A 115,343-nucleotide genomic window follows, 5' to 3' on the forward strand; every position below is an offset into this window, starting at 1 on the left:
GAACTCGTCTGTAAATGACCGACGCTCACGTTTCCTCATGACAATCTCTCCGTTCTATTTCGATTTGCTTACAATCTACTAGACCTTAAGAGAATTGTCCAATTCAGTGTAGCCGATCCAGTCCAGATCACAGGCGATAATATCATTCAAAAAAGTCGATACCCAGTACTGCCTAGTCAAACCCCAAGTGATGGTTGGGCACCAATTGAAGAATATTTACACACTATTATACAAGAGAACAAGAATGTAAAGATAATGTTCGAGCATAGGTCTTATTTGGTTTCTGATGAAGAACTTTGGGAATGCTATAACTGGGTGAATACATTTTTTAAATAAATTTTGAAACAATCAATTTTACTGTATAAGCGAATACTGTCACATCAAAAGGTTGTCTATTATACGCCCCCACACATGTGGAGTGTGTTGCTTATTTGGTATATAAGGGTTTGTGATATTTGGGAATTATGCTTGGAGACGGATTTGGTGCAAAAGAAGCACAATAAAACGGCACATGAACGGGTGTGTCGTTTTTATTTTTCTGTTGGTTACCTGATAGAGAGTATGTGCTCGAACTTGTATAGCGAAAACAACAAATTGTCCCCAAACCCTAAATCTGTATAATTCAAAGTGATCTTTAAATGGCAGCAGCAATAGTTGCAGGAGCATTAGGATATGAACTCTGGTCTTTGCGAAGTGGAAAGTGGCTTGACTTTATTTTGGCGATATAAAGGAACGACAAGCGGTTCCGGAAAATGAAGGAGGAAATATGAAAGATACGCTTAGGCTTACCCGAGAGCTAAAATTAAGAGATATAGAATTTTTTCTAATTAGAAGGGGATATAACGGCGAGAAGGTTTGTCACATGCTCTTACTCGATTTTAGGCGGCCAAGTGTTTTGCAAGATTTTCCGTTTTTGATTGGAATTGAAGATGAAAAATCAGCATGAATAAGCTAGAGTTGGAGGCTGACCTTATCGGCTGTCGCTTGCGTCTTGCGTGCCTTTGAACCAACGCAAAAAAGGCCGCACCGCGCCAATTCATGGCGAACGATCACGGCCTTTTTCCTGCTACCCCCACTTCCTTTATTGCTCCAACGCCTCAAGCACCGCCTTCACCCCATACGTATTCCCGATCGGGCCGTACCCGAGGGCGAGTTCGCCGTTGATTCCGTACACATGCTTGTTTTGAACGGCTTTTAGCTTGCTCCACACCGCTGTGTCGTCCCATTCATCGGTCAGGGCAGGGATGGTCTTGTCGCTGTAATTGAAATAGCCGAGGAACAAATAGTCGGGATTCAGCACGCTCAAACCTTCGAGGGTGACTTGCGCCCCTTCCTGCATATCCAGATTGGCCGAAACTGGCGGCTTCAGACCCATGCCTTCGTAATAAGGCTTCAAGTAATTCGTGCCCTGTAGCCAAACCGCTTTGTCGCGAACTTGCACGAAGGCCACCGTTCCGTCCAGGCCCACCAGCTTTTCCTTGGCGTTCTGCACCAGTACCTGGTAGTCCGCAATATAACGCTTCGCTGTTTCTTCCTGCCCCAAAATTTCACCGAACTTGGTGACAAGCGACTGCCAGTCCGACCAGACGTTGATCGCCTGCTCGTCGATCACGATGGTTTGCGCGATTTGCGGCAGGGAGGCCAAAATCTCCTTGTTGACGGCATTTCCGGCGATAATCAGATCGGGATCGTAGGCGATTAGTGCTTCCATGTTCACCTGGGTATTTTCTCCGACGATCTTCAGCTCTTGCAGCTTGTCGACATACGGCTTGTAGCTGTCCGAATGCAGCACGGACTGTTTTTCGGTAAACGGCAGCGCGAGCGCGACCGACGGCACGTCGAACAGCAGCAAGGAATCCGCATACCCCCAATGGACGACGGCAACCTTTTTCGGCTGCTTTTCAATCGTCACGTCTCCGTTCGCGTCCTTGATCGTACGGGGGAAGGCAGCGGACTCCGGGGATGTCGAGCCAGACGTCGCTGCCGGGGCTTGCTGCTCCTGGGACGGGCTTGTTTTCGCACGCTGATTGCCGCCCGATGCGTTTTGATTCGGGCTATTCGCGCCGGAACATCCCCCAAGCAGCAAAATGAAGCAGAACAAACCTACCAACATAGCCCATGACTTGATTCGCATTCCTTGTCAGGCATCCTTTCTGTACATTCGTATTTGATAATGATTCTCATTAACATATATGAATGTACCACGTTCCTTGCCCCATGAAAATGGAGGAATTCCCGACTTTACGATGGACGATTTCTTCTGAGGTACAGCCCTATGCGGCCTGGCGAAACGCCTTTGTGCTTCTTGAACAGCCTGCTGAAATAGTAGGCGTCCAGATAGCCAACGCTTTTGGCGACGGCGGATACGGAAAATTGTCCCGTCAATAGCAGCTCGTGCGCCCGGTTCATCCGGTACTGGATCAAATAGTCAATCGGGCCAATTCCCACGTACTTGTGAAACAGGTAGGAAAAGTATTTCGCCTTCATGCCGTAGCGGTTGGCCAGATGGCCGAGTGAAAGCGGCTGCGCATAATGCTCCTGAATGTATAAAATCGCTTCGTCGATCAGCGTATGGCTGTCTTTGTTTTGATGAAGGCGTTCGGCTTGCAGCACCTTGTTCAGCAAGTGGTAGAACAGTGCTTTTTTACCTAGCAGCCCCATGCTGTCCGGGGCAGAAGCTGTCTTCAGCAGTTGCTCCAGCAGTTGATGCAGCTCCGGGTCAAGCGGGGCATGGAGCAAGGACACGTCTGTCAATCGCCGCGTATCTTCCCCATGCGGACTGACGGGCAAGTAGTGCACGAGGCAGTATTCGAATCCGTCCGGGGCGGTCTGAATTTCCAGCCGCTTGTTCAGCCCGCCGAGCAGCACCTTGCCCGGCTCCAGCGTGTAGCGTTCGGTTTCATCGAAGCGAAATTCGGCCTGTCCCCGCAAGCAGACGATGACAGCGCACTTGGTTGTCGGCTGGTTGACATGGCCGTCGTAGATCATCCCGCCCTGAAGTTTCGTCCGGTAGACGCCGTGCACCTCCAAGGGAACTTTTGCGAGATCTTGCGCCAGTTCTTCGTAGAAATTCGCCATGCCATCATTCACCACCATTCTTCAACGCGATCGGCCTTGTACCGTCGCTTTCCAATATACATTTTCGCAAGTCGGGCGTAAAGCAAGCTCAGTACGCATTATCCCTGTTTGTCTGCAAGGCAACAGCGAGCTTGTCTCTGATTGAAAAGCTCCTCTGTTTGGTTTGTCGCTCGGAGTTAAAAAAGCAAATGCCCAGTTGCAGGAAGCAAGGATGTACACAGGGAGTTGGGGTGACACTGCCGCCTTTCCTTTCGCAGAACCGTGTCGGACTCCTCCTCCGGAATGGATTCGGATTGTGAGAACCTGTTACACCATTTTCCAAATATGTTCTATGATTAATGTTGAGATCGTTCTATAAAAACAAGCAACTAGGACAGGATACGTTCCAGTATGGATACTCGCTGAATGCTAAAGAGGAGGCGGTACTCATGAATTTTATCGCGCATATTCGTGAAAGCGACAAACAGATACAAACTGTCGCGGAGCATTTGCTGGGAGTAAGAGCATTGGCGGAATCGATCGGCGAGAAGATAGGCGTCAAGCATATCGCGGGTCTGGCGGGCATGCTCCATGACATGGGAAAGTACACCGAGGAGTTTAAAGACTACATCATCAAAGCCGTGGAAAATCCCGGAGAAGCGCCAAAAAGAGGGAGTGTCGATCATTCGACTGCAGGGGGCAAACTATTATACCAAAAATTTCATACCGGGAATCCTTCCCGGGGAAGCTGGATTTTAGCTGAGGTTGTCGGGAATGCGATCATTTCGCACCACTCCTACCTCCATGACTTTTTAAATGCGGATTTGGATTCTCCTTACTTGCATCGTGTCCGGGATAAACCGTTGAAGGATTACGACAAGTCGATGCAGCGTTTTTTTGACGAAGTAATCAGCGAGCAAGCGTTTCATTACTATGTGTTACGTGCAATCGATGAATTGGAAGCCTATCTCAGCAAACCTTCAGTAGAGACTAGCGAAAGCAAATTGATGTTTCTGACCAAGTTTGTGTTCAGCGCACTACTTGATGCAGATCGTACAAACACCAGGTTGTTTGAGGAAAACAAGCACGAGGAATCCAGTCCACGTCACCAAGACCTGTTTCGTACATACTATGAGCGGCTGATGCAAAAGCTTCATTCTTACCAAGAGAAAGAAGATGCCAAAACACGGATCAACGAGCTGAGAGGTGAATTGTCAGACCAGTGTGACAAATTTGCGGAGAAGCCGTCCGGTATTTATACGTTGTCCATTCCGACGGGCGGGGGAAAGACTCTGGCAAGTTTGCGGTATGCGCTCAAGCATGCCATTCGCGAGAACAAACAGCACATCATATATGTAGTCCCGTTTACAACGATTATCGAACAGAACGCAGAGGAAGTTCGTAAAATTCTCATGGACGACGAGCATATCCTGGAGCATCATTCCAACGTCATAGACGACTTGGGCGATGATGATGAGGCCGAGGATGGCATGATGAATACACGGCAAAAATGGAAGCTGGCCAAGGATAACTGGGATTCGCCGATTATTTTTACAACGATGGTTCAGTTTCTGAATGTGTTCTATGCCAGGGGAAGCCGAAATATACGAAGGCTACACAACTTATGCGAGTCCGTCATTATTTTTGACGAAGTACAGAAAGTTCCGGTTTCATGTGTATCGTTGTTTAATCATGCACTGAACTTTTTGAGATCGCATGGTCATTCCAGCCTGATTCTTTGCACGGCTACCCAGCCGGCCCTTGATTTTGTAGAGCGCCGTCTGGAAATCAGCGCTGACACTGAAATGATTCAAAACGTGGATCACGTCATTGAAGCTTTCAAACGGGTGGAAATTGTCGATAAAGCAACGGATGAAACGTTTGACACGGACAAGCTGGCTGATTTTATTACCGAGAAAATAGAAGAGGTCCAAAGTATGTTGGTTGTTCTCAATACAAAAACGGTTGTGAAGAGATTGTATCGTCAATTGGAGACGCTCGATATTCCGCTCTATCACCTGAGTACGTCGATGTGTGCGGCGCATCGAAACCACATACTTGGACAAGTGCGGGAGCATTTGCAGCGTGAGGAGAAAGTGATATGCGTGAGTACGCAGTTAATTGAAGCGGGAGTGGATGTCAGTTTTGATTGTGTGATTCGCTCGCTGGCCGGACTGGATTCGATCGCACAGGCTGCCGGCAGATGCAATCGCCACGGAAAGAAGGAAAGGCAGCAGGTGTATGTGATCGATCATGCAGAGGAGAATTTGAAGCATTTGCAGGAAATCAAGGCAGGCAAAAACCTGGCGAAACGAATGCTTCTCGACCTCAAAGCAGATCCCAGCCTGCATGGCGGCAATCTCTTGTCCGTTCAGGCGATGGACAAGTATTTTCAAGAGTTTTATACGGAGTTTGCTTCCCGTTTAGACTATTTTATTCGCGGGCTGGAGAAGCACATGACAGAGTTGTTGATGGCAAACAGGAACAGCAGCTCCTATAACCTCGAGTACACACAATCCAAAAGGGAGAGTTTGCCGCTATTTATCGTGAACAGCTACAGGACGGCAGCCGATTTCTTTCGGGTGATCGATGACCAGACAACAACCGTTCTTGTTCCGTACGGAGAGGAAGGAAAAGAGATGATTGCACGACTAAATGGCGATGAAACGATTGAGAACCTGTCCAGACTGCTGCGAAAGGCACAACAGTATTCGATCAGCCTGTTTTCGTATGAACGAGAGCAACTGGTCAAGAATGATGGGCTGGTAAGCTTGCTGGACGGAAAAATTTTGGCGTTGAAGGAATCAGCCTACAACGGGGAGTATGGTCTGGATGTCGAGAATGACAGCCAGTTTGAAATGAGTATGTTTTGAATGTTTGGATAATTGATAACACCCATTATTTCTAATCAATTACAAAAATGGTATGATTGAACTATTGAGTCGGATGAGAAAGGAGGTAATGCTATGCGGAACGCGATCGAATTCGAGGTTTTTGGTCAGTATGCCTTATTTACAGACCCGTTAACAAAACTTGGCGGAGAAAAGCTGTCCTACCAAGTGCCTACTTACCAGGCCCTAAAGGGCGTAGTCGAGTCCATTTACTGGAAGCCTACTTTGGTGATGATTGTAGATGAAGTGCGGATTATGAACCCGATTCGCATGGAGTCCAAAGGCGTTCGTCCGATTGAATACGGCGGAGGGAACACGCTTGCCAACTATACGTACTTGCGAGATGTGCGCTACCAGGTTCGGGCCCATTTCGAGTTCAATCTGAACCGCCCGGAACTGGAGTATGATCGCAACGAGCATAAGCATCACAATATTTTGAAACGCTCGCTTCGGGCAGGAGGGCGAAGAGACATTTTCCTTGGCACGCGGGAATGTCAGGCATATGTCGAGCCATGCGTGTTTGGCGAGGGCGACGGATTCTATGACAACAACGGGGAGATTCATCTGGGAACGATGGTGCATGGCATCAATTACCCGGACGAAACCGGACGGAATCAGATGGAAGTTCGCCTGTGGAATCCTGTCATGAAGAACGGGATTATCCGCTTTCCTCGACCAGAGGAGTGTACGCAAATTCGGCCGATTGCCCGCATGGAGCCCAAGCATTTCGACCGCACGAATCTACTCTCCGTGGATGATCTGTTTGCCGAGCTGGAAGAGGTGGATAATCGATGAGCTGGCTTTTGAATTTGTACGAGACATACGAAGCGAATCGGGATGTTGTCGGCAAGATCGAGAGGAAGTCTAACGATCGGGAGTACATGCTGTTGCCTGTTTCCCATACGACACAAAATGCCCATATCGAAGTGGATGTAACGGAAGACGGAGAATTTCATTTTGCGACAGTAGTGGATAAAAACGATATGAGTACAGTCATTCCATGTACAGAAGATTCCGCCAGTCGATCAGGCTCGAAAATCGCCCCGTATCCCTTGCATGACAAATTGAGCTACGTAGCGGGAGATTACAAGGCCTATGGTGGAGAAGTCCAAAAGGAAGAGGCTTTTCCCCACTATATCAAGCAATTGGAAGAGTGGGCAAGTTCGCCATACGCTGTCGACAAGGTGAAAAGCATCTACCGCTACTTGCGCAAAGGGCGGTTGATTCAAGATTTAGTCGCGCATGGGATTTTATATGTAGACGAAGATCGTCGGCTTTTGAGCAAATGGGATAAACATGCCGAAGCGCGATACGGAGCCAAGCCGCCGATTTTTTCGGTAGTGGCTGGCGAGCAGACAAGCGCGTTTGTCAGATTTAATGTCTACTCGCCAACGAAGGTACTGACGAAGGTGTGGAACGATCAGGAAGTATATGATTCTTTCATTCAATTTTACCGGAACAAGCTAGGTGGCGAAGATCTCTGCTATGTAACGGGCAGAGTGCTGCCTGCAACGGACAAACATGCCAACAAAATCAGAAATGCAGCAGACAAAGCCAAGCTGATTTCGGCGAATGACAATAGCGGCTTTACATTCAGAGGGCGGTTTGCGCAAAGCCATGAGGCGGCAAGCATCAGTTACGAGGTGTCCCAGAAAGCGCATAATGCACTGAAGTGGCTGATCCATCGTCAAGGGAAAATGATCGATCAGAGAGTGTTTCTTGTCTGGAGCAATACTGAACTCGATATTCCCGGTGTCACCGAAGATTTGTTTTCGATCGACCTTGCGCCGCCCCCCGTCCAAAACAAAATCGCCTATACCAATCGGGAATTGGCTGTAGAGGTAGCGAAAGCACTAGACGGGTATCGCAACAAATTGTCAGGCTTGCGCGACAGAAAGGACAATGTGAATATTCTGGTTCTCGATTCGGCAACAACGGGGCGGATGGCGGTATTGTATTACCGCAATATGGACAAAGAACAGTATTTCGACAAGCTGGTGAACTGGCATTCGACTTGCACATGGCTGCATACATACCGCAAAAATGACAACGGGGAATTTGTGCGATTTTTGGGAGCGCCAGCCTTGAAGGATATTGCTTTTGCCGCATACGGACCACGGGCAAGCGACAAAGTGGTCAAAGGGGTCATGGAGCGCATGTTGCCTTGTGTGCTGGATGGCCGGAACATTCCATTGGATATCGTAACGAGCTCTTGCCAGCGCGCAGCCAATCCCGTTTCTATGGAAAGGTGGGAGTGGGAGAAGACGTTGAGCATCGCGTGTGCCCTGGTTAACAAACAAGAAGAACAGGAGGGATTCAGAGTGGCGTTGGATGAAAGCATCAATGACCGGGATTATTTGTTGGGGCGTCTGTTGGCCGTGGCTGATGTTTTGGAACGACGAGCGTTGGGGGCTGACGACCGCGCCAGTAATGCGGTTCGCTACATGAATGAGTTTGCAAGGCATCCGGAGCGAACCTGGCGGACGATTCAGGCGTGCTTGCAGCCTTATCAGGCAAGGCTGGGCAGACAAGCGTTTTATTTCAACCGTCTGATTGACGAAATCGGATCGCGGATTCCCATTGAACAATTCAATAACAAACCATTGTCCGGCAAATTCTTGATAGGGTTCTACAGTCAAAGGCACGACCTGTATACGAAAAAAAGCACGACCGATCCAGAGGAAATGGAAACTACTCATTAAAAAGGAGAGAATCATATGACAACGCTCGATCATAAAATTGATTTTGCCGTCGTTTTATCGGTGACAAAAGCCAATCCAAACGGGGACCCGCTGAATGGCAATCGTCCACGGCAAAACTATGATGGCCATGGAGAAATTTCTGATGTCGCGTTGAAACGGAAAATTCGAAATCGTTTGCAGGATATGGGCGAATCCATATTTGTACAGTCCAATGACCGCAAATCAGATTCTTATGGAAGCCTTCGAGAGCGTGCAGATGCAAATCCCGAGTTGGAGAAGGTATTAAAATCCAAAAACGTATCCAGCGATGAGTTTGCCAGAATTGCTTGCCAGGAATGGATTGATGTTCGAAGCTTTGGTCAAGTATTTGCATTCAAAGCGGAAAAAGGAGCGGGTGTATCTGTCGGCGTAAGAGGGCCGGTTTCCATTCATACAGCGACCAGTTTAGATCCGATTGACATCTCCAGCGTCCAGATTACCAAAAGCGTGAACTCGGAGCCTGGAGCCTCTCGCGGCTCAGATACGATGGGCATGAAGCATCGAGTCGACTCCGGGGTGTATGTCTTTTACGGTAGTATCAATACGCAGCTCGCCGAAAAAACGGGATTCACGAACGAAGACGCGGAGAAAATCAAGAGGGCGCTAGTGAGCTTGTTTGAAAACGATGCGTCTTCTGCCCGTCCGGAAGGAAGTATGGAAGTTCACCGGGTGTATTGGTGGGAACATCACTCCAAGTTGGGCCAGTATTCCTCTGCAAAGGTACATCGCTCGTTACTGATCGAAAGGCTTGTAGAAGAACCGAAAAAATTTGACGACTACCTGTTCTCGGTGCAACCATTGGATGGATTGAAAGTAGAGATTTTGGATGGAAGGTAAGGAAGACGACAATTATTTACTTTTGTCCGGCATTCAGCATTTTCAATTTTGCAAACGGCAGTGGGCATTGATTCACATTGAACAGCAGTGGGAGGAGAATGTCAGAACGATAGAGGGCGTACACCTTCATCGGAAGGCAGATCAACCGTTTGCCAGAGAAAAGCGAGGAGACAAACTGATCGTACGAGCCATGCCTGTCAAATCGGAAAGTCTCAAGATCACAGGCGTTTGTGATGTGGTAGAGTTTGTGAAAAGCGATAACGGCGTTGAAATCAATGGGGCTTCCGGCAAATATACGGCGTATCCGATTGAATATAAACGCGGAAAGCCGAAAAGCGGAGAAGAGGATGTCGTACAATTAGCTGCCCAAGCCATTTGTCTGGAGGAAATGCTGTTGGGCGACATAGACCTCGGCTATATTTTTTACCAGGAGATCAAGCATCGAGTCGAGGTCCCGCTAACGGCTGCTTTGAAAGAGAAGGTAAAGCTGATTGTGGCTGAAATGCAAGACTACTATCATCGCAGACATACTCCCAGAGTGAAGACGGGCTCCTTTTGCCGAAGTTGTTCCCTTCAACATATTTGTGTGCCGGAGCTTATGAACAAACGAACCGTAAAAAGTTACGTTGAAGGGAAAATCAACGAATGAAGAAACTGCTCAATACGTTGTTTATTACACAGCCGGATGTGTACGTATCGCTCGATGGTGATAATATTGTTCTCCTCAAGGATCAGGAGAAGTTGGGGAGGCTGCCCTTACACAACTTGGAATCGATCATTTCATTTGGCTACACCGGTGCCAGTCCAGCTTTGATGGGATATTGCGCTGAGCGAAACATTTCATTGACATTCTTCACCATGAACGGGCGGTTTCTTGCCAGAGTGATTGGGGAAAGCAAGGGGAATGTCGTCCTGCGAAAAAAACAGTATGTGGTGTCGGAGGATGAGGCTCTTTCCGCAAGAATTGCTCGTAATTTTATTGTAGGCAAGATTTACAACCAGAAATGGATGATCGAAAGAATGACCAGAGACTATCCTTTGCGGATTGATGTCGACCGATTTAAGGAAGCGTCCAGGCAGTTATCTGCTTTACTATTGGACGTGAGGAATTGCGACAATCTGGAGAGGGTAAGGGGGTTGGAAGGTCAGGCGGCTGTTTGCTACAATCGGCTATTTGACTCCATGATCTTACAACAAAAGGAGAATTTTTTCTTCCGCGCACGATCGCGAAGACCGCCGCTGGATAACGTGAATGCAATGCTGTCCTTCGCCTATTCTCTACTGGCGAATGATGTGGCAGCGGCACTGGAAGGCGTTGGATTAGATGCTATGTTGGTTTTTTGCATCGAGATCGGCCGGGGCGCGCTTCTCTGGCTCTGGATGTGATGGAGGAGCTGCGAGGAGTCTTTGCAGATAGATTTGTGCTGTCGCTCATTAACAAAAAGATTGTGACCAAGGAGGATTTTTTCCAAAAAGAGAATGGGGCCGTCATGATGGGAGAGGAAGCGAGAAAGAAGTTCCTAACGGCATGGCAAAATAAAAAACAGGAGAAAATGACGCATCCATTTCTTGGGGAGAAAATTCCCTGGGGCCTGGTTCCGCACGTACAAGCTTTATTGTTGGCCCGTTTTTTGCGAAATGATTTGGATGAGTATCCTCCCTTTTTGTGGAAGTAGGTGAACGGTGTGCTGGTATTGATTACGTATGATGTGAGCACAGTTAGCCGTGCAGGGCAAAAAAGACTTCGCCGCGTCTCGAAAATATGCCAAAATTACGGTCAACGCGTCCAAAATTCCGTGTTTGAATGCATTGTCGATTCTACACAGCTTACTTCATTGAAGCTGGAATTGCTCTCGATCATCGACCAGAATCAGGATAGCCTCCGTATTTATCAGTTAGGCAATCAGTACAAGAATAAAGTGGAGCATTTGGGTGTGAAAGAATCAATTGACTTAGAGGGGCCATTGATTTTCTAGTGCGAATGGGAAGCGCACACGAATTCCCTGGGAGATTCGCACCCGAAAAACAGGTGAAATACCCGGCTTTTGTCTGCTTTTTCTAAACTATTTTAACGCATGAATGAATTGCGGCGTATTTTGATTACAAATATGAAAAGGAAAGCATATTTGGGGTGAAAATTCGCTGTCGCATCCTACGCGGATGCGTGGATTGAAATATTTTATCGCAAATGATATCTTTCAGTGCATCAGGTCGCATCCTACGCGGGTGCGTGGATTGAAATTCTGGTACATCATGCGAAAGGCTAAAATATACGTCGTCGCATCCTACGCGGATGCGTGGATTGAAATTCCAGCATGCTTGCTTTGAACATCGGCACGACGCTGTTGTCGCATCCTACGCGGATGCGTGGATTGAAATTCAGTCAACTCACGACCGTCAACACTCAGCTTAAAGTCGCATCCTACGCGGATGAGTGGATTGAAATATGTGTCCAAACAACGGAATAGCCAAGTCGATCGTCGCATCCTACGCGGATGCGTGGAATCAGCAGCAACTGCGATAACTGCGGGAGACGCAAAAAGCCGGAAATCCGCATCGTTCCAAGGGCTCCCGGCTCTTCTCGCATTCTGTTTGTCCCTGCCGCCCTCAATGGCCCTGTCCACGATAGCTTTTCCCGCAGCGTTCGCATGTTTCGCATGCCCCCATTTCAACCCCCACCCCGGACACCAGCCATCACCCTGCATACAATCTGCAAAAAACGTGAAACAAGGCCTCACCCCACCAAGGGACAAGACCCTGCTTTTCCAACCTCATTCCGACTCAGCAACAAGCGCCCCTGACACGGCGTAATGCTCCAACGGAACATCCACCTCCAGTCCAAGAGCAAGCTTGGCCAACTGCTCGCCGATATAAGGCCCCATCGTCAAGCCGGACGCGCCCAGGCCATTGGCGACGAAAATGCCTTCCCAGCCGGGGAGCGGACCGAGGACGGGAAGAAATCCCGGCGTGAACGGGCGAAAGCCGACCCGCGCTTCCACGAACGTGCTGTCGGCAAGGGCGGGGGCGATGTCCAGCGCTTTGGTGAACACTTCCTGCAAACCGCCTGGCGTTACGCGCGTGTCGAAGCCTGGGACGTCGTTTTCGTGCGTGGCTCCGACGACCATTTTTTGCTCATCGAAGGCGAGCAAATACTGATCGTTGGGCGGAATCACCACGGGCCAGTTGCCCGTGTTCGCGCCGGGATGTTCCAGATGGACGATCTGGCCTTTTTGGAAGCTAACCTGGAAATTGACCCCCAGCGGCCGGAGAATTTCGTTCGCCCACGCTCCGGCACAGACAATGACGGCATCAGCGCTGACCGTCTCAGCGCCTGCCCGCACCCCGGTGACCCGCGTTCCGTTGTGGAGCAGGGCTGCTTCCTCGCCAATCAGAACGGCTCCGTTTTTTTGGGCAGCCCGCAGTAAAGCATCCCGCAAGGCGCGGCCATCCACGCGGGCGGCTCCGGTGACATGCACCGCGGCGTAGTCCGCATCGAGCGGAGGAAAAAGCGCTTTGGTCTCCTCGGTGGAGAGCATCGTGACGTCGCCCAACTCCGGTGCATCTTCCCTGCGCGTGAGAGCCCGCTTTTCCAGCGCATGCAGCTTGTCTGTATCCTTGTGAATGCGAAGAGCGCCGACACGGGCATACCCGGTGTTTGTCTCTCCGCTCTGTTCAAGCTCGGCGATGAGCGATGGGTAAAAACGAGCCCCTTCCTTCGCCAGCCTGTACCACGCCTGATTGCGCCTTTGCGAAAGCCACGGACAAATAATCCCGGCGGCTGCATCGGTGGCCTGTCCTTTATCTTTTCGATCTACAATCACGACTTTTGCGCCTCTTTTGGATAGCTGATAGGCCGTCGAAGCGCCCAAAATTCCGGCACCTACCACAATGATTTTTTGCATGGTTCGCATCCTTTTTCATGAGAGGTGTACGATGATTTCCTTCTTTACTATAAACCAACGGGGAGAGAAAAGGTATGCCTGCCGCGAACGGATGCTGGCGAACACGGACGAGCGTCATTGTCGCAAAGTTATTAGTGCAAAAGTACCAATATTGACGTAATCTGATAGTAATATAGTCGTTGTTAGCTGCTGACCGCGAGAAGGGAGGCCGCGCTTATTTTTGCCTGGGGCGTTGAGACGTAATCAGCCAAAAAGGAAACAGAGGAGGAGAATGGGAGCGTGAGAGTATGGAGACGTTTGCTAGTATTCTTGCTCATGGTTCAACTGACGGTGGGGGCTTGGGGGCCGCAGTCGATGGCCCATGCGGATAGCGGGGCGGATTTGAAAAAGCAGATTTTGGAGATTACGGATTCCGGCACTCCGGAGCTTTCTTTGCCCGGCTCCGACTATGCGATTACGACGATGAGCATGAAAAAATTCGTCGCCATTCGCGAAGAGCTGGACGGGAAATACGATGCGATCTACATCGGTTCCGGGAAGTACAGCACGGACCCGGTAAGCTATCGCAACATGGAGAACGCCAATTCGCCGACGGATCGGGCCAACGCGCACGATACCAAAGACAAAATGAACGACATCACCGATCTGAAGGCAGAGGCGATCAAAAAGGAGTTCGTCAGCAAAGGCCAACTGGTAGTCTTGCACAACGATACGGTCACCAAAAATACAGGCAAGCTGAAAAAGCATTTTACCCCTTATAAAAATAGTAGCCAAATGAACGTCCTTTTTGTCGGCAGCGCCGCAGATGCTGCAAAGAAAATCGCGCAACATACGGCGACAAGACCGCGTCTGACCCTGCTGTCCCAGCCTAGCGACTATACGCTGTCCCAGCATGAGGTGTACGGTCCGGGAGAAACGATCTCCTATACGTTCAAGCTGGCGAATGGCGCTGCTTTTGCCGGACGCGCGCTGAGCGCCAATTTGTACATCGACGCTGACTTCGACAAGGGATATGAGCCGGAAGAGCTGGTCAGCACGACTTCGCTGGTGGGGAACAGTGCCGCCAACGAGCTTTCCTTTGTCCTGCCAAAAGGGCTGTCGACGCTGTACTACTGGAAGCTGGAGCTGGTAGACGAAGCGACCAAGCTGAAGGATTACCGGACAGGCATTTTTCAGTTCCGCGATCAAAAGGTGAACGTCAGGGTACTGCAAGTGACGGTAGACGCCAATGATGCGAGCGATTTGAACAAGCGGATTCAAAAGGCGTATCTCGACAACGGCACCGATTACGCGCTGCAGATTCAGACGATCTCGATGAATGATTTCAACAAAACGTACTATAAGTCCTTGAACGGCAACTACGACATGCTGGTGTTTGGCTTCCGGGATACATACAACGAAGGCGCGTCGATCAGTGCCGCAGCGGCCGAAGCCGTGCAATCCTTTATCCGCACAGGCCAGGGCGTCATGTTTTCGCATGATACGATCTACCGCAGCAGCAACAACTGGCTCACGTATTTCAAACAGATCAGCGGGCAGATCGACCCGATGCACAATCTTGGGCTGGGGGCACCGAATCGCTCGAAAACGACCAAGCAAGTCAACAGCGGCTTGCTGACGCAGTACCCGTTTGCTTTGGGCGAATCCGTCACGGTGGCGGAAACCCACGACCAGTACTATACGCTTGACCTGGAAGATCCGACTGTCATTCCGTGGTATAACATGCAAGGTAGCAACCGGGACGTCGACGATAGCTGGAACCATTACTACACCTACTCCAAAGGAGGCGTCACCTACTCGGGTACGGGCCACACCTCCAACAGCTTTCCGGATTCCGAACAAAAACTGTTTGTCAACACGCTCTACCGCGCCTTCATCGGGGCCAACCATGCGCCGCTCATCACGATGATTGCCCCTCATGACAACGAGCGCATTCGCAGCACCGACAAGGGATTCGATATCGTGTTCCGCGTGGACGACTACGATTTGAAAGACTTTATGCTGAAAACGCGAATCTACGTCGAGGACAAGCAGGTCTACTCTAATGAGCGCACAGGCAACGGCTCGATTGTGATTCATCAGGCGGAAAATACCAAGCCGAACGGCGGCGAGATCCAGATCAGGGTGGAAGTGGAAGACAGCAGGGGAGCCAAGCAAACCGTCACGCGAAAAGTCATCGTGGACAAGGTGATGCCAGCGCTCGCGCTGTCTCGCAAAGTGCTGAACGAAAATCCCGGACGGATCAAGAAAAGCGACCCGATCGCGATCGAGTACACGATCGAGCCAAGGGATATTCCCGCAAGCGAGCTGGCGGTGACAGGTCTGCGTCCCATCTGGATGCCACAGCGGAGCTACTCGCTTGGCGAGGCGTATTCGTTCCAGGACCCGACAAAAGGGGAGTTTGGACCGATTGCGTGGGCAAGTCCAAGCACTGGCACTGCCTACCTGAATCTGTTGAAGACAGGCTACACCCAATCCGTTTCGCTCGGTGCGACCGTCCAAACGCTGCCAAGTAGCAATCTGAAAAACGAATGGATGGAAGGCTTGAAATATTTGTACGAGCGAAAGGCGGTCATCACGCTGCCGATTGTCGACGAGACGAAGCTTTCCGACGATTCGACCGTAGCGCCGATCCTCAACTTTGGCCGCTTTGAAGTGAAAAAAGATGCGGCGGGCAACTACACAGGCGTTTTTCAGGGATACGTGTATCAGGTGACAGGCAGCCAGCTTGCCTTGAAAAACATCAGCTTCAGCGAACTCTACCCGGAGGGCATGGAAGTGAGCGGCAATTCCGCAGGGTGGCAACCGTCTCTTGCAGGAGGCAAAACGCAACTGACCGGATTGTTGCAGGATGTGGCGTACAGTCTCGTGAATACGCCCGCTGGCAAGGTGTATCGCGCCGCGAAACAGTCCTTCACGGTAGAGCTGAAAGCAACGAAAAGCGGTCTGTACACCCTCAACCAGGCCCAGTTAAGCTACACCGATTTTACGGAAGCGGAGATTACGGACAAGTTCAACAGCGTGAACGTCCATGTGTACACGGCTGTGGAAGGCGTCACGCTCAATAAAGAGCAGATCACGCTCGTCGCGGAAGATCCGGCTCGGAATACCGAGAAGCTGGTGGCCACTGTCTTCCCGGCTGACGCCGAAAACAAAGACGTGAAATGGACGTCCAGCAACGATAAAGTAGCAACCGTCGACTCGGCAGGGCGTGTCGTCGCTGTTGGCAGCGGCCAGGCAACGATTACGGTGACGACGGTGGATGGCGGATATACGGACACGTGCCTGGTCATCGTGTCGGCCCAGCCGCAGTTGACCATGACAGCCGACCATGGCTGGAACAGCTTGTATCCGGACGAAGTAGTCATCACGGCAGACGTGATTCATGTCAGTAAAAACGAGGCGCTGCAACCGGATTTTCGCATCAACGGTACTCCTGTAGACCCAGGCGCACCGAAGGCTACGCAAGAGGTCGGCTCCGGTCTGTTCAAAACGACGTACCAGTTTACGATAGCGCAAGACCAGGTCTCGTTGGGCGGGCCATTTGTCGGGCCGGCGGTAATCACGGGCCAGGTGAAAAGCGGACTGGGACAGCTGTCCAACGAAGTGGAAGGGAAGATTTACTTTAACCCGGTCGTCACCGTTACGGCGACGGGCGAGCGAGAGGGCAGTTCGCAGACAGCGAAGCTTGTCGCCACGCCAGCCGGAAAAATCATGCCGAATGCAAGCTTTGGCTGGGTGGCTGAGAAAGACAACCGAAATGTCAACCACCAGACACAGCTGACCGACTTCACGGACGGCACCATTGCCCGGAACGTTCTGTTAAAGCCGGGCGTGAATTACTTCGTTGTCGCCATGCGTCAGGACTTCAATGAGGACGGAGACACAACCGATCCGAATGAAATGAGCGTGTCCAAGGTCATTACGATCAGCGGCAGCGAATATCCGGAATTTACGGCGGTGGCAAAACCGGTGTTGGAGCTGGAGAGTACGGGAATTGTCAAGGTGACGCCTGAAAAGCATGTCACGGATGAGACGATCTGGAGATACAGCACATCGCCCAATCCTTCGGCCAACGACTTTACGGTCATCCCCGACATGAACGGCAAGAAAGACTACTATCTGGAGATTCCGCTGCGCACAGAAGGCGGGAAGTACGTGGATACCCGTGTCGTCATCCAGGCAGATAATGGCGATGGCTTTGTGACGACGCGCCAGGTTGTCCTGACTCCGCCGGATGCAGGAAAGACCCCGTACGCTTTTGTTACCTCTACAGGCCGGGTGCAAGAGAACAGGGCGGTAAACGTGCATCTCGGATACTCGTTCCGAGACCTGAATGTTCCGAACAGGCTTGAGGTTCACGTAAAAAATGCGAAATATACGATCGTGCAGGTAGGCAGCGGGGAGCCTGGCACCTCGGTTGCTCTCCCCCGCGGTCAGCTTTTTGCCGAGAAATTCCTGAATCTGAAAACCGATGATTCGAAGACGAAAACATACAGGATCACGGTAGAAGTCGAATACACCGTGACGATGATTCGCGAAGGAGTAGCACCAAAGGAATCCCCGATCCAGCATGCCCAGAGCGAATTGACCGTCACCGTTCTGGCTACGGGGACACGTCAGTAACCAAGCCCTGACCGGAACGAAAAAAAGTGCCCATGCGAGACGAACTTTATCGCATGGGCACTTTGGCGTTTTCTTACTCCAGAAGCGGTTCTCCGACTTCGGGATATTCTTTGTCGTACAGGTCGATGTGAAACCGGTCGCCAGGCGGGAGGCCCGGCGTCTTGACTTCGAAAATGTTGCGGTCAAAAGAAATCGACATGTGCGTCGGGGGCTGATCTCCCCGCGGTTCGCGCACGGAGTTCAATTCGATGTAGCTGGTACCCGCCTCGACGGCATCACGCACGCTGCGGCCTGTAGCGATTCCGCCGATCAGCCGATTGTGGGAGTGGATCGAATAAATCTCCATGGCGCTCTCCGAATACAGGAAGGCGGAGAGCGGATAAATGTCCGTGCTGTCGATCGAGCTTTCGTCCGTGTATCTGTCTGTCAGGCTGATCGTGCCGGACGCGATAATGACCAGGTTGTTCTTTTTGTGTCCCGGTTGCGTTATGTTCCGAATTTCCCGAATGACCACATTGCCATCGACATAAACCGTCCCGTCGATGGACACGTCTCCGACAATGTCCAGATTTCCCTTGATGTAGATCGTGCCCGTGTAAGTGAAAGGCTCGCCTTCCTGGTCCGGCTGCGCCTTGAATGAGCCGCTTCTGCCCATTTCTACCGCTGCCATTCCTTCGCCGTCCGGACCGCTAATGTACAGCTGGCGAATGTTTGCCAGCGCATTTCCCGTGAACCGGGCGGTCAGGTTCAGGAAGTCGGGCGTATCTTCGCGATAAGGCGATTCGATCACGAGCAGTTCGCCGTTCGGAGCGGATGCCTCCATAAAACCAGGGGGCAAGGGGTCAGCCGCTTCCTCCGGGTCTCTGAACCATCTGGCAAATTCCACAGGCTCCAATTGCTGGGCGCTGCTAGCGAGCTGCTTGCCTTCGCGAATGCGGTCGTAGACGTATTGCGCCGTGTTTTCCCCTTGCTCTTCCGTAAACAGCGAATCGGTCGGACGATGGGTTTCCGTCACGATGGGCGGTTCGTACCCGGGGATGTGCGGTGTCTTGGGATCCGCACTGAGCGTAATCGTAGGTTCCTCCGTGTCGGGCAGAGGACTGGGGACGAAGGCCGCTTCCAGATCATCGAGACGGGGGCCGGAAAAAGCGGTGCTGCTCGGCTCCTCTGCGGGAATAGCGGCAATTTGCATCAGGCGGCTGCGGCTCGGCAGGAAAATCTCGCCCTCCACGTAGTTGGGACCGCTTGTGCCGACCTCCCAGACGACCTCATCGTTGGTCGGATCGCTGTCCTCCGTATTTTTCAGCGAGCTGTAGCGATAGCGCGAGCTGGTCACCACCGAGTCGGCGGCGATGTTGCCAATCACGTTGCTCCCGCCGAACAGCCGCAGTTGGCCGGGCGTGCTGATCGCATAGTGGAACGGCGCAGGCACCGTATTCACATAGACCGTCGAGGTGAGCTTGACCTTGCGAAAATTTTCTGCCCGGTCGGGAATGCCGATCACGGACACCTTGAGCTTCAGGACATACGGCTGGCTGGTGCTGCCGGTATCGCGAGGAATCCGCGACTCGATGGCGGTATGGATGGCGAAGCTGCCGTTCATGCCGGGCAAGCGAATTGGTTTGTATGTATTCGGTTCCGTAGCGGAGATGCGCTTGATGATCTCGATGACTTTGTCGCTGGATTGGGACACGGGTTCCGCATTGGCGATCGCCAGAGAATCCCGCAATTCGCTGATCGTCCCATTTCCGTGAAGGAAGGAGCGGGGCATCTGCAACTGCGTCTCCAAATACTCCTGAAAGTAGGCCAGTCCCGCGTCTGCCAGCAGCTTGCCTTGCACTTCATCTTCGGAAAAGACTCGCTGCTTGACGCTCTGCATGGTGTGGCTCGCGAGCGACAGGGCCAGAGCCGTGAACAGCACGAGGATAAAGAACACGATGACAAGAGCGCCGCCTCTCTCTTCTTTGACGATCTGCATAGATTCACCCCTTCTGTTCGCTGCCCAGTTCGATTTCGGTACGGACGACGCGTACATACCGGGCTTTTGGCGTGTTTTGTGTCACGGCCTTCTCTACCTCCGCCCAATTGGCAAACAGGGCGTCGTTTTGCTTGTCCTCCTCGGTGGCAGGGAGCGGGAACGAGCCGTAGCGCAAGGCAACGACAAGATAGAGGATGACCTGCTTTTTGGCAGCATCGCCGCTTTCTTGCGGAGGCATTGCGAAAAAGCCTTTTGCCAGATACAGATGGCGATCCACAGGAAAGGGAATATGGCTGCATGGCTGGATATCCGACCCTTGGTTTTCACAAGGGGCAAAAGAGTACGTCTCTCGGGTGAGAAGCGATATGGTTTGCGTGTTTTCGCTGGCTGGCTGGATTTGGACGGACCGCTTGTGCACATAGAGACGGTTGGAGCTGGCCGCATCGTCAAATTCGGGAAACGAGGCGCGGATGATCTGGCGGGCGGCTGCATCGTCTGCTGATTCCGGATCGGAGGAAGGCAGCTTGACGTAGCTCGCTTCCTGAACCGTGCGCATCACGCTGCCGATGAGAAAATCCGTATCGTTTCGCAGCGTGTTTTGGAGCGAAGTCGTTTGATAGATTTCCACTCCCTTGACGTACACACCGATCAGCGGTATCAGGATGGCAAAGAAAATGAGCGACGTAGCGAGAACCTCGACAAGCGTAAGGCCGCGCTCATCCTGCACCCATTTGGGGAAACGTGGCTTGCGTGTCCGGATCATCATGTGTCTTTTTCCTGCCCCCTCTCTGGATTCGCGATCAATGCTTCCAGCTCTGCCACCTTTGCATCGTGCGAAAAAACGCGGACGACGATTCGGATGAGGGATTGGGAAGCGGTCTCTTCGGTTGTGACGAACCGGGGAAGTACATAGGTCTGGTAGACGCGATCGTTGATGGTCAGGTCGGCAAGCTTGATTCCTTTGAAATCGTTCGGCCACTGGGGAGCAGCGCTGGAGCAGATTCCGGCAAGCAGCGGAAAAGAAAGCGGTTTTCCCAGATAGCGATCTTCCAACAAGATCTCCTGCTCTTGATCGGCGGGAATCATGCCATTTCCGCCCCGCCACTCTTCCACGGTCTGCCTGGCCAGGTTCATGGCGACTTGCCGATTGTCCTGATTTCCGGAAATTTCAAAGCTTCTGACGAGAAAGTGGCTCAGAAACAGGAGGGCGATGGAAAAAATCAGAAGCGATGCGACCACCTCGACCAAGGACAAGCCTTTTTCATTATCTAGTACTTTCATCCTGGGTATCCTCCTGGAAAGGTTCGTGACCTTATTGTACACGAAATGAGAAAAATAGGACATGAGGCAGGAATTTCAAAAATTCAAAAAGGAATTTGTCCATCGAAGTCGAATCGGGTTAGGGAGAAAGAAATGGGTCTATTGGCATGTTTGTGTGAGAGGATAGGGTGAAAACGAGATGGATACAACAAGTGTCCTGCTATTTTTGGGTGGTTACATACTCTTGTCTTCTCTCTTTTTGGCGCTTCTCTATCCGCGGGCGAAACGCATGTTTTCCCGAAAAAGCTGGCTGGTAGCAGCAGGAGCGGTGGGGATCGGCGCGGGTTCTCCTTTTTTTGTGGCTTACGCAAGTCTATGGCTGTGGCTGACCGTTTTTTTCTTGCTCGCACTCTGCCTGGCCTGGGGTGCCTGGAGGCTGTCCGCAGGGCCGGGGCAGGCGGGGGGATTTGCTCCCGGTTTGTCGCTGGCGGCCCAAGAGGAGCTGGATCGGCAGCCGTCGTGGATGGTGGAAGAGCCAGCAGAAAGCGAGCTGGCGGAAGAAGCCGACCGGGCGGGCTTGGCGGAAGTCGCTGTGAGCCAGGAGGCAGGCAGCTTGCCGGAAGCCCCTCTGGAGGAGGAGCCGATCCGCTACGACTTGTGGCAAGGGGAAGAAGCGGAGCCGCTTCCGTATCTGCCTGCTCCCGAGCCCCCGTCGCGAAAAGAGGCGGGCGAGGAAGCGGACGAGGATCGGATCATCTACTTTTTTGCAGAAGAGCCTCCTGCCGAACAGGAAAGCATGCCCGACACAGGGGAACGGGCAGAGGAGAGTGGATGGCATTTCGTCCCCGATGAACAACAGACGAATGGATAACCGTTACAGAAAGGCGTTGACGTATGTACGCAACCCAAACCGTGCCCCCGCGGCGCTATTGGTTTTTCTTGGCCGTGTTTTTTGTTCAACTGGTTCTGATTCCTGCGCTCTCGCTTTTTTCGATGGTGGAATGGGGAGGCGTCACCTTGGGCGAGAAGATTTTCCAGGAAGGGATCAGGATCGCATCGCTTCCCGTTGGCGGCCATCTTTATGCGGAAGCAAGGCAAAAGCTACAGGAGGCCGTGCAGGCCAGACAGCGTACGGAGATTCGCTTCGTGCTGGATGGACAAGCCTACCCGATTGACGCAAGCAAGCTGCAAATCCGCTTTGACGTAGAAGCGGCTTTGCAGGAGGCGTATGCCCGTTCCAGGGAAAAAAGCGGCTTTTTCTCCCGGCTGTGGGGAGCCTCTGCGCCCGTCAATGTGCCGATCAAGGTCACTTATGATCGGGCGGAGCTGGCCAGGCAGCTGGACGCGATTGGACAAACAATCGAGCGTCCTGCCGTGGCAGCGACAGGCGTTGTCTCGGGGAATACGATCTCGATTGTGCCGGAGGTGGTCGGATACCGGCTTGATCTGGAGCAGTCCCTGTCTGCCTTCGAACAAGTCATGTCGGCCAATCTCGCGGATTGGTCAGGCGAGCTTCGTCTGGCTGTACAGGAAGACGTTCCGCCGTTGCGAAAATCCGAGCTGGAGTCGATCAAATACTTGCTGGCAGAGCAGTATGTGCCGACAGCCGTTTCGGGAAGCAGCGGCCTGACCAATTTGCAACAGCTCGTCTCCCGTTTGAACGGCTCGATTGTTTTGCCAGGCCAGACCTTTTCCTTTCTGGAAGCGACAGGGCCGTACAAGCAGGAAAACGGCTACGTGCCGCTGCCGGCGCTTGCTGACGAGCAAGTCGCTATTGACCAGCTCGGCGGAGCCGCGACACAGGCGGCGACCGCTCTCTACCAGGCGGTTTTGAAGAACCGTCTGTCCGTGATCGAGCGATATGTGGCCCCGCGGCCCGTCACGTACGCCAGTGCCGGTCTGGAAGCGCTGGTCAAGGAAGATGAATGCGATCTGCGCTTTGTCAATACGACGAAAACGCCGCTGTTTATCCATGCGGCCCTGGCGAACAATCAGGTGCGGCTGGCGCTTTTCGGGGCAAAGCCGGATGTGCCTGCGGCGACGCTCGTCACGGAAAAGGGCGAAACGGTTTTGCCGAGTACCATTGTTCGCGTCGACCACACGCTCGGGCCGAACGAAGAGGCGATCGAGCGAAAAGGCAGCGAGGGCTTTACGGTTGCCGTTTACCAGAGCTGGCAGGAGAACGGGGCCTGGCGGAAACAAAAAGTCTCCGAGGATTACTATAAGCCGCTGCACAACATTGTGGCGGTAGGCCCTGTTCACGAGAAAGACAAGAAGCAGGCAACAGCTGCGCAAGGGGAGCAACAGGAAGGCGATGCGGCACAGGCTCCGGTCGAAACGGCTGATGACAGCGAAACGTCTGCCGCTGCCCCGCCTCCCGACATCTCCGGGCCAAGCGGTCCCGCCACAGGCGCAACCGACGAAAGCGCGGGCGAGCCGCGCGTGGAAAACGGCATTATTTATCAGAGGTAAGGAAAAGCAACCGTACGTCAGAGGGGGGAGTCTCTTGTCCCGCAAAAGGCTTGGCGACATCTTGGTCGAGAGCGGCATCATTACCACTGACCAGTTGCAGGAAGCGCTGGTCGAGCAAAAAAAATCGAAGCTGAAGCTGGGGGACCACCTGCTGCAAAGCGGCTACATTACGGAGCAGCAGCTGATTGAAATCCTGGAATATCAGCTGGGGATTCCCCATGTCAGTCTGTTCCGCATGCGGCTGGAGCCGTCCTTGTCGGCGATTGTGCCGGAGGAGCTGGCGCGTCGCCATTCCTTGGTCCCGCTGAAAAAAGAAGAGAACAAGCTGACTGTCGCCATGGTGGACCCGCTTGATTACTACGCGATTGACGAGCTGCGGATGAGTACGGGCTTCGTCATTCAGGTGGTCATCGCGACCCGGGATGAGATTCAGCGAGCCATCTCGCGGATGTACAGCATGCAAGGCTCGTTGCAGGAGCTGATGGAAGGCATCGACGTGCCGGAGGATTTGGAAGAAGCGCGGATTTTTGACGACAATTCGCCGATTGTCCGGCTGGTCAGCCAAATGTTTGAGCAGGCTGTCCAACTGCGTGCCAGCGATATCCATATCGAGCCGATGGAAGACGGCATCCGCGTCCGCTTCCGCATCGATGGTCTGATGAAAACGGAGCGGATTCTGCCCAGACACATGCAGGGGATGCTGACAGCGCGGCTGAAAATCATGGCGAATCTGAACATCGCCGAACGAAGGGTGCCGCAGGACGGCCGGGTGCAAATGAATGTAGACTTCAAGGAAATCGATATCCGGATGTCGACTTTGCCAACCATCTACGGAGAAAAAATCGTCATGCGTCTCCTGGACCTGTCCAATGCTTTGGTGGAGATGAGCCAGCTCGGTCTGTCGAAGCGCAATCTGGCGATGTTTCAAGAGCTGGTTACCATGTCCAACGGGATTGTGCTGGTGACCGGACCGACGGGAAGCGGGAAATCGACGACCTTGTACGCGGCGCTCAACCATCTGAATTCGGAGCATGTCAACATTATTACGGTCGAGGACCCTGTCGAGTATCAGCTGGACGGGATCAACCAGGTGCAGGTCAACGAAAATATCGGGATGAGCTTCGCCTCCGCGCTGCGCTCGATCTTGCGACAGGACCCGGACATCATCATGGTCGGGGAGATTCGCGACAGGGAGACGGCCGAGATCGCCATCCGCGCCGCCTTGACCGGGCACTCGGTGTTCAGCACGCTGCACACCAACGATGCCGTCAGCAGCATTACCCGTCTTGTGGACATGGGCATTCCGCCGTTTTTGATCGCTTCTTCGATTCACGGCGTACTGGCGCAGCGACTGGTCCGCCGTATTTGCAAGGACTGCAAGCAGGAATACAAGGCGTCGGAACAGGAGAAGAAGCTGTTTGCCCAAAAAGGGTTGAGCGTCGAAACGTTATGGAAGGGCAAAGGCTGCGCAAGCTGTCTCATGACCGGATACCGGGGCAGAATCGCCGTTCACGAGGTGTTCAAGCTGGATGACACGATCCGCTCCATGCTGATCCAGAACCTCCCGTCCCACGAGTATAAAAAGTATGCGATGAAAAACGGGATGGTGCTGCTGTTCGATGACGGCTTGCTCAAAGTCAAGCAAGGGATTACGACCATGGAAGAAATGTATCGGATCGCGGTCAGCCACTGACCAATGACGGCCGACGTCAGGGAGAGGGAGGATGAAGCATGTCTCGCGTCGATATCATCAAGCTGTTGAAGTACGCCGTTGAAAAAAGAGCATCCGACCTGCACATATCGGTAGGGACATCGCCTGTCTTTCGGATTGACGGCGAGTTGAAACGGCTGGATATACCGCCGCTCACTCCGGAAGACACCGAGTCGATGGCCAGAACCTTGATCCCGGAGCAGATGTATCCCACCTTTCAGGAAAAAGGCGAGCTGGATTTCTCGTACGGCCTGGCAGGTGTATCCCGGTTTCGGGTAAATGCGTATCAGCAGCGCGGCTGCACAGGGATCGTGGCCCGGGTCATTCCCGCATCGGTGCCTACCATTGAGTCTCTCGGCATGCCGGAGATTTTGCGGAAATTCTCGCAAAAGCCCCAAGGACTGCTGCTGGTAACCGGGCCGACAGGCAGCGGGAAATCCACCACGCTTGCGGCGATGATCGACTCGATCAACCGGACGATGAAAAAGCACGTCATTACCTTGGAGGACCCGATCGAGTATTTGCACAAGCATCAGCTCTCCATCGTGAATCAGCGCGAGATCGGCTTTGATACGAAAGATTTTGCCAGCGGTTTGCGGGCAGCGCTGCGCCAGGATCCGGACGTGATTCTCGTCGGGGAGATGCGCGATCTGGAGACGATCAGCACGGCGATTACGGCGGGGGAGACCGGACATTTGGTGCTGGCCACGCTGCACACGTCAGACGCGCCGCAGACCATCGACAGGATCATCGACGTGTTTCCGGGCAGCCAGCAACCGCAAATACGGACGCAGCTCGCTTCCGTCCTGGTCGGCATTATCTCGCAGCGCCTGGTTCCGAAGGTAGGCGGAGGTCGGGCAGTAGCCACAGAGATTCTCGTCAATACCCCTGCGGTCGCCAACCTGATTCGCAGCGAAAAGGTGCATCAGATCAAGAGCATTCTCCAGACCAGTAGGGAGCTTGGCATGCATACGCTGGAAATGTCGATCAAGGAGCTGATCGCAAGCGGCACGATCACGCTGGAAGCAGCCCAGTATTTCCTGAATGAGAGGGTGCTGGAGTAATGCCGACTTTTCACTATGAAGGCCGCGAACGGACAGGAAAAAAGGTCAGAGGCAAAATGGAAGCCCCTGCAAGAAGCTCTGCCATCATGGAATTGAAGCAGCAAGGCGTGCTCGTGTTGCGCATGCAGGAGAAGACCAAAGGCGTGCTCGACCGCCATGTGGAGTTTACCCGTCCGGTAAAAGGAAAAGATATCGTCATTTTCCTGCGCCAGTTTGCCACGCTGATTCGCGCAGGTATCGGGATCGTGGAATCGGTACATATCCTCGCCGCGCAAACCGAGAGCAAAAAGCTGCGCAACTATTTGATCGAGATTGAAGCGGATTTGCAGCAAGGGACGCAGCTGTCCGAAGCGTGCGCCAAGTTTCCGAAGGTGTTTGAACCGCTTTTCATCAGCATGGTGCGTGCGGGCGAGGCGTCGGGCAATATGGAGCTTGTGCTGGACAGGCTGGCCGCGTTTTATGAAAAGTCCTACTACACCAAGGAAAAAATCAAGTCTGCGATGGCGTACCCGGTGACGGTAGGTTTGATGGCTGTCATCGTGACGGTCTTCTTGCTGGTCAGCATTGTGCCGACGTTTGTCGATATGTTTGCAGGATTTCAAGCGGAATTGCCGGCCATCACAAAAGCGGTCATGGGTTTCAGCAACAGCTTGATGGAGGTTTGGTATCTCTATGTTATAGGTCTTTCTGCCCTTTTTGTCGGTTGCAGAATATTTGTCAATACTTCTTATGGACGATATTATGCCGATTATGGTATGTTGAAACTACCAATATTCGGCAAGCTGCTGCAAAAAGGCGCGATAGCGAGAATGACGAGAACGCTTGCGACGCTCTTTGCCAGCTCGGTTCCCATTTTGCAATCGCTCACCATCGTAGAGGGAGTGGTAGGAAACCAGCTTATCAGCAAATCCATTGGCGAGGCGAAAGAAAGCTTGCGTCAGGGTCGGCCTTTGTCAGAGCCATTCAAAAAATCCTGGGTAATCCCGCCGATGGTGTCCCATATGATTGCGGTCGGAGAAGAGACAGGCTCGCTGGATTCGATGCTGGACAAGGTCGCAGACTTCTACGAAAAAGAAGTAGAGAACGCTGTCGACAAAATCAAGTCGCTGATCGAACCGATCATGATCGTCTGTTTGGCCGGAATTGTAGGAACCATCGTGTTATCCATTATGGTGCCGATGTTTGATATCTTCAGTAAAGTAAAATAACGGGCGGGGAGGACTTGGCGATGTTAAAGAGGATTTGGAAGAATGAGAGAGGGTTTACGCTGATTGAGCTGCTGGCGGTGATCGTGATTTTGGGGATCATTGCTGCGATTGCGGTTCCTTCGATTGGGAATATCATAGACAATTCCCGCAAAGATTCGCATATTGCGAATGCTCGCATGATTGTGGATGCGACTCGGATGTATTTGGTGAATAACTCGAGTGCAACATCACCTGTGACACTGGAGACTCTCGTAGAAAACGGTTATATCAACAATCCGACTGTGCCCGGATTTGACGACAATTACAACCAGGACGACACCAAAGTGACCTTTTCCAAAGATAAGGAAACCGGACATGTTAAGGAATACCTGGTTACGCTAGTAGTGGGTTCCCAGTATGTTATTGGTACGGAAACACAAGGAGATAACGTAGACGAATTAACTCGTGAGAAGGTAACATTGCCCACAAACTAGTAAAGCTCACAATTGAATTACGCTGCTGCTATTAGACTTCCTTCACAAGAAGAAGGAAGTCTTTTCTGTAAGCCTGTTGCAGTGATACTCCCAGCAGAGGTGAACAAATGCTCCAACTCCCACTCTCCATAAGCTTCTTCCTCCTCGGCCTCCTCTTTGGCTCCTTCTACAACGTAGTCGGGCTGCGGGTGCCAAAAAAAGCGTCCATTCTTCATCCGCCGTCGCATTGTTCGTCTTGCAAGCGGCGGTTGTTGCCCGGAGAATTAATGCCGATTGTTTCCTATCTGCTCGCAAAAGGAAGATGCAAGGGGTGCAACACGGCGATTTCTCCGCTCTATCCGGTGATGGAGGGTTTGACAGGGCTTGGCTTTGTCCTCGTCTATTGGCGGTACGATCTGACCTGGGAGACGCTGCTCGGGATGTTGTTTGTCTCCCTGCTGTCGATCGTCACGGTGGCGGATTTGGCGTATCGGCTGATCCCGAATAAAGTGCTGCTGCCGTTCTTTTTGCTTTTTCTCGTGCTGCGCTTCTTTTGGCCCTACGGCGACGCCAGCTATGCAGCGCATCTGATCGGGATGGCAGCAGGGTTTTTGTTCTTTTTGCTGCTGGCGGTCATCACGCGCGGCGGGATGGGGGGCGGCGATATCAAGCTGTTCGCTGTGATCGGGATGTTTCTGTCGCCTCCCTTGCTCTTTTTGACGGTGTTTCTCTCCTCGGCCTTTGGTGCCTTGTACGGACTTGCTCTTATGGCGAGCCGCAGGGCAACGCGCAAGTCGATGATTCCGTTCGGGCCTTTTATGGCGCTGGGAGCCGTCACCGCCTACTTGTACGGCGCGGATATCGTAGATTGGTATGTGTCCTTCTATGAATCCGGGTCTTGATCCGGATCGGCCGCTATGTACGGCAGGGCGGAGGGGAGCTTTGTCGAATGTAGTAGAAAAACAAGCAACGCATTTCCGAGCATGACTATAGAAAGGGTGGCATTGCATGGGGGTCCATCTGCCGTTTCTCCCGTCGAAGAAGAGAATAGGCATGACGATAGAAGATGACGGGATTCGCATTGTCGAGACGTCGCAGAGCGCGGGAGCTGTCCAGATTCACCAGATGGGCATGATTCCGTTGGAGCGCGGATTGCTTGTCGGCGGAAAAATTATGGACCAGCAGGCGCTGGAGCAGCAACTGTCCGCAGCGAAAAATCAGCTGCTGGTAAGCGGCAACAAGGTATGCTTGGCCGTACCAAGCTCGTTTGTCGTCATCAGGAAGATCGCTTTGCCGCGAGTGCCGGAGAAGGAAGTCCGCCCCTTGATCGAGATCGAGCTGGAATCCTCCGTTCACTTGCCGTTTTCCCGCCCTTATTTCGACTATTACAAGCTGCCCAAAAACAATGTGTGGGCGCTTCCTTCCCGATTCTCCGCAGAAAAGCTGGGAGCGGGAGAGGAGGAGCAATATCTGGTCATTGCAGCGCCTGGCGATGTGATCGACCAATATTTGTCGCTGTTGAAGCTGCTTCGTCTGGAGGCGACTTCGGTTGACATCGAGCCGCTGGCGCTGTATCGGCTCCTGTCCAGCAGCGGGATGGAACTGAGTCGGAATCTTCTGGTGGTGCAGCTTGGGCTGCGCTCCATCAATGTCGGCATTTTTGAAGGAGATATCCCGGAGTTTTTGCGCAGTATTCCGCTTGACCTGGAGCACTACAAGAACAGTGCGGATGAGAACGGGTTGTCGACCAAAGAACTGCTGTCATTCCTGGAACATCGCAGTGCCTTTTCCGCCTTTGCGGAGGAATGGGTGCGGGAGCTGGAACGGGTAATCAACTTCTACCAGTTCTCCTTGAAAAACGGGACGGTCAAGCTGGATACGATGTATCTCACAGGGGACTTTCCCGATTTGGACAGAATGGTCAGGTATTTGCGCGAACGACTTCCGCAGTTGAAGATCGCGCCGCTGCCGCTAGAGCGTATGGAACACGTAGGGGCAAACCAGGCAAAGCTGCAAGCCTTTTCTGTGGCGCTGGGATTATCTTTGAGAGGTTGAGGGCTATTGGTTACGATCAATCTGCTTCCGCGAAAGAAGCGGTTGTTTACCGCTTCTCATATCGTTTTGGCAGGCATCGGCTTGACGTGGGTAGCTGCTGCCGGCTTTCTTTGGCTCACGTATTACGCGGCGACGGAGTCGGTCGCTTCCTTGAAACAGGAAATCCACATGAAAGAAACGGCGATTGCCGCCATGCAAAAACAGCCGGTCGCTGTGCAAGCGGAAGACTCGCTGGAGCAGTATGTGCTTTTTTCCGAGAGGATGCAGCAACTGTTTTTGCCGACGAGCCTGCTCCTGGATGAGGTGGCGCGCGCTTTGCCCGAGCATGGCCGTCTCGATAGCATCAAGTACAATTTGAGCGGCCAGATTGAACTGGAAGGCAGCTTTGAGCAGTACGAAGATGTGGCTGCGTACCTCCACCATTTGCAAGCCTCTCCCTATGTGGCAAAAGCGGAAGTGACCAGCATCAGGGCGAGAGAAATCAAATGGCAAGGCGCTGTCGATGAACAGGGAAAGCCGCTGTCTGCCATTTTGAGCACCGTTGGTGGAAAGCTGCTCCCTCGCTATACGGCTTCCCTGAAGATCAAGGCGATCACGGTTGATTTGCAAGAGCTGGCTGCCAAAGAGCAAGCTAGCCCAGCAGGAAAAGCCGAAGTGAAGAAGTAAGAGGAGGGGAACCGCTGCATGGGCGAAAAGACGCGTCAGATTGCACTCTTCATCTTTGTGTTATTGTTCGCTGCCTTGGCAGGAGCTTACTATGTATACATCGTACCTGCTACGGAGCAAAAGGCGAGTTTGCAGGTGCGGCTTGAGAAATTGAAACAAACCTTAGCGCAACTGCAAACCGCACAAGCGACGGAGCCGACAAATCCAACCGTGCTCTCCCAGAGAGTCTTAGAGGCGATTCCCGTCAGACCGTATGCGGATCAGCTCATCAAGGACCTGGAGAGGCTGCAATCGGTCAGTCGGATTTCGATTGAAGAAGCCTCCTTTTCCGAGCGGGAAAAGCTGACGGCAAAAGAGTTGGCGAATCAGCTCACCTACATGGATCAAGCAGAGGAAGCGGACGGCGAAGCGCAGGCAACCGGCGAAGGAGAGCTGCAAAAACAGGTGGATGAAATCGCCGGGCAGGCTGTCGAGTCCACGCCAAAAGCAGGCTCGGCAAGCGGACAAAAAAAGCCGGGTGCGGAGAACGCAGAACGCCAGGTGAAGGCGGACATGATCGAAAATTACTTGCCGCCGATCCCGTTTCATAGCGTGGAAATCTCCCTCAAGATCAAAGGAGATTACAAGGAGATTTATCGCTTTGTGACCGAATTGCAAAAGATGTCGCGTTACTTGCGCGTCGATCAGCTCGATTTCCAGTCGAACCAAAAAGAGGAGCTTGTGATTCCGGAAGACACGAAAATGAGTGCCACGGTCAAACTGACGAGTTACTTTGCGCCCCAGTTTGAAAAGGAGCTGGACAAGCTGCCAGCCGTTCAGGTGGGAGGGCCTTCCGGGAAGTGGGACCCAATGCAGTACGGGACGATCAAGAAGGAAGACGCCTCTGTCGCCCATCCTGTGAACGCGCCGAACTAGCCGTACCACCCCTCCATGCCTGGAGGGAGCCGCTATTTTTCCGGACGTTCTACGGGAGTTTTGTTGATGATGAAATAGCTGACAATCAGCGTCAGAATCACTCCGGAGTAGATCAAGGTGTTGAGCGGGTTGTGATGATCCACGATAATCAGACGCACCATGGCCGTAATGCCGATGTACAGGAAATAGCGTAGGGGAAAATGGTAGTTCTCGCGAAAGTATTTCACAATCATCGCAATAAATTCGAAGTAAAGAAAAAAGGCAATGATCGCTTCGAGAAATTCGTTCAATGTGGAGTCGTTCGAGAGCATCATTTTCCCAAAGTGAATCAGTTCTTTGCCAAGCAGCACGCAGAGGATGACGGCCAGAAAAATCAGCGAGAGGTTGAGGATCAGTTGGAGCAGCGACGCAATGGAGAAGTGCTTGAGAACGGCTTTGACACGGTTCATGACAGTGACCTCCTGTAGAAAGAATAGCGGCAAGCACCACCAGTGAAAGATGTTCCATCAATATAAGAAAAATTCCGAATAGAATCAACGGCTTTAACAAAAGTGACATACGATTTCCATAAATGACGGCAAAGCTTCTTTTTGCACACACTGCGGCTGGACCTATCCGGCGACAAGGCGGCAAAGGTGCGGCAGATGGGGAAAAGGAGACAAGCTCGCGCTGGGAGCGCTGTCCATATCGAGTGGGGAGCGCGTCCTGCGAACGAGAAGAAGGACAAGCGGTTGCCGGGCAAAAGAAAAAGGGGGGCACATTCATGTGCTCCCCTTTTACGTCCAGCCGATCGTCAAGCTTTTCCGGCATGCATTCCTTCCCATTCGGCTGCTGTTGCTGCTGTCTTGCTTTCCTGTGCGCTTTTTTGTTCCGGTTTGTTTTCGCTGCGCAGCGGAATTTCTTTCAGAAACAGCGCGAGCACCGCCGCGAAGCCAGCGACAATGGCCCCGGTCAAGAATGTAGTGGTAATTCCGTAGCTCATCGCTTCCCGGATCAAGTCCAGCATGTGGGCAAACACCGTTTGCGCTTCTGGCGGCAAGCTGTGCAGCGCTGCTTCCAATTTGGGTTGATCGAGCAAATTTTGCGGGTTGGTGAGCAGCGACAGCTTTTCCGCCAGCGCCGGATCGGCAGGCATCGAGGCGGCGCCTTGCCCCATGGCGGCCGAGAGCTGATTCATTCGGGCAGACATGCTGGCGCTCATGACGCTGCCCATGACAGCAATCCCGATCGTACCGCCCAGGTTGCGGAACAGCTGGGAAGTAGCGGTGGCGACACCCAGATCCTGCGGTGCGACTGCGTTTTGCACGGTCAGGGAGAAGACGGGCATCGCGATACCCATGCCCAGGCCGAGCACGATCATGTACAGGACGAGCAAATAAATCGGCGTAGTCGGCACCATGAAGTACATCAGCGCCATGCCGAGCGTCATGACCAGCAGCCCGCTGATCGCCATTTTTTTGTATCTGCCTGTCTTGGTCATAAACTGTCCGGCGAGCGCAGACGTCACGAGCATGGCAATCGACATCGGCATGGCGACGTAACCGGCCAAGGTAGGCGAGATGCCCTTGACGCCCTGCACGAAAAACGGAACGTAGATGATCGCTCCCATCATCCCGGCGTTCAGGAAGAAGCCGATCAGATTGGAGACGGTGAAAATGCTGTTGGTAAACAAGCGAAGCGGCAGTACGGGTGTTTTTACCCGTGCTTCCACCCAGAGGAACACGAGCAAGGACACGACGGTGACAGCCAGAAGGCCGAGGATTTGCCAGGAGCCCCAGGCGTACTTATTTGGGCCTTCGCCTGCCCAGGAAAATGCGAGCAGCATCGGAACGATGGTCGTCGTCAAAAACAGGGAGCCGAAATAGTCGACGGATTCGCCCTGCCGTTTTTCCACTTGCGGAAAATGAAGCCATATCAAGGCGAACGCGATCAGCCCGATCGGCAGGAAAATCCAGAATACCCAATGCCAGTCCAGATGGTCGACAATGTATCCCCCGAGGAGCGGACCCGCGACGCTGGACACGCCGAATACGGCGCTCATGACCCCGGTCCATTTGGCTCGCTCGCGAGGCTCATACAGGTCGCCCATGGCGGTGAAGGCGGTGGACATGATGATGCCGGCACCTGCCCCTTGAATGGCGCGATAGGCGATCAACTGAAAGATCGTCGCGGAAAAGCCGGAAAGCAAAGCACCGATGCTAAACAATCCGATCCCGGCCAAAAGAAACGGCTTGCGCCCGTAGATGTCCGACAGCTTTCCGACCAGGACGGAGGCGACGGTGGAAGTCAGCAAGTAAATGGTGATACCCCAGGAGTAATAATCCATGCCGCCCAGCTTGGCGATAATGCGCGGCATGGCGACGCCGATAATCGTTTGGTTGATCGCGGAAAAGAACATCGCCGTGATGATCGCGATCATGATCGTCACTTTCTTTTTTTCGGTTAACCCGTTCATGCGTGATTCTCCTCTCTTTGTTGGTCGATGTTATGCAAGACTTGCCGGTAGATCCGGTTCAGATGCTCGATGTCTTCCTCTGACAGTCCCGCAAACAAGTCCCCGATGGTCTTCTTGAGTTCCACTCGGTATCTATGCAAAATCTCTCTTCCCTTCTCGGTGATTTCCAGGCAGACCACCCGGCGATCATGGCTGACCCGACTGCGGCTGGCATAACCGCAGGCGATCAATTTATCGGATAGACTGGTAACCGCTCCGGGCGTGATCTGCAAATGCTCGGCCAAAGCCGAAGCCTTTAGCGGACCGTGTTTATCCAGCAGTCGCAATAGCATGGCTTGCGAAGCGGATACAAGCGGGTCCAGTCGCTTGTGCCATTTTGTCGATACCCTTCGCTGCATCTGGATGTAGAGTTGTTCAAAATCGGTCAGACCGGATTGGCTCGGCATACGAATCGCCCCTGTTTTGATTGTGAAATAATATAGTTGATTAATATTTAACTACTTGAAACATCAATTAGTGTAAACGTTCTGCTGGGGGATGTCAAATCTACCTTTTGCCAAATAAACCAGTTCATTTGAGGAAAAGGGAGGGTTCGTTGACAGTCGGGGAAAAGTCGAGGTCGCTGGTATTTTTTGTTGAATGTTCCGGCTGGCAAATGCTGCAAGCCCGGAGGCAGGGAAAACCTCCAGGCGAAGTGGCAGCAAGAGCGTCCGAGTGTTACCGCGGGCAGGAGGAGGGTACGCGAACGGCCTTTTTTCTCGCTACCGGCAATAGCCACCAATCGGCTGACAGAATCCGTTCCTCCAAGCGCCTATTTCTGCGAATCGAGAACAAACATCGAGGCATCCTGCCCCATGAAGATGTTCCTTCCATGGTAAAACGTTTTCGATTGAATCTGCCTGTACCCGATCTTTGTCATCAGCGCAGCGAGTTCCGCTTGATGGAAACCGTTATGGACGATAGCGGAAACTACTTGTTCGTTTTTATCAAAATCGACAATGAGCAAATGCCCGCCTTCCTTCAGAACATCGAATAATCTGGACAAGACTGCTTCCACATCGCGAATGTGGAGCAGAACCTGCGCCATAAAAATATAGTCGGCGTGTAAACCTGCGGGAACTTCCTGTTCAAAATCAGCACACAATGTAGCGGCATTCTGAATACGGAAAGCGGAAATCCACGACCTTACAAAAACGAAAAGCAAACGGTAGGTAGATCAATAGCTCCCTATTGGAAAACGAGTTACAGTCAATAGCGAAAAGAACCACGGTAGGCAGCCGAATGCCACAAAAAACGTAGAGCTGGTGGCGAGCGTCGGGCGCATCTACGACATCACCCTGCACGATCCGGTCGAGGAAGATGAGCAGGCGCTTGCCAACATGCACGTGCTGGAGCAAAATACGTATCGCTACAAAAAGGACGAGAAAGCCTACTACTTCACCAAAGAAGACTTGCTGGCGCATCCTCCGCTCATCTCGACCAATACGATGGAACAGTATGCGCCGGACAACCAGCCAGAGCTTGTGACAGAGCCGTTGCCGGAACAGGTGTACATCATGGATAACGATCCGGACGAAGCGCGAAAGCTCGCCGCGGTGCCGGATGAGTGGAGCCAGGCGATTTCCCGCGAGTTCATCAGCAGCTACGAGATGCTTTCGGGTCGCGCTGTGCAAATCGTCGACCAGGAGACGTATGCGGCGATCAAGGGCAGCGAACACAAGGTTCTCGTGGCGCAGGTGGATGACTACCTCAAGTACAAAGCCGACCTGAAAGCGATGGACGAACGCCAAATGAAGAGTGAGAAAGCCGAAGAAAAGCAAAAAGTCCTTCTCCATCATGAGGAGGATTTTTTTGATGGCTAGGAAATCGGACATAGTTGCCTATTCGAATATTGACATAGAAAATGATAATCATTATCATTTTTGGTGGAAGAGATGACCAGCGCCCGTCATCATCTTTAGAAGGCTGCACCAAAACAAAAGGGGGAGTCATACATGCGTATCATGAAGTTACCAATCCTGCTTGTCTTATTGTCTGCCATGCTTCTGTTGGCAGCGTGCGGGAACGGAGGGACCGCTACGCCAAACGCCCAATCCGGTTCCGGACAGGCACAGCCGGCAGCATCTTCGCAGCCAGAAGCAGACAAGGCAGCGGAAGAACAAGTGCGCACTGTCAAGCACGTGATGGGAGAAACGACAATCAAAGGCATTCCGAAACGCGTTGTCGCTCTGGAATGGAGCAGCGCTGAGCATGTGCTGGCTCTCGGCATGCAGCCTGTGGGGATTGCGGATATTCCCAATATGAAAAAGTGGGTCAAGCTCCCCGTGGAAATTGCCCCCGACGTAGTGGATGTAGGAAGCCGCGTCGCGCCAAATCTGGAATCCATCATGCTCCTCAAGCCTGACCTCATTATCGGCATGAAGCGCAACGTGGAAGCGAACTACGACGAGTTGAGCAAAATTGCGCCGACAATCGCTTTTGATGCGTATCCGCCAGAGGGCCAGGGCGATCAATATACCCGAATGATTGAGACTTTTAAGGAAATTGCCGATATTTTGGGCAAACAGGCAGAAGCCGAACAGGTGCTGAAAGAGCTGGACAAAACCTATGCAGAGGCAAAAGAGCGCATTGTCAAAGCAGGCACGGACAAAACGCCAATCGTACTCGCCATGGGTTACAGCAACCAGAACGCGGTGGAATTCCGTCTGTCCACCGACAACTCTACCGCGATTCAAATTCTGAATCGCGTCGGACTGACCAACGCTTACAAACCGAAGAAATTCGAGATGAACGGAATGACGACGACAGACGTGGAAGCACTTCCTGCGCTCCAGGATGCCAACTTCCTGTACATCATCCAGGATGATGACAACGTCATTGCGAACCAGTTGAAAAACAACCCGGTTTGGAACGGCCTCGCCTTTGTAAAAGAAAATCGCATGTACGCATTGGGCGGCGACATGTGGCCATACGGCGGTCCATTGTCCGCCCAAATCATGGCCAAAAAAGCTGCTGATCTGCTGGCGAAATGAGTCTGGCCAAGCGTGAAAGCCTTGCCCCAGGCGACATCCATCAAGCCCCTTCTTCTCCAAGAGGAGGCTTGAGGCCGTTATGGATGCTGCTTGGCGGCCTGGTGCTTCTGGTGCTGCTTGCGTTTGTCAGCCTGACGCAGGGGCTGGCTGACATCTCGGTGCGTACCGTGATCGAAGCGATTATTGCACCGCAAGAGATTGCCGACCATCAGATGATTCACGGCGTCCGTTTGCCGAGAACGGTGATGGGACTCTTATCCGGCGCGGCTTTGGCGGTTGCCGGGGCCATGATGCAGACCGTGACGCGAAATCCGCTCGCTTCGGAAACGACGCTCGGCGTCAATGCCGGCGCTTACTTGTTTGTCGTTTTCGGGATGGTGTTCTGGCCGACGATCCTGCACCAGTACCCGCTGCCATTTGCCATGGCGGGCGGCATACTGGCTGCTGCTGCCGTTTACTATATGGCAGGCGGGCGAAAAGGAACGCCCGTGCGCGTCGCTTTGTCCGGGATGATCGTCACGCTCGTGTTTTCTTCGCTGACCAGCGCCATGATTCTGTTTCATGAAGAAACGACACAGGGGATCTTCCTCTGGGGTTCAGGCTCGTTGAAGCAAAACGACTGGACAGGCGTGCAGTTCAGCTGGCCGCTGATTGTGCTCGGGGTGGCAGCCAGCTGCCTGATGGCCCGACAGCTTGACGTGCTCAGCTTTCACGAAGAAACCGCGCAGTCGCTTGGGCAAAAGGTCGGTAAAACGCGCCTGATCGCCATGTTTATCGCGATTTTGGTGACGTGTGTCAGCGTCAGCGTAGTCGGGCCGATCGGCTTTATCGGGCTGGTGGCACCGCATCTAGTGCGACTCAGCGGGCTGACAAGACACATCTGGCTGTTGCCGATCAGTGCCATCTGGGGGGCGGCGCTGCTCGTTGCCTCCGACACGATCTCCCGCACGTTCGTCAATGCGTACGGCGAGCTTCCGGCAGGGGCGATTACGGCGGCGATTGGCGGGCCGTGGCTGATCTGGCTGGCAATGCGGGTGTCCCGCAAGCTGAGCGCCGGCACAGGCTCCGGGGCGCAGACCTCGATGAGCGTAGGCGGCTGGCAGCGCAAGGTTCCGTATCCGATCGTCGTCGTCATCTTGTGCGTGCTGCTCGTCCTCGTCTGGATGTCCGGGCTGGCTATCGGGAATCTGTACGTGCCTTGGGCGGACATCATTGCCGTCTTCATGGGGCAAGGAAACGAGATGTACAGCCAGCTTCTGTTCGAGCTGCGGATGCCGCGGCTTTTGACCGCGATGCTGGCGGGAGTGGCTTTGGCGATCAGCGGCAGCCTCATGCAAAGCGCCGTACGCAATCCGCTCGCCGATCCGCAAATCGTCGGGGTGACCAGCGGTGCGGGCGTGGGAGCTATCCTGTTGCTGCTCGTGTTCCCGCAGTTTTCCGCGTGGATGCCGCTGGGAGCCATGCTCGGCGGGATTGTCTCTGCCACGATTGTGTACGCCGTATCGTGGCGGAGAGGCTTGAATCCGATCATTCTCACCCTGGTCGGGATCGCGGTTGCCGCAGCAGGCGCTGCTTTTATCAACATTTTGATCGTAAAAGCACAGCTTTTGGCTGCACCGGCGCTCGCCTGGATGGCAGGCAGCACATACGGACGCGGCTGGACGGAAATCAGCCGGCTGCTGCCCGCGATTCTCGTGCTGACCCCGCTCGCGTGGTGGCTGGGACGCCGCGTGGACCTGCTCTCTTTTCACGATGAAAGCTCGATTGGCTTGGGCTTGCAGGTACGCCGGACGCGACTCACTGTAGCGGTCATTGCGGTGCTGCTCGCTTCGGCCGCTGTCGCCAGCGTCGGGGCTGTAGGGTTTATCGGCTTGCTCGCGCCGCATGCGGCACGTTTGCTGGTCGGAGCACACCACCGCAGGGCAGTCGTCGTCTCCGCACTGTTGGGCGCGGTCCTGCTGGCCGCCTCCGACTTGCTGGGGCGAGTCGTGATGATTCCCAAAGACATCCCGTCAGGTATTGTGGTCGCGCTCTTGGGTGCGCCGTATTTGTTCCTGCTGATGTTTCGCGCGGCAAAAGTACGACACTAAATCGAAATCCCATCCGGTATAATCGAGCCAAAACGAAGTAGTACAGGCGAAGGCTGCACCGACGCCTGGCTACTTTTTTCTTGTACCAATCATGACGAAAGCAAGGATGTGAGTCTGATGAGGAACAACAGCCGGGATTGTCATGCCTATGTATGGACTGCTTTTCGCAAGCAGCGGTTGAAAAAAGGCTTTCGCTTGCGGCAGCTGCGACTGGAGGAATACGTCCTGTGCTACGTAAGGGAAGGCAACGGGGAGATCACCGTCAATGGCCAAAAGCATGGGATCGAGGCGGGCACGCTCATCATGCTGACTCCTGCGATGCGGATGGACGAGCTGTACGTTCCCGCCGGACCGATGCAGATGTATCGGCTGCACTACAGGCGAATCGACGCGTCCTCGTCAGCAGGCGGCAAGCAAGCGACAGCACCCGGCACACAGGAGCAGCTGGCGGGGGACGCGGCGGGAGTGGTAGGAGCGGAAGTGTTTCCCGTCGCATCCGCATCCGCTTTTGTGGCGAAGCTGGAGGAGTTTCACCGCTTGGGGCAAGAAGCGGACGATGGCCTGCCACTTCGCGCCCAGGCGCTGTTGTACGATCTGCTCGCCACGGCCTGCAAGGAGCAAGCTGCGCGGGAAAAAGGCGGAGACTGCTCGATCGCCGCGACGATCGACTACATGAAAAAGCATTTTCGCGAGGCGTTGGATCTGGGAATTTTGCCCAAGCTTGCCGGGTTGACGCCAAGCTCCTACTGTCGGGCGTTCAAGCGGGCGGTAGGGATGACGCCGGGGGAGTATTTGACGCAGCTTAGGATGGAGGAGGCGAAGGCTTTGCTGTCCGCCTCTTCTTCCGCCAATCGCGTCAAAGACGTGGCCCGCCGCGTCGGCTTTTCCGATGAGCTGTATTTCAGCCGTTTGTTCAAAAAGCGGGAAGGGTTGTCGCCGCAAATTTACATGAAGCAGGCAGGGCAGCGCGTGGCAATCGCAAGCAAACTGTTTTTACAGGATCATTTTCTCGCGATCGGGATTCAGCCGATTGCCGCGCCGTCTTTTCCCCATTATTTTCCGACTCGAACCGGGTTTCCGATCTACTTGCAGCAGCGACTGCGGGGGACGAAGGCACTGAATGCGGAGCGCGACATTACGCCCCAGGAGATTTTGCCGTTGTCGCCTGACGTGATCGTGCAGATTGATACGGGCCAGGAACAGGGGCAGGGAGAGTGGAAAAAGCTCGGGGAAACGTTCATGTTCAACGGCTATCTGCCATGGCACGAGTATCAACGGCAGATCGCGACCGTTTTCCATAAAGAAAACCAGGCCCAGCGGATCATCGACCATGTGGAAAACGTGGAGAAAGCGGCAAGGGATGCGCTGTTGCCCGTCACGCGCAAAGGCGAATGGACGATCGTCCGGGTGCTGGAGGAGGAGGTGCGGCTGTACGGGACGGAGGGGCACGCCTTGACCGACCTGTTTTATCACAAGCTCGGCTTCCAGCCCGATCCGCATGTGACACACGCCTCCTACAAGCCTGACGCGCTGCTGGAGCTGGTCAGGATCGACCCGGAGCGCATTATCTTGATCTGGAGCGAAAAAGAGCATGTGGAGCGTCTGTGGGCGAATCCGCTGTGGCAAAGCTTGCGGGCTGTTCGGGAAAACAAGGTGTACAATCCGGAGAGCAAAAACTGGGATCCGTGGGGGCCGCTGGGCAGGGAGTACATGATCGGGCAGTGTACGGCGTACTTTTTGCGGGCAATCCCGTCCATATAAAACAGGCAATGGCGTGCATGGAAAAGCGGGAGCAGTCTCTATATACTATCAATTGATAATGGTTATCAATCAAGCGACTGATAGAAGTGGGGGCATATCTTGAGATGAAAAAAACGACCAGCGCACGTACCATGCGCCACATCATGACCAGCTTTTTCTCCCTGTGCATGCTTTTGGTCCTGGCCGGCTGCGGAGGAGGCGCCGACCAGGCGCAAAAGGCCCAGCAGCAGGCGACGACGGAGCCGAGTACAGCGGCCGCCCAGCCAGCTCCAGCGGATGCAGGCGAAGTGCGCGAGATCAAGCACGCCATGGGCACGACCCAGATCAAAGGCACACCGCAACGCGTCATCATCCTGACCAACGAAGGTACCGAGGCTCTGCTCGCTCTGGGCGTGAAGCCAATCGCCGCCGTGCAATCGTGGGAAGGTGACCCTTGGTACGACCACATCAAGGACGAGATGGCAGGGGTAGAGTCTCTTGGCTTTGAAACCGAGCCGAACCTCGAAAAGATTGTCTCGCTCAGCCCGGACCTGATTATCGGGAACAAGGTACGTCATGAAAAAGTGTACGACCAGCTGTCCAAAATCGCGCCGACCGTGTTCGCGGAAGAGCTGTCGGGCAGATGGAAAACCAACTTCGCTCTCTATGCCGAAGCGGTGAACAAGAAAGCGGAAGGCGAGAAGCTGCTCAAGGAATTTGACGAGCGCGTAGCGGCAGCCAAAGAAAAGCTGGGAGCCAAGACAGCCACCAAGGTGTCCGTCGTCAAATTCTCGAAAAAGGGCGTACAGATTTACCAAAAAGACACGTTTAGCGGTGTTCTGCTCGAACAACTGGGGGTAGCGCGTCCCGCTTCGCAGGATGTGGACAACTTCGCGGAATTCGTGTCGGAAGAAGGCATGTCCGTCATGGATGGCGACGTTCTGTTCTACTGGGTATCGGAAGAAAAAGGCGCCACCGATATTACCAACATGGCGAAAAAGTGGATGGACAGCCCAGTTTTCCAATCGTTGAACGTGGCGAAAAACAAGCAAGTCTTCCAGGTCAGCGAGACGATCTGGAATACAGCAGGCGGCATCAAGGCAGCGAACTTGCTGCTCGATGACATCATGAAGCGGCTTGACGTCCCAGCATCATAAATAGACTTCGACCTCATCCGGGCGTGGATGGGGTTGTTTTTTGTTTTTTTGCGATAGGTCATAGGAATTGGTGTAAAAAATATCTATTTTAGTATTAGTAAAGGAATTCAGGCAAGGTTTGTAGAAAATAATGGTCCAGGAGGAAAGTTTTATGACCTTCGATTCAATTGTTTGCTGGGGGAGGAAGCTTGAATGGGAAAAAAGTTATCAAAGCCAAAGTATGATGTCACACGATATTTGTGTGCGGCTGCAGAGTTGGATCGGAAATTTCGGAGTACAGTTTTTGAGCATGTGGTCCATAACTCATACCGCTTTGTGGCCAAAAGCTATGGAGTAGACTTACCAAGAGTGGTAAGGCAATGCCTCAGAGCGCAGACTAGAGACTTGGTAGTAGATTCATTGTTTTGTTTAATTCTTATTGTTTTTTTGGTAAAGCATTTTTCGAAATACGGGCTTGTTTATGGAATTATCGGATTCATCCCTGCCTTCCTAGCCTGGCCCTTTTTCTATTCTTTTTTAGTTACAATTGGTTCCAAACTGTATTCAGAATGGCTTGTCACGAAACAGTTGTCTAGAAATCGCTTTCATAAGGCTGGAGAAGCATCGTCGTTCGTAGAGAAAATGAACGAGCAACGTTTGAAGGAGCTGGAAGAACTTGAAGCAGGAAATGCGATTTACTACAGTGGTTACTCTCCGTTTGTTGGGGCAGGGCAGCGTCTTGGTGGATGGTCTTTCGTTTTTAGAACACAAAATGCAAGAAATAGAGAGAACTATGTCGATATCTCACTTCCGCATTTGTATGCTTTTCTGGAACAGAAGCTCCACAATTTAAATATTAAGGACATGAGCGTTAACGACGGCCTTTTCATTGATGGAAAAACGTTAAATATGTATCCAGAGTTTTTGACGCGTGATGGTTCAGCCCCTCTTCTGAACGTAAGCGACGACATGATTGAAGAAAGCATGAAAACATTTTCCGAACAGAGAAGATTTTACAAAGTGGTACAGGTGACTGGATGGCAAGGGAATTTTATTTTTTCTACATTTTTCCGGTTGGTGAAAAATAATAGACAAATGTTTTTAGAGGTCAGCTATTATCTCCTTCCGCCGTTAAAGGAAGAGTATTATAAAATCGACCAGATGAGCTCCACCATAAAAGCAAGCAAGATAGGAAAAGCCTTTATTCGCTCTATTATTCCTGCACTGCTAAATCCTTTTCGTTCGCCAGTTAGGTTGATTTCACAAGTAAATCTACTGATTTCAAAAGGGCGAACAGCAAATCAAGAGAGCAAAGAAAGAGAAGAGAATCCGCAGTTTGATTATGGAGCTATTGAAAGTATTCGTGAGATGGTTGCTTGCAACAACTTGCAAAATTACTTTCAAGAGGCAGATGTGGATATGTATCGGAAGCAAATTGAGCGTCATTTAATGGATGCTATGACAGAGTACTTTATAGATCATGATGTTGATGTTTCTGAATTTAATTCACGAAAAGAAACTGTTCTTCAGCAGGGAATTGTAATCAATGGAGGCAACATTCAAGTCGAAAATATGGTTAATGGAAATCAGTTTTTTCAAAAAGTGAGTGAGAATATTAAAGAAGCAGTAAAAAGCTGAAAGGTAGGTGGAGCGGCAGATGGGTAATCAGAAAGGAATAATTATTAACGGTGGAAATTTTACCGTCACGAATTTAGTGAACGGCGACCAAATTAATTATAATTCTGTGGAAAAAAAGCCAAGACGAGAAAGAGACACTGAGCAATACGAGGTAATTTTTTCGTTTGCGGGGGAACAAAGAGAGAGTGTGAAGGAAGTAGCAAGAATCTTATCTGCGAAAAAAGTGAGCGTTTTCTATGATGAATCTGAACAGATAAACCTGTGGGGGAAAAACCTCAAGGAGCAATTTCAGCGCATTTTTGGTTTCGAAGGATTCTTTTGTGTTGTTTTTGTTTCTAGTGATTATATGCAAAAAAGATGGTGCCGAATGGAGAAAGAAATTATGGAGGCCCGTGAGGCGAAGGCAAATCGAGAATATATTTTGCCTATCACATTGGACGGTACAATGATTCCTGATTGGGAAGATCATAAAGCATTTCTGGATGGAAGAAACAAGTCGGCTCAAGAAATCGCCGATGCTATCTTTCAAAAGTTGTATCTGGAATACAAGCAATAGATTTACCAAGCTAATTTAGCAAGCAATAACCGGGGAGGAACTAGCTTGAAAGTTTATTTTATTCATCCAGTTCTTACGATCGGAGATTCCCGAGAAGCAGTAGACTTTTTTACAAGATGCGAAAATGAACTGAGAAAATACACTGTAGTAGTTACAGTAGATAACGAACTGGTCCTGAGAAATGTTGAAGTAGGAAAAGACGATAGCTTGGTTTTCTTCAATATTAATCATAATGGGGACGCATATTCTCCAGCCGTTACTCGTCTTTTTCAACAGGTTTCCAACTCCAAAACTACTGAAGAAATTAAAAGTACGGTAGTGCCCATTGCAATCGGTAAAGAGTCTCGGAACCCGCAGGGCATTTTTAGTGACGTCCAGAGTTTTGATGTTATCGACGAATTAAGGCGTAGAGGACTTGGTCCGGATTATCTTCCGACAGTCGCAGTTGCTCTGGCACGAACAATTGTGTCGAGGCAGCAGCCAACGATTTATAAAGATAAAATGAAGTTTTTTATCAGTCACAGGCGCTCAGATGGAGAAAAGATTTCTGCTAAATTTTGTGATGATCTGCGTTTGATGGGTGAGAAGTCTTTTCGTGATCTATTTGACGTTCAAGTTGGCGAAAATGCTCAAGAAATCATTGAATCTGAACTAATCCAATGCGATGCGGTTATTTTTCTGGATACGCCTCAAACGGGTCAGTCAAGCTACATAAAGAAAGAGCTAGAATTAGCCCTTTCCCACAACGTTCCGATCATCTGGGTAAAAGTAGGGGGAGATAATGGCAGAATTCCATTGGGGATCGAGCCACATAGTGAACCACATTTTTCTTTTCCAGAAATAAATGAAGATAATCCCGACTTTCATCCGCTCGTTTTAGAGGAGATTGTAAACAAAACTTTTGAAATCTCCAGAGAAGCAGCATCCAAAGTATACGACCAGATTCAACGGATAAAAGACTTGGAATCGTATGGTGTGAATGTTCAGGAACTTGATCGTCGGAACTTGGTGTATAGGATGAGTATAAAAAGGACCGGGATGATTAAGTATACGCAAAAACCGATTATGCATATTGTGCAAATGTTTGGCCGAACACCTAAGCAGGAAGATATTACTTCTATAGGGGCCAAAATCAATCAGTTAAGTTACGTGCATCCAGAATGGGGACCATTCCATGATACAACATTGCTGCTGACCCCTCGTTCTGTGCCCAAGTCGAATACGATTTCTGAAGCCTTTGTCATGGAATCATCCGATGATTACGTCGCGGAGATAGAACGATTAAGCATCGCTCATCTTCCCAAATCACTAGAAAAGAAAAAAATTGTACTTTCCGGAGCATTTCCAGATTCGGATGTACAATTTCACCAGAAACTTACAGATGCTGTTTATGTGTTCACACATGAAATTTTGAGGAGAAGGGGGAATCTGGTTTTCGGAGCCCATCCAACTTTTCAGCATTTGATCTTTGGGAAAGCACGGGAGTTAGTAGGGGAAGAAAGTAATAAATATGTGACAATGTATATATCTGAATACTTTTTAGCAGGGTACTCATTAACTGATATTGGGAAGTTATGCACGATTATACCGACCAAAGTAGAGGAAAATCTTGAAAAGAGCTTGACTGAATTAAGAATACAAATGATTGCCAATAATGATGTGTCAGCCTTAATTGTCTTAGGGGGAAAAGAAAAAGGAAACGGGCAAAAGCCAGGTATCGACGAAGAAATCGAGATAGCGATAGCGAATGGTATCCCTGTTTATATAATTGGCTCAGTAGGTGGTCGCAGCGCCCAATTAGCAAGCAAAATCTTCAATGAGAAGAAATTTTCCGGTTTAAACAACTTATCCATTGACGATAACTTGTTGTTGATGTATGGAGCTGATTATCGTGTTATCGCTGATAAAATCTTATCATCTCTGAATTAGTTAAATACCAGGCTGTTATCTCCACCAATAATTCGGGGTTATTTTTCTCTAAGTCAAGTATAATACGTCGATAAGAATCCCTAGCTTGAATGAGTTAGGGATTTTCGTTTAGTAAAATTCATACACCCTAGATTTTTCAATCATGACATTTGTCATACCCTCGACTTGACAGTTATGACTACAGGGAACACGTCGCATTCTTTACAATAAAGAAAGTAAATTGCGTCCGATGTAACCGAAGGCATCCACGCGGTCAATCGAGGAGGTACCAACCATGCGTCAATCCAACATCGCCCAGCTCAAAAAGAATGTGGCCCCTTTTGAAAAAACAGACACCAAGTCAAGCATTCTTCAGTTGGTCAACACGCTTCTCCCCCTGCTTTTGCTCTGGTATGCCGCCTATCTCAGCCTGTCCGTATCGTACTGGCTGACGTTGCCGCTGGCGATCCTGACAGCCGGCTTTGTCATCCGCACGTTCATCATTTTTCACGACTGTTGCCATCAGTCTTTTTTCAAAAGCCGCCGGGCCAACGACATCATCGGCACGATCACAGGGGTGCTGACATGCGTTCCGTACGAACAATGGAAGCAATGCCATTCCATTCATCATGCGACGAGCAGCAACCTCGACAAGCGGGGCGTCGGTGACATCTGGATTTTGACGGTGGAGGAATATCTCGCTGCTTCGCTTTGGCGCAAAATCGCTTATCGCATCTACCGCAATCCGCTCGTCATGTTCGGCCTCGGTCCGATCTTTGTCTTTGCACTGCAATACCGCTTCAATCGCAAGGGAGCCCGCCGCAAAGAGCGGATGAACACGTATTTGACCAATGGGCTTTTGGTTGGGCTGTATGCGCTTCTGATCTGGGCGATTGGCTGGCAAGCGTTTCTGCTCGTGCAAGTCCCCGTTTTTCTGATCTCCGGATTGATGGGGATTTGGCTGTTTTACGTGCAGCACCAGTTCGAGGATTCCTATTTTGAAAACGAGGAAGAATGGAGCTACGTGAAGGCCGCCGTGGAGGGTAGCTCCTACTACAAGCTGCCGAGAGTGCTCCAGTGGATCACGGGCAATATCGGTTTTCACCATGTGCATCATCTGAGTCCGAAGGTGCCAAACTACCATTTGGAAAAAGCGCACAACGGGACGCCGCCGCTGCAAATGGCGACGACGATTACGCTGTCGACCAGCCTGAAAGCCTTGCGCTTCCGTCTGTGGGATGAAGCGAGCAAGCGTTTTGTGAGCTTCCAGGAAATCAAACAGCTCCACCACAAACCAACCAAGCAGAGGTCTGCATCTGCCGAAACGATTATCGGGGCGTTGCACAGCCCAAAAAACAGCCTGGAAGGCAAAATAAGCCTGCCCGAATCTCCATCCTTCCGTTACACTGAGAAGTAGCGGCGAAGAAAAAAGGTGGGCATTCATGCAAAAATGGTATCACATCCTCCATAGAAATACAGGCTTGAGTCCGTATGTGTGGGTTGTCTTCTACATCCTGCCGTTTTATTTCATCTTCCGCTCGTCTTCCACGTACGAAGTGGCGAGCGGGATCGCGATGATTCTCCTGTTTTTTGCGTGCTACGTCCTGGCGTTCCTCTCCAAGGGCTGGCTGGTCTACTTCTGGACCAGTTTGCAGATCGTGATCTCGATTGCGATGACCATCATGTTCGGCTATGTGTACTTCTCGCTGTTTTTGGCGTATTTCATCGGCAATATCGAGAACAAGATCGGCTTTATTACGCTGTACACGATTCATCTGATTAGTACCGTCGCGACGATCAACATGGGCTTTCTCTCGAAGAACGTGCAATTGATCAACCAACTGCCGTTTGTGCTCGTCAGCGTGATTGCCGTCATTTTACTGCCAGTGACGACGTATAACCGGAACAAGCGGGAAAAGCTGCAGGGAGAATTGAATCACGCAAACAAGCGGATCTCCGAGCTTGTCAAACTGGAGGAACGGCAGCGCATCGCCCGCGACCTGCACGATACGCTGGGGCAGAAGCTGTCCTTGATCGGTCTGAAAAGCGATCTGGCCAGCAAGCTGCTCCAGCAAAACCCCGACCTAGCGCAAACCGAGCTGAAGGAAATCAGGCAGACAGCCCGGATCGCGTTGAAGGAAGTGCGGGAAATGGTGACGCAGATGCGGGGTACGCGGCTTGCGGACGAAATGTTCCGCATCAAGCAGATTGTCAAGGCAGCGGAAATCGAATTTTCCCTGGAAGGCGATCCGGATTTGAAGCACACGTCTCTGATGGCCGAAAACGTACTCAGCATGTGCCTGAAGGAAGCCGTCACAAACGTTGTCAAGCATAGCAACGCCACCGCATGTTCGATTGTCATCGAGTCAGCCCGGACGGATCTGGTTGTACGCGTCAACGACAACGGCAAGGGGATGGCAGAGGAATCCGTTTGCCGGGGGAATGGGCTTCGCGGGATGCGCGAGCGTCTGGAATTTGTCAACGGCAGCATGGACATTCAGTCGTCGGAGTCTGGTACCCAGGTCGTGCTTCGGGTGCCGAATGCCTTCAAACAATCGGAAAAGGAGGCGGGCGTATGATTCGCATCGTCATTGCGGAAGATCAGCGGATGCTGCTTGGCGCGCTGGCTTCGCTGCTCGATCTGGAAGAGGATATGCAGGTCGTCGGGAGAGCAAGCAACGGCGAGGATGCCGTCAAGCTGGTCCACCTGCATCAGCCCGACATTTGCATCATGGATATCGAGATGCCGGTGAAAAGCGGGCTGGATGCCGCAGAGGAGCTGAAAGACAGCGGCTGCAAGGTGCTGATTCTGACGACCTTTGCTCGCCCCGGCTATTTCGAGCGTGCGTTGAAGGCCGGGGCAAACGGCTATCTGCTGAAAGACAGTCCCAGCGAGGAGCTGGCCAGCTCGATCCGCAGCATCATGGCGGGCAAGCGGATATACGCCCCGGAGCTGGTGGATGAGGCGTACGGACAGGAGAATCCGTTGACCGAGCGGGAAAAGGAAGTGCTGCTGTTGATCGCGGACGGCAAAAACACCAAGGAAATCGCCAGCCAGCTGTTCCTCACGACGGGGACTGTGCGCAACTATATTTCCGTCATTCTCGACAAGCTCGGCGTGAGCAACCGGATTGAAGCGATCATGCATTCCAAGGAAAAAGGCTGGTTCAAGTAGCCCAAACCAAAGCCAGAGACACAGCGGGAGAGGCTCTTTCTGTAGCAGGCAGGAAGGGCTTTTTGGCGTTCCAGTCCGGTCAGGTCGTGCCCAGGGCGCTTGGGGTTCGCACGTATGCCTGCGCGCTTCTTCCAGGTTCCTGCGTCAGCGGGCCAAGGTAGTACGCCCGAATTTCCTCCAATGTCTTTTGCGCTGGCTGGACGAATTCGCGATCCCACTCTTCGGGGGGCGACGCGAGCGAGATGCCTTTTTCGTCGAGGAGGTGAAACAGGTCTTTGTCAGCCTGGGTGGGAATCCACCAGGTGTAGACGGGATTGGTCTGGCCTTTGACCAGAGACTCCACGATGAACTTCAAATATTCTGCTGTCGACAGCGAGCCGTAGTTCACAGCGGATTCCGGTTCAGGGGCAGGGTACTGCTCCGGGTAGCGCAGCGGGCCGTAGTGAATGGAAAGGCCCAAAAAGCCGACAGGCGGGATGTTGTTCCCGTATCCGGGGAGCGAAAACGGCAAGTCGGCGGCGAAATGCAGGCGCACGATGACCGAATTGATGAACTGCCGCTCGAAGAAGCTCTCCTTGTGCCAGATGCCCAAATCGCGGGCGATTGTATCCCAGTAGATGATCGAGGTGTTGTGAGCCAGCCAGAAGGCGGAGGACATCTCTTCAAAGGTCTTGAAAAATTCGTCGTCGTGCTCGTTGAACGGGTCGATCAAGTCGTACCATTTGAAATAGCCGTGCTTTTTGCGCCAGCTTTGGGCGAGCAGCAAAAAATCGATCAACCGCTGGAGGCGCGGCTCCGGGCTTTGCCGGTTGTTGGCAAACAGGTGGGTCGCTTCCAGCAGATCGGCGGTGAAGTTGCCGTTGACGAAGTCCCAGTAATTCACGTCCCCGGCCTGGGAGCGCTGCTCGTCCACCCGCTTTGTTTCCGTCTCCCAGTGGGCAAACGTCGTGACGTCGATCCCGAAGTACAACTCGAACGGCAGCAGATCGCCAAACAGGCTGAAGCGGTAGGGACTGGATTGCTGAAACCATGTTTGGATGAAGGCGAGCCGGGCCGAAGGCAAAACGAGGAGGGCTCTTTCCAAAGCGTTCGTTTTCGCGATATCGGCTTGGAACTGCTCCAGTGATATAGCGCCTGCGGCAAACGGAGACGACGAGGCCAGAAAGTCGACGCCGTCCTCGTCATTGTCGTACTGCACGAGAATGTGCGTGAAGCTGATGTGGGCCAGCGGTGAGGGGACGAGCTGGCTCCAGCGATGCGCGGTGCCGTTGTCGATCGCCCCGATGATGACGACGGGCTTGTCCGCTTCTCCGTTGAACGAGATGGCGCCGCCATCCTGGACGATGATCTTGCGTTGGCAGCGGACATTGATGGAGGCTCCCACCTCAAAGCTGACGCGGACGCCTGCGGGAATGGTCACGTCGTCTGGCCCGACCAGGTAAGGGCCGTTTTGGGCAGTCAAGACGCAATCGCTCTCGATCCTGCCGCTCAGGCGAACGTATTTGTCGACATGCAGTTGGCAGGCGTGTTGCGGATCAGAATCCGGGCCGAGCGTCAGCTTCAGATAATAGAAGCCGTCTTCGTAAGGGAAAAAAGGCAGAATGATGCTGCCGCCGGAAGCAAAGCGGCCCTCGCTCAGCTTCGTTCCGTGCCTGTCATACACTTCGATGGCCGAAGCCGGATGCGTCAGGTTGCTGATATGGATTTCTACCGCTTCTTGGGAGGTGAGAAACAGCTTGTACATTTCGCTATGGGGATCGCGATCGGGTGACGCTTTGCGGATGGGTTTGTCTGTTTCCAGCATGGATACGGATGCAAAAGAATTCATGGAACGCCGACTCCTATTCCAAACATTCAGTCATAAGTAGGGGAAATCTTCCATCAGAAGTATCAGACGCGCAAGCCGGGAAAAAGTTTTGGGAGTAACCGAGCCTTTTGCCTGAGAGGACAAGCATTCTTGCTTGGAACTGGGCGAATATCCGTTATACTAGCAGAGAAGGGCGAAGAGACTTTGTTTGTATGGGAAGGACGGGGGAAGGAAGATGAAAGTAGCGATTGCACAGCTCACCGCGACAATGGACAAAACGTTGAATCTGCAAAAGGCGCAAGACTATATCGCCAGAGCCAAAAGAGCCGGGGCAGACTTTGTCATTTTGCCCGAGATGTACAGCGCTCCTGCCACGCCCAAGTCGGGAGTAACGCCGGCCGAGGTGGCGGAAAAGCTGGATGGCCCGTTTGTTGCGGGATTGGCGGAAGCGGCGAAGCAGCATGGCGTTTACGTGGTGTGCGGCGTGTTCGAATCGATTGACGGGGATGAAAATCGCGCCTACAATACGACGGTGTTTTTCAATCGCGAGGGCGAGCTGATTCATGCCTACCGCAAGACACACCTGTACGACGCTTTTTCCTATATCGAGTCGGACTTTATTGCGCCTGGGGACAATCCGTATCGCGTGGTGGAAACGGAGTTTGGCAAAATCGGGTTGATGGTTTGCTACGAGGTGCGCTTTCCGGAGATTGCGCGGCAGTTTGCCTTGCAGGGAGCGGATGTGTTGTTCGTCCCCGCTGGCTGGGTAGCGGGCGCAATGAAAGAGGACCATTGGGAGACGCTGGTCCGGGCGCGAGCGATCGAAAACACGATGTTCGTGTGCGCGGCAGACCAGGTCGGCAACATTTTTGCGGGACGCAGCATGATCGTCGATCCCATGGGTGTCGTCCTTGCCAGCGCGGGAGAAGAAGAAGCTTTGCTGATCACAGAATTGGATCTGGAGCGGATTCAACGCGTGCGCGGTAAGCTTCCGAGCGTGGCCAATCGCCGGGCGGAGTTGTACACCAATTAAATACAGGGGATTTGTGGACAAAAACAGGTAGCCGCCCCGCAAGCGCAAGCGGGCGACTACCTGTTTTTTTTGTTTGGAAAAAAAGTGGCCAGGCACATTTTCGTTTTTTCTTCATAGGCTTATAGTAGATACCCATTTATTTCTTAGCCCTTATGCAAGCGGTACCATCATGAGAAAGGAAGTGTGTGCGAATGTTTTGGTTCGTATGGGCTGTCGTCGGCGTCGTTGTCTGGTTGGCACTCAACTTGATTTTGACAGGAAAAGCGGCAGGAACAGGCTGGTGGGCTTCGCTCATCGCTGCGCTTCTGGGCAGTTGGCTTGGAGATCTGGTTTTGGGCGATTGGCTGTGGCTATGGGCCGGATTCAACGTCATTGCCGGGGTTATCGGAGCGGTTGTGCTCACCTGGCTGTGGAACTTGCTCAGCAGACAATCCAAGTAGCACCACAGCACGCTCCCCTTGTTGTGGGCATAGGCAAAAAGCAGGAGGGAATCGTCCCAGTGACGGTTCCTTTTTTTCGGTGCGCCACGCATGGCGACTAACTGGGCGGTGACAAAAACGGCTTTCATGAAGTGGGTCCCGAACCATATTTAGTTCTCCTCGTATTTCCCTGGATGTTTTTCACCCGATGAAACGCAGATATCGAATACATACTTCAGGAATGGATCATTTCTGATGGGGGAGTTTTTCGTTACCTTGATAAAAATGACCGAAAAAATCGTGAATAGCATGTATCCAATCATGACTCCAATAAAGTTGAAAATGACATCATTTACATCTATATACCGATATGGAAACCCTAAAGACAACCCTATTGCCAGTTGAAGCAATTCAATCGTAAATCCCACTGATAAACCGAGAACGGCCATTTTCTTGAGAGTTGTCTTGATTAGGAAGGCAACCCCAAATCCGAAGGGTACGGTTAAGAGGATATTCAAAAGAACCTGCATATCCATTTCAAATCCTGGGGGGAAGTGAAGGGGAAGTAAATGAATTTCTTCGGAAAACGCATTTACCCTGCTGGCTCTTACCGCGATTAATCTAGGGTCAATCGGAATGGGGAAAATCGTAAATTTTAATACCTGTAAGAGATAGAAAGAAAACAGCGTATAAAAGAACAGAAAGGGATAGCCCTTCCTCCATTTATACCTGAGCATCAGTACGGACATGAGTATGAAAATAAGTCCAATAAATAATGGATACCGATTAAAGAGTAACAAGGGATATCTCTCCGTTTCTACAATGGGAATAAACGGCGTTTTTTTACTGCCGTTGTTAGATTTCTTTAAGAGGCCCTCAAAGAAAACGGTGAAACCAGCAAAATGTATTCGAATGATCCACTGGAAACAGTGTAAACGAATCAGAACCAGATGCAAAATGCTGACTTCACCTGGAACCCCAAAGTCGGGTCAAGTTCGGACGGCCGGGCGAAAAGGCACGCATAAAGCGAGCGGGAGCGCATAAAATCAAGGAAGGCAAACGGGCAAGGTTTGACGTTTTCGTCATAAATCTTACTTGACCAGTAGGGATTGTTGGTAATATAACTATAGCTAGACCAAAGAAAATGGCTGTACAAGTGCAGAGGAGAAAGAGAGGGAACCTATGTCAACGATACTTACGATTCTCAATGTGGCGATCATGCTTGTAATCATTGGGGGCTTGTATGCCCTGCAAAAGAAACACGTTTCCTTTTCCAAACGGGTGTTTGTCGGTCTCGGAATCGGAATTGTATTCGGACTCATCCTGCAATTCGTCTACGGAGTCAAATCAGACGTCTTGAAAGACACCATCGAGTGGTACAACATCGTGGGCAAGGGCTACGTGAAGCTGCTGCAAATGATCGTCATGCCGCTGGTGTTGATCTCGATTGTTGCCGCTTTTACCAAAATGAAGCTCGCCAACAACATCGGCAAAATCAGCTCGCTGATTATCGGGCTTCTGGTCGGGACGACAGCGATTGCCGCTGCCATCGGGATCGCCTCGACGTTTGCCTTCCATCTGGACGGCAGCCAGTTCCAGCAGGGAGAAGCGGAGGCGGCGCGCATTGAACAGGTGGAAGCGCGCCTGGGCGATATTCAAAATATGACCTTGCCGGCGAAAATTTTGGAGCTGCTCCCGGCCAATCCATTTCTCGATCTGACCGGGGAGCGGGCTACCTCTACGATTGCCGTCGTGATTTTCTCCGCCCTGATCGGGATTGCGTACTTGGGCGTGAAAAAGAACAGCCCTGAGCAGGCGGAGTGGTTCGCCAAAATCGTCGATGCGCTGCATGCCGTCATCATGCGCGTCGTGACGCTGATTTTGCGTCTGACGCCATACGGAGTGCTGGCGATCATGACGCGCGTAGCCGCGACGAGCGACTACCATGCGATCTGGCAGCTTGGCAAATTCGTCATTGCTTCGTATGTCGCGTTGCTTCTCATGTTTGTCGTGCATCTGCTGATGCTGGCTTTTGCCGGGTTGAATCCGCTGGTTTATGTGAAAAAGGCGTTTCCCGTCCTGGCCTTTGCCTTTACCTCCCGTACCAGCGCAGGGACATTGCCGCTGAATGTGAAAACACAGACGCAGGAATTGGGGGTGCCGGAGGGAATTGCCAATTTTGCCGGCTCCTTCGGTCTGTCGATCGGACAAAATGGCTGCGCAGGCACGTATCCGGCGATGCTGGCCGTCATGGTAGCGCCAATAGCCGGAGTTGATCCCTTGACGCCTTCGTTCATTCTGACGTTGATCGTCGTTGTCGCGCTCAGCTCCTTCGGGGTTGCAGGGGTAGGAGGCGGAGCTACGTTTGCCGCATTGCTCGTCCTGTCGACGATGAATCTGCCTGTGGCGATTGTCGGGCTGCTCATCTCTGTAGAGCCGCTGATCGACATGGGCCGCACAGCGCTCAATGTGAGCGGCAGCATGACGGCTGGAATTTTGACGAGCCGGGCAACCAAAGATCTGGATACAACCGTATTCAACGGAACACAGCCACAATCTGTGACGGGATAAGGAACCGAGAAGGGAAAACCCGGCTGCACTGCCTGACTGGCAGGAGCAGCCGGGTTTTTGGCGTTCGGACGCGATCCGTCTCGTCGGAATCAGCAGTCCCGCGCTTGGGTATTCTTGCGGATTTGTCAGATTTTGGTGAATAAACAAGGAAAATGTCGGAAGAAAATATTCTGGAAAAAAAGGGATTTTTCCCACAAAAAGCAAATAAGATAAAATGTTTCATATAATCATAATCTTTTGATTGGGGGAATTTTTTAGAATGAAAAAGTCTTATGTTGCTACCAGCCTCACTCTCAGTATCGCAGTAGGTGTGTCGGGACTTGCAGCTGTGCCTGCCCTGGCGAAACCCAAGCAGATTGAATTCAACAAGCAGTGGGACACACCGCAGTATATCGGAGAGGCGTGGCAGCCAGAAGGGGTCAAGGGGGATGACATCGTCTGGTCATACCTCGAGAAGTACAAAGACGAATTCCGTATCCAAGGAAATGTCGAGGACCATTTCAAAATCGTGAATGAGGTTCGCAACAAAGAAACGGATACGAAGCATTACCGCTTGCAGGAAGTCTACAACGATATCCCGATTTACGGCTTCCAGCAGACCGTTCATATAGATGCCGACGGTAACGTCACGTCTTATTTGGGCCAATTCATTCCTGATCTCGATAACAACAAGCAATTGAAGAAGAAGCCGAAGCTCACTGAACAAAAAGCATTGAAGCAAGCGATCAAGGACATAGAGGACGAACTGGGCGAAAAACCGGATTTCAGCCGCGATCCGGAAGCGAAGCTGTACATTTACGTGCATGAGGACGAAGCTTACCTGGCGTACGCTGTTGAGCTGAACTTCCTCGAGCCGCAGCCAGGCCGCTGGATGTATTTTATCGATGCGCACAGCGGAGAAGTGATCAACAAATACAATGCAATCGACCAGGCAACCGGAACCGGAACAGGCGTACTGGGCGACACCAAGCAGTTTGAGACGACACTGCAAAGCGGCAGGTACGTCCTGACCGACAAGACACGCGGAAAAGGCATTGAAACGTACACAGCCAATAACCGCTCCACGCTCCCTGGCACGCTCTTGACCGACACCGACAACTATTGGACGGATGGTGCAGCTGTCGACGCGCACGCCTATGCGCAAAAGACGTATGACTACTACCGCAATGTGCACAATCGCAACAGCTTTGACGGAAACGGCGCAGTGCTTCGTTCTACCGTTCATTACGCAGTGCGATACAACAACGCATTCTGGGACGGCTACCAAATGGTATACGGCGACGGAGACGGCACTACGTTCCTGCCGCTGTCCGGCGGACTGGATGTAGTAGCCCATGAGCTGACCCACGCCGTCACTGAGCGGACAGCAGGACTGGTTTACCAAAATGAGTCGGGGGCGTTGAACGAGTCGATTTCCGACATCTTCGGCGCGATGATTGACAACGACGATTGGCTGATGGGTGAGGACATCTATACGCCAGGTGTGAGCGGCGACGCGTTGCGCTCCCTGGAGGACCCATCCGAGTATGGCGATCCGGATCACTACAGCAAGCGCTACACAGGTTCCCAAGATAACGGCGGCGTCCACATCAACAGCGGAATCAACAACAAGGCAGCGTATCTGCTGGCAGAAGGTGGCACGCACTACGGAGTGACCGTCAACGGCATCGGCCGTGCCGATACGGCGAAAATTTACTACCATGCTCTGACAAACTATCTGACGCCGTACTCCAATTTCTCCGCTATGCGTCGTGCTGCTGTGCAGTCCGCTACCGACCTGTTCGGTGCGAACTCCAATCAAGTCAGAGCTGTTAATGCAGCGTATGATGCAGTAGGCGTACGCTAAACGATCAGAATAAAGTAAGAAGAAAGGCAACCACTCGCAGGGGTGGTTGCCTTTTTTTAGGGGCTTGCGTGACAAGGCGATGATGTCTCTGTGAATGCGGGGACATCCTTTTTTTCAGGGAAACAGGCAGGTTTTCTTCGTCGAAGAAAACGGTTGGTAAACGGCCTTCAGGCAGCGAACAAGCCGCGCATGATGGAAAAAAGATACGCCTGCGCAGCTTCAACCGATGCGTGCGCAGGCGTTAGACAACGGCCGCGACAGCGGCAACAGGCTTTGCACGGAGCACAGCCTGCTGCTGCCAGCGGCGAGGCGAGACAGGACAGGATGCGCCCGTCCGTCTCTGAAACGATCCGGTTATTTGCCGCCGTCCCGTATGGCGGCTTTTTTGGCGTGACGGGCTTGTTGCCGCGCTTCCGGCTTCTACTGCACCTGGGCTTCCGTCCCCCGGTTGGCCAAGGCCAAAAGCTTGTTCCCCGCGTGGATGGCAGCCTGAATGATGTAGCCAGTCGTAAACGACAAGACGATGGTCCCGTAGTAAATCGGCCCGTCGAGCAAAAAGCTCAAGGTGAGAAACAGGCAGGCCAGCGAGATTTCCGTCCGGCGAAACGTCCACTTCATCCGCTTGGAGATTACGAGCACGAAAGCTTCCTGCGGTGCCGTGCACACCTGCGTGCAGACGTACAACCCGATGCCGCTGCCGATGCACAGGTTGCCGAGCGCCATGGTCAACAGCGGCGGCAGCGAGCGGATGCCGGCCATCAGGGCGTCGATCGAGCCGATCAGGTCGACAAAGACAGAGATCAGCACCATTACGACAACGGCGCCCATCGTAATGTAGCTGCGATCCATGAAAAAGACGATGCAGACAAAGGCGAAGTTGATCGCAAACATCCAAAAGCCGATGGATACGCCGAAATTTTGATACAGGGCAATAAACAAAGAATCATAGGGACTAAGTCCGAACGAAGTGATCGTCGTCATCATGTTGATGCCGAGCGCGAGAATGAAGAGACCTGCGATAAACAGGACGTATTCGAATTTGAAGCGAAACACGAATAGCACGACTCCTTTCCTCTTCCATTGGCAACAGGATAATGTGTGGAACGCTTTTCAGAGCAAGAAAAAAATGTGCCGGGCAAGCTTTCCGCCCATTTGCTTTCGCGCGGCATGTTTTTCAACTGGAGAAATGGACGCCTTTCCCGTTACTATAGGAAGAGAGAAGGACGGATTCGAACAGACAGAGGGGTAATCAGGAGTGGCTAACATTCGAGAAATTGCGAGACTGGCGGGAGTATCCGTCTCCACCGTGTCGCGTGTGCTGAACAACCATCCGTATGTCAACGAACAAAAACGCGCGGAAATCATGCGGATCATCGAGGAGCTAAACTACGTGCAGAACAGCAACGCCGTCCATCTGTCGACCGGAAAAACGCGGGTGGTTGGCGTGACTCTTCCGCTCGTCAACAATCAGTATTACAGTTCGATTATCGAAGGGATTGCCGCCGAAGCAGCCCGGCACCAATACAACCTGATGGTGTGCCAGACCAATAATAGCGCCGAGCAGGAGCAGAGCATTTTGCGTCTGTTGAAAAACAAAAAAATGGACGGCCTTATCATGTGTTCCCGGGCGAATGCTTGCAAGACGATTGAAGAGTACGCCCAGTACGGCCCGATCGTTACCTGCGAGGCCAATCAGGCTGCCTCCGTGTCGAGCGTGCATATCGACCATTACCAGACCTTTCGGATCGGGATGGAATATTTGCTCGGCAAAGGACATCGGAAAATCGGCTACTGCATAGGCAGAACAAACAGCTTCAATAGTCAGCACCGAAAACGGGCCTACCGTGACATGCTTGGTTCCGTAGACGTGACGCCCTCGCCCGACTGGGCCTTTGAAAACTGTCTGACTGTACAGGACGGCAAAGCCATTGCGCACCGTATCCAGCAAATGAAGGAGCCGCCTACTGCTTTGATCGTCTCCTGCAATCATATTGCGGCGGGGATCGTCAAGGAAGCGGGCAGGCTGGGGCTGCGCATACCCGAAGACCTGGCGATTATCGGCTGCGATGACCAGCCGATCGGCGAACTGCTGGAGATTACCACGGTATCCAGCCCGAGCAGCTTGATGGGAACATACGCTTTTGAAATGCTGTACGACAGGATTCTCCACCAGCGAAGAGAAAAAGAAGAGAAGGAGCTGCCCCCGGTTTTGGTCGAGAGAAGTACGGCGTAACGTCATCCGCCAAATTTACAGATCGTTCACACGCCATTCATTCCTGCTTGATATCCGTTTCATACAGTGGAGATGACAGAGGAACTGACAGGGGGGCGGAGGATGGATGGAAGTGCGGATTGAATGCGCCAAAAAAGAAGATTTTGCCGAGATGATTACGCTGGCCGATCTGACGTTGCCGGACCGGATGAATCTGCATGAGTTGAAAAAATATATGGAACTGTTTCCCGAGCTGATTTTCAAGGCGACGAGCCAAGATCAGCTGATCGGCTTCAGTTGCGCCGGAATTGACATGTATCAGACGACGGGCTGGCTGTTGTTCAGCAACGTCCGCAAAGAATATCAGGGACAAGGAATCGGCAAGCGGCTGATTGAAGCCCGATTGCAAGCCTTGCGCCGCTTTCCTGCGCTTCGCACGATTTTGGTCACGGTGAGCGAGACGAATCAGTCGTCACTGCGCGCGCTGGCGGCCCACGGCTTTCGCCTGGCGCGCGCCGAGCAGGATTATTACGGCCCTGGCAAGCATCGGCACGTACTGGAGCTGCCTGTCTGTCCCGTTGCCTGCTCCCCGGCAGAGGACGGGCGCTGGAAAGGGGACGCCAGGATATAAGCGGACCCACGCCGGTTTCACCTGGAGCGATGACGGGCGGGAGAAGCCGCTCCGCAAGCGGAAGGAGAAAAAGCGAAGTGAAACGACGGTTGTGCATCATCGCCTGTGGCGCGAAAAAAATATGGGACGTACACCCGGAAGCGGGAGCGACAGAGGCGCAGTACGTCTATCAAAGCGCGTTTCACAAGGCGAGCCAGGCGTATGCCCGGACGTTTTTTTCCGAGTGGGCGATCTTGTCTGCCAAGCACGGCTTTTTGCTGCCGCATGATACGGTGCCGGAAAACTACGATGTCGCTTTTGGTACGAAAAACCCGGAGATCATCACGCTTGACCGTCTGATCCGGCAAGCGCGGGACAAGCAGTTCGCCGGGGTGGAGGAAGTCGTCATGCTGGGCGGAAAGAAATTCAGGAAGATCATCCACGCCGTGTTTGGCGCAGACAAAAGCAGCTTTCCGCTCGCGGATTGCCAGGGCATCGGCTTTATGCTGCAAAAGCTGAACCAGGCGGTGGCGAACAGACAGGAAATCGGAAAGGGATGAGAGGATGGACGGACTCCGGCAGTATGTGTACAAAATCAAGCTTGTTCCGCGGCTGCTCGACCCGGCGAACTGGACGGACAAAGAGCACGAGATCGTCGGAGAGCATTTTCGCTATTTGCAAAAGCTGCTCGCAGACAACAGGCTGATCCTCGCGGGCCGCACGCAAAACATGGACGAGACTACGTTTGGCATTGCGATTTTTCTCGCGGAATCAGAGGAAGCGGCCAGACGCGTCATGGACAACGACCCGGCTGTCCGGCAAAACGTGATGACGGCCGAGCTGTACCCGTACCGCGTCGCCTTATACAACAGCGAGTGGGAACAAACGTGAACAAAGACGAAGAGCCTGTGCGCGCCAAAAACGCATCAGGCTCTTTTTGGTGGGGGCATGCTTTTTGCCAATCGCTTGACACAGCCCCTCTTCCGCAGGCTTCGCTGCTGATCGTTACTGCCCGATGATGATCCGCTCTTTCGGGTGGTGGTAGCGCACGATTCGGTCGTCGCGCTTGAGGAACAAGAGCAGGTTGATAATCCCGACCCGCCCGATCATCATGGTGATAATCAGGATGAGCTTGCCGGGCGTTCCCAGCTGCTCCGTAATTCCGGTAGACAATCCGGTCGTACCAAAAGCGGAGCATACCTCAAACAAAACGTGCTGGAAAGGCAGGTCCTCCAGCCAGACGAGCAGGATGACGGCCATGAACACGAGGACGACCGCGATAAAAAAGACGACGAACGACCGCATGATGTCTTCGTCCACCAGCTCCCGCCCGAATACTTTCACGTCCTTGTAGCCGCGCATGTTGGCCAACACAGTCGCAATCAGGACAAAAAACGTCGTCGTGCGAATCCCCCCGCCCACACTGCTTGGCGATGCGCCAATAAACATCATCGCGGACAGCATGAACAGCGTGGGAGTGGAAAACAGACTGATGTCCATGGTCGACAAGCCGCCGCTTCGCGAGGAAACGGAGTGGAACAACGAGTAAAACAGCGATTCGTGCCATGTTTTATCGAGCAGAGCCTGCTGACGTTCGAAAACGTAAATCAGTACGGCTCCCGCCACGACCAGGGAAAAGAACGTAAGCGTCGTAATTTTGGTAAACAGCGAAAAGGTAAAACGCGCCTTGGCCCGGCGATAGGAGAAGTACGTGCGCAGCTCGATGAGTACGGGAAAGCCGATCGCTCCGCAAATAATGAGCAGCATGACGATCGACTGAAACGTGTAATCGTGCGCATAATCCAGCATGGAATTGCCTTGCAGGTCAAAGCCCGCGTTGGTAAAGGAGCTGACCGAGGCAAAGTAGCCGTGATAAAAGGCTTCGTACCAATTGGTGTAATAGCCCGCAAGCAAGAAGTGTCCGCCCAGCAGCACGGTCCCGATCAGCTCGATGAAGAGCGCCATGACGAGAATGTTGCGCATCAGGTTAACCAGTCCGGACAACGTGGAGCGATTGTGGTCGGTCGCAATCCAGATGCGCTGCTCCAGGCCGATTTGTTTGCCCATCAGCATCCAAATAAATGTCCCGAGCGTCATGATTCCGATTCCGCCCACTTGAAAGAGCAAGGTCAGAAACAAAATGCCCCACTGGTTGAACACTTCATGAATCGCAATCACAGTCAGCCCGGTGACGCTGATCGCACTCGCTGCGGTAAAGAGGGCGTCGATGAACGAGATCGACACGCCCTGGTTATGAAAGAACGGCAGCCACAAGATAACCCCAGAGACCAGAATCAGCGTAACGTAGGAAAACACAATAATTTGAACGGAAGTCAAGCGACGTTTTTGATTAGAAGATAACAAAATGAATGGCCTCCCGAATAAACTTCATGAAGGTAATCATACCAAAAAAAGTTAGAGAGCAAAAATGCTTTGCGAAACGAATTTGCTGCCCGAATTAGTCGAACTCGCTGGCGCGTACATGGAAAACAACGCGGACGTAAAAACAAGAGTCAACCAGAATCACCTGGAGGTTGAGTACAGGCGAATAGATGGGCAAAACGTACACGTTTGCGCAACGAAAGGAGACAACGAGCTGGTAAATGCCGTTGTCCCGGAACATGAGTTTTTTCGAAGTCTGTTGCAAACGTGCAAACACTATTTTTTGGCTTTGGCCGCGTATGGAACCGAACAAGAATATTTTCAGAAAAAGGTAATCAAACTAGAAACATTTTATGACCGATACAAAAAAAGCTATGCTTGATTCGCAGCCAAGCATGCCAACAAGAAAACAGGCTGCCTTGCCTAAAATGCGTCCCCCGCTTGTGTCTGGCAGGAGGGGGCGCTTCAACGGCAAGGCAGCTTTTTTGGTGAAGATCGGCCTGGTGCAAGTCGCTGCTACAAAAGGAAAAAGTAGATCACAGCAGCAAGCGCGATGCGATACAGGGCAAACGGAACGAGCTTGATCCGGTTAATCAGCTTCAGGAAGAAGCGGATTGCCAAGAGGGCAAACAAAAAGGCGCTGATAAAGCCGACAATGAAAAAAGGCAAGGAATCGGCGGTGATGTACTGCCAATGCTTCAACAGCGACAAAAAGCTGGCGCCCGCCATGACGGGAACCGCCATGATAAACGTAAAGTCCGAGGCCGCCCGGTGGCTGAGTCCCAGCAGCACGCCGCCGGAAATCGTCGAACCGGAGCGGGAAAATCCGGGCCACAAGGCGATGCATTGAAACAGCCCGATCAAAAGTGCCTGCTTGTACGTCATCTGGTCAACGGTTGTGACCTTCGGGCGGCCCGGTCGGAACCAGTCGGCGGCGATCATCAGGAGCGCCCCGGCGACAAGCCCGATCAGCACCGTATGGATGGAGAACAGGTACTCGTCAATGTAGTCTTCAAAAATCAAGCCGAGCACAGCGGCAGGCAACAGTCCGACGATCACTTGCGAGAGGCGCAGCTTGTGGCCGGGGCCGTTGCCATCCGGCGACATTTTTTTCAATCCCAGCAAACTTAAAAAACGGTCTTTGAACACGATCACGGCAGCGAGGATCGAGCCGAGCTGAATGACGACCTTGAACGTGTTGGCTACTTCCGGGGAAAACAGCTCTCTGGAATGCAGCAAAGTATCGTCGACGATAATCATGTGCCCGGTCGAAGAGACGGGCGCAAATTCAGTCAGACCTTCTACAAGACCGAGCACGAAGGCCACGAAAATGTTCCACAAATCCATATGTACTCACCTTTCCGATTGGTGTACTTCCTGGCGTACTTCTGTTTGGGAGTGGGGTGTATCGAAGCGCTGCTCCCTTCTCCCTCATCCACTTTAATATAAATGAGCGGAAATAGTAAGTATGTGATTGGGTTATCACCCCGTTTGCTACCGCTTCGCCCAGAAGCGGGATACCCTACTCTTTTCGCCTGCCGCACGGTATGATAGAACAAACAGCTTTTTACCAACAGGAGGTTCGAGCATGCCACATCTCATCGTTCGCGGCATACAGGCCGAGCAAATGGCAGCGATCAGCGAGCCGCTGACAGAAGAGCTTGCCGCTCTGTGTCAGTGCGGGACAGACAATTTCACCATCGAATGCGTGCAGACGACAGGCGTTTTTGGCGGGAAGGTAGTCGAGTCGTTTCCGTTTATCGAAGTCGGCTGGTTTGAGCGAGGCCAGGAAACCCGCGACCAGTTTGCCCGCATCGTGACCAAGCACGTTCTCTCGCTTGGCATTCCGGAAGTAGAAATGGCGTTTGTCGCCTATCAAAAAGAAAGCTATTACGCCAACGGCGAGCATTTCTAGTACAGAACGACAGCCGCTGTCGATTTCCCGGGAAAAGAAAGGATGATTCGACAGAAGCAGGCTTCGCAGCATGACCAGGAATGCGCATGGAAAGGGGCCGCATTCGTATGCAAGATACGGATGAGGCTCCTTTTTGGTTACGAGGCGCCGCTCGTTATTCATAGGGAAGGGAGGGCTACAAGGGAAAAAGCGGAAATAGAATGGCTGCTCTTGGACGCCCGGCCGGATACACCGTGTTCCTTTGTCGGGCTTTTCGCCTGTCTGATCGGGGCTTTTTTCGCGACCGACTGTTGTAACGTCTGCCCATGAAAAAACAGGCTCCCCATCGCATAAAAGGAGTCTGTTTTTTGCATTTCGCCCCGCAAATCGCCCTATTTCTCGGAAAGACTTTTGTTCAATTCCTTCAACTCTTCACTGGTCAAATTCCGCCATTGCCCCATCTTCAGGTTGCCCAGCCGGATATTCATGATGCGCACGCGCTGAAGCTGGCGCACCTGGTAGCCGAACGCCTGGCACATGCGGCGGATTTGTCTGTTCAGCCCCTGCGTCAGGATGATGTTGAAGACGCGGTCGCTGACTTTGGTGACCTTGCAGGGCTTGGTGACGGTCCCGAGTATGCGCACCCCGCTTGCCATACCGCGCAAAAAGCTGGCGGTCACGGGCTTGTCGACGGTGACGATGTACTCTTTTTCGTGATTGTTTTCCGCCCGCAAAATCTTGTTCACGATGTCTCCGTCGTTGGTCAGCAGGATGAGGCCCTGGGAGTCCTTGTCCAGCCTGCCGATGGGAAAAATCCGTTCCGGGTGGTTGACGAAGTCGATGATGTTGCCTTTCACGTGCAGCTCTGTCGTGCAGGTGATGCCGACAGGCTTGTTCAGGGCAATGTAGACGTTCTTTTTCTTCGCGCCGAGCGGCTTGCCGTCAATGCGGACGTCGTCGCCGGGCGCGACGGTGCTGCCCAACTGGGCGGTCAAGCCGTTGATGGTTACGCGCTTGGCTTCGATCCATTTGTCTGCTTCGCGGCGCGAGCAAATGCCTGTTTCGCTGATGAACTTGTTAATTCGCATGGGTGGTTCCTTTCGCTAGTTACTGCTGTTTTTCCAATGGGCATCATACTCATAAGGGGAGCGTAGACGACGCGATCCGGCTTGCTTCCACGCCCGGTTGCTCGCCTGGTTTTTTCCTGCTTCCATACTATCACATCTTTCTTCCGAAGCTCCACCGCAGATGGGCACTGGCAACAGGTTCTGGTATGATGTTGGAAAGGAAGTCACAGGAGGCTTATGACGATGCAATCTTTTGGTGTGGCATTGCACACAGATAAATATCAGATCAACATGATGTACGCGCATTGGGTAAACGGGACGCACAACCAGAGAGTGGTTTTCGAAGCGTATTTCCGCAAGCTGCCGTTTGGCAACGGGTACGCTGTTTCCGCTGGGCTGGAGCGAATCGTTCATTATATTAAAAATTTGCGTTTTGAGGAGAGCGACCTGCACTATTTGCGCGAGCAGGAAGAGAATTACGATCCGGGCTTTTTGGAGGAACTGCGCCGCTTTCGTTTTCAAGGCTCTCTCTACTCCGTCAAGGAAGGGACCATGGTGTTCCCGAACGAACCGCTGATTCGCGTGGAAGGCCGCATCATGGAGGCGCAGCTGATCGAAACCGCCCTGTTGAACTACATGAACTACCAGACGCTGATCGCGACAAAGGCTTCGCGGATCAAAAACGTGGCGGGCGACGACACTCTGATGGAATTCGGTACAAGACGGGCCCAGGAAGCGGACGCTGCCCTCTGGGGAACGAGAGCGGCGTATTTGGCCGGGTTTGACGCGACCTCTAACATGCTTGCGGGAAAAATGTTCGGCATCCCTACCAAAGGAACGCATGCGCACTCGTGGGTGCAGAGCTTTGAGGACGAGGAAGAGGCGTTCCAGCGCTTTGCCGATGCGCTGCCGAACCAGGTGACGTTGCTCGTGGACACGTACGATACGCTGAAAAGCGGCGTCCCTCATGCGATCTCCGTAGGGAAAAAGTTGGAGCGGGAAGGCAAAAAGCTCGCAGCGGTGCGCCTCGACAGCGGCGACCTCGCCTACTTGTCCACCAAGACGCGCGAGATGCTGGACAAGGCGGGGCTTACCGATGTGAAGATCGTCGCCTCCAACGATCTGGATGAGCATACGATTCTCAACCTGAAAGTACAAGGGGCCAAGGTCGACAGCTGGGGAGTGGGGACCCAGCTGATTACGGCTGCCGATCAACCGACGCTCGGCGGCGTGTACAAGCTGGTAGCTCGCCAGGACGCAAACGGGGTCTATCAGCCGACCATCAAGATTTCGGCCAACCCGGAGAAAGTGACGACGCCCGGCATCAAGGACATGTACCGCCTGATCGATCCCGATACGGGCAAAGCGATTGCCGACTATTTGTGCTTCCCGGAGGAGAGGACCATTGCCGAAGGCGCTCCGGTCCATCTGTTTACCCCTGGCCATCCGTACCTGAACAAGCAACTGACCCGCTACCGGGCAGAAGCGTTGCTGATCCCGGTGTTTGTCGACGGCGAGCTGGTGTATGAACTGCCGAAGCTGGAAGAAATCCGCAAGTACCACCGCGAGCAGCTCAAGCAGTTCTGGCCGGAATATTTGCGGATCCTCAACCCCGAGCACTATCGCTTGCATGTGAGCGAGGAAGTGTGGGAGACAAAAGCCCGGCTGATGAAGGCATATATGAAAAAATAAAGGGAAAACGCCCGCTGTGTCGCGAGAAGCGGCACAATAGCGCGGGAGAAATCGTCCGCCAGAAATCGAGCGGCTACCGGCTGGTTTTGCCGGGGGGCGCCGTTTTTTGCAAGCCTTCCTGTTCGAAGCAGGAAGGCGAGTATTTTTGTCGAATTTGTCGGATTAATCGTTGTGTACCTGTGGTGTAAGAAGGGGAAAGGGGGATCTCGATGCCAATCAAACTGCCTGACGAGCTGCCAGCGGTGGAAGTGCTGGCCCGTGAAAATATTTTTGTCATGAAAGAGAGCCGTGCGTTCACGCAAGACATCCGGCCGCTGAGAATCGTCATCCTGAATCTGATGCCTTTGAAGGAAAAAACGGAAACACAGCTGCTCCGACTTTTGGGGAATACGCCCCTGCAGGTGGAAATCGTCCTGCTGCACATGTCCAGCCATACCTCCAAAAACACGTCGGAGGAGCATCTGTCCATGTTTTATCACACGTTTGAGGAAATCGAGGACCAGCGCTTCGATGGCATGGTGATTACCGGCGCGCCTGTCGAGCAGCTCGAATTTACCGAGGTGACGTACTGGGCAGAGCTGAAAAAAATTCTCGACTGGAAGCTGACGAATGTGACCTCTACGCTGCATATTTGCTGGGGGGCGCAGGCCGGGCTGTACCATCACTTCGGAGTGCCCAAGCATCCGCTGCCGGAAAAGCTGTTCGGGATTTTCCCGCATACGTTGAACAAAAAAAATGTGAAGCTGCTTCGCGGATTCGACAATTATTTTTACATTCCGCATTCCCGTCATACGGAAAATCGCCGGGAGGACATCGAGAAGGTGCCGGAGCTGGAGATTTTGTCCGAGTCCGAGGAAGCGGGCGTGTACATCGTCGCGACGAAGGATGGCCGACAAATTTTCGTGACCGGACATTCCGAGTACGATCCGACCACGTTGCAGGACGAGTACCTGCGGGATTTGAACAAGGGATTGGACATTGCCGTGCCGCGCAACTACTATCCCGACGATGACCCGAGCCGCGAGCCGATCGTCACCTGGCGCGCGCACGCCAACCTGTTGTTCTCCAACTGGCTGAACTATTACGTGTACCAGGAGACCCCGTACGATCTGAACAACAGGTAGCAGCAGGACAACCATCCGGAACATCGGGTGGTTTTTTTCATCGGCTGACAACCTGTGGTAAGCTGGGGAAAAGACAAGAAGCAAACCGAACGGATCAGGTGGAGGCAGCAGATGGACATTCGACAACTGCAATACTTTGTGGAAGTAGCCAAACAAAAAAATTTTACAAGAGCGGCCCAGACGCTTCACGTCTCCCAGCCGTCCATCAGCAAAATGATGAAAGCGCTGGAGGAGGAGCTTGGCGTCGTGCTGCTGGATCGCGCAGAGCGGAAAATGGAGCTGACCGACGCGGGCGAGCTGGTGTACGGGTACGCGACAAAAGTGTTGCAGCTATTGGAAGGGATGACCTCCTCCATCGCTCAACTCCGCAATAGCGAGCGCGGGCGCGTGAAAATGGGCATGATGCCGACAGTCGGCTCTTTTTTGCTGCCGAATGTGATTGCGCTGTTCAAAAAGCAGTATCCGGGCATTGAGATGGAAATGAAGGAGTACAGTGCCAAGCTGCTGGAAATTCAGGTGGAAGAGGGGAGCGTTGATCTTGGACTGACGGTGTTGCCGACGGATGCGGAAAAGTTTTCAGCCGTTCCCCTGGTGGCGGAAGATCTCGTCGCCATCGTGCATCACAAGCATTGGCTGGCAGGGGCGGACGAAGTGAACCTGGCGGAGTTGCGGGACGAGGACTTTATCCTGTTCACAGAGGAGTACGCGATTCACGACGTCGTCCGCCAGGCGTGCAGGAGGAGCGGCTTCGAGCCAAAAGTCGCTTACATGAGCTCGCTGTGGGATTTCGTCGGGGAGATGGTGGCGACTGAGCTGGGCATCTCGCTGCTTCCGCGCTCGATTGTGAGACGCCTGCACAACGACAAGCTGCATACGGTAAACATCTCGTCTCCCGTGATTGACTGGCAGTACGCCCTGATTTACCGCAAGGGCGGCTACTTGTCGCACGCGACCCGCGCCTTCATTGAGTTTGTGCGGCAGCATTTATCGCCATAACCAAATGGAATAGACATCATGATGGTTATGTATTGTACGAATACAATCGGGACGCTTTAGAATGAAAGTACCAACATGAAGGAACCGGAGTGGTCTCGATGAAAAAATGGTTCTTGCTCCTTGCGCAAGTGATGCTTTTGGCCGGGTTTGCCTGGCTGGGCAAAGGAATGGCTTCGCTTTTGCCTGTTCCTGTTCCAGGCAGCCTGATCGGGCTGTTGCTTTTGTTCATTTGTCTGCACAACGGCTGGGTGCGCCTCCAGTGGGTAGAGGCGGGAGCCACCCTTTTGTTTTCGCAAATGATTCTGTTCTTCGTGCCTTCCCTGGTCGGCATGATGCAGTACCCGTGGCTGCTCGGAGGAAAAGGACTGCTTGTTTTGCTGGTCGTGACAAGCGGATGCGCCTTCGTGATGATTTCGACAGGCGCGGTTGCCGAGCGAATGTTCAAACGCAGCGAGGTGAAGCCGCTTGATCCTGTGGAACATGTGTAGCATCGTCCTGACGATTTTGTTTTTCTTCCTGGCGAAGCGCCTTCACCAAAAGCGGCCGCGCCTCTTGTTTTCCCCGGCTGTGCTTGCGCCAGCCGCGATGATTGTCTTTCTTTTGCTCGCGGGAATTCCTTATGCTGCCTACAGCGAAGCGACATCGTGGATCAGTGAGCTGATGGGAGTGGTGACGGTGGCGTTTGCCGTGCCGCTGTACCGAAACTGGTCGATCCTGATGGCGCACAAGCGGATGATTGTGTGGAGTCTCGCCACTGGCTCCCTGGTTGCGATTCTCGCGGGAGTATCGACAGCCATGCTGGTCGGGTTGGGCAAGGAGGCCGCCATCAGCGTCATTCCTCGCTCGATCACGCTGCCGATTGCGCTTGCCGTCTCGGAAGCGATCGGCGGCATGCCGGCGATGACAGCGGTGTTCGGGATGCTGACCAGCTTTGCAGGCGTCTTTATGGCGCCGTTCTTGATCAAAAAAATGAAGCTGCGCCATCCCGTTTCGCTTGGCCTGATGTACGGCATGGGGGCGCATATGCTCGGGATGGTCAAGGCGTTCGAGCGCGGCGACACGGAAGGGAGCAGCGCGACGCTGGCTGTGATTGCCGGGGCGATGATTACGGTCGTGTGGGCGTTCGCCCTGCTGCCATGGATTTTGTCGTGGCTGGCTGTTTAGTTGGAGGGAGCTGCTTGGCAAGCTCCTTTTTTATTGGGTTCACAGACGTGGCGAAAGCCTCTGTTTTTCCTGGAACGAAGGGGCGCGACTTGCTCGTCGAACAAAGCCGGCGCGTTCCCCGGATGCGCGACGAGGTATTTTCTGTACACATGGACATGGGCGCTTGCATACACATACCAAGGATGGTGTGTGCAAAGGAGGTTGTCTATGATCGTCATCAGTGGCAGAAGGGCTGATCCGGGAGCTTTGGCAATGGAGTGGGGATTGAACGAGGTACAGCGAGAAGTGGTGGAGCGGATGGCGGAAAGCGGAGAGGAGTTCGCGTACCCGACAGCCGCCTTGCTGCAATTCGAACTGAAGATGCGAGATCATCTGGTGCGCTCGGCAAGGGCACTGTATGCGAGCGGGATCGCGTTTTCCACCTTCGAACGATCGCGTGCCAATCCGGTCTACTGGGAACGCACGGAGCTGGGCGGTTTTCGGCTGAGACAGGGGGTTTTGCCCTCGCAGGGAATCATCAACATTTTTCAGGAAGGCAGAAAATACGCGACAGAGTGCGCGACAGCGATGGTCATTATTTTGTACCACGCCGTTCTCCAGTCGATCCGCAGGGAAGACTTCGAGCGGCTGTTCGCCGACATTCTGCTGTACGACTGGCGCTACGACCAGGATCTCGATTTGCAGACAATCAGGACGACGACGTTTTTGCCGGGCGATATTTTGTACTTCGCCAATCCCGATCACAACCCCGACAAGCCGCAATGGCAGGGAGAAAATGCGGTCGATTTGGGCAGAGGTCTGTACTACGGGCACGGAGCGGGGATTCGGGACGCCCAGTCGATGATCGCGTTTTTGAATGAACAGCGCAGGGAAGGGGCAACCAGGTCCGCGTACCTTGTTCCCCAGGCGACACGCCCCGGCTTCGCTTATTTGTTTCCGTACGACAACAGCCGTCCGCAGGTGCGCTTCGAGCAGCGGGCGGCGGACGTGGGCAGCCGGATAACGGCTCGGATCGGTTCGCTGTTTTGGGAATGGTGAACAGGAAAAAGCCTCGGGCTGCAAATCATGGCGAGAGGCTTTTTCCTGATGGGGCCTGACAGCGGTTTACGAAAACCGGCTGAGCGAGAACATGGACAAATCGAGCGTAGAGGACCCGTCGAGGAGCAGTTGGCTGACAGCTTCTCCTACGGCGCTCGCGAACTTGAAGCCGTGTCCGGAAAAGCCGGCGGCAAAGACGATGTGCGGCTTGTCCGGATGGCGGTCAATGACAAAATGCTCGTCGGGCGTCATGGTGTAGAGGCAGACCTTGCCCTGGCGCAAGGCCCCTGCTGCCTGTGGCATGTACGTCTCAAGAAACGCGCGGACATCGCCTTCATCCGACAAATAGCTGCCAAAGGTTCGCTCCAGCATGTCAGGATGGCTGGCTTGTCCCCCGTCATGACGGCCGATTTTGACGCCGGCTCCGTCGATGCTCGGGAAGCCGTAGAACATGGAATCGCCCAGATGGAAGAGGAAGGCGGGGAATCGGTCTGCGCCGTACAAGCGATCCTCTGCGCCGAACCAGGCGACGGTCTTGCGCGTGGGCACAAGCGGAACGGACAAGCCGAGATCCTGCAAGAGCGGGGCGCTCCACGCTCCGGCGGAGACGAGCAGCTGTTTGCCGCGATAGCTCGCGGAATCTGTGCGCACGATCACATCTTCGCCGACTGTTTGCAGGCTGGTGACGCGCGTATTGGTCAGTAGCGTGGCGCCCGAAGCGATGGCCAGCTCCCGATAAGCGCGAATGGCGTTCTCGGAATAGAGAATGCCGGAAGCAGGTTCCAGGCAGGCGTAAAAGTGATCGGGCAGTTCGATTCCTGCCCAGCGCTCGCGCACCTCCCGGGCCGTAAGCAATTCGAGGGGAAGCGAGTAACGCGCGGCGCTCTCCCGTACCTCCTGCAAAAAGGCGCAATCGTGCGCTCCTGCACTCAGCACGCCGGTTTGGCGGAACAGCTCCGCGCCAGAAGCCTGCTCCAGCTCGGCCCACAGCGTTTGCGCCCGCAAGGCGAAGGGCACGTACTGCTTGCCTTCTCCGTAGGCGTGGCGAATAATCCGGGTGTCTCCGTGGTGGCTCCCCATCGTGTGCGGAGGATCAAAAGCGTCAAGCAATAGCGTGCTTGCGCCTCGTTTGGCCAAGTAGTATCCGGCGGCCATTCCCATCGAGCCAGCGCCGACAATGATGACCTCGTAGGTTTGCATAAAAGTACCCCTTCCCCTCTTTTTCCTCATTATAGAGCGTACGTTTTTACAGGAGCAATCGATCTGGCAAATATTCTGATAAAACTGGTGAGCGTACCATTTTCGGTCGGGCATGTTTACCTGGAAAATGAAAAGGGAATATGGTTTTAGCGATATCCTATCAAGTCGAGAAGAGTGGTGTTTGTATGAAATGGACGATCGGAAAAAAACTGGGCTGCGCGTTTGCCCTGATTCTCGTGGTGATCGCCTATATGGGGGCCATGAGTACATACAAGACAAGCCAGATTAACAGCAAAGTGGAAGAAATGAAGTCTGTTTGGCAGCCAGGCATGGAAGAAATCCTGAAAATCAATTCGACGCTGGAAACGATCTATGGCCTGAATCAGACGATCTTGAGCGCCGAATCGATGGAAGAGAAAAACAACTTTGCCGGACAAATCGAAGAGAGCTTCGTCTATATCGACGGATTGCTGGCCAGCTATGAAAAAACGATTGTCAATGAAGAGGCTCGCAAACATTTCGAAGGCTTGAAGGAAGCGATGAAGCAGTACGAGAGCTTTAACCAGGAATTTGTGGAACTCGGCAAAAAGCTGGACATCAAGCGCGGAGCGACGCCGGAAGAGCTGGCGGAGCTTCAGCGTGTGCGGCAAAAGGCGACCGAGCTGTTCGTGGAGCGCAAGAAGCACATCGATGCCCTGATCGAGTTCAACAAAATGGGAACGGAGCGGGCAGGCAGGGAAAGTACCCAGCTCTATGCGGCTCTCATACGGGACAATCTTCTCACCCTCGCCGTCTCCATCGCAGGATGCTTGCTGTTGGCTTTCTGGCTGACGAGAAGCATTCGCGGTCCCGTCCTGCGTCTGGTGGCCGAAATGAAGGAAGTGGCGGAAGGAAATCTGCGCGGGGAGCGGCTGGTGGTCAAAAGCCGGGATGAGATTTTCGATTTGGCGAATTCCTTCAACGCGATGACGGACAGCCTCAAAGGGGTGATTCGTCAGGTTGGCGAAACCTCCGAGCAGGTAGCGTCATCGGCGGAGGAACTGATGGCAAGCGCAGAACAGACGAGCCGGGCGACCGAGCAGATCGCGGTTACGGTACAGGAGGTTGCGGCAGGTACGGAGCGGCAGGTCACGAGCGTGGGGCAAGGAGTCAAGGCCATTGAAGACATGTCCCGGGGCATACGCCAGATTGCGGTGAACGCCCAGCAGGCGTCCAGCATGGTCGTTCAGGTGGCGTCGATGGCAGGAGACGGCAACCAGTCCATCCAGGCAGCGGTCGAGCAAATGAATGCCATCCACGATTCGATACGCGAGCTGGCCGGGGTAGTCGATGGACTGGGCAATCACTCCCAGGCGATCGGGCAAATTATCGAAGTGATTACCGGTATTGCCGAACAGACCAATCTGCTTGCCCTCAATGCGGCGATCGAGGCAGCGCGCGCAGGCGAGCACGGCCGGGGCTTTGCCGTCGTGGCCGACGAGGTGCGCAAGCTGGCCGAGCAGTCGTCCCAGTCGGCGCAGCAGATCGGGCAGCTGATTCAAACCATCCAGGCGGATACGAAGCTCGCTGTGGACGCGATGGAGTCCGGAACGAAGGAAGTGCAAGAGGGCATTCTCGTGGTGCATCATGCGGGAGAAACGTTTGGACAAATTCAAAGCTCGATCACAACGGTGGCAGACCAGATCCAGGACGTGTCGGCGGCAGCTCAGGAAGTATCCGCGCACTCCGAGCAAGTGGTACAAGCGATCGAGCTTGTCAGCGAGGTGTCGGGGATCGCTGCCGAAGGTACGCAGAACGTTTCCGCCGCTACGGAGGAGCAACTGGCAGCCATGGAGGAGATCACTTCTTCGGCGACAGCCCTCTCCGACATGGCCGACGAGCTGCAGCAGATGATCAGCCGATTTAAAGTGTAAGACGGGCCAGGCTCGGGGAACATAGAAAGCCAGTAACGAAACGCCAGAATTTCTGGCGTTTTTTTCATGGGGCCGGCAAGGGCAAGTTTTTAACATGTTTCGCCTGTTTTTCTTATAAGCTACAGGAGGGACAATCTTGCGCGACAACATATACGACTCGTGGAGGAACTTTCATGGAACAGCTTTTGATGGGGAGCTTTCTGTCCGCGATGGCAACGGGTGTCGGGGCTTTGCCCATTCTTTTTTTTCGCATGGTCACGCACCGTTGGCGGGATATTCTGCTGGCCTTTACCGCTGGCATCATGGTGGCGGCAGCGACGTTCAGCCTGATTCCGCAGGCGATGTTCAACGCCCCGTTCATGGTCGTCTGTCTGGGGGTGCTCACCGGGACGCTTTTTCTCACCGTTCTGGAGAGCGTGATTCCCCATATCGATCTGGAGCACACAAGGGTCAATATTGCGATGGACTCGCAGGCGGTGCTGATTTTGATGGCGATTACCTTGCACAATATTCCGGAAGGGCTGTCGGTCGGGGTGAGCTATTCAAGCGAGCAGCCGGGGCTTGGCGGCTTGATTGCGTTTGCCATTGGCCTGCAAAACGCGCCGGAAGGTTTTCTGGTCGCGCTTTTTCTGCTGAATCAAAAGGTCAGCCGCTTCAAAGCTTTTTTCCTGGCGACGATGACGGGAGCGGTGGAAATCGCCTCGGCGGTTTGCGGCCATTACCTCACGGCTGTCGTCAAAGGGCTGGTGCCGTACGGGCTTGCGTTTGCGGCAGGCGCGATGCTGTTTATCGTCTACAAGGAGTTGATCCCGGAAAGCCACGGGGACGGGCACGCGCGCTCCGCCACTTTTTCGTTCATCGTGGGTCTTTTGGTCATGATCGGACTGGTGCAGTTTTACGGATGAGCGGGGGTTTTTTGCGAAAGAAGGCGGAATTTCTGCAACTACCCCTCACAAAAGCGGGAAAAAAAACCGAAACCATAATATAGATAGATTCGATTATGGTAATAGGGAGTGTCACGATGGAAAAGTCTACCTTGATAGGTATCGTACTAGGTATTGTTGCAGTGTTGGTCGGGATGGTCTTGAAGCACGCAAGTCTCGCGGCCCTGCTAAATCCGGCAGCGTTCATGATTATCATCGTAGGTACGATCGCCGCCCTTTTCAATGCATTTCCCATGGCGGAAATCAAAAGGATTCCTGCCCTTTTCAAGGTTATTTTTAGCGAGCAAAAACTCCCTGCCAAAAGGGAATTGATCGGTCAGTTTATGAACTGGGCTTCCATCGCCCGCCGCGAAGGCTTGCTCGCGCTGGAAAACACGTCCGATGAGATCGAGGACCCTTTTCTGCGCAACGGCATGAAGATGATTATCGACGGGGGCGAGCCGGATTTCGTCCGCGATGTGCTCAATGAGGAAATTCACGCCATCGAGGAGCGCCACCAGGCTGGCGCGCTTGTGTTCAGCCAGGCGGGCAGCTACGCTCCGACCCTCGGGGTACTCGGAGCGGTCGTCGGTCTGATTGCGGCGCTTGGCAACCTGAGCGATATCGACGCACTCGGGATTTCCATTGCGGCTGCGTTCGTGGCGACCTTGCTCGGTATTTTCACCGGGTATGTGCTGTGGCATCCGTTTGCTACCAAGCTGAAACGAAAATCCAAGCAGGAAATCGAGATCAAAAAAATCATGGTAGAAGGACTTCTTTCCATCCAGGCCGGTGTTTCGCCGGCTGCTATTGAGCAGAAGCTCCTGGTGTACATCCCGTACAACGAGCGCGTCGAGATGAAGGAAGAAATCAAGGAAGAGAAGAGGGAGGAAGGAGCGGCGGTAAATGGCTAAGCGACCAAAGAGACATGCTCAGCATGAAGAGCATATGGACGAGTCTTGGCTGATTCCGTACGCGGACTTGCTCACCCTCTTGCTCGCTTTGTTTATCGTGTTGTTTGCCTCCAGCGAAATGGACGCCAAGAAGTTCGACCAGATGGTTCGCTCCTTCAACGTTGCGCTGAACGGCGGAGTGGGCGTGCTGGACCAGCCAAGCCCGGTTCCGCTTGACCCGAACATGATGCAGCAAACGATACATAAAGGCGCTCAGGAAGCGGAAAGGCAGAAGACGGAAGAAGAGAAGAAGCTGGAGGAAGCGATCCGCAAAGAGACGGAGGACTTGAAAAAGCTGCAAACCCAGCTGGAGGGCTACATTCAGCAAAACCAGCTCCAGGACAAGCTCCAGACGAAGCTGACGGAAGAAGGGCTTTTGATTACGATTTTGGATAACGCCTTGTTTGACTCCGGCAGCGCCGTGCTGAAGCCGGAAGCGAGAAAGCTGGCGAGCGAAATGGCCGCGATGCTCGTTCCTCATCCGAAGAAGGTGACCGTGACCGGACACACGGACAACGTGCCGATTCATCGCCCCGAATTCCCGTCCAACTGGGACCTTTCCGCGAAGCGCTCCGTCAACTTTTTGAAGGTGCTTCTGGAAAACAAAAACCTGGACCCGACCAAATTCAGCGCAACAGGGATGGGCGAGTACCATCCGGTCGCGCCGAATACGACCGCGGAAGGCCGGGCGAAAAACAGACGGGTAGAGGTAGCGATCTTGCGCGATCTGGCCTCGCCGCCGAAAAACAGTATCCAACCATAAGCACAGCAACCAAAGAAGGATAGCGCCGGACCGAGGTGCTATCCTTTGTTATGGAAAGGGCGCTTTCTGCCGTGTCGCTCTTGACATTTTCGCGAAAACAGGGGATAATAAAGTTAATAACAAAGTAAACTACTCGGAATACTCAAGTAAAAGAGGTGAGTTCTTTGGAACGGACTTTGCACATTTCAAGCGATACCGTTACGCTGACGGCTACGCTGCATGAGCCGGAGCAGCAAACCGGCAAGACGGTTTCCAAATACCCATTGGTGGTGATCTGCCATGGCTTTATCGGCAGCCGGATTGGCGTCAACCGCTTGTTTGTAAAGGCTGCCAGAGAGCTTGCTGCTCACGGATTTGGCGTATTGCGTTTCGATTATGGCGGCTGCGGCGAGAGCGACGGCGACTACGGAGCGGGCGGGCTGGATGTGCTTTTGAAGCAGACGCGAGATGTCCTCGATTACGTTGCAGGGCTGGAGCATGTCGATCAGGAGCGGATTACATTGCTTGGACATAGTCTTGGCGGAGCCGCTTCCGTCTTGACGGCAAGCCAGGACAAGCGGATTCACTCGCTGGTGCTGTGGGCTCCGGTAGCGCAGCCGTTTGACGATATCGTGCGGATTGTCGGGGAAAAAGAATACCAGGATGCGCTCGTATTCGGGAGCACGGATCACAACGGCTATTTGCTCTCCGGACGGTTTTTTCAGTCGTTGAGCGGGGGCCAACCGTTGCGCCATGCCAAGCAGTTTGAAGGAGATGTCCTGATTTTGCACGGCAATCGGGACGATGTCATCCCTGTCGATGCGATGTTCCATTATGAGCGGGAGCTGCATTTGCGCAGAAGAGGCACGTGCGAAACCGAAGTGATTGTAGGCGGGGACCATACGTTTTCCTCTGCGGACAGCTACAGCAAGCTGATTGGCAATACGGTAAGCTGGCTGGGACGGCTGTGGGAGGAAAAGACACTGGCCGTATAACCGTATCAAGAAAGAAAGGGGATGCCCAGAGAAGCGGGCTATCCCTTTTTGCTTTTGATTTCTGCCAAAAGCCCGCGGCAACCGGCTTCCACCAGGTCGTAGACGTACGAGAAGCGTCCCGTGTAGTAAGGGTCCTCTACGTTTTGCTCCGGGACGTCGTGGGCGAAATCGAGCAGGCGGTACACGTTTTTGCCTGCGGGAGCCATTTGCCTGAGGGCTGCCAAATTTTCATCATCCATGCAGACGATGTAGTCGTACGCGGCAAAATCATCGCGGCTGATCTGGCGGGCGCGCAAGGTGTCGTGGGCGATGCCTTTTTCAGTCAAAACCTTTTGCGTGCCTTTGTGCGGCGGCTCGCCGGCATGCCAGCCGCCAATTCCCGCAGAATCAATGGAAATCTCCCCGGTCAAGCCTTCCTGCTCCACAAGGTGGCGAAAAACGGCTTCCGCCATGGGAGAGCGGCAAATATTGCCCAGGCAGACAAACAAGACGCTGGTCATCGGTTTTTCTCCTCCTCCCTCTTCGGATCGTTAGGGGACGATCCTTCTGTATGCTAGAATAGCACAAGAAGCTGTGTTTGAAAAAAGTCCGAGCGCAGGCTGGACTAGCTCCAGCTCAGCTCGCGGGTGCGTGTCCTGCCCTTGCGAACATCGTCCCCCGTTTGCTACAATAAGAGCCAGTTACCTCATGTTCCAATTGCATATATGGCGTTTTCTAGGGTTCCGCGGTCACGAGGCTGGCCGGACTGGACCGAGAGAAAACACACGGCCTAAGGTCGTGTACACGGAGGGATAAAAGCCCGGGAGAATATCTGTGACGGTATTCGCCCGCGGCTTTTTTTGGTTGTGGGAAGCAAAGGATTCGGATGAAGCTGCACGCAAGCGGTTCTTGGGGAAACGATAGGCAAAAGGAGGAATGGCGGTGGGAAAGAACTGGCTTTTGGTTGTCATCGCTGCTTTGTTTGAGGTGATGTGGGTGGCGGGCTTGAAGCACGCCGACAGCTTTTGGGAGTGGCTGCTGACCATTGTGGCCATCCTGGTTAGCTTCGCGACACTGATCTACTCGGGCAAAAGGCTGCCGACGAGCACGGTGTACGCCGTCTTTGTCGGACTGGGGACGGCCGGTACGGTGATGGTCGAGATGGCCGTTTTTCAGGAGCCGTTCAGTTGGATCAAGGTAGGGCTGATTGCCCTTTTGCTCATCGGCATTATCGGGTTGAAGCTGGTCACGCATGAGTGTGAGGGAGATGCGCACAAGGAGGGGGACGTCGCATGACCTGGATGGCTTTGATTGTTGCCGGACTGTTTGAGGTAGTAGGGGTCATGGGCATTTTGCAGGTGAACCGAAAACCGTCGCTGCGCTCCTGGGCGGTGCTGCTTGGCGGATTTTCGCTCAGCTTTTTCCTGCTGTCTGTGGCGATGCGCGAGATTCCGATGGGGACGGCGTATGCGGTCTGGACGGGCATCGGCACGGTGGGAAGCGCCCTCGTAGGCATGCTGTTTTACGGAGAGCCAAAAGACGGGCTGCGCCTGCTGTTCATCGGGCTGGTCATCGTGTCGGTAGCGGGCTTGAAGCTGCTGGCGTAAAGGCACCATTTTCCTTTTTGTGGAAAGTGGCAATGGTTCTTCCCAGGGCATAGTAAACAAGGAACAGGATTTTCTTCGAGGGGGATACATGTCGGCATGAGCTCTTTGTGGGCAACGCTACAAAAAGGAAACACATCTTCGGCTACGGCCGCCCTGGGCAATTTGGGTCTGGCGATTGTCAAAGGGGTTGCTGCTGCGTTTAGCGGCAGCGGGGCCATGTTTGCGTCGGCGATGCACTCGATTGCCGATGCGGTGAACCAGGGCTTTGTTTTTTTCGGCAGCGTGCTGGCGGAGAAGAAGCCGACGCCACGGTTTCCGACCGGTTTTGGCCGCGTCATCAATCTGTTTTGCATGGTCGCGGTCATCGTCGTGACGATCATGGCGTACGAGACGATCATGGAAGGCTTCCATCTGCTCAAGGAGCCGGCGCATGCCAGCCACTTTTGGCTTAATTTTATCATTTTGTTCCTGGCGATTGTCGTCGACGGCTTCGTGCTGGTCAAAGCGATGAAAGAGATCGTCCACGAAACCCGCGTCGACGCGAAGGGCTGGGCGATCGTTCCTGCTGCTTTTCGCCATGTGGGGCGGGCGGCACCTCCTACGCGCCTCGTCTTTTACGAGGACATCGTGGCGACGACAGGCGCGGTATTGGCCTTGATCGCGGTATTGGTTACGCAGTTTACGACCTTTGCCCTGTTGGACGGCATCGCGACGATCCTGATTGGCATTTTGATGGTCGGGGTTGCGTTCAAGGTCGGGTACGACAACATGGTCGGGCTGATCGGCGTGGCGGCTCCGAAGGAAGTGGAGGAGCGAATCGCCGCCATCATTTTTGCCGATCCCGATGTAGTCGATATCAATCGGTTGCGGATTGTCCAGGAAGGACGCTTTTACCATGTGGAGTGCTACGTGGAGCTGCGGGCGGGCCTGACGCTGGCGGTAGCAGACGATATCAAATACCGCATTCGGGACAGTCTGCTGACCGATCCCGACGTCAGCGACGTGACGATGGGCATTCTGGAGGACAACGGCGTAAGCGACTGGGAACGGCCGATCCTCCTGAAACCGACCTGATCCGTGGGTTCATCCGGAAAAAAATCCCCTCACCTTGCATCAGGTGAGGGGATTTCGTTAGGAGTAGCGCCGGGCAGGCAATCAGGAGACGGTCAGAAGCTCCTCCGATTGCTGGGTTTCGCCGCTTTCGATCGGCGTAATCAGCACCCGCGTGACGCGGTGATTGTCCATCTGCTTGACGGTAAACAAATGATTCTCCCATTCTACCGTAGCGCCCACCGCAATATCTTCTTCCAGTTGGCTGTACAGCCATCCGCCAATCGTGTCCACATCCTCCGATTCCAGCTCGAACGGAAGGTGGTCGTTCAAGTCGGAGAGCATCAGCATACCGGATACGGAAAGGCCGTTTTCCAGCTTTTCGATCTCCGGTCTTTCCTCGTCGAACTCGTCCTGGATATCGCCGACGATTTCCTCCAAGATATCTTCCATGGTTACCAGACCGGCTGTACCGCCGTACTCGTCGATGACAATCGCGAGCTGCGAGCGTTTTTTCTGCATCAGCCGCAGTACGGTACTGATCTCCATTGTTTCCGGAACAGTCAGAACCGGGCGGAGCAGCGTATTCAACTCGACATGGCCGTCCTGCAACGCGGCGAGATAAAAATCGGTCGCATGGACGAACCCGATGATGTTGTCTTTGTCCTCATCCGCTACAGGGAAACGGGTGTGGCGCTGGGTACGAATGATCTCCAGGTTCTCTTCAAACGTATTCGTGCTATATAAACAAACCATATCAATGCGCGGGATCATCGCTTCCCGGGCAAGGGTTTCGGAAAAGTCAAAAACATGTTCCACCAGCGCCAGCTCGGTTTGATCGATATGACCGCTTTGGTGGCTCTGGTTGACGAGAATGCGAATCTCTTCTTCTGTATGAGCCGCTTCATGCTCCGAAATGGCTTCGAGGCCGAAGCGTTTCATCAGGGCGTTGGCTGTTCCGTTCAAAAACCAGATGGCCGGGTAAAGCAATTTATAGAAAAACATCAATGGCGCGGCAACCCACAGCGAAGTCATTTCTGCTTTTTGAATGGCCAAAGATTTCGGCGCCAGTTCACCCAGAACGATGTGCAGGAAGGTAATGATCGCAAACGCAATACCAAAAGAGATCGCAGAAATCAGATAGTCCGGCATTCCTGTGGAACCAAGAAGCGGTTCGACAATCATGTGGGCGATAGCCGGTTCCCCGACCCACCCCAGTCCGAGCGAGGCGAGAGTAATCCCGACCTGACAGGCAGACAGGTAGCCATCGAGCTTTTGCGTTACTTTTTGGGCGTAAACGGCACGTTTGTTTCCTTCATTCACCATTTGCATCAGGCGCGTTTGCCGCACCTTGACGAGGGCGAACTCAGCGGCGACGAAAAAGCCGTTGAGAAAAACAAGAAATAGGACAAGCAGCAGGTTGAGCACTATCGGGACGGTGTCCAAGTAAAAATTCATCCTCTCTGGAATAGTATGAATGTACACTTCCATTTTACTCGATTTGGCGACATCTCTCAAAAGCGATATAGCACCGTAGCAGGCGTTTCTGCCCCCTTGCTGGGGAAGAGCGACCTTCAGGTGTTCGTAGCGCACGATTTTGCGCCCACAGAAGGCCGCAGAAGGTCACAGATGGTCAAACTTCCAGTCCGGGCAGGCCGGACGCTGGGAAAAAGCGCGTTATCCGTGCAAAATCTGCTGTCCGTACACGAAGAAGGCCGACAGGACAGCGGCCAGTCCCAGATAGGCAACAAGCACTTTCCACTTCGTGGCGGCAGGCGCTACATAGTACGTCGTCAGTCGGTGCATCTGTTCTTCGACTTCCGCCAGTCGCTGGCGAGCCGCTTGCTCGGCCTCGCGCAGCACTTCGGACGGGGCAGGGCGCAGCGGGTCCGAATCGATGAACAGGACCGGCTCACGCTCCCATTGCTTGAACACTTCCCATTTTCTGTTCAGATACACCTTGTCCAGTCGCGTCTGGTCGCGGATCAGTCGCTTGTCGTCTTGAAGAAACGGGAGCAGAAAGCCTTTGTCCGGCTCTGCCTGATTGATTGCGGTCACCTCTTCGTTCAGGCGGACGCGCGTATCCCAGGTTGATTCCAGCTCGGGCCATGTCGCGATGCTCTGCAAAAAGTCGGCGATTTTTTCCCGCTCGTACTGGAGTATCTGATGCTGGTAGCTTTCCCGCAGTCGGCTCCACCAGGTAATCAGGCCGATGATGAAGATCAGCACCATGATCGGTCCCGGTTTGGCAAACAGCATGATTCCCAGTCCGACCAGTCCGAAGAACCAGATTTTCGTGGACAGCACAGAGACGATCCGCCCGCCATCGAGCGGGGAGACAGGCAACAGATTGAACAGGTTGAGCAGGGCGCCGAGGTAGATGACCAAGGCCCAGAACGGGTCCTGCGTCCACCAGTACAGCGGCAGGGCAGGCAAAAAGGCGATCATGCCGGCAAGCGGTCCGCCGTAGGCCAGATAGGCTTCCGTCTTGGCATCGCGCGGCATGTCTTTCATGGCTATAAACGCACCCGCAAACGGGATGAAGACGGCTGGCGAAGTCGCAATGCCTTTGCGTTTGGCAGCGATGACGTGCCCCATCTCATGGACGAAGATCAGGTAGACGAGCGCCACGGCGAACTTCCAGCCGTAAAACATGGCGTACGCCCACACGCTGATAACCATCGACAACAGGGTCGTGCCGAATTTGGAAAACTTGAGGATGCCGATTAGCCATTTGAAATTGGCCAGCAGGAAGGCACCGATGGCCAAGAGGACCGAACCACTTTTTTTCATGAAAAGCTCCTCCCCTACGTCATGGCAGTCTTTCATTCATACGGACGGTGCCCGGGAAAGTTTCTACTGGTCCGAAAGACGCGGATTCGAGAAGCGAAAGCCGTACTCTCCGTATGTAGGATCATAGCCAAGCTGACCGCCGTCGAAATACCAGAAATCGGTGGGGCGGATCACAAAGCGCAAGCCTTCCACTTCGAAAACGGCGTCACCAGGCATGGCTTCGTCTTTTTCAATCGCATAAAACAGTCCGCCTGTTCCGGGCCCGCTTGTCCGAACGTACAGCCGCAGCGTATCTCCGGGGCGAAACTCGGAATATCGTTGGTAGGCGAGAGAGAATGCAGGCTCTATCGCAAGTGTGATGCTCATGGGCAAGCTCCTTTCCATCTCTTCAAAGCCCATTGTAACATACAAACCGAAACCGCCCATTCGGTTGGCCTGTCTTTTCCGAATGGGCGGTCATTTTTCACAAGAAGCGGTTAATCCTTGCCTTTGCTGACGTCTTTCGTCGGATGCATGAAGCGGGCATGGCTGATCGGTTTGTCCTCCAACAGCTCCTTGTTTTCGTAGGAGTTCCAGCCGATGTCATTGGTGGGATGCACCCATTGGTCGCCTGCCATGATCGAAGGATCGGTGTCTGTGCTCCAGTTGTGCAACGGGGACTCTTTGGACTCGTACTGGCTGTCTCCGATCACCACGCCGAATTCATTGACAAAAGGCGGCTGGATCGTGCGGGACGATTTTTTGTAGTCGGGCGCGCTGATCTGATGCGGCAAGGTTCCATCGAGGGAAATATCCTTCGTCTGCTCGTTGTTTTTCTGGTCGTTGTCCATCCGTTGGACCTCCTTTATCCACACAGCCGGTATGTTTGCCAGCGAGGCATGCTCGTTTTTAGCATGCATCAGTCGGATTTCCCTTATACGGCGAGTACGGCGAGCGGCGCAACAAGCGTATCACCGACGCCCAGCCCAAATCGGCACGAGCTGCATATGCTACAAAAAGGGGGAGATTCGATGCTGACCAGTGTCGTTATTCCTGCCAAAAACGCTGACGATCAGCTGCTGTACACATTGTTCGGCTTCAACCTGCAATACTGCGCCTTCGAAGAGTTCGAGGTGATCGTCCTGGACAACGCCTCAACGGATGCGACGAGAGAAAAGCTGTCGCAATTTACCGCCCATTTTCCGTTGAACTACGTACGGTTTCGGGCCAAAAAAACGCTTGCTCACCTGCTGAACACAGGGGTCCAACTGGCGCGCGGCGAACTGATCGTCTTCCTCGCGGCCCAGTTGATCGTCCCCCGCAGCTTTATCGGCGTGCATCAGCAGGCCCATGAAAAGTCGCGCGACCTGGTCTTGCTCGGGCAGGACCGGAAGCGAATTTATTCGGTGTATGAGCCGGGCTTCAGCGCGACCCAGCATGCGGAGTGCCAGCTCTGGCTGGAGCAATACCCGCATGTGAAGCGGCCGCATACGCTGGGGGAATCAGTCCCTCTTCTGGAAGAGAGCCAGATTGTAAACGGCTTGCCTTTTCGCATCGGTTTGCCCTGTCCGGTCGCGCAAAAGCGGCTGGCTATTCGGGAGAAATACGGGGCGAAGCTGGCGCGGCACCGATCGCCGTGGACACTGTTTGACATCGAGCACGTCTCGTTGCGTCGGGAGAGCCTGGCAAAAGCAGGGGCTTTTCGCGAACTGCCGCGGATCGAGATGGAACGGGATTTCGGCAAACGGCTGCGCAAAAATGGCTGCCCATTCCAGCTGGACGATAAGCTGACGCTATTGAAGCAGGAGTACGTGCAAAAAAGGCTGGGCACAAGCGGCCCGTCTTCCAGAAAAAACCGCCGGGCGTAACCATCCCGGCGGTTCCCTTTTGTGTCTAACGGTTTTCTTTTAACCGCTCTTGTGGTTCACTATTGATGGAACCGTTGGAACGGATGGCTTCCGACTGGGCTTTGGGGCCACGGATTTCTGCGGTTTTTCCGAAGTCTTTTGCTTTATTGCGTACCATGTCTCGTCCTCCTCTTCATGCGAAGCGTAAAAGTAGTATGACCCAAAAAGCGCTGGAGAATGGGCGTGAATTCGATAGGGAAAGGATGGTAGTTCACATGGCGAAGAAAAAGCAAAAACAGCAACCGCAACGGCAAAACCCGGATACAGCGACAGAAGCGAAATCTTCTCTCGGCAGCCTGAAGGATCTGGTGAATCCGGATGCATGGGCCAAGCTGAAGCAGCTGGAAAAAGACATGAAATCCGAAAGCGAACGCAAGGCGAAGGAAGCGGCGGAGCAAAAGCGTCGCGAACAGGAAGAGCGCGAGCGCAACAAAAGCTTTGCGGAACTGCTGGAGGACTATGAGAAAAAGGGCGGAGGCAAGTACAGCTGATGCGCGAGGAACGTCAGACAGGCCGACCGGATACATCGAAAAACGGCCTGATGAAAAAACGACAGCTTGCACTCAAGGATGAGGCGATCAAGCAGCGCGGCCGGCAAGTTCTCGGCCGTTTGGGGAAAAAGCAGTCCAAGGAGTGATTTTTTCCCCTTCTTCCCCATATAGCTAGGAGAGGGGAAGGAGGGAGATCATGGGGACAATCCTGCTCCTGCTCAGTCTCCTCTGTGTAGCTGTAGGCACCTGGAAGCTGAGCGGTATCTACAAGGCAGACAAGACGGACAGCAAAACGCTCTGGTGGACGGTCGCGAGTTTCGGGATTGCGCTGTTTTTTCTTTTGAAACTGATGACAGATACGTTTCCCACATAAGCATGCACCTGTGGCCGCAAGCTGCACAGGTGCATGTTTTTGTACCGAGAAACAGTTCTTTTTCGACAGCGAGGTGTCGATATTCGCGATAACCGGGGCCATTTGTCGCGAATTTTTCCCGATTGGCTCGCATTTTGTGATGTTTTGACTAAAAGCAACTTTCTGGCTGGTGGCGTGATAAGATAAGAGAATAGATGACGTTCCTTGGGAGGGGAGCCATGAACCAAGCCATACGATTTGATTACTCCAATGCACGCGCCTTTGTGAGACAGCATGAATGGGAGCAGCTTGCCCCGGCGATCGGGCAGGCGCATGAGATGTTGCACAAAAGAACGGGGCCAGGCAGAGACTATCTCGGGTGGGTGGATTGGCCACAGAGGTACGACCGCGTCGAGTTCGAGCGGATTCGCCAGGCCGCGGCACGTATCCAGGCTGATTCAGATGTGCTTTTGGTAATTGGAATCGGGGGTTCATACTTGGGGGCGAAGGCTGTACTGGACATTTTGGGCCACAGCTTTTACAATTTGCTGCCGAAGTCGAAGCGGCGTTTTCCGGAGATTTATTTTGTCGGAAACAATATCAGCCCGGTTTATATCTCTCATCTGATGGACGTGCTGGAAGGAAAAGACGTGTCCATCAATGTCATCTCGAAGTCGGGCACGACCACAGAGCCCGCGATCGCTTTTCGGCTGTTGCGCACCTGGCTGGAGAACAAGTACGGCCGCGAACAGGCGAGGAAGCGCATCTATATTACGACGGACAAAACGCGTGGCGCCTTGAAAAGGCTCGCGGAAGACGAAGGGTACGAAAGCTTTGTCATTCCGGACGATATCGGCGGACGTTTTTCCGTCCTGACCGCAGTCGGGCTTCTGCCCATAGCCGTGAGCGGAGCCGATCTGGACGCGCTGATGAAGGGAGCGCAAGACGCGAGCGAGCGCTACATGGTGATGGATTTGCACGAAAACCCGTGCTACCAGTATGCGGCGATTCGCAATGCCCTGTACCGCAAAGGCAAGACCGTAGAGCTTCTGGTCAGCTACGAGCCGCAGTTCCGCTTTTTTGCGGAGTGGTGGAAGCAGTTGTTCGGAGAGTCGGAAGGAAAGGACGGCAAAGGCATTTTCCCCGCGTCGGCGGAGTTTTCCGCGGACCTGCACTCGTTGGGGCAGTACATACAGGACGGCATGCGGCACTTGTTTGAAACCGTCGTGACCGTGAACAAGCCCGCTGTCGACATCACCGTACAGGAGGACCCGCTCGATGTCGACGGGCTGAACTTCTTGTCCGGCAAACGGATGGGGTTTGTCAATAAAAAGGCTTTCGAAGGAACGGTACTGGCGCACGTGGACGGCGGCGTACCGAACCTGCTTGTGGAGATGCCAGAGGCGACTGCGTATCATCTCGGTGCCCTGATCTACTTTTTTGAAAAGGCATGCGGGATTAGCGGCTATCTCTTAGGCGTCAACCCGTTCGATCAGCCAGGGGTGGAGGCGTACAAAGCCAACATGTTCGCCCTTCTGGGAAAACCTGGATTCGAGCGGCAGAAAGCGGAACTGGAGGCAAGATTGCGCGAGAACAAGACGTATTTGACCGTGGAGGAAACAGCGGCGTATTTGGAGCTTCCCGAAACGTTTATTTTGGAGAAAATTCATCAGGGCAAGATCCGTGCCCTCCACGACGGCAACGAGTACATCATTAACAAGGAACAGTTCAATCACCATCTGGAGGAGCTGCGCAAGCTTCGCGAGTTCGAGGAAGCGGCGCGTCACGAAACGGTTCCGGAAAGCTACGATGTGAAAGACGAAGATTAAGAGCAGAGGGAAGCGCGGAAGCATCTTGTCAGGTCACTGCCAAGAGGACTATACTTGGTAGGGAAACGAAAAGAAAAGATCAAGCAACTCGGGGAGTCCTTCATGCGGGGCTGAGAGGATGGGAGCATACGACCATCGACCCATTGCACCTGATCCGGATCATGCCGGCGCAGGGATACGGTTGCCGGCAAACAGCGCTTTTTCCTGGTTTCTATGCGTATGAAGCCCACCTTTTCCTTGCAAAGGAGAGGGTGGGCTTTCTTTATGGAACGGTCCATCGCGGGATTTTTGTCAGGGGCTTTGGCGAAAGCTGCGGTGCAGGGCGAGCGGCCCCGACCAAATTGCAACAGCGAGGAGAGAGAAACAGTGAGCGATTGTCTCATAGTGGGTGGAGGAATCATCGGATTAAGTCTGGCCTATGAGTTGTCACGAAGAGGATACAGCGTCACGCTGGTGGAGCAGGGAGAGTGGGGCGGACAGGCGTCCTCCGCTGCGGCGGGGATGCTTGCGCCATTGAAGGAATTTGCCTCCCCAGGCCCGATGCTCAATCTGGGCATGACTTCGCTGTCCTATTACCCGGAGTGGGCAGCCGAGCTGGAGGAGTTTACCGGAGGGGACGTACAGCTTAGCCTGGACGGACTGCTTACGGTGGCACTCAACGATGACGAGCAGGCGCAATTGGAAGCGAAGTACCATTGGCAAAAAGCAGCGGGGCACAGCGTCCACTTTTTGACAGAACAAAAGCAGCTGGCTGAGGTGGAGCCGCTTCTGACCGAACAGGCGCAGGCAGCCATCTACTCTCCGTACGAAGGACATATCAACAACCGCATGCTGCTGCGCGCTCTGGTGACAGCGTGCCGCCTGCAGGGTGTCGCGCTGCACGCAGGCTGCGTCGTGAGCGGCATTGCCGTAAAAGGCGGTCGGGTAGTCGGCGTGGAGAGCTCGCTCGGGCCGCTGCGGGCGGAGCAGACGATCATCACGTCAGGCGCTTGGGCGGGCATCATGCTGGAAATGCTCGGCGTTTCCATTCCGGTTCGCCCGGTTCGCGGCCAGATCGCGGCCGTATCCTCCGCAGGCATCCCGCTGCGCACGGTGATTTTTGGCACATCGGGCTACATTACCCCGAAAAAGGACGGGAAAATCGTCATCGGCGCGACGGAAGACGAAAGCGGCTTTCAGCGCGAAGTCACCATGGCGGGCTTGGCCAGCATCCTGAACGGCGTTATGCCGTATGTCCCGGCTTTGCACAGCGCCGCTTTTCTGGAGGCGTGGGGCGGACTGCGGCCAGCTACCGCCGATGGCAAGCCGCTGCTTGGTTCCGTGCCCGGCTGGGACGGGCTGTCGATTGCCGGAGGGCATTTCCGCAACGGTATTCTGCTGTCCCCGGTCACAGCCAAATGGATGGCCGACTATCTGGAAAATGGCGATACGGAGCGGCTGGCACCGTTTTTGCCTTCCCGTTTTCTGGCGGGAACAGACGAAGGGCAGCGCAAAATGGGCTAGTCTCATCGGCAAACCGGTACACCTCCCCATGGGCTCTTGTATATGGTAATAAAGAAACACCAGAAGGGGAGGAGTTTCCATGCAGTCTGAAAAAAACCTGTACCAGGCTGACGTCCAGATGGTCAGCCTGATAAAGGATATGCGCGAAAATGTGCACAACATATGCAAGGAACACGTCGAGAAAAAGGTGCGCATCGAAGCGATTGACGGCCAGATTTTTGAAGGGGTGATCGTCGATTTTGACGATCAGAACGTATACGTGGAAGTAGACGATCCCAATGCAGAAGAAGACGACTATGAGTTCGAAGAGGTAGCCAGCCGAAAGTCGCAGGGAGACTGGGGCATGTACCCGGACTGGACTCCCTACGGCTATCCATATGGCGGATACCAGCCGTTCGGCGATGTCAGTCCGCTTGGCAGCAGCAGCCAGCCGAATCGACCTCCTGCTGGTCAAGTCAGCCCTTACGCGGATGAGTGCTATCCATACGCTCCGATCAGCCCATTCGGCAGCCCGAACCAGCCATATGGGCAGGTAAGTCCGTTCGGCAGCCCGAACCAGCCATATGGGCAGGTAAGTCCGTTCGGCAGCCCGAATCAGCCGTATGGGCAGGTAAGTCCGTTCGGCAGTCCGGGCCAGCCGTATGGGCAGGTAAGCCCGTTCGGCAGTCCGGGTCAACCGTATGGGCAGGTAAGCCCGTTCGGCAGTCCGAGCTTTCCGTACGGACAGGTGAGTCCGTATGGAGAGGGCGCTCCTTATGCCGGCTATCCACCGTACATGGCGCCGTTTGCCCCGTACCCGCCCTACCCGCCTCAGCCGTTTTACCCGTATCCGCCGCCGCCACCTCCGGCTGCCGTCGTCGTGCCGAGGAAAAAACGCCGCCGCCCGTGCCGACGAGGCAAAAGAATCATTCCGCTCGCCTTGTTTACGCTTTTGACGATCGCGCTGCTCTAAAACCTGAAAGCATAGAGCTACCAAGCCTCTTGCCATCCGCAATTCCGGCAGCGAGGCTTGTTGCTCGTTTTGCTAGCCTTCGCCTGTGAGTACAACCTGCCGTTTTGGCGCACACTATCCGTAGTATGTGACGAAGGCAGGGGATAAGATCATGAAGAAAATCCACAGCAGCTTACCAGGGACGAAGGCGACGTTCGGTTATTTTCGCGAGTCGCTGGAGCCGCATTTTACGCTGGCGAACTGGGATTACGAGCACGGCTATTTCGACCGTGCCCTGGACGACAAGAACACCGTGTACCTTCGCCTCCCGGTAAAAGTCTTGCAGGGCGAGCTTGACAGCCCCGACGCGTGGCTGGAGCTGGGCGAACCGTTTGTGTTGCGCCACGTCTACAACACAGGCGTAGAGGAAGAGATCGGCTACTACGCCCCCGTCGCTTCAGCCGTGATGAACCAGTTCCAGGAGCCGCTCGACAAAGATGCCGAGATCGACCCCCGCTGGATTCGCAAGGCCGAGGCCATCGTCAAGGAGTTGGAGAATCGTCTGGAGTGAAAAGCGGGCCTTGGAGCAGGCCTGCTTTTTTGTTTTGCCGCGCTTTGCGAACCCGTTGGAAAAAATTTTTTTTTTTCCTGTCAGTCAGGTACGATTTTCCTACCAGCAGAATTGACAGACCCGAGACACCGGTGAAAAACAACGCCCAGTCAGGAGACAGGAGGCGACAGCATGGCATGGTACCATGCGATAGGAAAATGGTATTGGAAAATCCGCAAGCCGCTCACTCTCGGAGTGCGCCTCATCGTGGCTGACGAACAAAAAGGCGTCCTGCTTATTCGGCACACCTATGTATCCGGCTGGTACCTGCCCGGCGGCGGAGTCGAAAAAGGAGAATCGTTCTGGGAGGCAGCCCGCCGAGAGCTGCGGGAAGAATGCGGCCTCGTAGCAGGCGAACTCAGGCTCTGTCACCTGTATTACAGCGAACGGGAAGGCAAGCGCGACCACATCGCCCTGTTCCACGCCTGCCAAATCCAGCCCGGGACAGGCAAGATCGACGTCAATGAAGTCCGGGACATGCGCTATTTTTTGTGGGACCAGCTCCCGGATGACATGACCGCCTCGACGCGAAAGCGGTTAGCAGAATTTTGCGCCCAATCTTTCCGCGAAGAGCGATGGTGAGACTCGGCCGTTTCCATGCATCTCCTTTTCCCATGTGGTATAGTGAGATCAACAAACGAGCGTGCTTAACCGCTTCGAAGGATAAAAGTGAGGGCAGACCAGCATGAAGATTGCAACTGTACTGCGAAATGACGATTATACGCGGGAAGTCGAACATTTATTGAAGGAAAAGCTGCGGGAGGCGGGCAGTTCGTACACGTTTGTGAACGGAACAAAGACCAAGCCGGACATGGTGCTCTCCATCGGCGGGGACGGGACGCTGCTGGAGGCTGTGCATCAATACGGCATGGAGCCTGCCTATGTAGGAATTCATACGGGACACCTCGGCTTTTACGCCGACTGGCGGCCGGAAGAACTGGATGAGTTCGTCGATCGGCTCTTGCATGCGGAACCGGCGATCGTCGAATATCCGACGGTTCAGTGCCGAATTGACACCGCCGACGGCCGGACATACGACAAATGGGCCCTGAACGAATTGGTCTTGCGCAACGCGTCCCTCTCGACACTGGTCGCGTGCGTCTATATTAACGGGGACGAACTGGAGACGTTTCGCGGCGACGGGCTGATCGTTTCCTCGCCATCGGGGAGCACCGCCTACAACAAAGCTGTGGACGGCGCAATCGTGCATCCGTCCATCGAGGCAATCCAGCTGTCCGAAATCGCTTCCATCAACAACCAGGCGTATCGGACGATCAACAGCTCGCTCGTTTTGCCCAAGCATCACGAGGTCGAGCTGATCGTCATGAACCCGGAAATCATGATCGGCCTCGATCGCGAGCAAGGGGTGTGGAGAGGCGTGCGCTCCATTACGTGCCGCGTCGGGCAAGGCAAAGTCAAATTCGCCCGCTACAAGCGACTGACGTTTTGGAGCAGGGTGCGCAATTCGTTTATCAAAGGGTAGAGGCTCTTCCAGGGAGAGGATATGGGTGAAAAAGATTGGGACATTGCAAAGCCTGTTTCGCCATCCGGTAAAAGCGATGCGGGGCGAGCAGCTGACGACGGCGGAGGTCGACGCTTTCGGCCTGTACGGCGATCGGGCGTATTTCTTTCTGGACGACTCGCGCGGCGGAAAATATTTGAGCGCAGACGTCGTGCCGGCGATGCTCGGCTACCATGCCAGCATGGGGGAAAAGACGAGCGAAGAAGCATACCCCAAGGTTCGGATCGAAGCGCGTGACGGCAGCGTACATACGTGGGGAGAGTCGCTGTTCGCCCATGTCGCAGAGACAGCGAAAAGAGCGGTGACGCCGATGCGCAGTCTCCCGATAGAGGGTGGAAAAAACTGGGAGGATCACATTCTTTTGGTGACGGACGCCTCCCTGCGCGAGCTGGCACGGGTGATCGGCAGCGACTGGATTGACCCGAGACGTTTTCGCGGAAACCTCATCGTTGCGCTGGGAGAAGACGAACCGTTCGCAGAAGACAAATGGCTGGGCAAAAAGCTGCAAATCAACGATGTTACCCTGCAGGTTACCAAGCATTGCGAGCGTTGCATGTACGTGAACATCGACCCGGATACGCTGGAGAAGAACCCGGCTGTGCTGAAGGCATGCGTGAAGCGCCACGAAAACCATTTCGGCGTGTACGCCTCTGTGGTGGCGACAGGGACGGTGTCGCAGGGCGACGAGGTGTTTATTCTGGAGTAGGCAAAAAGGAGAGGCAAGCTGCTTCTGCCTCGGCAACTGGCTCGTGGAGTGCGAAGGATGACCGTGATGAATCCTGTAGAATCAACAAAGCCGACAATCCGCATGACAGCGTGGATTGCCGGCTTTTGTGCGTTCGCGCCGGGGAAGCTTCACGCTTCTTTTCCCAGCATCAATTGATAAAAATACACATCGTGCCACTCGTTGAATTTGAAGCCCACCTCCCGGAATGTTCCCGCAAGCGTAAACCCGAACTTTTCATGAAGCCGCACGCTCGCCTCGTTTCCACCCGTAATGCCGCTGATGACCGTGTGGTAGCCGAGCTGTTTGGCCCGCTGCAAGATGTCGCTCATCAAGGCCGTACCGACACCGCGTCCCCGCTTTTGCGCATCAATGTAGACAGACAGCTCGACGGTTTTGCTGTACGCCGGCTTTTCGCGAAAAGGGGAAAGGCAGCAATAGCCGACCACTTGCCCGTCCGCCTCGGCGACCAGCAGCGGATGAGCTTTCGTGTGCTTGTGAAACCAGACTTCGCGCTGGGCCAAACTCTGCGGCTCCAGGTCGAAAGTTGCAGCCAGATGGGCAATCGCATGGTTGTAAATCGCCAGCATGGCAGGTAAATCGTCCAAAACAGCTTCCCTGATTTGCAGCAACATCAGACCGACTCCTTCAAAATCAAACAGCGATTCCTCGCCTTTCTACCGCAGCGCCTCGTACACCTCCCGAAGAGTGGTGTATCCGGCCTGCTGCGCTTTTGTCAAATACTTCGCCCACAGCGTCCCGGCGGCCACGGCATCACAGTAGGCGTGGTGCCTGTGCGAGATCGGGATGCCGTGCTGGGCGCAGAGGGCGTCCAGCGAGCCGTTGCCGACCGGGTTGCTCAAGAGCCGAATCAAAAGCATCGTGTCTAGCACCCGGTGCGTCAGCGGGCGCCGGCTTGTTTTCCAGAGGGCGGAGCGGAAAAATTCGCGCTCATGCCGGGAGTGGTGGGCGACCAGCGGACGATCTCCGACGAAGCGGAAAAAACCCGAAAGAGCTTCGAGCAGATCGGGGGCGTCTGCCGTCATATCGTCGGTAATCCCGGTCAGCGAGCGGACGTGGGGCGGGATCGTCCGCCCCGGATTGACCAGTGTGTAAAACGAATCCTCCAGCAGTTTTTCCCCCCGCATGGCAATCGCTCCGATCGAAATGATGGCGTCACCGTGATCGGGGTAAAAGCCCGTCGTCTCCAAATCGACGACGACTACCTCCAGATCGGCAAGCGGTATGTTTTCGCTGGCATCCATGTGCCTCGCTTCCTTGGAGAGGGAGCGAAGGTAAGCCTGATGCTGTTTGTCGTCGCTGCCCAGCCCCCACTTCCAGTCGCCCGGCACCCCTGCCATCGCGCGATTCATGTTCCACAAGCGGCCGATGAAGTCCCATTTTGCCAAACGCGTCTCCTCCTATCCCCGAATGGTGGACGGGAGCTTTGCCGTCATTTTTTGCAGCCGGATGGCCAGCTTCATCGCTTCGCGCACCTGGACGATGGAATCAGGAGACAGCTTGTCGAGCTTGATGTAGCTGTTGCTCGCGTAGTGGCCGTCCTCCCAGTGCAAGAGGGCGGTCAGGCGCAGTCCCTGGATCAGCCGGAAATGCGCGGCGACTTCATCGCAAAAGCTGTTGCTCCACACGCCTTTTTCCGCCAGCTCGCCCAGCCGCTCAAGCGTAGAGCTGACGAAGATGCCGTGCGCCAGAGCGAAATGCCGCACGCAGTTAACGATCGGCAAATAGACGCCGTACTTGATGTTGATCGCTCCGCGAAACCGTCCGGTGACTTCGGGCAGCACTCTTCCGAACAAGCCGAGCGGCACGCGGTAATGCAACGTGTTGCTGACCAGCCGATCGAGCAAAAACGGATTGCTGGCCAAAAGCTGCCGGAAGCGATCCAGAACGGGGGCGAAAATCGCCGATTCCCCGTACAGCACGCGCACGTCGCTGGCGAGGAGCAGATAGCGGGCATTTTCCCAGATCGGGTGGGAGATCCATCTGTCCAGCTGGTCGCTCCATTGCGCGACGCTGCCGCGCCATCGTGGAGAGAGGCAGGTGACGTTGCCCTGGCAAGGCGGATAGCCGACTTCCTCCAGACCGGACACGATGGTTGCGGCCAGCAGTTGAAAATAGCCGTGAACCCGCTCCTGCTCGGCTTCGGTCAGGTGCGCGGGAATTTCATAGACAAGCCCGTTGTCCTGATCGCTGACGATGGCCTGCTCGAAGCGCCCGCCGCTGCCGAATTGCAAAAAGGCAAACGGGACGGGCGGCGTGCCCACCCCTTGTTTAGCCAGAGCGTCTACGGCAAGCAGAATGCCCTGGCGGATAAGGTTATCGTGAATCAAGTTCACTACGATGGAAAAAGGAGCCATTTCCCCTGCGCGGTTCAATTGGCGCAAGGGAGCCGTATCAAGCAATTCCTGGCGAAGCTGCGCAAGCGCGGCAAACGATTCTACCTGCCGGATACGCGCTACCTGCTCAGGTGAGAGTGTGAGAGGTGCCGCTTTGCGGGGATGCAGCGGGTCGTATGCGCTCAGGCTGGAGTAGTTCGGGATAACCGTATCCCCCATGTTCGCTAAGGTCAAGGCCAACCACCTCTTCTTCTTCTGTGACGCGGAGTCCGATCGTCGCTTTCAGGATGGATAAAATGATGTAAGCTACCACGAAGACATAAGCCATGGAGCCTGCGAGGCCAAGCGCCTGTACCCCCAACTGATGCAGGCCGCCGCCGTAAAACAGTCCGGCGCCGCCTACCCCGACTTTTTCCGCCAGCTCAGGCGTAGCGAACAGGCCCGTAGACAGCGTGCCCCAGATTCCGGCTACGCCGTGAACGGAAAAGGCAAACACAGGATCATCAATACCGATGCGGTCAAACCAGATAGATGTATAGAATGTGAGAATACCTGACACACCGCCGATGACGACAGCAGCCCAAGGCTCGACGAATGCGCACGAAGCGGTGATGGCGACGAGAGCGGCCAGGACACCGTTCAGCATGCTCGGGATGTCGGCTTTGCCCATCACGATCCAGGAAATGGCGAGGGCGGCGACAGCGCCCGCTGCGGTAGCGAGATTGGTCGTCACGGCGACATAGCCGAAAAAGCCGGAGGTGCTGCCGAGTGTGGAGCCTGCGTTGAAGCCGAACCAGCCGATCCACAGAAACAGTACGCCGAGTACAGAGTACACCTGGTTGTGGCCGGGGATCAGATTGGAGCTGCCGTCACGGTTGTACTTGCCGATGCGCGGCTTCAACAGAACGGTAGCGACGAGGGCGACGATGGCGCCTTGCAGATGGACAACCGTCGAGCCGGCGAAGTCTTGCATGCCAAGCTGGGCAAGCCAGCCGCCACCCCAGACCCAGTGGCCGACGACAGGATAGATGAGGACGGTAAACAACACGCTGAAAATGAAGTAGACGGACAGCTTGGCACGCTCGGCAAAACCGCCCCAGGCGATCGCCAGCGAAACCGCTGCGAAGGCGAGCTGGAAGAGGAAAAGAATCGAGATCGGAACGGTAGCGGCAGAAAAGGCGGAGAAGGCACCCTTTTGCAAGCCGTCGAAGAAGAAGCCGGACAAGCCGATGAAGGAGTTGCCGTCCCCGAAAGTCAGGCCGAAGCCGAACGCCCAAAAGGCGATGGAGCAAATGCCGAAGGTGAGGACGGTTTTGCCTGCGACGTGCCCGGCGTTTTTCATCCGGGTCGATCCGGCCTCAAGCAAGGCAAACCCCACTTGCATGAGAATGACCAAAATGGCCGAGATCATGACCCATGTGGCATCAATGGCAGACGAGAGTTCAGTGAGAGTCGGTTCCATTCATTCCACCCCTTTTGTGTCAGGTATTCTGACATCGTTTTTATTTATGTCAGATTATATGACGCAGAAAAACGAAATGCAATTCTTTTTTCATAAAGAAACAGAAAACTCCAATCCTTCTGTCTACACAGAGGCGGCGCTCATGCTCCGCTCCCGCATTTTCTGTCCGAATGGCTGTCTATATGGAAGCGCAAGGTATACTATAGAGAAAAAGAGGTTTGTGTAAAAGGAGGGGGATGGCCATGGGAGGATGTGTCATCATCGTGGAAGGGAAAACAGACAAGGAGCGGCTGCTCCGCGTGCTGGCCGAGCCTGTGACCATCTACTGCACGTACGGCTCCTACAGCCAGGAAAAAGGCGAGCAGCTTTTGGCGCAAGCGGAGTCGGCAGAGGAAGTGTACCTGTTTACCGATGAAGATGACAGCGGAAAAAAACTGCGGGCGAGCTTGTCCGAGGATTTTCCTGGCGCCGTGCATCTGTACACGACGAAGATGTACCGAGAAGTAGCGAGTACGCCCTTGCCTGTGCTGGCTGAAATATTGGAGCGGGCCGGATTTGCCGTGATTACACCCGAATCGTGATGCTGGAAATACTGGAAAGCGATCAGGGGATAAAACACCTCGCCATCGGCTATAACAGTAGTAAATGGATTGGTGGAGGTGCAAAGGCAATTGCGCGGCTTGATGACCTTTTTTCATCGTATGAACATCCTGATGTGGCTGCTGGGCATTTTCATTGCTCATGCGTTGCTCTATCTCGCACTGGGGACAGCCACCTGGCTGGCGACTTCTCTCTTGGCGACAGCCTTCTACGGAATTATCCTGCTCGTAGGCAAACTGATTGCCAGTCGTTACCCTGACAAGGAAGAAAGCAGATGAAAAGCCGGCTGGGCCAAAAGCCGGCTTTTTCCTTGCGATTTTCCGGCGCTACCAGCCGAAAAACTGGAGGGCGAGAATCAGGGCGCCCAATACCCAGACGTAGACAGCGAAGCCCTTCATCGAGCCGGTACTGATGATTTTCAGCATCCAGCGAATGGCGACGTACCCGGCCAGGCCGGCACACATCGTTCCGACGAGCATCGGGATGAAAAGCGCGGTATCGAGCGGCGCGGCAACCAGCTTGGCCGTTTGCAGCACACAGGCTCCCAGGATGGCAGGCAGCGAAATCAAAAAAGAAAAACGGGCGGCGTCAGCGCGGTCAATCCCGCGCAGGAGCGCTCCGGCGATCGTCAGCCCCGAACGGGATATGGCAGGCAAAATCGCTGCCCCTTGCAGCGTGCCGATGATGAGCGCATCCGTGTAGCGAATGTCGTCAAATTTGCGTTGGCCCCGCCGCATGGATTCCACCGCCCACAAAATCGCACCCGTGGCCAAAAACTCCCAGCCGATGGTGATTCCGGTGCGGGAAATCTCTTCGAAGTAGTCTTCGAACAACAAGCCAATCGCCGCAGTTGGAAGCGTGCCGACGACGAGCAGCTTTGTCAGCTTGGAAAACGGGTGCAGGACGATAAAGCGAATCTGCGGCCAGAACACGATGACGACAGCGATCAGCGTTCCGAAATGCAGCATCGTGTCAAAGAGCAGCCCGACTTCCTGCATGCCGAACAGCTTTCGGAACAAGACGAGGTGGCCTGTACTGGAAATCGGCAAAAACTCCGTCAATCCCTGGACAATTCCGAGAAAAATATGTTCAAGCAGCACGAGCATGGAAATGGTCACTCCTGTCTGTAGGCAAAATGAGACCGGGTACAAGGCATCTTACTGTCATATGTATGTGCGTGGAGACAAGACTTGCCTTTTGGGAAGCGGCATGGACAAAAAAAGTTGTGGTATTTTCCCGACCGGGACGGGTATAGTTAGGGTGCATAGAGGAAGAGAGTGAGGAAGAAACAAAGATGCACAAAAGAAACAAACGCGAGCCGCAACGGGCGGCGGCAGGAAACCTGCAAGCGGGCATGACGCTGACCATGAAAGTGGCGCGAAAAACGGAGATCGGCTATTTTTTGCACGCGGACAACGAGGAAGTGTTTTTGCATGAAAAGGAAGCGCATGAGCGTCTTGGTGTAGGCGATGAGGTAGAAGTGTTTTTGTACCACGACCACGAGAATCGGCTGGCGGCGACGATGGATATGCCTCATGTCGGCATGGGCGAGTACGGCTGGCTGGAGGTCGTGGATGTATCGCCGCGGATGGGCGTGTTTTTGGACAACGGGATCAAAAAAGATTTGCTGTTGTTTGTCGATGATCTGCCAAAGCTTGCGGATGAATGGCCGCGTCCGCGCGATCAGATATTGGTGACGCTGAAGCACGACAAGCTCGGCCGCCTGCTCGCCAAGCCGGTAACGGAAGCGGAAGTGACGAAAATCGCCGTTCCTGCAGACAGCCGTATGCGAAACAAGCAGGTGGAAGGTACCGTCTACAAGGTTATTGCGGCAGGGGCGTTTTTGCTGACGGAGGATGACCATATTTTGTTTATCCACCGCGACGAGATGGTGGGCCGCCTGCGGCTGGGCCAGACGATTCGCTGCCGCATCAGCTATGTGCGCGAAGACGGCCGGCTGAACGGCTCGATGAGGGAGCGCAAGGAAGTGCAGTACGGCGAGGATGCTGACAAGCTGCTGCGCTACTTGATCAATCGCAACGGGGCGATGCCCTACACGGACAGCACGGAAGCGGAGATCATCCGCGAAAAATTCCAGATGAGCAAATCCAGCTTCAAACGAGCGCTTGGCAAGCTGATGAAGGAGCGCCGCGTGGAGCAGGTAGACGGCTGGACCAAAATCATTCGCAGCAGCGAGGAATCATAACCAATCCCTCCCATGCGCTCTTGCCTCTTGCAAGCAGGGGGAACGCATCGGGAGGGATTTTCTTTGTTTTTCCCCTATTCCGATAGAAAAATATAGTAAAATAGGGAAGGCAGCCAGCCCCTTCTTTGGATCGTTCGAAGAGAGGGAATGAATCCCTGGTATTGCTCTCGTTCATCCTGTTGTGGGGTGACGGTGAGGCTCTTGCCTTCTCGCTGTCTCGCGTTAATACGTTGCACTATCGCCCCTGTACGAAGGAGAAGGACTGACCTCGCTTTGCCACTCGAACGTTCGCAGCGAACCCAATGGTACGGCATGGGGGGAGTTTTGGAGTGCGGGTGGCAAATGTGGTAAGATATTTCTATTGTTGCTTGGGGAGGGAAGCATGTGAGCGAACTACGCAATCCGTGGCAGTTACTCTATCGGGTCTATCGTCATGTTCAACCTGTTCTGGAGCGGGAGTTTACGGCCTGGTACGAAAAAGCGCAGGCGATTCCCAATCCGGAGCTTGGGAAGCAGGCGCAGGACAGTATGAATTCGAAAAAATTCCATTGCCAGGGAGGATGCGTCTACGCTGCGCAGGTCATCCCGTACGTGGAGACGATCGTGCCTTTGATCGTGGCGTACCAGACGATCAGCGACTATCTGGACAATTTGTGCGATCGCAGCACTTCCCTGGACCCAAAAGACTTTCGGCAGCTGCATTATTCGATGCAGGATGCCTTGACACCCGGTGCGCCATTGCGCGATTACTACCGATACCGCGAGGACAAAGACGACGGAGGCTTTTTGGCAGATTTGGTGCAGACCTGTCAACGGTATGCGGCCCAGCTGCCCGCTTACAGCAAGATTCAGCCGCAAGTGCTCGTCTTTTCCTGTTTGTACAGCGATCTGCAAGTGTACAAGCACATCGCCCAGCATTTGCGCGAGGCGGAGCTTCTGGCCTGGTGGGAAGAGCACAGGGAGCGCTACGACTATTTGCACTGGCAGGAGTTTGCCGCCGTAACAGGCTCGACCATCGGGATTTTCGCCCTGTTTTGCCTCGCGACCGAGGAAAATGTCAGCGAGGAGACTATCCACACCGTCAGCGAGGCCTACTTTCCATGGCTTTGCGGATTACATATTTTGCTCGATTACTTGATTGATCTGGAGGAAGACAGGCTGGGCGGAGATTTGAACTTCGTGAGCTACTATGAGTCCGAGCAGGTGGCGGCGGAGCGCTTGCAATTCTTCATCAAACAAGCAAAGGCAAGCGTAGCACGCTTGCCAAATCCTGCATTTCACCGTATGATCGTGGACGGGCTGGTCGCCTTTTATCTGGCTGATCGAAAAGTAAACCGCAATCAGCCGCACATTTATACTATCGCTAGACAGCTGTTGAAACAGGCGAAAGGGTTGCCGTCCGTCCTGTTTTATGTGAACAGCCTGCTTGTACGGCGATAACGGAGAAGAGGTTAGCGCAAGTGCTTGCGCTTGTACGAAAAGCCAAATCCCATCAATGAGAAGGCAGCAACGATACAACCGAGGATACCGAGGGGGCTTTTTTCCCCGATGGAAATGCCAACTCCGATGAGACAGGCGGTTACGCAAATTGCCAAAGCCAGTGTTACCATTTGATAACGATTCATCGGTTTGTAACCTCCTATCTGTCACTGTTCCCATTATACCTTATTTTCCGCGAAAAGCACCTAGGGAAAGATTCCGGAAAACCTAGTAAATTATTGTGAAGTGGTGGAGAACGTAGATGGAAAGTATTATACAAATTAGAAAAGGGAATCAATTGGTGGAAGGCCATGTGACCTATGAAGAAGGAGATTTGATCGAAGCAGTCTTCCCCCGTCCCTTTGAAGTGACGGTCGGCGATCAGATCCCTTGTTTGTTGACCGCTGATTATGAAACGATCAGCAATTTCGATGCGGTCGTGGTGGCGAAGGACAACAATCGGCTGTTTTTGTTCCATTCGCCTACAGTCAGCGAGTTCCGCGAGCAGCGCAGGCGCTATCCACGCTTTGACATGGAGGTAAAAGGCTGGGTTCAGTATCCGACACAGGAGCCGGATTCGTTGTTTTCCGTATACAGCCAAATGGTCTATCTGGTGAACCTGAGTCTCGGAGGACTGGCATTTCGGGCAGACAAACCCGTTCCGATCGACCAGGCGATTGTTTTTTCCTTTGAGCTGTACGGACGAAACAGGCCGGACGGGGTAGTAAAGGCAGAGCTGCAAGTCATTCACGAACGGATTGAAGGCCCGCACTACTTTTACGGCTGTACGATCAAATCAATCGCGGCCCGACATTTCCACAATTTGCGCAAATACATTTTGCACAGGCAACTGGAGGAACGCAGGCAAGTAAAAATCGAATAACCTTCTCGCGAATTGGTCAACTGGGACCAATTTTTTTTTTGCAAGTAGGCCATTTTCATGGAGGGGGCAGGTGTTTTGTTCAGCAAAAAGAGGAACAAAAACGGCGGCTCGCGAAGCTTTGTCTGTATGACGTCCGTGTACATCGTTTGTCTGCTGAGGCTGGAGGCAGCGGGCAGTCGGGAGCGGCGGCATGGTCAGCCGATTTTGGCGGAGAGGGCACGAAACCAAAAGGAGGAACGGCATGAACAGAATCGTGACGTGGAAAAGGTGGCTGCTGGTCGTACTGATTGTAGTGTTGAGCCTGCCTGCATTGGCTTGTGAGGCAGATGACCCAGCGCTGGATCGGCCTGTACCGCTACCGCAGGAGCTTTCATATCGGACAGAAGCGGTGGCCGATCAGCTCGATGTACCGTGGGCGCTGGATATCGCCGCTGACGGCCGCCTCTTTTTTACGGAGCGGCCAGGCAGGATAAGAGTCATTCAGGCAGGCAAGCTGCTGGAACAACCGCTCCTCTCGTTTCCGGCTCCGTTTGTCAGCGAGGGCGAAGGAGGACTGCTGGGGCTTGTGCTCGATCCGCAATTTGCCCGCAATCATTTTATGTACGTCTACCATACGTATCAGGACGGGCCACAGATTTACAATCGCGTCCTGCGCCTGCGCGAGCGAGACAACCGGGCCGAGGTCGACCGGGTGTTGATCGACAAAATCCCGGGCAGCGCCATCCATAACGGCGGCCGCCTGAAAATCGGCCCGGACCAGCGGCTCTATATCACGACCGGAGATGCCCGCGAGCCTGAGCTGGCGCAAGACATGAACAGTCTCGCCGGAAAAATTTTGCGGCTCAATCTGGACGGGACGATTCCGCAGGACAACCCGTTTCCCGGTTCTCCCGTCTACAGCCTCGGTCACCGCAATCCGCAGGGGCTGGCTTGGAATCCGGCTACGGGGACGCTGTACAGCTCCGAGCACGGCCCGTCGGCGCACGATGAACTGAACCGGATCGAGCCAAAAGGAAACTACGGCTGGCCCGCGATCACGGGCGATCAGGAGCAGCAAGGGATGCGAACTCCGATCTGGCAAAGCAAAGACGAGACATGGGCACCGTCTGGCATGGCTTTTGTCCGCAAAGGGCCGTGGGCAGGGCAGTTGCTCGTTGCGAACCTGCGCGGTCAGCAACTGCTGCGCGTGAAGCTGGACCCTGTCCGTGCGGATGCCGTCACGGAGGTGTCCGCGATTTTGGTCAATGAGCTGGGCCGCCTGCGCGATGTAGCGGAAGGCCCGGATGGATCGCTCTACCTTTTGACCAACAACCGCGATGGGCGCGGCGAGCCAAGAGACGGGGATGACCGGATCATCCGGCTTGTTTGGCAGCAGCCGTAGCGGCAGTATCTGCGGCATGCTTTCCCCAAATCCAGCGCTGCAAAAGAATCGCCCCGCCGCCGACAGCTGCGACCAGCGAGCCGACCCACAAAAAGGCTTGCGTCGGTCCGAGCCAGGTCATCAGCGCGCCCCCCAGTAGCGGCGCCACAATAAACGTCGCGCTGGACAGCGAATCCAGAATGCCCCTGACGCGGCCGAGTGCGTGCGGGGGCGTTTCTTTTTGCACGAGGTAGTTGGTGCCGACCGAAGTCAGCCCCGTACCGATCCCGGCGAACAGCGAAGCCGCCAGCAGCCAGTGGATGCCATCTCCCGGCTGGAACAGGCCGATCCAGGCAAAGCACGCGCCGATCAAAAGCACGCCTCCCCCAAGCACCCATCCGTACGAGCGAATCGTTTGGCGCCGATGCAGCCAGGTGATCGTGAGCAAGGCCCCCAGCCCGATGATACTGACGGAATACCCGACGACCTCCGGACGCCCCGGCACTTTTTCCCTGAACACGACAGGCAACTGCGCGTCCGCCAGCTGAATCGCCATCATCGCCAGCAGGGAAAAAAGCGAGCTGGCTAACAAGACGCGGTTTTGCAAAAACACGGCCCAGCCTTCCTGCCAGGCGAGGCGAAACGGAATCGCTTTTTCCCTCGAAGCGGGGAGGGGCAGCTTTTTCTCCACGTGGCGCATGGTCGAAAGCAAGACGGTGGAGAGCAGGTAGCTCCCGGCATTGAGGAGGAGGCAGAGCGCTGGTGTCGCCATGGCGGCGACCATCCCGCCGATCAGGGGGCCGATCAGCTTGCCGCTTTGGAAAACGGCTCCGTTCAGCGAGGTCGCCTGAAGCAGCTGCTCCGGTGCGACGATTTGCCGCGTCAAGGTTTGTTGAGCCGGATCGTTGAAGACGGAAGCGCAGGAGCGCACGGCGATGACGACGAGAAACCACAGCGGATCAGGCATGGCGAGCAACAGCAGGGTGAGGCTTGCCTGCATCAGATTGGCTGCGATCATCATGCGTACTTTATGGACGCGATCAGCCAGCACCCCCGCGAATTGCCCGAGCAAAATGCCGGGAGCCGCATACGCAATCGGCAAAAGCGCCATCGTCATCGGATCGGCATGCCAGACGTAGCCCAGGAAGATGGCGACCGCGATAAAGTCGAACCAGTCTCCCAGCGTAGCCAGTCCGTAAGCGAACAGCAAGGTGCGAAACGGCTTGTTTTTGGTCAGCAAAAAAATCCCTCCATCGTCTCAAGCTGATTCGATGATAAAAGGGATTTGTCAGAGGCGTATCAGATGAGGGTGGAAAGCTTGCGAACGACCGCCTTCTTGAGCTTCTCAAATTGATACTCTGCGGATAGGTCGGTCCACATTTTTGCATAGCGGCTTTCCTCTTTGTCATCGCAGGAGACATGGCGAAAAAACAGCAGAATCGTGTGCACCGCGTAGATCAGGTGCGGGACAAACCGGGTGGCCCGGATGACTTCGACCCCTTCCTCCACCAGCCGCCGCGCTTTGGCGATCTCTTGCCGTCGATAGTGGCAAAATCCTTGCAGCAGCTTGAAGCTGCCTACCTCCCGCTGCATCGGCAGCTTTTGCAGAATGGCAGAGGCTTGCTGGAGCAGCTCTTCCGCCTTTTCCAGCGAGCCGGACAATAGCGCAAGCCAGGTTTCGCCTGCCAGCAAAAACAGGGTAAAGCTGTCCGAATCCATCTGCTCGACGATGGTTCGGGCATGCGCGGCCTGCTTTTGCGCCAGCTCCCACTTTCCCGCGCTGGCATACAGGGAGATGGCGCTGATTTGTAATTCGTCCTGAAAAATGGGCGGCATCGACGCCTGCTGTTTGGCGATTGTCTGGAACAGCTTGACGGTTTGCTCTACATCCATTTCGGTCATCTGGTACAGATGGAAAAGATAAAACAGCTTTTCCGACAGGGGCGTGTCGTCATCTGTGACAAACCAGGCAAAATCGCCCGCGACAAAGCGGATGTAGACGGCGTAGAAGGGATCCAGTTGAAAGCCGAGCACTTCCTGGTTGGCGGCGAGAGTTTGCAGGGCGGCGCCCATCCCCATTCCGTGGTAGGTGGACAGCATGGAGCTGATCTGTTCCGAAAAGTCCTGCTTCCAGGCATGCAGCTGGGGCGGCTGATGCTGCTTCCAGCTCAAGCGGTAGCCCACCCCTCGCACCGTGTCGATCGTGAACAGGTGCGACCATTTTTGCAGCTTTTTGCGCAAGCGGTAGATGTGGTCGTCAATGGTGCGGTCAGTCGGGTCCTCCAGCGGCCACACGCTGTCGAGCAGATTTTCCCGGGAAAAGGTCCGGTTTTTCCATGTGACCATATACTTCAGCAAGGCGTACTCCTTCGGCAAAAGTACGACGCTTTCCCCGCCGTAGCGAACCTCCCGCTTGTCATCCTGCCACGCGATTAATTCCATCTGAACGACTCCCCATCCAGGCCATATTTCTTCATCTTGTTGTACAGCGTGCCGCGCGAGATGCCGAGCAGTGCGGCCGCCGCCTTTTTGTTGCCGTACGTGCGCTCCAGAGCGGCGATGACCCGTTCTTTGTCCGTCTGCCCTGCCCGTTGCGGATAAGGGGCCAGCGGAGCCGCTGATGCCGGAAGCGGCGCAGCGGGAGCGGTGTACCCACTGACCGGAGAGGCAAAGGTAGCGGGAGCAATCGGTTCAGACTGCATACGAATGGCGCTTGGCAAATGCTCCGGAGAGATGACGCCGTTTTCTTGCAGGATGGACAGTCGTTCGATGACATTGCGCAATTGCCGGATGTTTCCGGGCCAACTGTAGTCGAACAGAGCCTGCATCACTTCGGACGGGATGCGGGGGACGGCTTGCTCGTGCGCCACGGAATACTCGTGGATGAAAATTTGCACCAGCTCCGGCAAATCTTCGCGCCGGGCACGCAGCGGAGGAATCTCCAGCGAAAACACATTGAGCCGGTAGTACAGGTCTTCGCGAAAACGGCCCTCCGCCACCATCTGCTCCAGCTGGCGATTGGTCGCCGCAATAATGCGCGTATTGACGGTAATCGGCTCGGTTCCGCCTACGCGGTAAAACTGCCGCTCCTGGAGGGCGCGAAGCAGCTTGACTTGCAGCTCCAGAGGCAGCTCCCCGATTTCGTCGAGGAAAAGCGTACCGCCGTGGGCCAGCTCCAGTTTGCCCGGCTTGCCTTTTTTCTCCGCGCCGGTAAAAGCTCCACCCTGATAGCCAAACAGCTCGCTCTCGAACAGGGCAGCCGGAATCGCTCCGCAGTTAATGGCGACAAACGGCTTCTCCCGCCGTCGGCTTGCCTGATGAATCGCTTTGGCAAACAATTCTTTTCCCACGCCGCTCTCGCCGTAGATCAGCACGGTGGCATCGGTCTGCGCCACTTTTTTGGCGGAGCTGATGGCAGCCTGAATAGAGGCAGAATGTCCCTTGATCGCGTAAAAAGGATCGTCGGCCGCCTGAAACCTGCTCATTTCCTGCTGGAGATTGTGCAGGTGAGCGGTGGTGTGCGCCAACTCTTCATTCAGGCGGACAAGCTCCGTGATATCCTGCTCGATGGAGATGGCCCCGATGATTTGTCCCCCCTGGCGAATCGGGGCGGCGTTAATCAGCACGTGGCTGTCGGGACGGGGAATATGGTATACCCGATGAACCGATGTGCCTTGCCGCAAGGCGTCGAGAAGCCGGATGGACTCGCTGGCGAAATGCTCGTCGAGAGAAGTGCCCAGCACTTGCGCCCGGTCGATCTCATAGATCGTTTCGGCTGCCCGGTTCCAGTACTGCACAATGTTATGGGAGTCGACAATCGTAATGGCTTCGCTCATCGTATCCATCAATGTGCTGAGCAGAACAGACTGATTGTGAGCCAGGGCAACAAAAGCTTCCAGCAATCGATGGGGCAAAACAATGCCGGTAGCCATCCCCGCTTCGTCGACGAGTGCCAACGTAGGCAATTGGCCGGAGGCGAGCGCCTGGCGAATGGGCTCCAGGCATTGCGCCAGCGTAGCGGTCTGAGGGATGGACAGTACCTGTACGGTGCGCTCGCCTTCCTGCCACGTGCCTTCTTTTTCGCCTGGGCGCAGGTGGACATCAGCGGGATGGACGGGAGCGGCTAAGTCCGCAACAACACGATCCAATGAAAAGAGAGGTTTCAAATCGTCACATCCTATCCAAACTAACAGGGAAGGAAACGGGCTGACCCCGATCCGGTTTGCCTGTTGTACATTCGCATCTAATCAAAAGTGTACAAGAATGGACAAAAAATGTACATATATGTCGAAGGATGTAGGAAGCGCTCGGGTTCCATAACGATGGAGAACATCCAAGATATAGCGTACTAGGATGTGTTGGCATGGTTCATGCTAGTATAAACGAAGCAAAGTACGTTGAGGAGGAGACAGGCAACGATGGAACAACTCATGAAGGATTTTTTCTTATTTTTATCCAAAAACAAAGCGCTGAACGCAGCGGCTAAAAAGTGGGGGCTGCGCTTCGGTGCCGGCCGCTTTGTATCCGGTGTCACCATTGCAGAAGCGATCGCCGCTGTTCAGAAATTGAACCAGCAAGGTCTCGTGTGTACGCTCGACCATTTGGGTGAGTTCGTTTTCAGCCTGGAGGAAGCAAACGAGTCCGCTGATTACTGCATCAAAACGCTGGAAGCGATTCACCAGTCCGGCGTCGATTGCAACCTGTCGCTGAAAATGACTTCGCTTGGCCTGGACATCAGCCGTGAGCTGTGCATGACCAACATGCGCCGCATTCTCGACACAGCGAAGAAAAATGGCAACATTTTCGTGCGAATCGACATGGAGGATTATGCGCATAATCATGTGACCATGGAAATCCTCAATGAGCTGCTCGAAGAGTACGATAACGTGGGAACCGTCATTCAGGCGTATCTGTACAAGGCATCCGACGATATCGACAGCTTGAAGGACAAAAAAGTGAACTTCCGTCTGGTTAAAGGCGCTTACAAGGAATCCCCGGAAGTAGCGTACCCGAACAAGGCGGATGTAGACGAGAACTACAAAAAAATCATCAAGCAGCATCTGTTGAACGGCGGATACGCTGCAGTGGCCACCCACGATGACAACATTATCGCTTATGTAAAACAGCTGGAAAAAGAATACAACATCCCACGCACCCAGTTTGAATTCCAGATGCTGTACGGCATTCGCCCTCAATCCCAGATCCAACTCGCGCGGGAAGGGTACAAAATGCGCGTGTACGTTCCATACGGAATCGACTGGTACGGCTACTTCATGCGCCGTCTGGCAGAAAGCCCGGCAAACGTGAAGTTCGTACTCAAGGGAATGTTTACGAAGTAAGGCGGACATGCCTGACGAGACACCTCCGAATGAGCTTTCGGAGGTGTTTTGTGTTAGGATGGGAGCAAGAATTGGCCTGTAGGTAGAAAGGGGACCTTTTTCGTGCGCACATTCACCATTCCACTGACACCTCCGTATTCCTTCGAGCGACTGCTGCAACGGCTGAAAACCCATCCCGATCCACAACTGGAGATTCAGCCGGAAAACAGCCTGCTGCGGCGTGTGTTTCGGGTCGGGACACGGCCTGTTTTGACTCGCATACAATTCGTAGGCGATCTGGAAAATCCTTCTCTGAAAATCGAAACGTCCGCTGCCCTGTCCGCGACGGAACAGCGCGAGCTGGAGCGGACGATTCGCCACGTTTTCAGCGCAGACCTGGACCTGTTGCCGATTTACGAGCAGATGGGGGAAGAGCCGGAGCTGGCCGTGCTTGTCGAGCGTTTTCGCGGCTTGCGGCTGATGCACGACTCCGATCTGTTTCAAGCGATGGTCAAGACGATTATTGGTCAGCAAATCAATTTGACCTTCGCGGCGAATTTGACACAGCGATTGCTGGCGCTGGCTGGCGAGGAAGTGGCAGACGAGCGCGGCGTGAAATTTCTTGCGTTTCCCACTGCGGAGGCGGTCGCGAGGCTGTCGACGGAAGAATTGCGTCCGTTGCAATTCAGCCAGCGAAAAGCCGAGTATATCATTGATTACGCGCGTGCGGTTGTGAATGGAAAGGTGGATTTGGAGCGGCTGTGGGCAATGGAAGACGAAGAGGTGATCGCGCATCTGACGGCCCTGCGCGGAATTGGCCGCTGGACGGTGGAGTGTCTGCTGATGTTCGGGATGGGACGACCCGATTTGCTGCCGGCAGCGGACATCGGCCTGCGCAACGGGATTGCGCTTGTATACCGGATGGACACCAAACCGGACGAGCAGGAAATTCGCCGGATCGGAGCGCGTTGGGCGCCATGGCGAAGCATCTGTTCTCTTTACATTTGGGAAGCGGTGGGGGCGGCGAAGCGAAAAGAGGAAGGAATCAGAACGAGTCTGCTGCGTGACGACAAGCCGTGACAGGATAGGCATGGTCCCAGGTGTAGCGAGGCATGCAGGCGGCGCTTCCCTGCCAGTTAGGACTTCTATCCGTCCACAACTGTTGCGATCTGTGTTACCATGGAAAAAGGCTGTAGCGTTGCAAACGGCACTTTTCCCCCTGCCGTTCAAAGGAAGGGAGGTTGTTCGCCATGGCCCAAATGAAGGTCCTCGTTGCTGATGACGATCCAAATGTACGCGAAATTATTCGCCTTTATTTCGAAAAACAACAGATGGAGCTTGTCGTCGCCAGGGATGGGCGGGAAGCGCTCACCCTTGTAGAGGCTGAACAGCCCGACGTGCTGATTCTCGATGTGATGATGCCGCACATGGACGGCTTTGAAGCTTGTCGGGAAATTCGCAAAAAATGGGATACGCCGATTATTATGCTAACCGCCAAAGACGAAGAATTTGACCGCGTGCTCGGCCTGGAGCTGGGAGCGGATGACTATGTAACCAAGCCGTTCAGCCCGCGTGAGCTGGTGGCGCGAATCCGGGCGATTATGCGCCGCTTGCAGCCGAAGCCAAAAGCGGAGGAGGATGCGCCGCGCATTTTCAGCTTCGATCAGCTGACGATCGATCTGGACAAGCGCGAGGTCATCGTCGCGGGGGAAAAGGTCAGTTTTCGCCCGAAGGAATTTGATTTGCTTGTGCAACTGGTCAAATCGCCAGGCAGCGTCTGGTCGCGCGAGCAGCTGCTGGAGCAGGTGTGGGGTTTTGACTACTTCGGCGATGTCCGCACGATTGATGTCCATATCAAAAAGATCAGACAGCGCCTGGATAAGCTTCCGTACGAGTGCATCCATACCGTTTGGGGGATCGGCTACAAGTTTGGGGTGGAGTCTTGATGCTCGGTACTTCCAAAAGCATTTTTCGCCGCCTCCTGTTCAGCTTTTTGGCGACAGTGCTGGTCGGTTTGGGCATTTCCGGCATTTTGCTGTCCTTTTTCGCGCGGGAGTATATTTACAACTCCAAGGAAGAAGAACTGTTGCGGATGGCGAAAAAGGTCAACGCCGCGATTCACGACAGCGATCAAGTGAACAAGGCGCTTTTGGACAAGCTGGCGATGCTCGATGAGTCATTCGACACGCGAATCTGGCTGTTCAATAAAGAAGGAAAAATTGTCGCGACCTCCATGAAGGACGAGGTGTTCACCGGAAAGTCGGTGGCTGTCTCGATCGCCGACAACGTGCTGAAAGGCAAGAATGCAGTCTCCGAGCTGAAAATCGAAGGGCTGGAGGACCCGATGCTCTCGGTTTCCGTTCCATGGGGCGAGGGCGAGAACGTGTACGGAGGAATCATCCTGCACGCTCCCATCGAAGGGATCGAAAAAACATTCGGACAAATGCGCGAGTCGATTTTGTGGGCGACGCTATTTGGCGTTGTGCTGTCTACCGCAATGGTTTCTTACCTGTCCTGGTCGATCTCGCGGCCGCTGCGGACGATCGAGCGGACGGCGGCGGAGATTGGCAGGGGCAACTATGCGGAGCGCGTGCAGGTAGACACGCACGATGAAATTGCCGATTTGGCGCAGACGATCAACACGATGGCGGAAAAGCTGGAAAAGGTGGAGCAGGAACGGCACCATCTGGAGCAGGTGCGCAACGATTTTCTCGCCAATGTGTCCCACGAGCTGCGCACGCCGCTTACAGCGATGCAAGGCTTTCTGGAGGCGCTGCAGGACGGGCTGGTAGAGGACGAAGAAGCCCGGCAGAAATATTACGCCGTCATGTATGCGGAGACGATGCAGGTCAATCGGCTGGTCGATGACCTGATGGATTTGATGAAGCTGGAAAACAACGAGGTCAATCTGGCGAAGTTCCCTGTCGATGTCGCAGAGGTGATGAATCGGGTCGCTTTTTCGTTCCGCCAGGAGGCCGAGGAAAAAGGGCTTCAGCTCACGGTCGAGGTTGAGGAGGAGCTGCCGCGCATTTACGCGGACAAGGATCGGGTGGCGCAAATTTTGAAAAACCTGGTAAAAAATGCACTCAAGTTCACGGAAGCAGGCGAAATCCGGATGACAGCCAGGTTGCAGGACCCGTGGGTGTGCATGCAGGTGCAGGATACGGGCATGGGCATTGGCACAGACGATCTGAACCGGATTTGGGAGCGGTTTTTCAAGGTGGATCGCGGACGTTCCAAAAACAACAAGGGCACGGGTCTTGGCCTGGCCATCGTCAAAGAGCTGGTCGACCTGCACGATGGCGAATGCCATGTGGAAAGCGTGCCAGGGCAAGGAAGCACGTTTACCATTCTGCTGCCGAAGGTCACGGTGCCGCCCGCCAAACCATTGCCATGACGCCAATCGTGTTGGCGTCATGGTCATATTTTTTTCATAATTGGATCATGGAATTTTCCTATTCTCCTTACAGAATGGTTATCTTTGCCCGTTACGATGTACGTGTGACGGCGAGAAGGTCACGAAAGCTAAGGATGAAAGGAGAATGAACGTGAATAGAAAATGGTTTTCCATTGCAGCTGTCGCATTGCTCCTGTCTGGAAGCCTGGTAGCCTGCTCCAGCCCAACAGGGACGCCTGAACCAGCGACGCAGCAAGAGGGCACAAGCCAGACAACACCGGCTTCTTCTGATCATGGACAATCCACCGACAGCTCGGTTTCACAAGATCAATCGACGCCTGACGCATCGGCAAACAGCTCGGATACGACCACGGGCGGTTCGGACAGCACAGGCACATCTTCTGAGAAACCGGCAAGCGCACCAACTGGTGACAGCAGCTCAGACAGTAAGTCTGACGCAAGCTCGACTGGCGCGGCCGGAACGGACAACAGCGAATCTGCCGATCAGTCCCCTTCGACTGACGCGAGCAAGCCATAACGATTCGCCAACTGGAAACACGTTTGGTAACGTTTGTTGAAATTCCTCTACTTCCCTCCCGTTTTCTATATATGTGACGGCTATAGGCCGTCTTTTTTTTGCTGTTTTTCTGGGTGGGTACTTATGGGGGGAAATGTTGCATATGCTACAATCTCAATCAGGGACTGTTCGTATATCCTTTATAAGCAGATGGTGTACGTTTAGGAGGGCTGGTCATGGAACATTCTAGTTTAGTGCTTAACCCGGAGGACTTACAGCGAGTTCTGGTACAGGCATGGTCTCTCCAATCAAGTTCAAAATGGACTCCAGATAACCCTGCACGTGGACAATGCGGAGTCACGGCTTTAGTGGTGAACGACATCCTTGGCGGCGAAATCCTGAAAACGCAATTGCCTGACGGCGTTCACTTTTACAACCGTATTTCGGGACGGCGATATGACTTCACGGAGTCTCAGTTCAAAGAACCTCTCGTCTATGCAGACGTGTTATCAAGTCGGGAGGAAGCCTTCCGCGATACGAACGCTGAACAATACACGTACCTGAAACATGCGGTATTGCATGTTCTCGGTTCCGGTTTTTAGCTTGCTCCCAGCGACATGGGAAAAGGACAGCAGGAAGTCTGCTGTCCTTTTTTCGAGCGGACGAACGGGCTTGTAAGCTTCACTTGCTTTCCGCCGATTCACGCCTGCGCAGGTTCGACAGGGCTACGCCGAGAAAAATAAAGGCCGCTCCGACGAAAAAGCTGACGCCCAGATGCTCGTGCAGCAGAAGCCAGCCGAGAAAAGCACCGACGATTGGCTGGACGAAGAAGAAGCCTGCCCCGCTGCCCGCCTGCATCAGCTCGAAGCCTTTGTTCCACAGGTAAAAGGCCCCGGCTGTCGAGATGAGTCCGATGTACAGCACACCTGCCCAAATCTCCCAGCCAAACTGCCATGAAACCGGCGTGACAGACAGCTCCCAGACCATGACCGGGCTGGTGAAGACGATGCCGAACAAGGCGACGTACGTAGTGACGAGCAAAGAGGAGTAGCGCTGCGTCGCTTTTTTGCTAAGGACGGTGTAAAGCCCCCAGCTTACCGCTGCCACGAGCAGAATCAGGTTGCCTGTCAGAGACGATTGGGCGTCCGCCTGATCCGGCACGCCGATGACGATGATGACGCCCACGGTCGCAAGCAAAATGCCGGCTGCCTGCTTGAAGTGGATGTTCTCCTTGAGCAGCCACACCGCGAAAATGGCGATAAAAGCTGGAGAAGCGGAAGTAATCAGCGCGCCCATATGCGCGGTCGAGAGCTTCGTCCCGAGAAACTGCGCCGCGATCGAGATGGTGACCCCGACAAAGGCAATGGCCATCAGCAGGGGAACATCTTTTTTTCGAACGGGTTCTCGGCGAGCGAGAGCAAATGCCCCCAAAACGATCAGGGCGATGCCGAAACGCAGGATCAAGAGCGTAAACGGCGGAATGACATCCAGCACGACCTTGCTCACGACGTAGACGCCCCCCCAAATCGCGGCAGCGAGCGTCAGGCAGATGGCACCGAGCAACGATTGCTTCCATTGTTGTGAATGCGACATGAAAAGTCCCTCCCGGAGTGAATCTGATTGGTACAGACAGCGCGTTAGCCGGGAGGCCGTTGAAAAAGCGGTTCCTCACCGACTAGGCGAGGACAGGTACATCGCATTCAAACAGGCGACGATTCATGGCGGTTCACCTCCTTATTGCTTCGATCAGACTTCAGCCCTTGGGCGCCAAAGGCACTGTTTTCCAGGGCGCTTGTTCTTTTATTATAGGAGAAACAGAGGGAAAGATCAGCAGAATCATTCGGAATATTTTGAATGAATGTTCACTCAGTCCGCAATATTCGCTATACTGGAGGAAACCGTTCAAGGAGTGAGAGAGATGGCCCATCGCTTTGCGTTTACCGTGCAGTCTACGGATATTGATGTCATCGGTCATGTGAACAATGCCAAGTATTTGGAGTACATGGAGTGGGCGAGGTTTGACTGGATCTGGCAGCAGGGATTTACGTTCGAGGAATGGAAGCGGCAGGCCGTCATGCCTGTGGTGGTCAACCTCCATATCAACTATCGAAAAGAGCTGCGCATGCGCGAAGAGGTAACCGCCCTGACGACTGTGCTGCGGGTCGGAGAAAAAAGCTTCGTGCTCCGCCATGAGCTGTACAACAAGCAAGACGTGCTGGTGGCGGACGCCGACGTCACGATGGTCATGATCGATGCGAACACGAGACGATCCGTCCCGTTGCCGGATGAATGGAAGGCCGTATTGGAAAAGGAACTGGCAGCTACATAACTCCTCGATCCA

General features: G+C 53.9%; 109 protein-coding genes, 2 pseudogenes and 2 riboswitches. Of the genes and pseudogenes, 78 read left to right on the plus strand and 33 right to left on the minus strand.

Features of this window, described 5'->3' with window-relative positions:
- Positions 1–766: 766 nt before the first annotated feature.
- Positions 767–946, plus strand: a complete 180-nt coding sequence (locus ACTHO6_RS11690; RefSeq protein WP_440241732.1) for a hypothetical protein — start codon at positions 767–769, stop codon at positions 944–946.
- Positions 947–1,081: 135 nt separating this feature from the next.
- Here ACTHO6_RS11690 and ACTHO6_RS11695 read toward each other — a convergent pair whose 3' ends face one another.
- Both ACTHO6_RS11695 and ACTHO6_RS11700 read right to left on the minus strand, forming a co-directional pair.
- Positions 1,082–2,134, minus strand: coding sequence for an ABC transporter substrate-binding protein (locus ACTHO6_RS11695; protein ID WP_440241733.1), 1,053 nt, complete (start codon positions 2,132–2,134; stop codon positions 1,082–1,084).
- 107 nt (positions 2,135–2,241) lie between these two features.
- Positions 2,242–3,078 (minus strand): helix-turn-helix domain-containing protein, encoded by an 837-nt coding sequence (locus tag ACTHO6_RS11700; RefSeq protein ID WP_440241734.1) that lies wholly within the window; start codon positions 3,076–3,078, stop codon positions 2,242–2,244.
- Between the two features lie 428 nt (positions 3,079–3,506).
- On the opposite strand from ACTHO6_RS11700, the gene cas3 reads away from it, so the two are divergent.
- The 7 genes and pseudogenes from cas3 (at position 3,507) to cas2 (ending at position 11,502) form a co-directional block, all read left to right on the plus strand.
- Positions 3,507–5,930, plus strand: a complete 2,424-nt coding sequence (cas3, locus tag ACTHO6_RS11705; protein WP_440241735.1) for a CRISPR-associated helicase Cas3' — start codon at positions 3,507–3,509, stop codon at positions 5,928–5,930.
- A 93-nt stretch (positions 5,931–6,023) separates the two neighbouring features.
- Positions 6,024–6,743 (plus strand): type I-C CRISPR-associated protein Cas5c, encoded by a 720-nt coding sequence (gene cas5c, locus ACTHO6_RS11710; protein WP_440241736.1) that lies wholly within the window; start codon positions 6,024–6,026, stop codon positions 6,741–6,743.
- Positions 6,740–8,650, plus strand: a complete 1,911-nt coding sequence (cas8c, locus tag ACTHO6_RS11715; RefSeq protein WP_440241737.1) for a type I-C CRISPR-associated protein Cas8c/Csd1 — start codon at positions 6,740–6,742, stop codon at positions 8,648–8,650. Before cas5c ends, cas8c begins: the two co-directional genes overlap by 4 nt.
- A 15-nt stretch (positions 8,651–8,665) precedes the next feature.
- Positions 8,666–9,526 (plus strand): type I-C CRISPR-associated protein Cas7/Csd2, encoded by an 861-nt coding sequence (gene cas7c, locus ACTHO6_RS11720; protein WP_440241739.1) that lies wholly within the window; start codon positions 8,666–8,668, stop codon positions 9,524–9,526.
- Positions 9,516–10,175 carry a CRISPR-associated protein Cas4 gene (cas4, locus tag ACTHO6_RS11725; protein WP_440241740.1) on the plus strand — a complete coding sequence of 220 codons (660 nt, stop codon included), beginning with the start codon at positions 9,516–9,518 and terminating at the stop codon, positions 10,173–10,175. The genes cas7c and cas4 overlap by 11 nt, the downstream gene beginning before the upstream one ends.
- Positions 10,172–11,202: pseudogene (gene cas1c, locus ACTHO6_RS11730) on the plus strand (type I-C CRISPR-associated endonuclease Cas1c). The gene cas4 and the pseudogene cas1c overlap by 4 nt, the downstream one beginning before the upstream one ends.
- A 9-nt stretch (positions 11,203–11,211) precedes the next feature.
- Complete coding sequence (gene cas2, locus ACTHO6_RS11735) at positions 11,212–11,502, plus strand: CRISPR-associated endonuclease Cas2 (protein WP_440241741.1); 291 nt, start codon at positions 11,212–11,214, stop codon at positions 11,500–11,502.
- Positions 11,503–12,297: 795 nt separating this feature from the next.
- On the opposite strand, the gene ACTHO6_RS11740 is transcribed toward cas2, so the two are convergent.
- A complete protein-coding gene (locus tag ACTHO6_RS11740) occupies positions 12,298–13,428 on the minus strand; it encodes an NAD(P)/FAD-dependent oxidoreductase (protein ID WP_440241742.1) in 1,131 nt (376 codons plus the stop codon).
- Positions 13,429–13,707: 279 nt separating this feature from the next.
- Between ACTHO6_RS11740 and ACTHO6_RS11745 the strand changes: the two genes are divergently transcribed.
- A complete protein-coding gene (locus tag ACTHO6_RS11745; RefSeq protein ID WP_440241743.1) occupies positions 13,708–18,054 on the plus strand; it encodes a DUF5057 domain-containing protein in 4,347 nt (1,448 codons plus the stop codon).
- Positions 18,055–18,127: 73 nt separating this feature from the next.
- Here the strand turns inward: ACTHO6_RS11745 and ACTHO6_RS11750 are convergent, their stop codons facing one another.
- From ACTHO6_RS11750 to ACTHO6_RS11760, 3 genes are read right to left on the minus strand one after another with little or no spacing between them, the layout of a single operon-like run.
- Entirely contained in the window at positions 18,128–20,032 is a 1,905-nt protein-coding gene (locus ACTHO6_RS11750) for a hypothetical protein (RefSeq protein WP_440241744.1), read from the minus strand.
- Between the two features lie 4 nt (positions 20,033–20,036).
- Positions 20,037–20,798 (minus strand): PilW family protein, encoded by a 762-nt coding sequence (locus tag ACTHO6_RS11755; protein WP_440241745.1) that lies wholly within the window; start codon positions 20,796–20,798, stop codon positions 20,037–20,039.
- Positions 20,795–21,313 carry a type IV pilus modification PilV family protein gene (locus tag ACTHO6_RS11760; protein WP_440241746.1) on the minus strand — a complete coding sequence of 173 codons (519 nt, stop codon included), beginning with the start codon at positions 21,311–21,313 and terminating at the stop codon, positions 20,795–20,797. The genes ACTHO6_RS11755 and ACTHO6_RS11760 overlap by 4 nt, the downstream gene beginning before the upstream one ends.
- A 178-nt stretch (positions 21,314–21,491) precedes the next feature.
- Between ACTHO6_RS11760 and ACTHO6_RS11765 the strand changes: the two genes are divergently transcribed.
- From ACTHO6_RS11765 to pilO, 10 genes are all read left to right on the plus strand, one after another.
- Positions 21,492–22,163: a hypothetical protein gene (locus ACTHO6_RS11765; protein ID WP_440241747.1), complete on the plus strand. Its 672-nt coding sequence runs from the start codon at positions 21,492–21,494 to the stop codon at positions 22,161–22,163.
- Positions 22,164–22,186: 23 nt separating this feature from the next.
- Positions 22,187–23,764, plus strand: coding sequence for a VanW family protein (locus tag ACTHO6_RS11770; RefSeq protein WP_440241748.1), 1,578 nt, complete (start codon positions 22,187–22,189; stop codon positions 23,762–23,764).
- A 34-nt stretch (positions 23,765–23,798) separates the two neighbouring features.
- A complete protein-coding gene (locus ACTHO6_RS11775; protein WP_440241749.1) occupies positions 23,799–25,457 on the plus strand; it encodes a GspE/PulE family protein in 1,659 nt (552 codons plus the stop codon).
- Between the two features lie 38 nt (positions 25,458–25,495).
- Complete coding sequence (locus tag ACTHO6_RS11780) at positions 25,496–26,539, plus strand: type IV pilus twitching motility protein PilT (RefSeq protein WP_440241750.1); 1,044 nt, start codon at positions 25,496–25,498, stop codon at positions 26,537–26,539.
- A complete protein-coding gene (locus tag ACTHO6_RS11785; RefSeq protein WP_440241751.1) occupies positions 26,539–27,747 on the plus strand; it encodes a type II secretion system F family protein in 1,209 nt (402 codons plus the stop codon). Before ACTHO6_RS11780 ends, ACTHO6_RS11785 begins: the two co-directional genes overlap by 1 nt.
- A gap of 20 nt (positions 27,748–27,767) precedes the next feature.
- Positions 27,768–28,220, plus strand: a complete 453-nt coding sequence (locus tag ACTHO6_RS11790; protein WP_440241752.1) for a competence type IV pilus major pilin ComGC — start codon at positions 27,768–27,770, stop codon at positions 28,218–28,220.
- Positions 28,221–28,327: 107 nt separating this feature from the next.
- The gene (locus ACTHO6_RS11795; RefSeq protein WP_440241753.1) at positions 28,328–29,101 is read left to right on the plus strand and encodes a prepilin peptidase; all 774 of its coding nucleotides are present in this window, start codon (positions 28,328–28,330) and stop codon (positions 29,099–29,101) included.
- A 151-nt stretch (positions 29,102–29,252) separates the two neighbouring features.
- Positions 29,253–30,254 (plus strand): type IV pilus biogenesis protein PilM, encoded by a 1,002-nt coding sequence (gene pilM / locus ACTHO6_RS11800; protein ID WP_440241754.1) that lies wholly within the window; start codon positions 29,253–29,255, stop codon positions 30,252–30,254.
- A 6-nt stretch (positions 30,255–30,260) separates the two neighbouring features.
- The gene (locus ACTHO6_RS11805) at positions 30,261–30,920 is read left to right on the plus strand and encodes a PilN domain-containing protein (protein WP_440241755.1); all 660 of its coding nucleotides are present in this window, start codon (positions 30,261–30,263) and stop codon (positions 30,918–30,920) included.
- Positions 30,921–30,938: 18 nt separating this feature from the next.
- Positions 30,939–31,835 carry a type 4a pilus biogenesis protein PilO gene (gene pilO, locus ACTHO6_RS11810; RefSeq protein WP_440241756.1) on the plus strand — a complete coding sequence of 299 codons (897 nt, stop codon included), beginning with the start codon at positions 30,939–30,941 and terminating at the stop codon, positions 31,833–31,835.
- Between the two features lie 32 nt (positions 31,836–31,867).
- Here the strand turns inward: pilO and psiE are convergent, their stop codons facing one another.
- The 4 genes from psiE to ACTHO6_RS11830 form a co-directional block, all read right to left on the minus strand.
- Positions 31,868–32,284, minus strand: coding sequence for a phosphate-starvation-inducible protein PsiE (psiE, locus tag ACTHO6_RS11815; protein WP_440241757.1), 417 nt, complete (start codon positions 32,282–32,284; stop codon positions 31,868–31,870).
- A 344-nt stretch (positions 32,285–32,628) separates the two neighbouring features.
- A complete protein-coding gene (locus ACTHO6_RS11820) occupies positions 32,629–34,290 on the minus strand; it encodes an MDR family MFS transporter (protein WP_440241758.1) in 1,662 nt (553 codons plus the stop codon).
- A complete protein-coding gene (locus ACTHO6_RS11825) occupies positions 34,287–34,736 on the minus strand; it encodes a MarR family winged helix-turn-helix transcriptional regulator (protein ID WP_440241759.1) in 450 nt (149 codons plus the stop codon). Before ACTHO6_RS11825 ends, ACTHO6_RS11820 begins: the two co-directional genes overlap by 4 nt.
- A 365-nt stretch (positions 34,737–35,101) precedes the next feature.
- Positions 35,102–35,377: a class I SAM-dependent methyltransferase gene (locus ACTHO6_RS11830; protein WP_440241868.1), complete on the minus strand. Its 276-nt coding sequence runs from the start codon at positions 35,375–35,377 to the stop codon at positions 35,102–35,104.
- Positions 35,378–35,594: 217 nt separating this feature from the next.
- On the opposite strand from ACTHO6_RS11830, the gene ACTHO6_RS11835 reads away from it, so the two are divergent.
- The 11 genes from ACTHO6_RS11835 (at position 35,595) to ACTHO6_RS11885 (ending at position 49,565) form a co-directional block, all read left to right on the plus strand.
- Complete coding sequence (locus tag ACTHO6_RS11835; protein WP_440241760.1) at positions 35,595–36,152, plus strand: hypothetical protein; 558 nt, start codon at positions 35,595–35,597, stop codon at positions 36,150–36,152.
- A 132-nt stretch (positions 36,153–36,284) separates the two neighbouring features.
- Positions 36,285–37,322, plus strand: coding sequence for an ABC transporter substrate-binding protein (locus ACTHO6_RS11840; protein WP_440241761.1), 1,038 nt, complete (start codon positions 36,285–36,287; stop codon positions 37,320–37,322).
- A gap of 68 nt (positions 37,323–37,390) precedes the next feature.
- Entirely contained in the window at positions 37,391–39,412 is a 2,022-nt protein-coding gene (gene fhuB, locus ACTHO6_RS11845; protein ID WP_440241763.1) for a Fe(3+)-hydroxamate ABC transporter permease FhuB, read from the plus strand.
- 117 nt (positions 39,413–39,529) lie between these two features.
- Positions 39,530–41,173 (plus strand): AraC family transcriptional regulator, encoded by a 1,644-nt coding sequence (locus ACTHO6_RS11850; RefSeq protein ID WP_440241764.1) that lies wholly within the window; start codon positions 39,530–39,532, stop codon positions 41,171–41,173.
- Positions 41,174–41,277: 104 nt separating this feature from the next.
- Positions 41,278–42,309, plus strand: coding sequence for an ABC transporter substrate-binding protein (locus tag ACTHO6_RS11855; protein WP_440241765.1), 1,032 nt, complete (start codon positions 41,278–41,280; stop codon positions 42,307–42,309).
- 192 nt (positions 42,310–42,501) lie between these two features.
- Positions 42,502–43,926, plus strand: coding sequence for a hypothetical protein (locus ACTHO6_RS11860; protein ID WP_440241766.1), 1,425 nt, complete (start codon positions 42,502–42,504; stop codon positions 43,924–43,926).
- A 19-nt stretch (positions 43,927–43,945) separates the two neighbouring features.
- Positions 43,946–44,482 carry a TIR domain-containing protein gene (locus tag ACTHO6_RS11865; protein ID WP_440241767.1) on the plus strand — a complete coding sequence of 179 codons (537 nt, stop codon included), beginning with the start codon at positions 43,946–43,948 and terminating at the stop codon, positions 44,480–44,482.
- Positions 44,483–44,527: 45 nt separating this feature from the next.
- Positions 44,528–46,411 carry a TIR domain-containing protein gene (locus ACTHO6_RS11870; protein WP_440241768.1) on the plus strand — a complete coding sequence of 628 codons (1,884 nt, stop codon included), beginning with the start codon at positions 44,528–44,530 and terminating at the stop codon, positions 46,409–46,411.
- A gap of 274 nt (positions 46,412–46,685) precedes the next feature.
- The gene (locus ACTHO6_RS11875; RefSeq protein ID WP_440241769.1) at positions 46,686–47,807 is read left to right on the plus strand and encodes a fatty acid desaturase; all 1,122 of its coding nucleotides are present in this window, start codon (positions 46,686–46,688) and stop codon (positions 47,805–47,807) included.
- Between the two features lie 25 nt (positions 47,808–47,832).
- Positions 47,833–48,969, plus strand: coding sequence for a histidine kinase (locus tag ACTHO6_RS11880; protein ID WP_440241770.1), 1,137 nt, complete (start codon positions 47,833–47,835; stop codon positions 48,967–48,969).
- Positions 48,966–49,565 (plus strand): response regulator, encoded by a 600-nt coding sequence (locus ACTHO6_RS11885; RefSeq protein WP_440241771.1) that lies wholly within the window; start codon positions 48,966–48,968, stop codon positions 49,563–49,565. Before ACTHO6_RS11880 ends, ACTHO6_RS11885 begins: the two co-directional genes overlap by 4 nt.
- A 79-nt stretch (positions 49,566–49,644) precedes the next feature.
- On the opposite strand, the gene ACTHO6_RS11890 is transcribed toward ACTHO6_RS11885, so the two are convergent.
- A complete protein-coding gene (locus ACTHO6_RS11890) occupies positions 49,645–51,393 on the minus strand; it encodes a hypothetical protein (protein ID WP_440241772.1) in 1,749 nt (582 codons plus the stop codon).
- A 214-nt stretch (positions 51,394–51,607) separates the two neighbouring features.
- Between ACTHO6_RS11890 and ACTHO6_RS11895 the strand changes: the two genes are divergently transcribed.
- A complete protein-coding gene (locus ACTHO6_RS11895; protein WP_440241773.1) occupies positions 51,608–52,405 on the plus strand; it encodes a carbon-nitrogen hydrolase family protein in 798 nt (265 codons plus the stop codon).
- A gap of 191 nt (positions 52,406–52,596) precedes the next feature.
- Positions 52,597–52,845, plus strand: a complete 249-nt coding sequence (locus tag ACTHO6_RS11900; protein ID WP_440241774.1) for a hypothetical protein — start codon at positions 52,597–52,599, stop codon at positions 52,843–52,845.
- A gap of 149 nt (positions 52,846–52,994) precedes the next feature.
- On the opposite strand, the gene ACTHO6_RS11905 is transcribed toward ACTHO6_RS11900, so the two are convergent.
- A complete protein-coding gene (locus tag ACTHO6_RS11905; RefSeq protein ID WP_440241775.1) occupies positions 52,995–53,780 on the minus strand; it encodes a VanZ family protein in 786 nt (261 codons plus the stop codon).
- A 226-nt stretch (positions 53,781–54,006) separates the two neighbouring features.
- Here ACTHO6_RS11905 and ACTHO6_RS11910 point away from each other — a divergent pair, with 226 nt between their 5' ends.
- Both ACTHO6_RS11910 and ACTHO6_RS11915 read left to right on the plus strand, forming a co-directional pair.
- On the plus strand, positions 54,007–55,395 hold the full coding sequence (locus ACTHO6_RS11910) for an L-cystine transporter (protein WP_440241776.1): 1,389 nt from the start codon (positions 54,007–54,009) through the stop codon (positions 55,393–55,395).
- Positions 55,396–55,654: 259 nt separating this feature from the next.
- On the plus strand, positions 55,655–57,241 hold the full coding sequence (locus tag ACTHO6_RS11915; protein ID WP_440241777.1) for a M4 family metallopeptidase: 1,587 nt from the start codon (positions 55,655–55,657) through the stop codon (positions 57,239–57,241).
- Positions 57,242–57,661: 420 nt separating this feature from the next.
- On the opposite strand, the gene ACTHO6_RS11920 is transcribed toward ACTHO6_RS11915, so the two are convergent.
- The gene (locus tag ACTHO6_RS11920) at positions 57,662–58,294 is read right to left on the minus strand and encodes a YczE/YyaS/YitT family protein (protein ID WP_440241778.1); all 633 of its coding nucleotides are present in this window, start codon (positions 58,292–58,294) and stop codon (positions 57,662–57,664) included.
- A 202-nt stretch (positions 58,295–58,496) separates the two neighbouring features.
- Between ACTHO6_RS11920 and ACTHO6_RS11925 the strand changes: the two genes are divergently transcribed.
- The 4 genes from ACTHO6_RS11925 (at position 58,497) to ACTHO6_RS11940 (ending at position 60,954) form a co-directional block, all read left to right on the plus strand.
- The gene (locus tag ACTHO6_RS11925; protein WP_440241779.1) at positions 58,497–59,474 is read left to right on the plus strand and encodes a LacI family DNA-binding transcriptional regulator; all 978 of its coding nucleotides are present in this window, start codon (positions 58,497–58,499) and stop codon (positions 59,472–59,474) included.
- A gap of 106 nt (positions 59,475–59,580) precedes the next feature.
- Positions 59,581–60,084 (plus strand): GNAT family N-acetyltransferase, encoded by a 504-nt coding sequence (locus ACTHO6_RS11930; protein ID WP_440241780.1) that lies wholly within the window; start codon positions 59,581–59,583, stop codon positions 60,082–60,084.
- Positions 60,085–60,113: 29 nt separating this feature from the next.
- Entirely contained in the window at positions 60,114–60,623 is a 510-nt protein-coding gene (locus tag ACTHO6_RS11935; protein WP_440241781.1) for a DUF6884 domain-containing protein, read from the plus strand.
- 4 nt (positions 60,624–60,627) lie between these two features.
- The gene (locus ACTHO6_RS11940; protein WP_440241782.1) at positions 60,628–60,954 is read left to right on the plus strand and encodes a YciI family protein; all 327 of its coding nucleotides are present in this window, start codon (positions 60,628–60,630) and stop codon (positions 60,952–60,954) included.
- Between the two features lie 114 nt (positions 60,955–61,068).
- Here ACTHO6_RS11940 and ACTHO6_RS11945 read toward each other — a convergent pair whose 3' ends face one another.
- Positions 61,069–62,427 carry a TrkH family potassium uptake protein gene (locus ACTHO6_RS11945; protein WP_440241783.1) on the minus strand — a complete coding sequence of 453 codons (1,359 nt, stop codon included), beginning with the start codon at positions 62,425–62,427 and terminating at the stop codon, positions 61,069–61,071.
- A 534-nt stretch (positions 62,428–62,961) separates the two neighbouring features.
- Complete coding sequence (locus ACTHO6_RS11950; RefSeq protein ID WP_440241784.1) at positions 62,962–63,792, minus strand: undecaprenyl-diphosphate phosphatase; 831 nt, start codon at positions 63,790–63,792, stop codon at positions 62,962–62,964.
- A gap of 241 nt (positions 63,793–64,033) precedes the next feature.
- Between ACTHO6_RS11950 and ACTHO6_RS11955 the strand changes: the two genes are divergently transcribed.
- Positions 64,034–64,360 (plus strand): DUF1904 family protein, encoded by a 327-nt coding sequence (locus ACTHO6_RS11955; RefSeq protein WP_440241785.1) that lies wholly within the window; start codon positions 64,034–64,036, stop codon positions 64,358–64,360.
- Positions 64,361–64,731: 371 nt separating this feature from the next.
- On the opposite strand, the gene rluF is transcribed toward ACTHO6_RS11955, so the two are convergent.
- The gene (gene rluF / locus ACTHO6_RS11960; RefSeq protein WP_440241786.1) at positions 64,732–65,427 is read right to left on the minus strand and encodes a 23S rRNA pseudouridine(2604) synthase RluF; all 696 of its coding nucleotides are present in this window, start codon (positions 65,425–65,427) and stop codon (positions 64,732–64,734) included.
- A gap of 222 nt (positions 65,428–65,649) precedes the next feature.
- Here rluF and ACTHO6_RS11965 point away from each other — a divergent pair, with 222 nt between their 5' ends.
- The 6 genes from ACTHO6_RS11965 to ACTHO6_RS11990 all read left to right on the plus strand — a co-directional run bounded on the left by ACTHO6_RS11965 (position 65,650) and on the right by ACTHO6_RS11990 (position 71,420).
- Positions 65,650–67,098 carry a nicotinate phosphoribosyltransferase gene (locus tag ACTHO6_RS11965; RefSeq protein ID WP_440241787.1) on the plus strand — a complete coding sequence of 483 codons (1,449 nt, stop codon included), beginning with the start codon at positions 65,650–65,652 and terminating at the stop codon, positions 67,096–67,098.
- A 209-nt stretch (positions 67,099–67,307) separates the two neighbouring features.
- Complete coding sequence (gene metA, locus ACTHO6_RS11970) at positions 67,308–68,222, plus strand: homoserine O-acetyltransferase MetA (RefSeq protein ID WP_440241788.1); 915 nt, start codon at positions 67,308–67,310, stop codon at positions 68,220–68,222.
- 111 nt (positions 68,223–68,333) lie between these two features.
- Positions 68,334–69,218, plus strand: coding sequence for a LysR family transcriptional regulator (locus ACTHO6_RS11975; RefSeq protein WP_440241789.1), 885 nt, complete (start codon positions 68,334–68,336; stop codon positions 69,216–69,218).
- Positions 69,219–69,316: 98 nt separating this feature from the next.
- Complete coding sequence (locus ACTHO6_RS11980; RefSeq protein ID WP_440241790.1) at positions 69,317–69,706, plus strand: CidA/LrgA family protein; 390 nt, start codon at positions 69,317–69,319, stop codon at positions 69,704–69,706.
- Positions 69,684–70,382 (plus strand): LrgB family protein, encoded by a 699-nt coding sequence (locus ACTHO6_RS11985; RefSeq protein ID WP_440241791.1) that lies wholly within the window; start codon positions 69,684–69,686, stop codon positions 70,380–70,382. Before ACTHO6_RS11980 ends, ACTHO6_RS11985 begins: the two co-directional genes overlap by 23 nt.
- A 207-nt stretch (positions 70,383–70,589) precedes the next feature.
- Positions 70,590–71,420: a protein-glutamine gamma-glutamyltransferase gene (locus ACTHO6_RS11990; RefSeq protein WP_440241792.1), complete on the plus strand. Its 831-nt coding sequence runs from the start codon at positions 70,590–70,592 to the stop codon at positions 71,418–71,420.
- 66 nt (positions 71,421–71,486) lie between these two features.
- On the opposite strand, the gene solA is transcribed toward ACTHO6_RS11990, so the two are convergent.
- The gene (solA, locus tag ACTHO6_RS11995) at positions 71,487–72,620 is read right to left on the minus strand and encodes an N-methyl-L-tryptophan oxidase (protein WP_440241793.1); all 1,134 of its coding nucleotides are present in this window, start codon (positions 72,618–72,620) and stop codon (positions 71,487–71,489) included.
- Positions 72,621–72,805: 185 nt separating this feature from the next.
- Between solA and ACTHO6_RS12000 the strand changes: the two genes are divergently transcribed.
- From ACTHO6_RS12000 to ACTHO6_RS12020, 5 genes are all read left to right on the plus strand, one after another.
- Positions 72,806–74,533 carry a methyl-accepting chemotaxis protein gene (locus tag ACTHO6_RS12000; protein WP_440241794.1) on the plus strand — a complete coding sequence of 576 codons (1,728 nt, stop codon included), beginning with the start codon at positions 72,806–72,808 and terminating at the stop codon, positions 74,531–74,533.
- 173 nt (positions 74,534–74,706) lie between these two features.
- Complete coding sequence (locus tag ACTHO6_RS12005; RefSeq protein WP_440241795.1) at positions 74,707–75,438, plus strand: ZIP family metal transporter; 732 nt, start codon at positions 74,707–74,709, stop codon at positions 75,436–75,438.
- Between the two features lie 116 nt (positions 75,439–75,554).
- Positions 75,555–76,370: a flagellar motor stator protein MotA gene (gene motA / locus ACTHO6_RS12010; RefSeq protein WP_440241796.1), complete on the plus strand. Its 816-nt coding sequence runs from the start codon at positions 75,555–75,557 to the stop codon at positions 76,368–76,370.
- On the plus strand, positions 76,363–77,172 hold the full coding sequence (motB, locus tag ACTHO6_RS12015) for a flagellar motor protein MotB (RefSeq protein ID WP_440241797.1): 810 nt from the start codon (positions 76,363–76,365) through the stop codon (positions 77,170–77,172). The genes motA and motB overlap by 8 nt, the downstream gene beginning before the upstream one ends.
- Before the next feature lie 164 nt (positions 77,173–77,336).
- On the plus strand, positions 77,337–78,146 hold the full coding sequence (locus ACTHO6_RS12020; RefSeq protein WP_440241798.1) for an alpha/beta hydrolase family protein: 810 nt from the start codon (positions 77,337–77,339) through the stop codon (positions 78,144–78,146).
- Between the two features lie 38 nt (positions 78,147–78,184).
- Here ACTHO6_RS12020 and ACTHO6_RS12025 read toward each other — a convergent pair whose 3' ends face one another.
- A complete protein-coding gene (locus ACTHO6_RS12025; RefSeq protein WP_440241800.1) occupies positions 78,185–78,646 on the minus strand; it encodes a low molecular weight protein-tyrosine-phosphatase in 462 nt (153 codons plus the stop codon).
- Between the two features lie 203 nt (positions 78,647–78,849).
- Positions 78,850–78,954, plus strand: a riboswitch (guanidine-I (ykkC/yxkD leader).
- 113 nt (positions 78,955–79,067) lie between these two features.
- On the opposite strand from ACTHO6_RS12025, the gene ACTHO6_RS12030 reads away from it, so the two are divergent.
- From ACTHO6_RS12030 to ACTHO6_RS12040, 3 genes are all read left to right on the plus strand, one after another.
- Positions 79,068–79,421: a DMT family transporter gene (locus ACTHO6_RS12030; RefSeq protein WP_440241801.1), complete on the plus strand. Its 354-nt coding sequence runs from the start codon at positions 79,068–79,070 to the stop codon at positions 79,419–79,421.
- Entirely contained in the window at positions 79,418–79,732 is a 315-nt protein-coding gene (locus ACTHO6_RS12035; protein ID WP_440241802.1) for a DMT family transporter, read from the plus strand. Before ACTHO6_RS12030 ends, ACTHO6_RS12035 begins: the two co-directional genes overlap by 4 nt.
- A gap of 96 nt (positions 79,733–79,828) precedes the next feature.
- Positions 79,829–80,806 carry a cation diffusion facilitator family transporter gene (locus ACTHO6_RS12040; protein ID WP_440241803.1) on the plus strand — a complete coding sequence of 326 codons (978 nt, stop codon included), beginning with the start codon at positions 79,829–79,831 and terminating at the stop codon, positions 80,804–80,806.
- Positions 80,807–80,887: 81 nt separating this feature from the next.
- Here the strand turns inward: ACTHO6_RS12040 and ACTHO6_RS12045 are convergent, their stop codons facing one another.
- The 4 genes from ACTHO6_RS12045 to ACTHO6_RS12060 all read right to left on the minus strand — a co-directional run bounded on the left by ACTHO6_RS12045 (position 80,888) and on the right by ACTHO6_RS12060 (position 84,405).
- Complete coding sequence (locus tag ACTHO6_RS12045; RefSeq protein WP_440241805.1) at positions 80,888–82,228, minus strand: hemolysin family protein; 1,341 nt, start codon at positions 82,226–82,228, stop codon at positions 80,888–80,890.
- Between the two features lie 231 nt (positions 82,229–82,459).
- Positions 82,460–83,575, minus strand: a complete 1,116-nt coding sequence (locus tag ACTHO6_RS12050) for a site-2 protease family protein (protein ID WP_440241806.1) — start codon at positions 83,573–83,575, stop codon at positions 82,460–82,462.
- A 63-nt stretch (positions 83,576–83,638) separates the two neighbouring features.
- Positions 83,639–83,941 (minus strand): iron-sulfur cluster biosynthesis family protein, encoded by a 303-nt coding sequence (locus ACTHO6_RS12055; protein WP_440241807.1) that lies wholly within the window; start codon positions 83,939–83,941, stop codon positions 83,639–83,641.
- Positions 83,942–84,051: 110 nt separating this feature from the next.
- Positions 84,052–84,405 carry a DUF3905 domain-containing protein gene (locus ACTHO6_RS12060; RefSeq protein ID WP_440241808.1) on the minus strand — a complete coding sequence of 118 codons (354 nt, stop codon included), beginning with the start codon at positions 84,403–84,405 and terminating at the stop codon, positions 84,052–84,054.
- 180 nt (positions 84,406–84,585) lie between these two features.
- On the opposite strand from ACTHO6_RS12060, the gene ACTHO6_RS12065 reads away from it, so the two are divergent.
- Positions 84,586–85,422 (plus strand): glycosyltransferase family 2 protein, encoded by an 837-nt coding sequence (locus ACTHO6_RS12065; RefSeq protein WP_440241809.1) that lies wholly within the window; start codon positions 84,586–84,588, stop codon positions 85,420–85,422.
- Positions 85,423–85,447: 25 nt separating this feature from the next.
- Here the strand turns inward: ACTHO6_RS12065 and sspK are convergent, their stop codons facing one another.
- On the minus strand, positions 85,448–85,579 hold the full coding sequence (gene sspK, locus ACTHO6_RS12070) for a small acid-soluble spore protein K (protein ID WP_063230518.1): 132 nt from the start codon (positions 85,577–85,579) through the stop codon (positions 85,448–85,450).
- A 97-nt stretch (positions 85,580–85,676) separates the two neighbouring features.
- Here sspK and ACTHO6_RS12075 point away from each other — a divergent pair, with 97 nt between their 5' ends.
- From ACTHO6_RS12075 to ACTHO6_RS12125, 11 genes and pseudogenes are all read left to right on the plus strand, one after another.
- The gene (locus ACTHO6_RS12075; RefSeq protein WP_440241810.1) at positions 85,677–85,952 is read left to right on the plus strand and encodes a DUF3886 domain-containing protein; all 276 of its coding nucleotides are present in this window, start codon (positions 85,677–85,679) and stop codon (positions 85,950–85,952) included.
- Positions 85,952–86,098, plus strand: coding sequence for a hypothetical protein (locus ACTHO6_RS12080; protein WP_440241811.1), 147 nt, complete (start codon positions 85,952–85,954; stop codon positions 86,096–86,098). The genes ACTHO6_RS12075 and ACTHO6_RS12080 overlap by 1 nt, the downstream gene beginning before the upstream one ends.
- A 50-nt stretch (positions 86,099–86,148) precedes the next feature.
- Positions 86,149–86,325: a hypothetical protein gene (locus ACTHO6_RS12085; RefSeq protein ID WP_440241812.1), complete on the plus strand. Its 177-nt coding sequence runs from the start codon at positions 86,149–86,151 to the stop codon at positions 86,323–86,325.
- A gap of 218 nt (positions 86,326–86,543) precedes the next feature.
- Positions 86,544–87,893, plus strand: a pseudogene (locus ACTHO6_RS12090) (glucose-6-phosphate isomerase); the annotation flags it as partial.
- Between the two features lie 21 nt (positions 87,894–87,914).
- The gene (locus ACTHO6_RS12095; protein ID WP_440241869.1) at positions 87,915–88,133 is read left to right on the plus strand and encodes an excisionase family DNA-binding protein; all 219 of its coding nucleotides are present in this window, start codon (positions 87,915–87,917) and stop codon (positions 88,131–88,133) included.
- Positions 88,134–88,212: 79 nt separating this feature from the next.
- A riboswitch (TPP riboswitch) is annotated at positions 88,213–88,329 on the plus strand.
- 170 nt (positions 88,330–88,499) lie between these two features.
- Positions 88,500–89,636, plus strand: a complete 1,137-nt coding sequence (gene thiO, locus ACTHO6_RS12100; RefSeq protein ID WP_440241870.1) for a glycine oxidase ThiO — start codon at positions 88,500–88,502, stop codon at positions 89,634–89,636.
- A gap of 79 nt (positions 89,637–89,715) precedes the next feature.
- Complete coding sequence (locus ACTHO6_RS12105; RefSeq protein ID WP_440241813.1) at positions 89,716–90,588, plus strand: hypothetical protein; 873 nt, start codon at positions 89,716–89,718, stop codon at positions 90,586–90,588.
- A 151-nt stretch (positions 90,589–90,739) separates the two neighbouring features.
- Positions 90,740–91,138, plus strand: a complete 399-nt coding sequence (locus ACTHO6_RS12110; RefSeq protein ID WP_440241814.1) for a YugN family protein — start codon at positions 90,740–90,742, stop codon at positions 91,136–91,138.
- Between the two features lie 171 nt (positions 91,139–91,309).
- Entirely contained in the window at positions 91,310–91,759 is a 450-nt protein-coding gene (locus ACTHO6_RS12115; RefSeq protein ID WP_440241815.1) for an NUDIX domain-containing protein, read from the plus strand.
- Between the two features lie 103 nt (positions 91,760–91,862).
- Complete coding sequence (locus tag ACTHO6_RS12120) at positions 91,863–92,660, plus strand: NAD kinase (RefSeq protein WP_440241816.1); 798 nt, start codon at positions 91,863–91,865, stop codon at positions 92,658–92,660.
- 25 nt (positions 92,661–92,685) lie between these two features.
- Entirely contained in the window at positions 92,686–93,405 is a 720-nt protein-coding gene (locus ACTHO6_RS12125; RefSeq protein ID WP_440241817.1) for an MOSC domain-containing protein, read from the plus strand.
- A gap of 149 nt (positions 93,406–93,554) precedes the next feature.
- On the opposite strand, the gene ACTHO6_RS12130 is transcribed toward ACTHO6_RS12125, so the two are convergent.
- From ACTHO6_RS12130 to ACTHO6_RS12145, 4 genes are read right to left on the minus strand one after another with little or no spacing between them, the layout of a single operon-like run.
- Positions 93,555–94,058, minus strand: coding sequence for an N-acetyltransferase family protein (locus tag ACTHO6_RS12130; RefSeq protein ID WP_440241818.1), 504 nt, complete (start codon positions 94,056–94,058; stop codon positions 93,555–93,557).
- A gap of 42 nt (positions 94,059–94,100) precedes the next feature.
- Positions 94,101–94,832: an exonuclease domain-containing protein gene (locus ACTHO6_RS12135; RefSeq protein ID WP_440241819.1), complete on the minus strand. Its 732-nt coding sequence runs from the start codon at positions 94,830–94,832 to the stop codon at positions 94,101–94,103.
- A 12-nt stretch (positions 94,833–94,844) separates the two neighbouring features.
- Positions 94,845–96,014, minus strand: a complete 1,170-nt coding sequence (locus ACTHO6_RS12140; RefSeq protein ID WP_440241820.1) for a DUF294 nucleotidyltransferase-like domain-containing protein — start codon at positions 96,012–96,014, stop codon at positions 94,845–94,847.
- The gene (locus ACTHO6_RS12145) at positions 95,908–97,242 is read right to left on the minus strand and encodes an ammonium transporter (protein WP_440241821.1); all 1,335 of its coding nucleotides are present in this window, start codon (positions 97,240–97,242) and stop codon (positions 95,908–95,910) included. Before ACTHO6_RS12145 ends, ACTHO6_RS12140 begins: the two co-directional genes overlap by 107 nt.
- Before the next feature lie 242 nt (positions 97,243–97,484).
- Between ACTHO6_RS12145 and ACTHO6_RS12150 the strand changes: the two genes are divergently transcribed.
- Positions 97,485–97,823: a toprim domain-containing protein gene (locus ACTHO6_RS12150; protein ID WP_440241823.1), complete on the plus strand. Its 339-nt coding sequence runs from the start codon at positions 97,485–97,487 to the stop codon at positions 97,821–97,823.
- A gap of 78 nt (positions 97,824–97,901) precedes the next feature.
- Entirely contained in the window at positions 97,902–98,120 is a 219-nt protein-coding gene (locus ACTHO6_RS12155; RefSeq protein ID WP_440241824.1) for a hypothetical protein, read from the plus strand.
- 48 nt (positions 98,121–98,168) lie between these two features.
- Here the strand turns inward: ACTHO6_RS12155 and ACTHO6_RS12160 are convergent, their stop codons facing one another.
- Complete coding sequence (locus ACTHO6_RS12160; RefSeq protein WP_440241825.1) at positions 98,169–98,948, minus strand: undecaprenyl-diphosphate phosphatase; 780 nt, start codon at positions 98,946–98,948, stop codon at positions 98,169–98,171.
- A 188-nt stretch (positions 98,949–99,136) separates the two neighbouring features.
- Here ACTHO6_RS12160 and ACTHO6_RS12165 point away from each other — a divergent pair, with 188 nt between their 5' ends.
- Positions 99,137–100,048, plus strand: coding sequence for a CvfB family protein (locus ACTHO6_RS12165; protein WP_440241826.1), 912 nt, complete (start codon positions 99,137–99,139; stop codon positions 100,046–100,048).
- Positions 100,049–100,432: 384 nt separating this feature from the next.
- Positions 100,433–101,488 (plus strand): tetraprenyl-beta-curcumene synthase family protein, encoded by a 1,056-nt coding sequence (locus tag ACTHO6_RS12170; RefSeq protein ID WP_440241827.1) that lies wholly within the window; start codon positions 100,433–100,435, stop codon positions 101,486–101,488.
- An 11-nt stretch (positions 101,489–101,499) separates the two neighbouring features.
- Here ACTHO6_RS12170 and ACTHO6_RS12175 read toward each other — a convergent pair whose 3' ends face one another.
- On the minus strand, positions 101,500–101,673 hold the full coding sequence (locus ACTHO6_RS12175) for a YlaF family protein (RefSeq protein WP_440241828.1): 174 nt from the start codon (positions 101,671–101,673) through the stop codon (positions 101,500–101,502).
- A 116-nt stretch (positions 101,674–101,789) separates the two neighbouring features.
- On the opposite strand from ACTHO6_RS12175, the gene ACTHO6_RS12180 reads away from it, so the two are divergent.
- Positions 101,790–102,410 (plus strand): PilZ domain-containing protein, encoded by a 621-nt coding sequence (locus ACTHO6_RS12180; protein WP_440241829.1) that lies wholly within the window; start codon positions 101,790–101,792, stop codon positions 102,408–102,410.
- A gap of 241 nt (positions 102,411–102,651) precedes the next feature.
- Positions 102,652–103,791 (plus strand): PQQ-dependent sugar dehydrogenase, encoded by a 1,140-nt coding sequence (locus tag ACTHO6_RS12185; RefSeq protein ID WP_440241830.1) that lies wholly within the window; start codon positions 102,652–102,654, stop codon positions 103,789–103,791.
- On the opposite strand, the gene ACTHO6_RS12190 is transcribed toward ACTHO6_RS12185, so the two are convergent.
- The 3 genes from ACTHO6_RS12190 to ACTHO6_RS12200 are packed head-to-tail and all read right to left on the minus strand — an operon-like array spanning position 103,763 to position 107,936.
- Positions 103,763–105,010, minus strand: coding sequence for an MFS transporter (locus ACTHO6_RS12190; RefSeq protein WP_440241831.1), 1,248 nt, complete (start codon positions 105,008–105,010; stop codon positions 103,763–103,765). The two genes, ACTHO6_RS12185 and ACTHO6_RS12190, sit on opposite strands and share 29 nt — an antisense overlap.
- 59 nt (positions 105,011–105,069) lie before the next feature.
- The gene (locus ACTHO6_RS12195) at positions 105,070–106,212 is read right to left on the minus strand and encodes a winged helix-turn-helix domain-containing protein (protein WP_440241832.1); all 1,143 of its coding nucleotides are present in this window, start codon (positions 106,210–106,212) and stop codon (positions 105,070–105,072) included.
- On the minus strand, positions 106,203–107,936 hold the full coding sequence (locus ACTHO6_RS12200) for a sigma-54 interaction domain-containing protein (protein WP_440241833.1): 1,734 nt from the start codon (positions 107,934–107,936) through the stop codon (positions 106,203–106,205). The genes ACTHO6_RS12195 and ACTHO6_RS12200 overlap by 10 nt, the downstream gene beginning before the upstream one ends.
- Positions 107,937–108,188: 252 nt before the next feature.
- Between ACTHO6_RS12200 and ACTHO6_RS12205 the strand changes: the two genes are divergently transcribed.
- The 6 genes from ACTHO6_RS12205 to ACTHO6_RS12230 all read left to right on the plus strand — a co-directional run bounded on the left by ACTHO6_RS12205 (position 108,189) and on the right by ACTHO6_RS12230 (position 113,604).
- Positions 108,189–109,109, plus strand: coding sequence for a proline dehydrogenase family protein (locus ACTHO6_RS12205; protein ID WP_440241834.1), 921 nt, complete (start codon positions 108,189–108,191; stop codon positions 109,107–109,109).
- Between the two features lie 102 nt (positions 109,110–109,211).
- Positions 109,212–110,168 carry a DNA-3-methyladenine glycosylase family protein gene (locus tag ACTHO6_RS12210; protein ID WP_440241835.1) on the plus strand — a complete coding sequence of 319 codons (957 nt, stop codon included), beginning with the start codon at positions 109,212–109,214 and terminating at the stop codon, positions 110,166–110,168.
- A 170-nt stretch (positions 110,169–110,338) separates the two neighbouring features.
- Positions 110,339–111,034, plus strand: coding sequence for a response regulator transcription factor (locus ACTHO6_RS12215; protein WP_440241836.1), 696 nt, complete (start codon positions 110,339–110,341; stop codon positions 111,032–111,034).
- Complete coding sequence (locus ACTHO6_RS12220; RefSeq protein WP_440241837.1) at positions 111,034–112,485, plus strand: ATP-binding protein; 1,452 nt, start codon at positions 111,034–111,036, stop codon at positions 112,483–112,485. The genes ACTHO6_RS12215 and ACTHO6_RS12220 overlap by 1 nt, the downstream gene beginning before the upstream one ends.
- 145 nt (positions 112,486–112,630) lie before the next feature.
- Entirely contained in the window at positions 112,631–113,023 is a 393-nt protein-coding gene (locus ACTHO6_RS12225; protein WP_440241838.1) for a hypothetical protein, read from the plus strand.
- 215 nt (positions 113,024–113,238) lie between these two features.
- Positions 113,239–113,604, plus strand: a complete 366-nt coding sequence (locus ACTHO6_RS12230; RefSeq protein WP_440241839.1) for a YunG family protein — start codon at positions 113,239–113,241, stop codon at positions 113,602–113,604.
- A gap of 79 nt (positions 113,605–113,683) precedes the next feature.
- Here ACTHO6_RS12230 and ACTHO6_RS12235 read toward each other — a convergent pair whose 3' ends face one another.
- A complete protein-coding gene (locus tag ACTHO6_RS12235) occupies positions 113,684–114,595 on the minus strand; it encodes a DMT family transporter (RefSeq protein WP_440241840.1) in 912 nt (303 codons plus the stop codon).
- A 325-nt stretch (positions 114,596–114,920) separates the two neighbouring features.
- Between ACTHO6_RS12235 and ACTHO6_RS12240 the strand changes: the two genes are divergently transcribed.
- A complete protein-coding gene (locus ACTHO6_RS12240; protein ID WP_440241842.1) occupies positions 114,921–115,331 on the plus strand; it encodes an acyl-CoA thioesterase in 411 nt (136 codons plus the stop codon).
- Positions 115,332–115,343: the final 12 nt, after the last annotated feature.

The organism is Brevibacillus sp. SAFN-007a (assembly GCF_051967035.1).
In the GTDB taxonomy this organism is placed as follows: Bacteria; Bacillota; Bacilli; order Brevibacillales; family Brevibacillaceae; genus Brevibacillus.

Coding starts and splice junctions, on each gene's coding strand:
- ACTHO6_RS11690 (WP_440241732.1), top strand. CDS start 767: ATGAAAGATACGCTTAGGCTTACCCGAGAGCTAAAATTAAGAGATATA.
- ACTHO6_RS11695 (WP_440241733.1), bottom strand. CDS start 2,134: ATGCGAATCAAGTCATGGGCTATGTTGGTAGGTTTGTTCTGCTTCATT.
- ACTHO6_RS11700 (WP_440241734.1), bottom strand. CDS start 3,078: ATGGCGAATTTCTACGAAGAACTGGCGCAAGATCTCGCAAAAGTTCCC.
- cas3 (WP_440241735.1), top strand. CDS start 3,507: ATGAATTTTATCGCGCATATTCGTGAAAGCGACAAACAGATACAAACT.
- cas5c (WP_440241736.1), top strand. CDS start 6,024: ATGCGGAACGCGATCGAATTCGAGGTTTTTGGTCAGTATGCCTTATTT.
- cas8c (WP_440241737.1), top strand. CDS start 6,740: ATGAGCTGGCTTTTGAATTTGTACGAGACATACGAAGCGAATCGGGAT.
- cas7c (WP_440241739.1), top strand. CDS start 8,666: ATGACAACGCTCGATCATAAAATTGATTTTGCCGTCGTTTTATCGGTG.
- cas4 (WP_440241740.1), top strand. CDS start 9,516: ATGGAAGGTAAGGAAGACGACAATTATTTACTTTTGTCCGGCATTCAG.
- ACTHO6_RS11740 (WP_440241742.1), bottom strand. CDS start 13,428: ATGCAAAAAATCATTGTGGTAGGTGCCGGAATTTTGGGCGCTTCGACG.
- ACTHO6_RS11750 (WP_440241744.1), bottom strand. CDS start 20,032: ATGCAGATCGTCAAAGAAGAGAGAGGCGGCGCTCTTGTCATCGTGTTC.
- ACTHO6_RS11755 (WP_440241745.1), bottom strand. CDS start 20,798: ATGATGATCCGGACACGCAAGCCACGTTTCCCCAAATGGGTGCAGGAT.
- ACTHO6_RS11760 (WP_440241746.1), bottom strand. CDS start 21,313: ATGAAAGTACTAGATAATGAAAAAGGCTTGTCCTTGGTCGAGGTGGTC.
- ACTHO6_RS11765 (WP_440241747.1), top strand. CDS start 21,492: ATGGATACAACAAGTGTCCTGCTATTTTTGGGTGGTTACATACTCTTG.
- ACTHO6_RS11770 (WP_440241748.1), top strand. CDS start 22,187: ATGTACGCAACCCAAACCGTGCCCCCGCGGCGCTATTGGTTTTTCTTG.
- ACTHO6_RS11780 (WP_440241750.1), top strand. CDS start 25,496: ATGTCTCGCGTCGATATCATCAAGCTGTTGAAGTACGCCGTTGAAAAA.
- ACTHO6_RS11785 (WP_440241751.1), top strand. CDS start 26,539: ATGCCGACTTTTCACTATGAAGGCCGCGAACGGACAGGAAAAAAGGTC.
- ACTHO6_RS11790 (WP_440241752.1), top strand. CDS start 27,768: ATGTTAAAGAGGATTTGGAAGAATGAGAGAGGGTTTACGCTGATTGAG.
- ACTHO6_RS11795 (WP_440241753.1), top strand. CDS start 28,328: ATGCTCCAACTCCCACTCTCCATAAGCTTCTTCCTCCTCGGCCTCCTC.
- pilM (WP_440241754.1), top strand. CDS start 29,253: ATGACGATAGAAGATGACGGGATTCGCATTGTCGAGACGTCGCAGAGC.
- pilO (WP_440241756.1), top strand. CDS start 30,939: ATGGGCGAAAAGACGCGTCAGATTGCACTCTTCATCTTTGTGTTATTG.
- psiE (WP_440241757.1), bottom strand. CDS start 32,284: ATGAACCGTGTCAAAGCCGTTCTCAAGCACTTCTCCATTGCGTCGCTG.
- ACTHO6_RS11820 (WP_440241758.1), bottom strand. CDS start 34,290: ATGAACGGGTTAACCGAAAAAAAGAAAGTGACGATCATGATCGCGATC.
- ACTHO6_RS11825 (WP_440241759.1), bottom strand. CDS start 34,736: ATGCCGAGCCAATCCGGTCTGACCGATTTTGAACAACTCTACATCCAG.
- ACTHO6_RS11830 (WP_440241868.1), bottom strand. CDS start 35,377: ATGGCGCAGGTTCTGCTCCACATTCGCGATGTGGAAGCAGTCTTGTCC.
- ACTHO6_RS11840 (WP_440241761.1), top strand. CDS start 36,285: ATGCGTATCATGAAGTTACCAATCCTGCTTGTCTTATTGTCTGCCATG.
- ACTHO6_RS11850 (WP_440241764.1), top strand. CDS start 39,530: ATGAGGAACAACAGCCGGGATTGTCATGCCTATGTATGGACTGCTTTT.
- ACTHO6_RS11855 (WP_440241765.1), top strand. CDS start 41,278: ATGAAAAAAACGACCAGCGCACGTACCATGCGCCACATCATGACCAGC.
- ACTHO6_RS11860 (WP_440241766.1), top strand. CDS start 42,502: ATGGGAAAAAAGTTATCAAAGCCAAAGTATGATGTCACACGATATTTG.
- ACTHO6_RS11865 (WP_440241767.1), top strand. CDS start 43,946: ATGGGTAATCAGAAAGGAATAATTATTAACGGTGGAAATTTTACCGTC.
- ACTHO6_RS11875 (WP_440241769.1), top strand. CDS start 46,686: ATGCGTCAATCCAACATCGCCCAGCTCAAAAAGAATGTGGCCCCTTTT.
- ACTHO6_RS11880 (WP_440241770.1), top strand. CDS start 47,833: ATGCAAAAATGGTATCACATCCTCCATAGAAATACAGGCTTGAGTCCG.
- ACTHO6_RS11885 (WP_440241771.1), top strand. CDS start 48,966: ATGATTCGCATCGTCATTGCGGAAGATCAGCGGATGCTGCTTGGCGCG.
- ACTHO6_RS11890 (WP_440241772.1), bottom strand. CDS start 51,393: ATGAATTCTTTTGCATCCGTATCCATGCTGGAAACAGACAAACCCATC.
- ACTHO6_RS11895 (WP_440241773.1), top strand. CDS start 51,608: ATGAAAGTAGCGATTGCACAGCTCACCGCGACAATGGACAAAACGTTG.
- ACTHO6_RS11900 (WP_440241774.1), top strand. CDS start 52,597: ATGTTTTGGTTCGTATGGGCTGTCGTCGGCGTCGTTGTCTGGTTGGCA.
- ACTHO6_RS11910 (WP_440241776.1), top strand. CDS start 54,007: ATGTCAACGATACTTACGATTCTCAATGTGGCGATCATGCTTGTAATC.
- ACTHO6_RS11915 (WP_440241777.1), top strand. CDS start 55,655: ATGAAAAAGTCTTATGTTGCTACCAGCCTCACTCTCAGTATCGCAGTA.
- ACTHO6_RS11930 (WP_440241780.1), top strand. CDS start 59,581: ATGGAAGTGCGGATTGAATGCGCCAAAAAAGAAGATTTTGCCGAGATG.
- ACTHO6_RS11935 (WP_440241781.1), top strand. CDS start 60,114: ATGACGGGCGGGAGAAGCCGCTCCGCAAGCGGAAGGAGAAAAAGCGAA.
- ACTHO6_RS11940 (WP_440241782.1), top strand. CDS start 60,628: ATGGACGGACTCCGGCAGTATGTGTACAAAATCAAGCTTGTTCCGCGG.
- ACTHO6_RS11950 (WP_440241784.1), bottom strand. CDS start 63,792: ATGGATTTGTGGAACATTTTCGTGGCCTTCGTGCTCGGTCTTGTAGAA.
- ACTHO6_RS11955 (WP_440241785.1), top strand. CDS start 64,034: ATGCCACATCTCATCGTTCGCGGCATACAGGCCGAGCAAATGGCAGCG.
- rluF (WP_440241786.1), bottom strand. CDS start 65,427: ATGCGAATTAACAAGTTCATCAGCGAAACAGGCATTTGCTCGCGCCGC.
- ACTHO6_RS11965 (WP_440241787.1), top strand. CDS start 65,650: ATGCAATCTTTTGGTGTGGCATTGCACACAGATAAATATCAGATCAAC.
- metA (WP_440241788.1), top strand. CDS start 67,308: ATGCCAATCAAACTGCCTGACGAGCTGCCAGCGGTGGAAGTGCTGGCC.
- ACTHO6_RS11975 (WP_440241789.1), top strand. CDS start 68,334: ATGGACATTCGACAACTGCAATACTTTGTGGAAGTAGCCAAACAAAAA.
- ACTHO6_RS11980 (WP_440241790.1), top strand. CDS start 69,317: ATGAAAAAATGGTTCTTGCTCCTTGCGCAAGTGATGCTTTTGGCCGGG.
- ACTHO6_RS11990 (WP_440241792.1), top strand. CDS start 70,590: ATGATCGTCATCAGTGGCAGAAGGGCTGATCCGGGAGCTTTGGCAATG.
- solA (WP_440241793.1), bottom strand. CDS start 72,620: ATGCAAACCTACGAGGTCATCATTGTCGGCGCTGGCTCGATGGGAATG.
- ACTHO6_RS12000 (WP_440241794.1), top strand. CDS start 72,806: ATGAAATGGACGATCGGAAAAAAACTGGGCTGCGCGTTTGCCCTGATT.
- ACTHO6_RS12005 (WP_440241795.1), top strand. CDS start 74,707: ATGGAACAGCTTTTGATGGGGAGCTTTCTGTCCGCGATGGCAACGGGT.
- motA (WP_440241796.1), top strand. CDS start 75,555: ATGGAAAAGTCTACCTTGATAGGTATCGTACTAGGTATTGTTGCAGTG.
- motB (WP_440241797.1), top strand. CDS start 76,363: ATGGCTAAGCGACCAAAGAGACATGCTCAGCATGAAGAGCATATGGAC.
- ACTHO6_RS12025 (WP_440241800.1), bottom strand. CDS start 78,646: ATGACCAGCGTCTTGTTTGTCTGCCTGGGCAATATTTGCCGCTCTCCC.
- ACTHO6_RS12035 (WP_440241802.1), top strand. CDS start 79,418: ATGACCTGGATGGCTTTGATTGTTGCCGGACTGTTTGAGGTAGTAGGG.
- ACTHO6_RS12040 (WP_440241803.1), top strand. CDS start 79,829: ATGAGCTCTTTGTGGGCAACGCTACAAAAAGGAAACACATCTTCGGCT.
- ACTHO6_RS12050 (WP_440241806.1), bottom strand. CDS start 83,575: ATGAAAAAAAGTGGTTCGGTCCTCTTGGCCATCGGTGCCTTCCTGCTG.
- ACTHO6_RS12055 (WP_440241807.1), bottom strand. CDS start 83,941: ATGAGCATCACACTTGCGATAGAGCCTGCATTCTCTCTCGCCTACCAA.
- ACTHO6_RS12060 (WP_440241808.1), bottom strand. CDS start 84,405: ATGGACAACGACCAGAAAAACAACGAGCAGACGAAGGATATTTCCCTC.
- ACTHO6_RS12065 (WP_440241809.1), top strand. CDS start 84,586: ATGCTGACCAGTGTCGTTATTCCTGCCAAAAACGCTGACGATCAGCTG.
- sspK (WP_063230518.1), bottom strand. CDS start 85,579: ATGGTACGCAATAAAGCAAAAGACTTCGGAAAAACCGCAGAAATCCGT.
- ACTHO6_RS12075 (WP_440241810.1), top strand. CDS start 85,677: ATGGCGAAGAAAAAGCAAAAACAGCAACCGCAACGGCAAAACCCGGAT.
- ACTHO6_RS12080 (WP_440241811.1), top strand. CDS start 85,952: ATGCGCGAGGAACGTCAGACAGGCCGACCGGATACATCGAAAAACGGC.
- ACTHO6_RS12085 (WP_440241812.1), top strand. CDS start 86,149: ATGGGGACAATCCTGCTCCTGCTCAGTCTCCTCTGTGTAGCTGTAGGC.
- ACTHO6_RS12105 (WP_440241813.1), top strand. CDS start 89,716: ATGCAGTCTGAAAAAAACCTGTACCAGGCTGACGTCCAGATGGTCAGC.
- ACTHO6_RS12110 (WP_440241814.1), top strand. CDS start 90,740: ATGAAGAAAATCCACAGCAGCTTACCAGGGACGAAGGCGACGTTCGGT.
- ACTHO6_RS12115 (WP_440241815.1), top strand. CDS start 91,310: ATGGCATGGTACCATGCGATAGGAAAATGGTATTGGAAAATCCGCAAG.
- ACTHO6_RS12120 (WP_440241816.1), top strand. CDS start 91,863: ATGAAGATTGCAACTGTACTGCGAAATGACGATTATACGCGGGAAGTC.
- ACTHO6_RS12130 (WP_440241818.1), bottom strand. CDS start 94,058: ATGTTGCTGCAAATCAGGGAAGCTGTTTTGGACGATTTACCTGCCATG.
- ACTHO6_RS12145 (WP_440241821.1), bottom strand. CDS start 97,242: ATGGAACCGACTCTCACTGAACTCTCGTCTGCCATTGATGCCACATGG.
- ACTHO6_RS12150 (WP_440241823.1), top strand. CDS start 97,485: ATGGGAGGATGTGTCATCATCGTGGAAGGGAAAACAGACAAGGAGCGG.
- ACTHO6_RS12160 (WP_440241825.1), bottom strand. CDS start 98,948: ATGCTCGTGCTGCTTGAACATATTTTTCTCGGAATTGTCCAGGGATTG.
- ACTHO6_RS12165 (WP_440241826.1), top strand. CDS start 99,137: ATGCACAAAAGAAACAAACGCGAGCCGCAACGGGCGGCGGCAGGAAAC.
- ACTHO6_RS12175 (WP_440241828.1), bottom strand. CDS start 101,673: ATGAATCGTTATCAAATGGTAACACTGGCTTTGGCAATTTGCGTAACC.
- ACTHO6_RS12180 (WP_440241829.1), top strand. CDS start 101,790: ATGGAAAGTATTATACAAATTAGAAAAGGGAATCAATTGGTGGAAGGC.
- ACTHO6_RS12185 (WP_440241830.1), top strand. CDS start 102,652: ATGAACAGAATCGTGACGTGGAAAAGGTGGCTGCTGGTCGTACTGATT.
- ACTHO6_RS12195 (WP_440241832.1), bottom strand. CDS start 106,212: ATGGAATTAATCGCGTGGCAGGATGACAAGCGGGAGGTTCGCTACGGC.
- ACTHO6_RS12205 (WP_440241834.1), top strand. CDS start 108,189: ATGGAACAACTCATGAAGGATTTTTTCTTATTTTTATCCAAAAACAAA.
- ACTHO6_RS12215 (WP_440241836.1), top strand. CDS start 110,339: ATGGCCCAAATGAAGGTCCTCGTTGCTGATGACGATCCAAATGTACGC.
- ACTHO6_RS12220 (WP_440241837.1), top strand. CDS start 111,034: ATGCTCGGTACTTCCAAAAGCATTTTTCGCCGCCTCCTGTTCAGCTTT.
- ACTHO6_RS12225 (WP_440241838.1), top strand. CDS start 112,631: ATGAACGTGAATAGAAAATGGTTTTCCATTGCAGCTGTCGCATTGCTC.
- ACTHO6_RS12230 (WP_440241839.1), top strand. CDS start 113,239: ATGGAACATTCTAGTTTAGTGCTTAACCCGGAGGACTTACAGCGAGTT.
- ACTHO6_RS12235 (WP_440241840.1), bottom strand. CDS start 114,595: ATGTCGCATTCACAACAATGGAAGCAATCGTTGCTCGGTGCCATCTGC.
- ACTHO6_RS12240 (WP_440241842.1), top strand. CDS start 114,921: ATGGCCCATCGCTTTGCGTTTACCGTGCAGTCTACGGATATTGATGTC.